This window comes from Arthrobacter sp. UYEF20, assembly GCF_040546335.1.
Classification (GTDB): Bacteria; Actinomycetota; Actinomycetes; order Actinomycetales; family Micrococcaceae; genus Arthrobacter.
Window position 1 is genome coordinate 1 of record NZ_JBEPNP010000010.1, and the last position, 113,810, is coordinate 113,810.

The window sequence follows — 113,810 nt, forward strand, 5'->3', positions numbered from 1 at the left end:
GAGGTTCTTCAATGAGGCAACGAAGCCATCAACCGGAGGTTTTCAGATGAGGCAACGAATCACTTTTCCCGGAGGTATTGCAATGAGGCAACAGGGAGTCTTGTGACCCGTGCTGCGGGCCGCCGGCCAGGAGCGAACTGATCCCGGCCAGTAGGAGCGTGCGGCCCCGGAACCGGCCAGCGGCATCGCCGCCATGGCGGGGGGCGCCATTGACAATTACCCCGAGCCCGGAGGCGGCGGCAGCGAGCGCCGGGACGACAGCATGCTGCCCGACCAAACCGAAACCGCGGCCCGCGTGGTTGGCCAGGCTTCGTCGACGCGGCCGACGGTAAGCACTACGCTCAGCAAATGGGAGTCATGCGGAAATTCTTCGGCGTCCTGGCCTTGGTCCTGATCGGGCTGGCAGGCACCGGGCCGACCGCCCTCGCTGTCCGGGGGGTCGACGTCGTCGTCGAGGACCGTGCGGGGGTGCTGGACCGAAACACCCTCCTGCCCGCAGTGCAGTCCATTGACTTCTACCAGCCCACGAAAGTGGCCGTGTACACCTACAACGGAACGGCCTCGGCCAACCTCAATGAGGAAGTCCTGCGATTTGCCCGCGCCGAGCACCCCGAATGGATCAGCGCGGACGGGCAGAAGTGGGCGGACGGGCTGTTCATCTTCGCGCTGGATCCGGTGGGTCGGCATGTCGGGACCTACCTGGGCGAGGACCGCAAGGTCTCCCCTGAACAGCGCGATGACATCCAGGACGCGTCCAAGGAACTGCTCCGTGACGCCCAGTGGACGGACGGCACGATTGCCGGCATCAGGCGCGCGGCCGAGCTGATCAACCAGCCGTGGTACCGGTCCGCAGCCTTCCTCATCACGGCCTGGGTGACGGCGGCGGCGGCCGCCGCCGGGGCTGGCACGTGGCTGATGGTGCGCTGGCGGACCCGGGTGAGCAGCCGGAAGGAACTCGCCCGCGGGGACGCCAGTTATGCGAACGTGAGCATGGACCTGCAGGTCACCGAGCTCAACGCCGGCACCATTCCGGAGGCCTCGCGCTATGGGAGCACAGTGCTGGAGAAGCACCGCAGCTTCATGGCCAAGTACAACACCGCCACCGGACTCTCCAACCAGGCGCACGCGTTCTCTGCCAAGGAGCTGAGCCGGCGTCGGAACCTGGCGCTGGTGCGGAGCTACGCCGATGCCGCCGCCGAACTCGACGCCCTGGACGACGTCATTGCCGACACCAACGCACTGCTCAACCGCGGATCGTCCTGGGACCGGGCCTGGGACCGGCAGCTGGCCCCGTTCCGCAACGACCTCGCCGCCGTCGAGCAGATGCTCAGCAAACGCCACGCCCAGGGTGACTCCGCGACGGCCGCCGCCCTCCGGTCCTTCCGCGAGCAGAGTCATCGCGAGCTGGAGCGCTGGACCTCTGAACTGGCCGATGGCACCACCACGCCGGAGACGGCGCTCGACCGCCTGCGCGACGCCCGCACGCAGCTTTCCGAACTGCTGAAGAACCATGCCGACACCGTGATCAACGGCTTCGCCAAGAGCGAGAAGGAAGCCAGCCTCATGCGCAAGGAAATGGAGAGCGCCCAGGCCGGACCCAAGGCCAGGTACGGCCGCAGTTACGAGCCCAGCATCCTCGGCACGGTCTACCCGTCCTATTACTTCTTCTCTGTGCCCACCTTCAACTCCGGCTTCAACACAGGCGTCAGCAGTGTCAGCAGCGCCCGCGGCGGGAGCAGCACCACCGGCTACGGCAGCAGCGGGGGCAGCTTTTCCGGCTCCGGCAGCTCATCGAGTTTCTAGCGGCGGGTTCCAGCCGACGGCGTCAGCTTTTCTGGCTGCTTTCGACGACGAAGTCACCGCCCGGAAACAGGATGGTCTCGTGGCCGTCGTCGAACCTGACATGATACGGCGGCGCCCCGTCGGCGCCCTTGACCTCGAGGATCTCACCGTGCCGGTCCGAAGACTCCACGGTGTGGCCCCGGATGATGATGCGGTCTCCTTGGGTTGCTTTCATTCCATTCACCTCCCTTGTCCAGCCTACGGTGGTCCGCCCCGCCATGGAACGGTCATCAATATCGGATCGGCCCTCAGAACAGACCGGCCGTGACGGCCTGCGTCAGCTCGTGGATGATCCGGGTACGGGCCGCCATGTCCGACGTATTCTTGCCGAGGGTGTACACCACGAAAACGTAGGCCCTGTCCCCCTGGACGAGAATGCTGGCGTCATGCAGATTCCCGAAGAGCAGGCCGTACTTGTGGAAGACATCAATGCCGGCCGGCACCGCGGCTGGGATGAGCGTTTCGTAGTTGGTGTGCTGCATGTATGAGAGCAGCTGGGCGGTGTTCTGCGCATTGAGCAGCTGGCCCGAGTAGAGCAAGGAGAGTGTCTTTCCTGTTTCCGCCGGGGACAGGAGGTTCGCGGTGCGGTCGTAGCTGATGCCCAACGACGCCGCGTAGGCGGTCATCCCCTGCTGCCCGACGGCGGCCAGGATCAGCGCCCATGAGTCGTTGTTGCTCTGCTGGACCATCTGCCGGATCTGGACTGCCGCGGTGGACGAGCCCATCCGGGCCGTCAGGGAGGCCCGTCCGGTTTCCACCAGGTGGTAGTAAGCCGACGCGGCCAGGATCTTGGCCGTGCTGGCGGCGACGAACTTGGTCTTGTCCCCGTATTCGTGGACCACGCCGTCTTTCACATCGATGAGGGCCACCCCCACCTGGTACCGGCTGTTGGCCTCGATGATCGCGTTGATCGGGGCGTCGAATGCGGGGCTGAAGGGCACCGGACCCTGGTCCGGAGCCTCGACGACGGGCGGAGGCTCGACGGCGGGCGGGGCCGCCGGGGAGACGGGCGGGGCCAGCGGGGAGTCAGGCGCCTCCGCGGCCGGCGCCGGCGCGGCCGGCGCCGGGGCGGGAGCAGGGGCGGAAGGTGCCTGTTTTGCCGTGGCGGCCTCATTGGGCGCGGCGCTGGCCGTGCCCGGGGCGCCCGGGGCTGCTGACACTGACGTTTCGGGCCGCGCGACCGCATCAGCGGGCACACTGGACTGGATGGACACGTAGACGGTGGTCGCCGCAATCAGGGCCAGGGCCGCTGCGGCCGCCGTCAGGACCCGCGGTCGGAGCCTGCGGAAGTAACCGGGCGCAGGATTGTCTTCACCCTCGCTGTGGTGGCGTGAGGGGTAGTGCCGGCGCGGTTCCGTGGAGTCCACGGCGTCTCATCCCGGGCACATGGAGGTTTGTCGGATATCGGGAAAGGGCCCCGTATCGGCTGACGCCCCAAGTACGTTCGCAGGCATGCGTTCCCCCGAGTGTCAAAGAATCTGCGGTGGATTTTAGATTTCCTGAATTGTGCTGCAGGCCGGGCGGGAGCGCAAGGCATCAACCTTGGAAAATCCTTGGGTCCGGCGGCTCACGCCCTGGACTGTTGCAGGGGTCAGGGGCGTACGCTGGGCCCGTGAACACGGAGGAGTCCGGAATGCGGAAAATCATCCTGATGATGCAGGTTTCCTTGGACGGGTACATGGAAGGGCCGGGCCGGGACATCGGCTGGCATATGGTCGACGAGGAACTGCACCGCCATTTCAATGACGAGCTCCGCACCATGGGTGGGTTCCTGGACGGCCGGGTCACCTATGAACTGATGGCCGATTTCTGGCCGACGGCGGACAGTGACCCCGCAATCAGCGGCCCGATGAGCGAATTCGCCGGCATCTGGCGCGACATGCCCAAGATCGTGTACTCCCGGACCCTGGAATCGGCGGGCTGGAACACCACCGTGGTGCGTGAGGTCGTCGTCGGCGAGGTAAGGGCACTCAAGGCACAACCCGGCGGTGACCTGGCGCTCGGCGGGGCGGACCTTTCCGCGACCTTCCGGCGCCTCGGCCTGATCGATGAGTACAGAATCTACGTGCACCCCGTGCTGATCGGGCGCGGCAAGCCCCTGTTCGGGCCCGCCGACGGAACCACCCAGCTCCGCCTGGCCGAGCACCGCGGCTTCAGCAACGGCGTCGTGCTGCTGCGCTACGCGGCGTAAGCAGGCACTCCAGGAAGGCGTCCAGCGTTGAGTTCCCACCCCCGTCTGGCCCGCAGGCTGAACACCTTCGATGCGGTGGTCATAGGCCTCGGGTCGATGATCGGCGCGGGCGTGTTCGCCGCTTTCACGCCCGCGGCCCAGGCGGCCGGGTCCGGACTTCTGATCGGCCTGCTGCTCGCCGCCGTGGTCGCGTACTGCAACGCGACGGCTTCGGCCCAGCTTGCGGCGGAATACCCGACCTCCGGCGGGACATATGTTTACGGGCGGGAGCGGCTCGGCCCCTGGCCCGGGTTCCTGGCCGGGTGGGGTTTCGTGATCGGGAAAACCGCCAGCAGCGCGGCCATGGCCCTGACCTTTGCCGCCTACGCCGCGCCGGCCGGGTGGGAGCGGCCGGTGGCGATCGCCGCCGTCGTGCTGCTGGTTGCCGTGAATTACCGGGGCGTGACGCGCACCGCGGCCCTGACCCGGATCATTGTGGTGGCCGTGCTAGTGGTCCTGGCCATCGTGGTGGCCGCCTGCTGGGTCCCCGGCGCGGCTGGTCCCCCGAAGCTGTTCGACGGCGGCGTCCTCACCCACGGCTGGTACGGAATCCTGCAGTCCGCAGGTCTGCTGTTCTTCGCGTTCGCCGGCTACGCCCGCATCGCCACGATGGGGGAGGAAGTCATCAACCCGCGCAGGACAATCCCGCGCGCCATCGTGATCGCACTGGGGATCGCCGTCGCGGTCTATGCCGCCATCGCCGTCAGCATCCTCGCGGTCCTCGGCGCTGACGGAATTGCCGGCACGCCGGCCCCGCTTGCCGCCGCCGTCGCCGCCGGTTCCTGGGACTGGGCATCGCCGATCGTGCGGTTGGGCGCCGCACTGGCGGCGCTGGGCGCCTTGCTGGCACTGATCGCGGGGCTGGGCCGGACCAGCCTGGCCATGGCCCGCGAGGCCGATCTGCCCCGGTGGCTGGCCGCCGTCCACCCCCGCTTCAAAGTCCCGCACCGGGCCGAACTGGTCCTGGCTGCGGTTATCTGCGTCATCATCGGCGTGGCCGAGCTGCGCGGAGCCATCGGCTTCTCTTCCTTCGGCGTCCTCATCTACTACCTCGTGGCCAACGTCTCCGCCTACACCCAAAGCGGCGAAAACCGCCGGTACCCCAAGGCCCTGCAGCTCATCGGCGCCGTCGCGTGCGTGGTCCTGGTGGCAACCCTGCCGGTGGAGTCCGTGATCGCGGGGCTGCTGATGTTCGCGGCCGGCGTCGTGTACCGCGTGGTGCGCCTGCGCCTTGCGACAACCCGGAATCCCTGATCGCCGCCCCATCACTGCCGGGAGTCACTTCTTAAGCGATTCTTAACGGCCCCGCGGGAGAGTTGTACCAGGCGCCGACCGTGCGCACTGCCCCCGAACCGGAGGATCCCATGCCTGGACGCGCCCCCATTGACCGCGTTGCGACACACCCCGGACCTGCCGCTGCCCGCCCCGCGGACAGCCCAGTGTTCTGGGCCATCCCGCAGGCACGCCACTGGCTGCTGTGGGGAATTCTGCTCTCCGCCGCGGTCCTCGCGATCGGCCTGGCGGCGCAGCTCATGCCCGGCGGCAGCGCAACGGAGTTCGGCGTGGACCAGAATCTCAGCCAGCACCATGTGGCGGTTTTGACCGGCGTGGCGATGGCACTGAACGTGGTGTTTGGCCCGATGGCCGGCGTCGTCCTCATTGCTGCCGCTGCACTCTGCCTTTGGCTGGTCCGTGGTTCCCTGGTGAGGGCCGTTGTATTCGGCCTCGTGGCCTCGTCCGGCTGGGTGGCCAGCGAGTTCTTCAAGCTCATCATCGCCCGCCAGCGGCCCGACCCGGGGCTGCTGTTCGATCCGCTCTCGCCGGAAACCGGCTCCAACAGCTTCCCCAGCGGCCACGTTTGCTTCGCCGTCGCACTCGGTTTTGCACTGTATTTCCTGGCCCGCGGAACCCGCTGGGCCAAGGCCACGGCCTTCGCCGCTGTGGCGATGGCCCTCGTGGTGGCCTGGTCGCGGCTGTACCTCGGGGTCCACTACCCCACCGATGTGGCGGCCTCCTTCCTGGCGGCGAGCGCTGCGGTGATCCTGCTCGCCGGGCTGTGGAACCGCTTCGCTCCCCTCATCGTGGACCGCCTGCCGGCCGCGGCATTCATCCGGCCAACCCGATCCTAAGGACGTGACCATGCACGGTATTTACACATCAGGACTCGTTACGGCCGCGGCCGGAACCCCCTCCTTCCTTGACCCCGCGAGCCTGCTCGAGGGGCTCGGCCCGGCCGCGCTGGGCGTCATCGCCCTGATGGTCTTCATCGAATCAGGTGTGCTGTTCCCCTTCCTGCCCGGGGACTCCTTGCTCTTCACCGCGGGCCTCCTGCATCAGCAGTTGCAGCTGACCCTGCCGGTCCTGATCGGCGTCGTCACCGCAGCTGCCATCGCCGGCGATCAGGTCGGCTACCTGCTGGGCCGCACCTTTGGCCGGAGATGGTTCAAGGACGATGCCCGGATCCTGAAGACCGCCCATCTGACCACAACGGAAGACTTCTTCCGGCGCCACGGCGGTGCCGCCGTCGTGCTGGCCCGCTTCGTGCCGATAGTCAGGACGTTTGCGCCGTTGAGCGCGGGGATCGCCCGTTACGGGTACAAGTCCTTCACGCTTTGGAACATCGTCGGGGCTCTGGCCTGGGCGACGTCCGTGACCCTGTTGGGCACCTGGCTGGGCCACTTCGAGATCATCGCCAAGAACATCGACGTCATCGCCGTGGTCATGGTCCTCGTCTCCGTCCTGCCGTGGGGCATCCAGCTGCTCAAACGCCGTCGCCAGGGCAGCCGTGCCTCTTGGGACGGCACGGAAGCCGATACCGCAAACAACACCGCGGACGGTGTGTCCTCACAGGATTTGGCGGGGAAGAATAGCTGACATGACCACTGCAGCCCTGCCCTCCCTGCTTCTCGTGGAGGACGACGCCGTCCTGGGGCCGCTCATCGCCGCGCTACTGGCGGAGGACTACCGGGTGAGGCTCGTTGCCAACGGCCAGGACGGACTGCACCTGGGGCTCACGGAGACCTGGGATGCGATGGTGATCGACCGCGGCTTGCCGGTGATGGACGGCATCAGCCTGATCAGGGCATTGCGGGAGAAGGGGATCTCCACCCCCATCCTCATCCTGACCGCGCTCGGGGACACGGCGGAGAAAGTCAGGGGCCTGGATGCCGGTGCCAACGACTATGTGACCAAGCCGTTCGACGCCGGGGAACTCGCGGCACGCCTGCGCGCCCTGACCCGCACTTTTGCCCCGGCCTCCACGCCGGTGGGCTTCGGCCCGTGGGAACTCGATCCGGCGTCGCGCTCCGTACGGTCCGTCTACGGACGACTGGTGTCCCTCACAGCGAAGGAGGGCGAACTGCTCGGTGCCCTGGCCGCGGAACCGGGCCGGGTCTTCACCCGGGAAGAACTGCTCAGCCAGCATTTCCAGGCCACGGACCAGCCCGGCCTGATCGACACCTACGTCCACCACCTCCGCCGGAAGATCGCCAAAACCGTGATCCGCACGGTCCACGGCGTCGGCTACCAGATCGGCGACGCCCATGAATAGCACCGCACCGCAGGCCGCCGAACCGGACCTGGACACCCTGCGCAGGGCCTCCCTCAAGGTCGCCCTGCGGATCAGCGCCGCCTGCGCCGTGCTGGTCCTCTGCCTCCTCGCCGCCGCCACCGTCTACCTGATGAACAAGCTGGCTCACCCGGACCTGCCATCCGCCACCGTGGCCGGGAAGGCCTACACCTATCTCGACTCCAAGGACCTGATCGAGGCCATGATCATCGCCGGGGTAGCGGGGATCGTGCTGGCCGGCGGCGTCGGGTGGCTCAGTGCACGGAGCGCCATCCGGCCCCTGGGGGAAGCGCTGGCCCTGCAGCGGCGGTTCGTCCAGGATGCCAGCCATGAACTGCGCACCCCCCTCGCCATCCTCGACGCACGCATCCAGCTGGCCCAACGCGACGCCGCGCCGGACTCCAAACCGGGCCAGGCCTTGGTCAAAATCCGGGAAGACACGGCAACGCTCACGGGGATCGTCAATGAGCTGCTCTTGGCCGCAACGAGGGGGACGCCGGACCCAGCGACAGAACCGGCCGATTTGGCCGACGTCGCGTCCTCCGTCACCGAGAGCCTGCAACAACTCGCGGCACGCCAGGGCGTCCGGCTCACCTTTTCCGCGGATGCGTCCGACGGGGCGTCCGCCAGGGCTTCCGCGGGCGATTCCGGAGGCGGCTCCGGCAGCGATTCCGGCGGCGGCCGGCCTCTGGCCCGCATCGACCAGAACTCCCTCCGCCGCGCGGTGCTCGCCCTGGCCGACAATGCCCTCGCCCACACCCCGGCCGGCGGACAGGTCACCATCAGCACTGCGGCAGAGAACAACCACGCGGTCATCACCGTGGCGGACACGGGGGCTGGGATCACCGGCGTCGACCAGGCCCGGATTTTTGACCGCTTCGTCAGGACTCCGGGCGCCGATGCGCCGCGCCGGCAGAGAAGCTTCGGCATCGGTCTGGCCCTGGTCCGCGAGATCGCCACGGCCGCCGGCGGCACCGTCGAGGTAGCCCGGACAGGTCCGGAGGGAACCACCATGAGGCTGGCGCTTCCCCTGGTTCGCTGACGCGACGGCATGCAGAAGGCCGGCAATCCGCTGCCCCCAAGGCAACTGATCACCGGCCTCTTTCGCTGCTGTGCGTCAGACTCCGGCGCGGACGAACGTCACGGGGCCCGTGGCGGTCAGCCACGACAGCGGGTGCGCCACGGTTGTATTGCCGTTGATGCCGCCGCTGACGGCCTGTCCGTTGCCGGCGTAGATGGCAACGTGGCCGGACTGGACGATCATGTCGCCCGGCTCCGGAGTCGCCACAACCTTGCCGTACTTGAGGAACGCCGTCGGGCCGATGTCGCCTACCGGAATGCCGGCTGCGCCGAGCGCCTTTTCGACCATCGCAGTGCAGTCCTGCATGATTCCAACCTGGCCGTAGGCGGCCGAAAGCAGCGCGGCGTTGACGCCGCCGGCTGCCGGGGCAGCGGCGGGAGCCGGGGCAGCTGCCTGGACCTGCACGGCAGCCTTAGGAGCTGCGGCAGGCTGGGGGGCGGCGGCGGGGACGGCTGCAGCCGGCTTGGGCTGTTCGACGACGGGCGCCGGAGTCGAGACCACGGCCGGACGCTCGAAGGCGATCTGAACAGTGGAATCCGCGCTGACCGGAGCGGAGACCTGACTGTTGACGTCAACGGACGACGCCGGTGCGGCGTTGCGCTCGACGGGTGCCTCCGCCGCGTTGGCGGCCATGGCGCTGCTGAGTACCAGACCTGATGCTGCGGCGATCACGGCGGCCTGGCGGCCGATCGTGCCTGCATTGCCCGCAAATGCGGAGGAAATTGCCGAAAGCGGGCTCGTGGTGGTGGTGCCGCGATGGCGCGCGGAAGTATTGCGTGAAGTCATGAATGTAGCCTCTCCCAATGCCTGCGAGGTGAGCTGTCGGATTCGGATGGGAGGCACCCGGCCGCACTCGGGGCCCGCGTTGCGGGCCGTGCGGCTTCACCCCAAGACCTGCCTGTCAGCTGGTCAAAAAGTGGTTTCCCCGTCTCTGCCGGACGTTGATGCGAGTTATCCCCGGGGCCGCGGCAGAGTTAGGCAATCGGCTGGGGAGCGCCCGTATCGGAGACAACAGGCACCTAACAACGGTAACGGGATAATCACGGAATGTCACATTGAGGTAACGGGGCGGGGGTCCAAACGAGGGCTTTTTCCATCTGCATCCCCGGGCTCAGGCATAGGATGATGCCAGCAGCGATCCCTGAAGCGGAGGCCCGAAATGAACAGCCACTGTGTCGCCATCTGCCAGCTGAGCGATCAGCCTCAGGAGGATTTTGACGTCAACACCGAGCTGCTGATCCTCGAAGGCCAGGAAGTCCGCGTCTCAACCTGGGACGCTGAGCCCCGCGACGGCGGTTTCGACGCCCATGTCCTGAACGACCGTGTGGATGCACTCGGCTTTATGGTGGTCACGGACTGGCAGTTCCTGGATGGCAAGGCCTACGCGGTTGTGCAGCGACGGTCGGACAGCTGATGCGGGACGCTTCCGTCACGTCCCGGTGGCCGTGAATTCCAGCTCTGGCCGGTGTTTCGCGACGTCGTCGAGCACCACAGCGACTGCCTCCCTGAGGAGGTCGGCGTCGGTATCGGCGTCCGCGTCGTGCTCCGGCGAGACGGCCAGCGCCGCCTTGGCCAGGCCGACAAACTTGCGCCAGTCTCCCCCGCCGGCCCGGAGCGCCCGGAGCGGCGAGAGCAGGGCGGCGCGGCGCAGCCAGACGTCGGGTTCCCGGGCCCAGCGGTCCAGCACGCTGTCCGCTCGTACCCTGCCCAGCAGGTCCAGTCCCGAAACCAGCGGGCCGACGACGTCGACGGCGAGCGGATCGGCCAGCTCCCGCAATTGCGCGGTTCTCAGGAAGCCTTCAATCCGGGTCAGGTCCGCGTTGTCCAGCATGTGGACCTTGGACTGCAGCAGGACCACGGCCGCCAGCCGTCGCTCGAAAACCGGTACGGACCAAAGTTCTGAGCTCAGCGCGGTGATGTCATCATGCAGCAACTCGCGGTGGCGGCGCAGCGCGTCGCGGACAGTTCCGCGCACCGCCCCGACCGAGGCGCCATAGAAGCTCAGATCGCCGCCCACGCGTGCCTGCAACTCGTCCGCCCGGGACCAGGACCCTTCGCGTTGCAGCGAGGAATCGATAAACTCGCCGGCGTCGCTCATGGGACCATTCTTTCGCATTGTTGTGGGGTCTCCGCGTCTTTCGCATTGTTGTGGGGTCTCCGCGCCGGTTTCTAGGTGGCCTGTCTCCCGGCTCTTTCTGCCGGGCTTTTTTGTCTGACCCCGCTTCTAGACTGGGTTCATGGACGGCAAGCGAGAGCCCGAAGTGGTTCCGGGAGGACATGGCGACGCTGGAAGCGGCGCCGCGGTCACGGACGTCGCCCGCCTGCTCGGTACGGTCCGTCCCTGCCACGCCACGGATGCCGACGACGACGGCGGTGCCGGGCTGATCGACCAGCTCCGGCAGCTGGAGGACCTGAAGTCCGCCGCGGCCGCACTGCAAGCACGTGTTGCGGTCGCCTTCGATGCCGCCCAGCGGCGGGTCCAGCGCGCGGCGGGGATGCCGGCGGCCGAACTCGGGGCCGGGGTCGCGGCGCAGATCGCCCTGGCCCGGCGCGAATCCCCGGCCCGCGGCGGCCGGCTCCTGGGCCTGGCCAACGCCCTCGTCACCGAAATGCCCCACACGTTGGCCGCCCTGGACACCGGGCAGCTCAACGAATGGCGTGCCACACTGCTCGTGAAGGAAACCGCCTGCCTGAGTGCGGCGGACCGCTGCGCGGTGGACGAGGAGCTCGCCGCCGATACCGGCACGTTCGCCGGGGCCGGGGACCGCGCAATCGTTGCCGCGGCCCGGGCCTCGGCGTACCGGCGGGACCCCCGCTCCATCACCCAACGCGCCAGCCACGCCGCCGCGGAGCGGCATGTCAGCCTCCGCCCGGCCCCGGACACCATGTGTTACCTGACCGCCCTGCTCCCGGTCGCCGAGGGCGTGGCCGCGTACGCGGCGCTGAGCCGCCACGCCGACACCCTGCGCTGGCGGGGACCCCGGGGGCCGGGGTCAGCTCATGGCCGACGCGCTGGTTGAAACGCATCACGGGGAAGGCGGGTGGAATCAGCAGCATCGAGATCCAGCTCGTCATGACCGACCGCGCCCTGTTCCAGGGAGACAGCGAACCGGCCCGGCTCCCCGGCTACGGCATCGTCCCGGCCGGCTGGGCCCGCGATCTGCTCAGAGACGCTGACTCCGGCCCGGGCATCAGTTCGAGCCAGGGCCGCACCGACCCTAACCCCGGGGGCAACGGCAGTGGAGGCGGGGGCGGCACCGGAGCGGTCGCCGCGGTAGCCGGCGTCGCCCTGCAGACCTGGCTCCGCCGGCTCTACACCGCGCCGGGCAGCGGGGACCTTGATCGCGATGGATTCGAGGGCCCGGCTCTTCCCCGCCGGGCTCCGACGCTTCCTCCAGGCCAGAGACGATACCTGCCGCACCCCGTACTGCGACGCCCCGATCCGACACCTGGACCACGTCACTCCCTGGTCCGAGGGCGGAGCGACCACCGCCGCCAACGGATCCGGACTCTGCGAAGCCTGCAATTACACCAAACAAACCCCCGGCTGGACAGTTCGGCCGCGTCCCGGGCCCGCCGGTACCAATAGTCACAGGCACACCCTCGAGCTCACCACTCCCACCGGCCACAGCTACCACTCCACCGCGCCACCACTGCCGGGTGCAGCGCCGCCTGATGCCTGCCAACGGCGCGAGCTCCGCCACGATGCCAAGGCTCTCAAAAAACGCGTCCGTGCGAATGAGCCGATAGCGGCGTAGGACAGGCCGCCGCGACGCAAGCGGGCAGCCTACCCCGGTCATCTTCATTCTGCCCGCATTTCGGTTCTACAATTAGGCCGTCTCCGCGACCCGATCCCGCTCCGGCGCGACCAGCTGCTCGACGAGCTGCTGGACCCGACGTCGGCAATTTGCGGGCGAAGGTTACGATCAGGTAACGTTGGCGCCTGGCCGTCAAGGTCTGGCCCGCACGCAGGGCCCCGGATGCCCGCATGTCGGGCGCCGCTGCGCCGATCGGTGCCTGCTCGCTCCCGCCCAGTGCTGGGGGCTGAATGAAGCTTCGCGCATTCGTCATCGCCAAAGTTGCAGCTGTCGTTTGCGTCAGTCCCAAGCCCGGAGGGGTCCCTTGTTCAAGAAAATAGCCATCACGCTCACGATGGGCGCGCTGTCCCTGACCGGGTGCAGCATCGCTCCCGCAACAGATGGGGCTGCTGGTCCGCCAGCGGCTGGGCATGCGTCGGCGTCGGCCACCGCGCCGGCCAAGTCCGCCACTGCAGCGGCAAAGCCAGCGGCAACAACCCCAGCCCCTACGCAGACTGCTCCGGCCACCGACGCCGACGTCGCACCCGGCGCGGCCACCGCGGACGCGCCTGCTGCTTCTGCTACGGTCCCGGATGCGGCGCCAGCCGCATCAGCACCGGCCGTCGGCGCACCGGCCGCAGCAGTCCCGGCCGCGGCGGCGCCCGCCGTCGTCCCCGCCGCCCCAGCGCCCGCCGTCGTCCCCGCCGCCAACCAGGCAGCAGCTGCCACGCCGGGTAGGGGCACGCAGGCAGCCACCAACTTTGGGTGGGGCCCGGTTCTGGCCGGAGACGAGTTCTCCAACACCGGCGCCCCGGACCCCGCAAAGTGGAGTGTCTTCAAGGGTGCAGGACATTCGGGCAAGGGCGTCCGCAGCCCGCAGGCCTGGTCGGTCGCCAATGGCCTGGCCACGGTAAACGGTGATGCCGCAGGTACCACAGGCGGCATGTCGGCGAAGTTTGCCCAGCAGAAGTACGGTCGCTGGGAAACGCGCATGAAGACCAATGCCCGGGACCCGCAGTACCACCCGGTCCTGATCCTTTGGCCCAACAACAACACGTCCGCTAACTGTGCCGAGATCGACTACGCCGAAGGCAGCACGGACACCGCCATGATGAAGTTCTTCCTGCATTACGCCTGTGGCGGCAAGGATTTCCAGACCTACGCGGCGAAGCCGGTTGATAGCACGCAGTGGCACAACTATGCAGTCGAGTGGACCCCTGCCGGCATCACCGGATACCTCGACGGCGTGAAGACCTTCAGCGACACGAACCCGGCGCACCAGCCCACCGTGGGCATGCACCAGACCTTGCAGCTCGACTGGTTCCCTGACGGCTCCGCCACCACGGCTTCCCAGATGCAGGTCGACTGGGTCCGCGTTTACAAGTAACCCCAGCTTCGCCCCGCTCGAATTCCGGCTGCCCACCCCGTGAGTCCAACTTGCGGAGTGGGCAGCCGTTCCCGTTTCCCGCACTGATAGCGGCCTGGGCCGGGGTGCTTTTGGAGCCGGTCCGTCCCTACAATTAATTGTCGGTTACTGCGGTGTTCACGCTGCGGGGCCGCCTATTAAGGAGGACATCATGGGTTGGGGTGACAAGATCCATAACGCTGCCGGAAAATTCCACGGCAGGGGCAAGGAAGCAGCCGGTGCGGCCACCGGTAATGACAGGCTCAAGGCCGAGGGCAGGTCCCGCCAGTTCCGGGCCGATCTGAAGCAGGCCGGCGAAAAGATCAAGGACACGTTCAGGAAGCACTGATTCTTGAGCCGGAAAAGGGGTGCAGCCCGGACGGACTGCACCCTCCGCTGTGCTGCCGTCAACGCCGTGCTCCCGTCAACGCTGAGGTGCCGTCAACGCTGTGCAGCCGTCAACAGCGAGTTCAATCCGCGACCTGCTGTGCGGCCCGCGCTCCCCGCTCGCGCAGCCACGGGATCAGGCCACCGGCAAGGAGCATCTCAACCTGACGCGTTGAGAGGGAGTGCCGGACGGCGTAGTCCTCGGTCCGGGTCTCGTTACGCACGCGGATCTCCTTGCCGGTCACGAGTGCGTCGCGCAGGCCTGTCAGCAGGAGCACATCGCCTTGCCGAATGCGGGGGCGATCGGCTGCGTTGGCGAACTCCAGCGCCAGCACCCCGAAATTGGCCAGGTTCTGCCAGTGGATTCGCGCGAAGGATTCGGCCACCACCGCGCGCAGCCCGAGGAACCGTGGGGTGATTGCGGCGTGTTCCCGCGAGGAACCCTGGCCGTAGTTCGCCCCGGCAACCACAATATGGCCGGAAGTCTCCCGGGTTTCCGCGGCCCGGGCAGGATAGGTTTCGTCAATCCGGGCAAAGGTGAATTCGGCTAGCTTCGGGATGTTGCTGCGATATGGCAACGCGCTTGCCCCGGCCTGCAGGATCTCATCCGTGGAGACATCATCACCCAGGACCAGGGCGACCGGTGCCTCAATGCGATCGGCGAGCGGCCCGAACACCGGAAGGGAGGAGATGTTGTCGCCCTTGACCAGTGTCACCCCGGAGGCCTCCTCCGGAGGCAACGGCTCCTCCAGCATCGAGGTGTTCACGCTCGAGACGGCGGGTAATTCCAGCTCGGGATACTCGAGGCCGAACAGCCCCGTCAGGTCCCGCGGGTCGGTGATCGTTCCCGTCAATGCGGCCGCGGCCGCCGTCTCGGGCGAACACAGGTAGACCGAGTCTTCCTGTGTACCGGAACGGCCCGGAAAATTGCGCGGCATGGTGCGCAGGCTGTTGCTCCCATTCGCCGGCGCCTGGCCCATGCCGATGCAGCCCATGCATCCGGTCTGATGCAGCCGGGCGCCGGCGCGGATCAGATCCAAGGTGGCACCCATTTTCGTCAGGTCCTGCAGAATCTGGCGGGAACTCGGGTTGACGTCGAAGGACAGGGCGGGCGGCGACTGCCGTCCCTTGACGATTGCGGCCACAATCGCGAAGTCCCGCAGCCCGGGATTCGCGGATGACCCGATCACCACCTGTGCCACCGGCCTCCCTGCGACCTCCCGCACCGGAACCACGTTGCCCGGCGAACTGGGGAGCGCTATGAGCGGCTCGATCGTGGCGAGGTCGATCTCCTCGGTCACATCGTAGGTGGCATCGGCGTCGGCGAGGAGCTCGGTGAAGTCGCCCTCCCGCTGCTCGGAACGCAGGAAGGCCCGGACCTGTTCATCGGCCGGGAAGACCGTGGTGGTCGCCCCCAGTTCAGCGCCCATGTTGGCGATCACATGCCGGTCCATTGCGGTCAGCGTCGCCAGGCCGGGGCCGAAGTACTCAAGGATCCGATTGACGCCACCATGGACCCCGTGCCGGCGCAGCATTTCGAGAATAACGTCCTTTGCGCTGGTCCACGGCGGCAGGTTACCGGTGAGCCGCACACCCCAGATCTCCGGCATCTTCAGGTACAGCGGCTCACCCGCAATGGCCATGGCCACCTCGGTGCCCCCGACGCCGATTGCGAGCATCCCGAGCGAACCTGCGGCCGGTGTGTGGCTGTCCGAGCCGACCATGGTCTTGCCCGGGACGCCGAACCGCTGCATGTGGGTGGGATGTGACACCCCGTTGCCGGCTTTCGAGAACCACAGGCCAAACCGGCGGCAGGCCGAACGGAGAAAATCATGATCCTCGGCATTCTTGCTGTCGGCCTGCAAGAGGTTGTGGTCAACGTACTGCACGGACACTTCCGTGCGTGCCCGCTCGAGCGCCAGCGCCTCCAGCTCCAGCATCACCATGGTCCCTGTGGCGTCCTGGGTCAGGGTCTGATCGATATGCAAACCAATCTCGGACCCGGGAATCATCTCCCCCGCAACCAAATGGGAGGCGATGAGCTTCTGAGCGACGTTGTATGCCACGGCGAGCTTCCTTACTCGACAGCGCTGCCCAGGGATCTTCGTCGGCAACGAACCCGGCCTCGAGGGCATTCCGCTCATTCAAAAGTAGTCCACTCCCGGCCCGGGCACTAGTGGCCGGCGTCCGGCCGCCTTGTCCTCGGCGTGGCCTCAGAAAATGCCAAGGACGCAGGCGCACAGTGGAAACATGAAATCACTACACAGCGATGAAGTAGTCGCCGTACGTGGCGTCCTCACCGATACCCATCCGGTCGATTTCCATACCCTTGGTGTGGCCGGAGCAATTGACCGACTGGCCCTTCCCCTGCGGGAACGCGGGACCGTGGTGAGTCTGGAAACCCCGCACCATGGGATGGAAGTGGATGGCCGGTCGGCAACGCTTCTGTACAGGGCCGCGCAGGAACTGCTCAGCAATATCTACAAATTCGCCGGCGCGTCGGCGGTGACGGTCCGGCTGGGCTGCGTGAGCCACGCCGACTGCCATGACGTACAGCTCAAAGTCACCGACGACGGTCATGGCTTCGACGTGCCGGCGGCCACCATCGGCAGGCACACCGGCATGGGACTGCGCCTCATGCGCCTCGCCGTCGGCTCTGCCGGCGGTGAGATGACCATTGAGTCGTCCGCGGCGGCAGGGACGTGCGTGACGATCACGCTCCCGCTCGAGTAGACGTTTCCCCGCGTCCGACGTCGCGCCGGCTGCGGCTGAGGGCCTCGCGTGGCGGCTGATCCTGCCGCCAGGGGGCGAGCCGCGGCAGCCACCGCGGGACATTGGCGCGGTAGTCCGCATACTCGGCGCCGAATTTACGTGCCAGCGTCGGCTCCTCATACAGCCTGACGAAGGCCACCACAGGAACGGCGCCCAGCGCCGCCAGGCCGAACAGCTTCGGCTGTCCCAGCAGGAGGCCCTGTCCGGTGACCGCGGCCCCAATGGCCACGTACATGGGGTTCCGCACGAACCTGTAGAACCCGCTAACCACGAGGTTCTTCGGCGGCGCAAAGGGCGCCGGGGTTCCCATTCCCTCAAGGGCGAACCGCACAAAGGAATTGGTGATCACCGCTGCGCCGGCGCCGATCAGCAGGACGCCTGCGCACTGGGCCGCCAGTCCGCCCGGCACGGGCTGCTGCACTTTCCAGCGCGTCCCCACCCACGGCAGCAGACCTGCAACGGTTGCCGGGGCGGCGGCGAACACCGCCGTGCCGACGGCCGCAAGCTTCTTGTCACGCGCTTCACGCGCTGCATCTCCGGACGCTGTCATGGTGACCATTCTGAACCGCGCAACGGCCGGCGACAAGCTCTGCCATACTCCCGGGGCTGGGTATTGAGGGCGGACCGGTCGTGCATCCACCGAACGAGTGGGACACTCGGTTCATGCGCGAACTCGTCGTCCTCGGCACCGCATCCCAGGTCCCGACGCGGACCCGCAACCACAACGGATACCTGCTTCGTTGGGACGGTGAGGGCCTGCTCTTCGACCCGGGGGAAGGCACCCAGCGGCAGATGATCCACGCCGGCGTCGCGGCCTCGGAGATCACCCGTATCTGCATCACCCATGTCCACGGTGACCACTGCTTTGGGCTGCCCGGCGTGCTTTCGCGGATGGCCCTCGACCGTGTGACGCATCCCGTCCGTCTGCACTATCCCGCCTCCGGCGAGGACATCATCTGGGCGCTAGTTGGCGTCGCCTCCCCCGGAATTGACCTGCGACTCTATCCGCACGGGGAGGCCGGCCCAATCGCGCCCGGCCTGGAAGTGCGGCCCCTGCACCACCGCATCGAGACATACGGCTATCGGCTGGTCGAGCCCGACGGCCGCACCCTCCTGCCGGACCGGCTGGCGGCCGCCGGGATCGCGGGGCCCGACGTCGGCCGCCTTCAGCACGAGGGAAGCCTGCACGGTGTGCGCCTTGAGGACGTGAGCGTGCCGCGGCCCGGCCAGCGCTTCGCCTTCGTCATGGACACGGCGCCATGTCCGGGCGCCGAGGAACTCGCCGACGGCGTCGACCTGCTTGTGGCCGAGTCCACCTTCGGTGACGAGGACGCCCACCTCGCGGCGCAGTTCCGTCACCTGACGGCCGGACAGGCCGGCGCCATGGCGGCCGACGGCGGTGTGGGCACCCTCGTCCTCACGCACTTCTCGTCGCGCTATCCGGACGTGGGCCCTCTCGCCGAACAGGCCAGGGCCCGCGCCGGCGGGGCGGCCGTCGTGGCTGCGAACGATCTTGACCGGATCGCGTTCCCCAACCGGCGGCCAGGTTCCCAGCCTGGGGGCGAAGTCGTTGGATAGTCGCCCCGTCCCTCAGTAGATGAAGATGTTGATCCAGGACCGGTTGTGGGCGTGGATCAGGACCAGGAAAAGCACCAGGTCGAAGAGCAGGTGGACGCACACGATGTAGGACAGGGATTTCGTCCGCGTGAAAAGGAGAGCCTGGACCATGGCGAAGGGGAAGATGAACAACGGCGCCCAGGCGCGGAAACCCAGTTCCCACAGAAACGAAGTGAACAGGACGGCCTGCAGCGCGACGGCCTGCGCAACGGGCAGATGCCGGCGCAGGAGCGCAAAGACGGTGCAGATGAAAAACAGCTCGTCCCAGATCCCCAGCACATTGGTACCCAGAAAGAGCCGGAAGATTCCTTCCGGGTCCGAGACCGCGGGCCAGTTGCGGTAGACGCCCGTAGTGACCATGTACGCCGGAAGCAGCGCGTAGCCGATGACGACGACGGCCGGCAGGTACCATTTCTCCGCCCGCGTCCACGCCTGCCCGGTACGCACGGGAAACCTGACCGCACGGTCCTTGAAAACAAAGCGCGAAACCGAGTACGGAACTCCCACGGCCAGGATCATGGCCGAACCCATGACCAACATGTGCCCCGTGCTGATATCGGTGGTGATCGGGACTAAGCTCATCGCCACGAGCCCGGCCGCGATGAGGGCCAGATCCCGCAGGAGCCCCCAACTGCTGAACCCCGCCAGCAAGAGCGCGACGGCGAGAAGGCCAAAGCCGGCGATGTCCTGTTCCAGCACGAACAGGACAAAACCCGAGAAGGACACCAGCGCCGGGGAAATCAGCTCCAGGGTATTTCCGTGCCGCATGTTGGGGCCGTCCTGCCAGTCCGTGACGCTGCCAGTATGCGTGCCGGTCCGGCAACAGGCAAGGAGCCTGAGGAGCCCTGACCCGGGAGGATCCCCCACGACTAGAATTTTGTTATGTCCATGCACGCCTTGCGCGGGACTCTGCTGCTGATGGCCCTCGTCGCGGCATTCACGGCGCTGCCGCCGGCCGCCCACGGCGCTGCCCAGGAAACCGCACCGTGCGCGAAGCTGACGGCCCGCGAGGTGAAGTTTTCTGCCGGTGACGCCAGCCGGGTTGTCTTCGTCACCGCCACGGACTTCACGCAGAACGCCGTACTGATCACAGGATGTGTCAGGGGCGCCGACGGGTACACGCAGGAGTGGCAGGCGACGGGTTTTATCGGAGAGAACGGCTTCGCCCCGGAAGGCTCGCTGAGGGAACGTGAGTACCGGTCACCGACAGGCTCGTTCACGGCGACGGAGGCGCTCGGTCTTGCCGATCCGGGGACCAGGCTGACGTATCACGTGGTCAATCCGAGGTCGCGCTGGGGTGGCCCGGGAAGCCCCACGTACAACGGCTACCTGGAGGGCGGGTCGCCCGCGGACGAGAACCTCTGGTACTGGGCAAATCAGGGCACCTACGCCCAGGCCGCCGTCATCAACTACAACCGCCTCCCGGACACTCCTCCCGTGCCCGGTGCCGACTACGCGATCTTCTTCGGCGCGGGAAACAGGGTTTCGGGAGGGTGTGTGTCGACCACACTGGAAACGTCCACGCAGGTGGTGAAAACGCTGGTGCCGGGAGACAGATTCATCATGGGCGTGGTCAGCGACGTCTTCCTTCCTGCCGCGCCCGGCGTTGCGGCACCGCCCACATCTTCAACAGCCACGCCTTCACCAGCCACACCTTCAACAGCCACGCCGGTTGGTCCCTCCCCCGCGGTGTCCGAGGCCAGGAGCGCCCCGACGCAAGAAACGGGCGGCGGAGACCTCCTCCCCTTGGGGATACTGCTGGTCGCCGCCGGCGGCACTGCCGTGTTCGTCTTCTTCGTGCTGAGACGGCAGGAGAAAGGCCGGCGGTCGTAGGGCGCCGTCAGACGTACTGTCCGAACCAGGCCAGCGTGTCGTTCCAGGCTGCCGTGGCCTGCGCCTCAACGTAGCGGTCTCCCGTGTCATTATGGAACGCGTGGTCGACGCCGGGATAAACGGTGAGCTTGTGGCGGACAACGGCGGCGGCCAGGGCCGCCTCGAGGGCCGGCATGGCGCCGGTGATCCGCTGGTCGAGTTCGGCGTAGACGCCGAGGACCGCCGCCTTGATGGCGGGGACCTTGGACAGGTCGGGAGAGGGCCCGTAAAACGCCGATGTGGCCTTCAGCCCGGGCAGTTCCGTCGCCGCCTGCCAGGTGATGCCGCCGCCAAAGCAGTAGCCGTTCATCGCGATCCGCCCGGAGTCAACGAAGTCCTGGGACTTCAAGTAATCGAAAGCTGCGGCGAAATCGGAAACGTGGCGTTCCGCTCCGGCCTTGGTCAGCGCCCCGGGGACGGCATCCCGGTCCAGGGCCTCCGTGCCGCCCTCCCTGCTCAGCAGGTCCAGCGCGAGGGCCGAATATCCGGCCTGGGCGAAGCGGCGTGCCACGTCCTTAATGTGCGGGGTCAGCCCACGGTTCTCGTGGCAGACCAGCACGGCGGGGCCCTTGGTACTCCCCTCCGGCCGTGCCAGGTAGGCGCTGATGTCGACGCCGCTGGCGGGGAACTTGACCGTGGAAGTCACCAGCCCTGATGCGCCCTCGGGAATGGAAAGCGGGCTCTTGGCCCCTGGTACGGCGCCGCCGGTTGCCGCGGCGGTTGCGGCGGGCGAGGACGGATTGGGGGTCGGCATGGGTTCGGTGCCGCGCGGAACTTCATCCGGCGTGCAGCCGACCAGCAGCATCGCGCTCGCGGCTGCCGCCATGCTGCCCGTGATGAACGCGACGCGCCGCGTGAACGTGCGCTGCGTCATGGCGCCGGCGCGGTAATCGTCGAAGAATTCCTCGATCAGGTACTTCTCAAACTTGCCAAGCTGGGTCACAATGCCTCCTGGAGTTTGCCGCATATCCTCCTCCGAAGTCCGCAGAGCGGCAAGAGGCGCCGTGTGATCGGCAGACCCTGATTCAAACCAGGGTGTGTGTTGCCGCGCCCTGTGCTTCCTGGTAATTCTCCTCGTGCCTTTCTTCGTTCAGTTCGTCGTACGGCAGCCCTCCCGGGAGTGAGCCTTTGTCCAGCCCGAGCAGGATGAGGTGGCGCAACGGCGGCGGCCCGAGCAGGATGATGTGGCGCAACGGCGGCAGCCCGTCTGCAGCGGCAGCCGCCGCGGCCGGTGCCGGATACGTGATCCGGGCACTCGCCATCTCGTCAATCCCGGACGCGCCGGCCGCCCCAAGGAGGGCAACGGCCATGACCGCGAGTCCCGGCACCAGGAACTTGTTCCACATTTGCATCGATCTCCTCCCAACCGTCATTCGACCAATCGTGGTCCACCCGCATTGGTACGGGGTCGGAGACTTCTAGGGATTGGCTGTGAAAGCCCGGCGACGGCGTGAGCTGCTGCCGTGCGGGCAAAACGCAAACGACCCTTAGAACGGGTTCAGCAGCCGGTCCACGAACTGACGGGTGCGTTCCTCCCGCGGGTCGCGCAGCACGGTGTCCGGGTGCCCGCGTTCGACGACGACGCCTCCGTCCATGAAGATGACCTCGTCGGCAACCTGCCGGGCGAAGGCAAGCTCGTGGGTGACCACCACCATGGTCCAGCCCTCGTCCGCCAGCTCCTTGATGGCCGTGAGGACCTCACCCACCAACTCCGGGTCCAGTGCCGACGTCGGCTCATCAAAAAGCAACAGCTGCGGGCGCAGGGCAAGTGCACGGACGATGCCGACACGCTGCTGTTGCCCACCCGAGAGCTCGAAGGGATAGCTGTTCTCCTTGTCGGCCAGGCCGACGCGGGCCAGTAGCTCCCTGGCCTCTTTCAGAGCCTCGGCCTTGGGCCTCTTCTGCACCTGGACCGGGCCCTCGATGACGTTCTCCAGGGCCGTCTTGTGCGGAAAGAGATTGTAGTGCTGAAATACCATGGCGCTGCGGTCCCTCAGGGCGGACAGCTGCTTCTTCGACACCGGTGCGGAGAAGTCGGCGGTGAGGTCGCCTTCGAACGCCACCACGCCGGCGTCGGGCACTTCCAGCCCGTTGAGGCACCGCAGGACCGTCGTCTTGCCTGACCCCGACGGCCCGATCAAGGTGACCACCTCGCCCCGACGGACGTCCAGGTCGATGGATTTCAGCACTTCATGCCGGCCGAACGCCTTGCGCAATCCCCGTACGGTGAGTATCGCGGCGGCGTCCGGGAGCGTGGAGTCAGTGAGCGACATAGCGGTCCAATCTCTTCTCCAGGACGGATTGTCCGCCGGCGAGGACCAGGCAGATGATCCAGTAGATGACGGCCGCCTCCAGATACAGCAGCATGAACTCCTGGCTGAAGGCGGCCACCTGCTGCGCCTGGCGGAAAAGCTCGGTCACGAGGATCAGGGAAGCCAGCGACGTGTCCTTGACCAGGCTGATGAAGGTGTTGGACAGGGGCGGGACCGAGACGCGCGCGGCCTGCGGCAGGATGATCCGGACCAGTGACTGCCGGCGCGACATGCCGATGGTGTGTCCCGCCTCCCACTGCCCCTTGGGCACAGACAAGATAGCGGCCCGAATGACCTCTGCCGCGTAACCTCCCACGTTCAGTGAGAAGGCGATGATCGCACTGGGCCATGGGCTGATGGTCAGTCCGATGGAAGGCAGTCCATAGAAAATGACGAACAGTTGGACCAGGAGGGGCGTGCCGCGGATGACTGAAATATAGATCCGGGCGACCGCGGCGAAGACGGGAGTGCGGCTCAGCCGCATGAGGGCTATCAGCAGGGCCAGCAGCAGGCCAAGGCCGAAGGACGCCAGCGCCAAGGGAACAGTGCCCGTGACCGCGCCTATCAGGATGGGTCCCAGCGACCCCCACACCAGATCCCAGTTGATGGTCATCTAACGCAGCCTTCTCCGACGGGCCCGCACTCCCCTACTTCGAGACGTCAGCGTCGAAGTACTTCTGGGAAATTTTGCTCAGGGTGCCGTCGGTCTGCAACTCGCCGAGGGCCTTGTTGACGGCCTCCGCCAGGCTGGTTGATCCCTTGCGGAAGGCGAAGGCGCTCAGCGACTTGTCCGTGGTTTCGGCGGCAATCTTGATGCTGCTGTCATGTTCGGTCTTCTGGTGGTCCAGGTACGTCAGCTTGTCGTTGATGGTGGCGTCGACGCGCCCCTGCTTGAGCAGCGTGATCGCCTGCGCCCATCCCTCCACGGCCTCCACATTGGCGCCGCTTTGTTGCGCCAGCTTGTACCAGTTGCTGGTCAGCGACTGCGCTGTGGTCTTGCCCTTGAGGCCGTCGAAGGAGCTGATGCCGTTGTTGTCTGCCTTGGTGACAATCACGCCTGTGCTCACGGTGTAGGGCGCCGAGAATTGGTACTTCGCCTTGCGTTCGTCGGTGATCGAAACCTGGTTGGCGACGACGTCGAACCGCTTGGCGTCCAGGCCGGCAAAGAGGGCGTCGAACTGCGTTTCCTGGAAGGCCGGCTTGACGCCCAGCTTGGCAGCGACGGCCGTGATGATCTCCACGTCATATCCGGTCAGTTCACCGCTGCCGTTGGCGTGGAAGGTAAAGGGTTTGTAGGTGCCCTCCGTGCCGATCTTGAGCGTGCCTGCACTCGTGACGTCTGTCAAAGACGTGTCCGCGCCGGCCGCCGGCGCCGAGCTGGACGGAGCGGTGGACCCCGACCCGCAGCCGGCCAGGGCCAGTGCTGCAGCTGCAATGAGACCGATAGCGGAAAGTCGTGTGCGCTTCATGATGGTCCTTCGTCGTGGAGCCGGAAGGGGCTCGCCCGCTGCGCCGCATGGCGGCAGTCCACTAGCGACGATAGCAAGATCTCCCCTCGGCGAACACTGCACGGTGCCTGCCCTTGTCCGCGGCCGGCATTCACCGGGTCCCGGCAGGCATTTCTTCGTAGGTGATGTATCCGGTCCGGTCCGGCAGGAACCGGTGCCTTCGGTGCCGCACCGGGCGGTAGGTGTGGCCGAGGGGGTCCTTGACCCTGATGCCGTCCAACTGGGCCTCGGCGGCCAGACGCTGGTCAACGTCCCACAGGCTTGACCGGCGGACGGTGATGCCGGCGATGTCAAAGGTCCACGGACCGGGGGCCCGGCTGTAGCCCTGACTGAGTTCGAGGGTTTCGAACAGGCCGGACACCAACGCGTTGAGCATAGCGGGGTACCGGCGCCGCAGCCGGTGTTCTTCCGGATGGATCTCCCGCGCGTCCGTCAATGCCCGGAGCAGCCAGTGAAACTCGACCGGACCGTGGTCCTTCCCAAGAATGAGGTGACGGTTCCGGTCCAGGGCGAGATCATAGGACTTGCCGCTGCGGTCGAGGATGCACGCCGCTTCCGCCACGTATTCGAAGGCCGCAACGAGGTCTTGTTCGGACGGGTAATACGAAAACGCGCCGCTGTCGTCGACGGCGACGAAATCCCGGGGACCGTTGACAGGTGCCGGTCCGCGGGGCTGGTCCGGTTGCGATCGGGACGTGGCATCCATGACGGTTCCTGCTTCACTTCCGCGGGCGGCTCAGCCGACGTGGACCCAGGGCCGTTTGGTGACATCGGGTTCGGCTTCGCGCAGCACTTCGCGGGTGACGGGGGCGATCTCGCCTTCGCCCAGGAACAGGAAACGCAGCAGGTTGGTGACTGGGTTTCCCTCGGTCCAGCGGAAGTAGATGTGCGGCATCAGCCCGGTCACGTCCCGGATGTGCAGCGGTACCGAGGCGATCGTGTTCGGCACCACGGGTCCGTGCACCTCCAGGATCTGGTAGCCGTGCCGGTGGATGCCGTGGACCTCCAGCGCCGTTTCAAAGTCGGAGGAATCATCCACGATGACTTCCAGGAACAGCGTCCGGTAATCCAGGGGCAGGTGGCCCACCTCGATGGCGGACGTCAACTTGTCCCGGTAGGCCTGCGGACTCAGGCGCAGGGGTTCGTGAGCGATGATGGCGATGGGTCCGTCCAGGTTGGAGGACATGAATTCCAGCGCCTGCCGGTCGAGGTGGACGTGGGTGGCGTGCAGCTCGAAGGAACGCAGGATCCGGGAGAGCAGCGAGATCACAATGATGCCCACAATGAAGAATGAGGCGATCCGGATGCCTTCGGGCCGTTCAAAGATGTTGGCCACGGTGGTGTAGATGAACACCACGGCGATCACCCCGAATCCGACGGTCCGCTTGGGTTGTTGCTGGCGGCGCGCCGAGAGGGTTACGGCCACTGCAGCCGAGGTCATGAGCACCAGGACGCCGGTGGCATACGCGCCGCCCTGGGCATCGACGTCGGCGTTGAACAGGTAGGTGATCAGGAACCCGACGGCGGTGAACACGAGCACCAGAGGGCGCACTGCCCTGGCCCATTCAGGGGCCATGCCGTAACGGGGCAGGTACCGCGGGACGAGGTTCAGCAGTCCGGCCATCGCGGAGGCACCGGCGAACCAGAGAATGGCGATGGTGCTGATGTCATAGGCGGTGCCGAAACCGGGCCCAAGGTATTCGTGGGCCAGGAACGCCAGGGCGCGGCCGTTGGCTTGTCCGCCGGGCTGGAATTCCTGCTCCGGGATGAGCACCACGGTGGTGAAGCTGGTGGTTATCAGGAACGCACTCATGATGACGGCCGCCGTCGTCAGCAGCCTGCGGGCCCCGTGGATCCGGCCGGCCGGATTCTCCTCGGTGTCGCTGGGCCATCCCTTGATCTGCGGCATCACGGCCACGCCGGTCTCGAAGCCGGACAGGCCCAGGGCCAGCTTGGGGAAGACGAGCAGCGCGATGCCGACCACCATGAACGGATTCCCGTGCGAGGTGGACAGTGCGTGCCACCAGTCCCCCACGGCAAGCGGGTGGGCGAACACTTCACCGATGGTCGCGACGACCACCACCACATTCAACCCCAGGTAGATGCCGACCAGGACCACCGCTACCCCGATGGCCTCCTTGAATCCGCGGAGGAAAACGGCGGCAAGCATGGCGAGCAGGAACAGCGTAATCAGGACGTTTTGACCTTGCAGCCAGGCCGGGGCAAAGGGGTTCTGGATGGCGTGTGCCGTGGCGTCTGCGGCTGACAAGGTCATGGTGATCATGAAGTCCGTGGCGGCGAACCCCAGCAGGACCAGGACAAAGAGCTTGCCGCTCCAGCGCGGCAGGAGACGCTCAAGCATGGCGATGGACCCCTCGCCACGGTGGCTTTCGCCGGCAACCCTGCGGTAGACCGGCAGGGCGCCCAAAAGCGTGACGGCAACCAGCACCATGGTGGCCAGAGGGGAGATCACCCCCGCAGCGAGGGCCGCGATAGCCGGCTGGTACCCCAGAGTGGAGAAGTAGTCGACGCCGGTCAGGCACATCACTTGCCACCACGAATGCCTCTTCAGATGGACGTCGCCCACGGCACCGGGGCCTTGATGAGTCCCCTTGGCGTCCTGCAGGCCGAACAGGAGCCAGCTCCTGAATTTGTCCGCCGTCCCGGGGCGTGGTGCCGAGGGATCGGCCGGCGGCCTGCTGAGCGTGGTCATGAGTGCCTTTCACGCGCGGTGTCCAGCACCGCGATCACTACCCAAGGTAACAACGGCCAGCCGCTTTGCTCCCGCCCCAGCATCAATCCTTACGGATCCTTAACGGCGCAGACCTTCAGCCCGTGTCAGAACGGGCGGGGCTGACCGATGCGGTAGGAGACTGTGTTCTTGAATTGCCGGGCAAGCCGGTTATTGCCCATCGAGCGAGCCTCATCAGTGACAGCCACGGGTATGAACCGCGTGTCAGGAAATTCGGCCAGATCGGCCAAGTACTCAACGTGTACCTGGTAGGGAGAGTGGAACCGGATCGGCGTCACGGTGGTGTTGTAACCCCAGAGCGTTCCGAAGTCGAAGTAGCCCGATCCGTGCCGGTAGTACCAGTCGCCTTCGCCGAGGATGGGATCGATAGCCCCACCGGTCTGGTGGCTGGTCTCCCAGCCGTATTTGTATTGCCAATGGTGCCAGCCCTCATGCACCATCACGCCGGCCCGATTGGCGGGGGTGTCGCTGGTGCGGCCGAAGTCGAAGACCCCGCACTTGAAGTTGATTCGGTCGCGCGCCAGAAACCGTCCGGTGTCCGAACTAGCTTCCGCGTTGGGGTCGTTGATGAAACGCGTGTAGAACGGGCCGTGGTAGCGGTTGTCGGCCGCCAGGGCGGCGTTAAGGTAATCGTCGCGGGCGTGCCATTGTGGGATGTACTCGTCGCGCAGCGCATAGGCCAGCAGGAAGATCGAATTGATCATCTTGCCGTAGGGCAGCGAGCCCCGCCAGGGCTCGCTGGCGCCGGCACCATTCCACGAGTCGTCAGTGAGGTCGAAAGCCGCGCGAGCCCAGGCGAAAAACTCCGGCCACTGGCTCGGCACTGGAATCAGCCGGTTCATCGCGAGATCGGATGTCCCCATGCCGTCAACGCACATCTTTGGCCCCTAAATCGCTCGCTTCGCCGTGCGAATCACCTGTGGATCCGGGAAGTTCCACCCGTGCACCGAACTCAGCATCGTGTCGCTCCATGGCCTCGTCGAACGCGGCCGCCTCACCCCCGGACCAGCGGCGGGGCAACCCAACTGCCCAGCGGTCATCCTCCCGGACCATGCGCCGCAGCTCGTCAAGGGTTTCGGGAGCGTCATTGCCGGCGTAGGCAAAGGCATCGATGGTGGCGACGCGCACGTCGACCAGTTGGTGCTCCCGCAGAATCCGCCGGACACCCTCGACGTCGCGCCCGGCAGTCACAAACACCAGCATCTCCGCGGCACGCGCCTGCAGGACACCACCGGGATACCAAACCGATTTGTCCTCCCCGGACACATCAGCGGCGGGGCCGTGAACTTCGCCGTCGTCCAGCCACACGAACCGCTCGAGCGGTCCGCGTGACGACTCGTGACCCAGCTCCCCGATGACCGCAAGGATCATCAGGTGCCGCACGGTATCCTGCACCGGCAGCTCAAACAGCGCCTGATGAAGCAGGTCAGCCACGCTGCTCCGCCCGTCGAACCCGGCGATCGTCTCCTTGATCAGACCGCGTTGCCCAGTCGGTGTGAACGCGACCGCGTTCAGGAAGCGGTCGAGCTCCTCGCGGTCTCTCGGCGGGGGCAACGGGAGCGTGGGGCTCTCGACCTCCTCGGGCTTCAACTCGAGGCCAGGTTCTCGCAACTGAAGCGGCGGAAGGTGCAGGCCAGCAGCATCGTCGGCGGTCATGGCGTTCATTATGATCCTTTGCCACTCTCCGGACCAGAGGCCGACGGTTAGCCACACATCCTTGCATGCGTCAGGCGCGGACGCAGAGTGAACCGCTTGCCATCCGCCCAGAGAGTCCGATTCCCGTCACCGCACCGAAGTCGGGCTTTGGGCGCTCCCCGAGTTCCACGAGCTGACGAAGGCCAGGCCCGCAGCCAATCCCGCACTCAGGACAACTGCCCCCAGCCACATCGACACGGGCCATTCAATCCCTGCGGCCAGGGCGATGCCGACCAGCTGGCCCGTCCAGATAAGCGCCGCCAGCAGTGCGGTGACGGCCGGCCGGCGGGCCAGCCACGGCAGCGCCCAGCGGGCGAGCAGCACGTCCGCCACGACGGCGGCTATCGTGGCCCCTGCCGCCCCGGCAGCCGCCGCAGGGCGGAGCCCCGACATGGCCAGGGGCAGCCACGCAACCACAGCGACCAGCATGGTGGCGATGCCGTGAGGCGGCCGTCGGGCTCCGGAGAGGGTGTAAAGGAAGGCTGCGATGATCAGCGCCGTGGTCACGAGGTAGCTGGCCATTCCGAGGGCTGCGGGCATCTCCGCCTGGGTGCGGCCGGGACTCCCGATCGACGTCGGGATATATGGGACTGCCGGCGGGGTCCGGACGAACGCCGAGCAGTAGATGAGGAAGAAGGCGCCCAGCCCGGCCATCAGGACCACAGCGAGTACCGCCGGTGGTGTCCATTCGAAGGCGTCTGATCGGCCGGCGGCCCGTGCACTGCGGATGCCGGTTCCGAGGATGAGGAAGAGACTGAACCCCAGCAGCAAGTGGGTGGGGCTCACCAGCGCATCGAGCGAGGTTTCGATGCCCAGTATCTCGTGCCATGCCAGATCCAGAACGCCCGCGACGGCGAAGAGGGCCAGTCCGACGACCGTGCCCAGGTAGCCGGCCGGAATGGCCCGGGCAAGCGGCTGCCCGGGCTCACGGTTCCTCCAGATCACGTTGGCCGTCCACGCGGCAGTGGCCACGAGGCCCGAATAGAGGGCCGCATGCCAGGGGGTGAAGAAAGTTTCCAGCCCGGGAAGGTGCAGATGTGCCCAGCCGTCCAGGAAGACGGCCAGGAGGAGCCAGATGCCCAGCAACTCTGTCACCAGATCGCGCCCTACGCCGGCCCTGCGAGTCCGTGCCGCCGTGTCAACCATGGTCGTTCTCCTCGCACTCCAGATTCCGCCGTCGGCGCTGCCGTACAGCCGGGTACCGGCCGGGCGCCGACTAGTTAAAGCTTGGACCTCTGGGTGTTCAACCGCCAGTGCCACGCCTCGGACCCAATCCACCCTGCCATCTGGCCCATAGGTGGCCTTCCGGCGTATTCTGAACACATATTTCGAGCGTGATAGCTGGACAGAAAATGGCGTCGAAGAACCGAAAAGGATCTCGTCTGGTCGCGGCCTTTTGGAGGGTCATCGGATTCTTTACGGTGAGCGCGATCTGCGGCGTTCTGGCCGCCAGCCTAGTGGTCCCCGGTGTGGCCGCTGCCGGCGTCGCCGTCCGTAATTCGATCATATTCTTCAACAGCCTCCCCTCTGAGCTGACGGTCGGTACGCCGTCGCAGTCAACCAAGGTGCTGAGCGCGGACGGGAAGACGATCGCCACCTTTTACGCGGAGAACCGCGTGAAGGTCGGGCTGGACCAGATGTCCCCGTTCATCAAGGACGCCATAGTCGCCATCGAGGACAGCCGCTTCTACGAGCACGGAGGGGTGGACCCGCAGGGGATTCTCCGGGCGCTAACGTCGAACCTGACCAGCGGCGGCCAGCAGGGCGCATCCACGCTGACCCAGCAATACGTCACCAATGTGCTCAACGAGTCGCTGCTGTCGGCGGACCGGGGCGATCAGGTCATCCTCAGCGGGCAGAAGAGTGTCGGCGTCAAAGTGCGCGAAATGAAGCTCGCCATCGAACTGGAGAAGAAGTACACCAAGGAGCAGATCCTCGAGGGCTATCTCAACATCGTGTTTTTCAACCGGGACGCCTACGGCATTGAGGCCGCGGCGCACCACTTCTTCAGCACAACCGCCAAGGATCTCACCCTGCCGCAGGCCGCCCTGCTTGCCGGCTTGGTGAACAGCCCCAGTTTCTACGATCCCGCCGTCCACCCGGAAAACTCCATCCAGCGACGCAACCAGGTCCTGGCCAAAATGCTCAGCGAGGGCAAGATTACGCAAGCTGAGCATGACGCCGCCGTCGCCACCGGAGTGGACCTCAAGATCACCCAGGGGCAGCAGGGTTGCGCCGCTGCGGAAATAGCACCGTATTTCTGCGACTATGTCTCGCACCTCATCCTCAACAACCCGGCGTACGGCGTCGACCCGGCCGACCGCGAGAAATTGCTGTACCGCGGCGGTCTGACCATCACCACCACACTGGACAGCAGGCTGCAGGTTCCCGCGCAGGCACAGGTCGATGCCACGGCCGGGGCCAACCCGGACAAGTGGGGGGCTTCCCTGGTCTCGATCCAGCCCGGCACAGGCAAAATCCTGGCCATGGCGCAGAACACGGTGTTTCTTCCCGCACCCGGGAAGTTCGACACGCAGCTGAACTTCAACGTCGATTCCAAGGACGCCACCGGCAGCGACCTGAACGGCGCCGGCGGGTTCCAGCCCGGGTCCACAATGAAACCGTTCACGTTTGCGGAATGGCTCAATGAGGGCAAAAGCATTACCGCCGAGCTGGACGCCTCCCGGCGGACCTATCCGCTGGACTTTCCCTGGAAGTCCAGCTGCGGAAAGGTCCTCGGCGCTTACGCTACGGCGCAGAAAGCCCTCGGCGCCGCGGACGACCTCCAGAACAACGATGAGGGCTATTACCGCAAGATGCCCGTCAACTACGGGCTCTACAACTCCATCAACACGGCAACCTTCGCCGAGGCCGCCCAACTGGATTTCTGCGGCATCCAGAAAATGGTGGACGCCGTGGGGCTCCACAGCGGCGTGGATAACGCCCCGGTGAACATGCACCAGCTGGGCAACCTGCTGGGTGCCATCGGCGTGGCGCCGCTCCACCTGGCCAACGCGTTCGCCACGTTCGCCAATGACGGCAAGTACTGCGCCCCGATCGCCATTGTGGACGTGACCGATGCGGCGGGGCGGAAGCTTCCGGCCGAGACCAGCAACTGCCGCGACGCCGTCAAGCCCGAGGTTGCCCGCGGCGTGAACTCCGTGCTCCAGGACGTGCTGAAACGGGGGTCCGGTGTCTACATCGAGCCCAAGGTCCAGGACAAGGTTCCGGTGGCGGCAAAGACCGGCACCTCCAACAACAACGGCGCAACCTGGGTGGCCGGCTACACCACCGGCCTTGCAACTGCTTCCTTCTTCGGGGACACCCTGGAAGGTCAGAGCCGGCCCGGCCAGAACGTCACCATCAACGGCAAGTTCTACAAGGGCATCGACGGTTACATGCTCGCGGGCCCACAGTGGGCGAACTACATGGTGCAGGTCGCCGGACTCTACCCGGCTGCAGCGTTCCCGCCGCCACCCGAGTCCATGACCAAGCCCTGATCCATCCGATGGTGACCGGGGTGCGTCGGCGGCAGGATGTCAGCAGTTGGGCGAGTCGAATTCGTAGGTCCCCGAATCGGCAGCGGCCGTTCCGGTGCAGTCCCCGTTCTGGGGCACTGCCCGTCCGTCCAGGTCCAGAGTGGAAAAGCTGGTTCCGGCGCGGTCGATTGCCGGACTGGTGCTGGTCAGGTGGAGATCGGTCGGTGCGTTCGCAAAACCTGCCGGCGCGGTAGTGGACGTGCTGTTCGGCACGAAGTTGATCGGTCCGTTGAGGACATTCTGCTTTTCGGTCCAGCCGGAGCCGTTGATCCACAGGGAGTTCTTGACGCCTACCAGGATGTTGGCCCGGATCACCGTCGATGAAGGGCAGCTCGCATGGCAGACAATGGCCTGGGACTGCGTACCGTTCAGATAAACGGTGTTGAACTCAAAAATAGTGCCGTTCGTGGGCCCAAACGAGGTCCCTGATCCACGGGCGATCAAGCCCTTGGCCTCGGAGCAATTGGCGCCACAGGTTGAACGGATCAGGTTGTAGCGAAAGGTGTTCCCGTCCGCAGTTCCTGAGGACCTGCCAATCTCGGAGAAGGCGTTGTTGTCCAGCGCCACATTGTGATGAATGTTGTTCCGGTTGCCGTTGTAGATTTCGAAAGCACCGCCGTCGAGGCCGTAATCAAAGGAAGTCGCGCTCGAGCCGCTTACCGTATTGGCAGAAAGCTCGTTGTCATTGCCGTTGATCAGCACGCCAAAAGCGCCAGAGTCGTCACTGCAGTTCACCGCCTGAGAAGTTCCGCAATTCGTGCCCCGCGTATTCACATTCATAATGTTGTTGTTCGTCACCGTATTACCGGTGTATTTTCCGAAGTCAGACCCGGTTCCCGCCTTGATCCCCACCGCATTGCTGGAGGCGCTGGAGTTCCGGACGGTGTTGCGGTCGCCTGTGACGCTGATGCCTGCGTAGCCGCAGGAGACACCGCGCAGTCCGTCAACAATGGTGTAGTTGCCGTTGATCCTGATGCAGTTTCCCGACTTACCGCCGGTAATCGTCGGAGAATTGCCGCTTCCGTAGCCATTCAAGGTGATGGGAGCGGTGGAAGTCCCGCTCTGGGTGGTCACAAGGCCTCCGGTCCAAGCGTCGCCCCTGCGGAAACTGACGGTGTCGCCGGGGGTGAGGACGATGGAATTAACCTTTGACAAAGACTTCCACGGCGCCGAGCTTGAGGTTCCCGAATTGCTGTCGCTCCCCGCGGCACTGACATAGTACGTGGTACCCGCAGCCGAGGCCGGAGCCGAGATTCCTGCAACCAACCCGCTGACCATGAGGAAGGTCACGAGTACGGCCGCAGTGGGCGATTTGATCAACATGTCCGTTTCTCCATGGCCAATGCTCCTTGAGTTGGAAGACCTGCGTTCAGTCCCGGCTTGTCGGCTGAATCTAGTGCGGGCCGGTCTCCATGTCCAGACCCAGGTCCAGACTGCGTCAATCCCATCCCAAGGAGGGGCGGAGGTCGCGAGAAATCGACTCGAGAAGCCGGACGTTGAAGTCCACGCCCAGCTGATTCGGGACGGTGACCAGCAATGTGTCCGCCGCGGCCACGGCCGCGTCCCGGGAGAGCTCCTCGACGAGCTGCTCGGGTTCACCGACGTAGCTGCGCCCGAAGCGGGCCAGCCCGCCGTCGAGGTAGCCCACCTGGTCCCGCGCGTCGGCCTGCGCGCGCAGCCCGAAGTAGCGACGGGACTCGTCATCGATCAGCGGAACGATGCTTCGCGAGACGGACACCCGGGGAATGTGCCGGTGGCCAGCCGCGGCCCAGGCGTCCCGGTAGCCGGCAATTTGTTCGGCCTGCAGCTGGTCGAAGGGAACCCCGGTGTCCTCCGTCAGCAGGGTCGACGACATGAGGTTCATGCCCTGGTGTCCGGCCCAGCGGGCGCTGGCCCGATTTCCGGCGCCCCACCAGATTCGCTCGGGAAGCGTTGGTGACAGCGGCTGAATCGGGACCAGCCCGGCGTGCCCGCTGACTTGCGGATTGGCGCGCGCGACGCCCGCACCGGAGATGGCGGTCCGGAAGTGCGCAGTGTGACGGCGGGCCATGTCGGCGTCGGACTCGCCCTCGGCCGGGAGGTGCCCGAAGGCTTCGTAGCCAGCCACCACCGACTCGGGCGAACCACGGCTGACCCCGAGCTGCAGACGTCCGCCGCTGATGAGGTCGACGGCGGCGGCCTCCTCAGCCATGTAGAGCGGGTTCTCATAGCGCATGTCAATGACGCCGGTCCCAATCTCGATGCGGGAGGTGCGTGCCGCTATCGCGGCGAGCAGCGGGAACGGCGAGGTCTGCTGCTCGGCGAAGTGGTGAACGCGGAAGTACGCTCCGTCGACGCCGACTTCCTCCGCGGCCACGGCCAGCTCGATCGCCTGCAGGAGGGAGTCCTGCGCGGAACGCACGAGCGAACCCGGGACGTCACGCCAGTGGCCGAAGGACAGAAATCCGATTCGTTTCATAGGTACCCACACTTTCACAAACATCGTTGACCGACGCCGGCAGAGGAATGGTGAAGGGCGTCGTGACGGACCTAGATCCCCCGGCACGGCGAACTGACGCAAGCAGTTCGTCCGGGTTCACGTCCGGACTCTATGCCATCTGCCTCGGAGCCTCTATTCTCTTGCCATGAGAGATGGGGGCAGTTTTTGGCCAGGGAAAGAGCGTCACCGCGTGCGGGTGGCTCATGATTACCAATAGCACCCCGTCCCAGGACAACTACGACGCCTTCCTGTCGAGGCTTGACGCCGCCACTGCAAGCCTGAGCACGCGGGCCGGGTCCCTGGACAAGGCACTGGCTGCCGTCTCGTTGCTCTTGGGACCCTATGAATCCGCCGTCCGGAAATGGGAACGACGGCGTCTCCACGTCAGTGAGCAGCTATCCCGGCACTCCGGGTCGCCGCAGACGTACACCACCCTCAGGGAACTCCACGACGTGGCACTGAAGATGGAATCGATGCTCCGCGGCCGTGCCCAGCGCGTCACGGAAAAGTTGTCGGTCATGCAAGGCCGTCGCGAGGCCATCGACAAGTCACTGCTGGAGCTTGAGCTGAGCAGAATCAAACTGAATTCGTCCCGGATGCTGTCACAGGACCGCGAAAGGCTGAGCGGCATCTTTTCTGAACTCGCCGGCTCCACCGTTGCCACGGGAACCATTCCCGACATGGGTCTGCTGAGCGATCTCAAGGAAGCACGCGAGGCAATCGTCCTGGCTGAAGCGCTCATGGAAGTGAAGGGGTACTAATCATGGAAATTTCAAGGCGCGATCAGCCCCGTCAGGACACCGTCGCTCTTGTTCGTTGGTCAAAGAAACCAGGCGAAAACCCCGTTATCAAGTTCATCATGTCCAGTATCTTTGGATTGATCCTGTGCCTGTTTCTGATGATCATCCTGCCCGGCCTCAGAAGTTTCGGTGCCGTGGTTTTGTTCACTTTCTTCTTCGCCGCGATTCTCACGGCGCCCGCGGTCTCGGCCAAGAGAAGATTCATGCGGGGGCTGACCAAGAGGATCAATGACACCATCGCCGAGGTAACGAGCAGCCCAGGCGACCACTTGTCGGTCAAGCAATTCCGGAACATGGCCAAGAGCGGCGAGAAGCTTCCGCTCCTTGTCAGCGGGGTGCCCGGGTTGAACCTGCATGCGGCTCGGGCTTCAACGCTGGAGAAGAATGCCCCCGAGAAATGGGTTGCGGTCTTTACCGTAATCCCTCCGGACAACGGGACCGCCAGCTTCGATCGCTTGCTCGCCGCGGCAACTAACGCCGGCCCCGATACCACCAGCACCAATGCTGCCTAGCTTCCGGGCGCGGGATTCAAGCCCTTGGCGTACGCGGCCTGCCCCACGTGCTGGAGGCAATCAGCAATCGTGCTGACCAGCCGTACCCCGAGCGTGACGGGCGGGTCCCATCGGGTGTCGACGATGCGGTCGAAGTCCTCATCGCCGAGGGTTGTCAGGAACGCCACGGTCTGCCGATGAACGGCGTCGTAGTATTCGAGCAAGAGCTCCGGCGGTGCCTTCACGGCGTCGACCTGCCCGGTCGAATGGCCGTAGCCGGTGTCGCGTCCGGGCAGCTGCAAGTCGAAGCGGCCAACAAACCCCTGCGAGGTCCACACCTGTTCCAGGCCGGCGGCAGAGGCGAGCTGCGCGTCCTCCACCCGGCTGAGGTGCCAGATTAGCCACGCAATCGAGTTTCCGTTACCGGAGGGCCTACGGACCAGAGCCTCGCCGTCGATTACTTCAAGAACGGCGTCCACGGTGTCACGGATCCGGCCGAAGGCGTCCAGAAGCAGTTCGTTGGCTTTCATCGAGTCTCCTCACGGCACCTTTTCTCTGGGCCCCATGCTTGCATGGAAGCCGCACCAGTGGATAGGGCACTACTCCGTCTTCACGCTCGACTGAAAGTTTCTCGACTACAACTTGTGAGGAGCTGCAGTTCCACATGATAGATAGATACAGGAGAATGCCACTGGCGCCAGCGCTGTCTGACGTTCATTACGTACGGACGGAATAAGTCAGTCACCGGCGCAGGTTGTGCTGATGAACGGACCCAGTCGCCCTACAGGAAGCATCCAGCCACCACCATGAACACTTCACCCACGAACTCTCTGTCCGGACTGCTGGCTGACGCTGACGCCGCTGGACATGACCACGCGGCCACGGAGAAGAACAGCGGCCTGCAGCACATCCACAACCACGCCACCGGGGCGATTGTATGGTTTCCCACCTGGCAGAAGTTCCGCCTGACCAGCGACTGGGCGGGTGCCGTCGCGGAGCAGGAAGCCCGCCTCGATGCGGCCACGGCAGAAGGAACGTCCCTCCAGGACGCAGCCGCCGCGTTGCTGGCGGACCGGCTTGAGTCCCTGCTGGAACGGGCTGCGGAGGCCGCCGACGCCAACATTTTTGTGCAGGACAACCTCACGCTCCACCTGACCGAGACCTGGGCCATCGCCGATGCAGTGGCGCGGAAATCCGGTGTTGAGCTCCCCGCGGGGACGCAACCTGCCGCCTTTTCGGGCTACTCCTATCAGGTGTACGCCCAGGACGGCGGGGCTTTCGCCACGGCGCTCTGGAATGACGTGATCGACGCCCGGCGCCACCGTGCCCTCACCGATGAGGCCGCCCGCAAGGCCCTGAAACCGGTATCCCGCAAGGCGCTGAAGAACGCAGCACGGAAGGCCGCGCGGCGCTAGCACCACGGATGAGCGCCTGACAACGAACGACGGCGGCCGACCGGCACTTTGCCGGCCAGCCGCCGTCGTGATGCAGGGATTCACCTGCTCAGTGACGAAGCTCGAGCGCTTCGAGCAGTCGCCCGACCGAGCCGCCGAGGTTCCACTCGGAGGCGAGGCGCTCGAGTTCGGCGCGCGAATCGCCAACCACAGGGTGCAGCAGCGCGCCCGCCTCCTCGAGTGTCGGCAGCGCGAGGTCGCGCACGATCTTCACCACCGTGGGCGCGACCGCGAGGTAGTCCGTGGCCGCGGCGAGCTTCGACCGCACGGAGGCGGACAGCCCGCTACCCGCATCCGCCGCCGCCGCGAGCAGCCCGTCGAGCGTGCCGTACTCTCCGAGCAGCGACGCGGCCGTCTTCTCACCGATGCCGGCCACGCCCGGAAGCCCGTCGGAGGCGTCGCCGCGGAGGGTCGCGTAGTCGGCGTACTGCTCGGGCAGCACGCGGTACTTGCCGACGACGACGGCGTCCGTCATGACTTCGAGGTTCTTCATGCCGCGCGCGGTGTAGATCACCCGCACCTGGCGGGCGTCGTCGACGACCTGGAAGAGATCGCGGTCGCCCGTCACCACGTCGACCGGAAGCTCCGCGTGGCTGGCGTAGGTGCCGACGACGTCGTCGGCCTCGTGGTCCGCAGCCCCCACGACGGCGACGCCGGCGAGGCCGAGCACCCGGCGGATCATCGGAATCTGCGCCTCGAGGGCGTCCGGCACAACCTCCACGTCGGGGGCGCCCGCCACCACCTCCGCGACCCGGTGCGACTTGTAGCTCGGAATGAGGTCCACCCGCCACTGCGGACGCCAATCGTCGTCCCAGCACGCAACGAGATGCGTCGCGCCGTAGTCGGTGGTGAGCCGCGCGATCATGTCGAGCAGCCCGCGAACGGCGTTCACCGGCGTGCCGTCGGCGCGACGGATCGTGTCCGGCACGCCGTAGAAGGCGCGAAAGTACAGCGACGCAGTGTCGAGCAGCATCAGGCGGCGGGGCATCACTGATCCTGACAATTACATCTGCGCTTGCTGTGCCGCGGCCACCACTGCCATCACCAGCGACCCGACAGCCAACCGGTTCAACGGCCTCACGGGTGTATTACCTTGAGTGCTTTGCACGGACATGTTCTCCCCCAGCTCTTGTTCGTGCCACCGAGTCTACGACGCGCTGGTGCCCGGCCCCACTGGTCTCTGGTCTCTGTCGCTCAGAAGCGATCTGCCAGAACCCCGTTGGCCTGGTCCATGTCGAAGGCCTTGGGGTCCAGTGTTTCGCCGGGCCGGAGTCCCAGCCACTCCCTATATTCCCCGTGCTCCTCGTGGCCCGGATCGTTGACGGCCTGGACAATGTTCGCCCAGCCCCAGGTGCCGCCGCTGTCCTCCGCCGGCGCCGCACCGCGCCCAGCGGTGCACCGCGGCAGCTGCCCGCCGCCGTCGTCCGCTAGGATTTTCTCCACCGTGATGGCGTGCTCCCAGTCGTCGCCGAAGTCATACGTGTAGGTCATGGTGCTTCCGACGGCCGGCAGCAGTTCACCGACTGTCACCTTCGATTCGTCATGGGATGGTTCGCCGTAGGAATCATCTTCGCCGTCCGCGCCCACCGGCGCATACGTGGGGCCGCGGAATCCCCCGGTCTGGAACTGGTGCAGGTGGTAGTCCAGCCAGCCGAAAAGTGCCTGGATCGCCTGGTGCAACTGAGTGAGCGGCATCCCGGCCGGAACCAGGACACGCCGCCAGATGGGCGGTTTTGACCCTTTGAGCATGATTTTCAGCTGCAGAGTTGATGTGGCAGCCGGCCGCGCCGCAGTCACGGGCGACTGAAGAGCGGCCGGCTCAGCAACTGTCGGCTCAATATCCGCATCATCGGGGGCCTCCTCGAGGCCCAGGTCTGCCAGCACCCAGTCGTGGTCGAACACTTCCGCCACGCAGCCGATGAGCGCCGGCGGCACCCGGAAGTGAGTGTCGATGGTCAGCAGCCCCATTTCGGCGAGCGCTTCCAGTCGGCCCACGGCCAGGCTGGTAATCAGGGCTGCCATCTTCTTCTCGGATTCCGGCGCATGATCCGCGGCGGCCAGCACGCGTTCCAGCAAGGGCGGATCCGCCGTTGCCGCCGCGATCAGGATCGACGTCTGCAGCCCGGCGATCGGCCGTTCCCACGGCTGGTCCTGGTCGAACCCGAGCACAGCCTGCTCCAGGAAACACGCGGTGAAAGTGAAGAGCTCCTCCAGCCGCTCCGAAGCATCGCCGGTCAGGAAGCCTTCGGCATCCTCAATTGGCACCACCTTGGTTGGCTTGTGCTCAATCAGCTCGGAGGCTTCGAGCGCGGCCCACATCTGGGCCAGCAGCGGCACCTCATACATGCTCCGGACCGTCGGTACAGAATCCGCCGAAGCTGCAGTGCCCGGCAGCGCGGCTTCCGCCCGCTTGCTGCCACCCCTGACCGTCACCCCGACGCAGGCGGCCGCCGCTTCGATGTCCCGCAGGCGAAGCGCACCGGTTCCGGTGACGGGCCTCCCCTCTCCGATCCACTTCAGCAGCGCCGTGGCGCGCTGGATCAGCGGCAGCCCGGAAAATACCTCCAGCATCTGTTCTTCGGAAATGTCCGGCACATCGATGTAACCCCGTCCGTCAGCCTCGTCCGCGAGGGTGTCGAAGAAGTCCCTGACTCCGGCCAGCTGCTCCGCGGATCCGCTCCACCGGCCCGTCTCGGAGAGAAAGTCGACGAAGGCGTGAACAGCGTCGACGACGAAGACAGCCTTCTCGACGGCCCCCATCTCGCTGACAGCCATCTCACCGCCGGAAGCGTGGACCGTGGCAGTGACTTCGTCCGCGATAGCCATCGCCAGGGGAATCGGCTCGAAGCTCGTCACCTCCGCCGCGGCCGTGCTGTCCAGATAACGGCCTGCCACGGTTTTGACCTGCTCCAGGCATCGCAAAGCGGCAGCGGCGGACCCGGGTGCGCCGTCGTCCAACCAGTGGACAAATGCCGGCGTGAGCGCGTCCATGGCCCGTTCGGCACGGAAAGCGCTCAAGGAAACGGAGCCAGAGGCCGGGGAACCGGGGCCGCTTTTCCCCGCGGGGCCCTTGCCCTTGTGCCGGCTCTTGTTGTTCTTGCTCATGGCGCACCTGCCTCCTTGCGAATGTGTTGTTACGACGACGGTACTGACCATTCGGGCGGCATGCCAGTTTTGCGCGTGGTTGAGACTAGGACCCGGCTAAACGCCCAAGACAGCTTTTAATTCAGCTCATCCGCACGATTTCGCGACCTGAAACATGGCGCCAGATCACGTGGTCGAGCATCCTCGGCCGAGTTGGGTGGTTTTCTGCTACTTGCCCGATCAGCTCGGCGGTCTGCACGGGCGTGCCTTCCAACCCGGCGTGCTCTTCCACGAAGCGGATAATCATCCGGTCTGGCTTCACGGACTGGAAGCCGCAGAGAATCAGAAAGTAGTTGAACGTCACGCCGGACGATTGGCTTGGCAAACGTAGCCAGCATTTCTTCGGGTCAGCCGACGATTTGTCCGTGGCATAGGGGGCATAGACGTCGGTCAAGAGGTACGGGAGGGGCTAGTCAGTGCCTCATGTGAAAAGGTCCGGTTCGGTGGCTGGTTGAACCGGGGGTTGATCTTGTGGTAGCTGGGTACGGCTTTCGCCTGCGGCGGGCTTGAGACGTTTGAACTGGGCGAAGCCGGCAGTGGGTCCGGCATGTCCCTACGGATACGGTTCAGGCCGTCACCACTGCGCCGATGCTGACTACCAGCGCTGAGAACCGAAGTCGCCGACGGCGGGACCTCCCGCCGTCGGCGACTTGCTGTGGCAACGATCGAACCTGGCGCGCTGGAACGGATCAGTAAGTCAGGTCCTTGCCCTTGGTTTCAGGGATGGTGAACACAAACGCGATGCTGATAGCCAGCAGGACCACCGCGTAGACGTTGAACAGGTTGGGCTGTCCGATCGACGCAACCCACGCCTGCAGGTAGGGTGCCGTGCCGCCGAAGGCAGCGACGCAGATGGAGTAGGGGACGCCCACGCCCACCGTGCGGATCTTAGTGGGAAACAGTTCGGCGTATACGGCCGGGATAATTGCCGCGCTGCCGGCGATGAAGAACAGCATGACGGACATGGTGACCGCGAGCTGCCACGGGGAGTCCTTGAGGAGCCACGTCATGGGGAAGTGGAACAGCGCGGCACCGGCGGCGCTCATGATCATGACGGGCTTGCGGCCGATCCGGTCTGAGAGCTTGCCCCAGAACGGCAGCGCTGCGATGAACAGTACGTTGGCGATCACGCTGGCCCAGAGGGCTTCCCCGCGGTCCATCTTCAAGACAGACGAGGCGTAGCTGGGAGTGACTACACCCCAGATGTAGTACGAAACGGTCAGGCCGACGGTCAGGCCGATCACCTGCAGGGCCTGCTTGCGGTGCCGGTAGATCTGCGGCCACAGCGGCTCGGGCTTTTCCCTGGAGGATTCCGCCTCAAACGCCGCCGTTTCCTTCATGCGGGCACGCATAAACAGGGCGTAGAGGCCCATGGCCCCGCCAATCAGGAAGGGTACCCGCCAGCCCCAGGCGTTCATGTCCGTTTTGCTCAGGGCATTGGACAGGACGGCGCCGAGGATGGTTCCAATCAGGATGCCGACCGTGCCGGAGGTGTAAATGAGCGTTGCCCAGAAGCCGCGCTTTTCCTTGGGTGCCATTTCGGACAGGTACGTCTGCGACGACGGCAGCTCCCCACCGTGGGCAAGGCCCTGGATGAGGCGGGCCACCAGGAGCAGGATCGAGGCGAATGCGCCCACAGCTTCGAAGGTGGGGGCGATGCCGATCAGCAGACTGCCCACGGCAGCAAGCCCGACAGCGAACGTCATGGACGTCTTCCGGCCGATCCGGTCACCGATCCAGCCAAACACGAACCCTCCGAACGGGCGGGCCACGAAGCCGACGGCGAAGATCGCCAACGTGGCCAAGAATGCCGACGTCGGATCCCCCTTGCTGAACAGGGCATTGGCAATGAAGGGCGAGAACGTGGCGTAAATGGCCCAGTCGTACCATTCGACGGCGTTGCCGATCCCGGTACCGATGAGGGTCCGCAAGTGGGACTTGTGGACCCGGACGTCGCCGGTGACGCCTGCAGTTGTGGTCATGATGTGCTCCAAAGGGTGAGGGAGTTTAGGAGGCCGAGGCCAGGGTTGCGATGCGGGAAACGGCCAGCTCTGCGTAGAGCGCGGCTCCGTCGGACAGTACGCCGTCGTCAAAGGCGGCGTAGGGCGAGTGGTTAAAAGCGGTTGCGTTGTGGTCGGTGCCAGGGGCAACCGCGCTAAGGCCAATAAACGTTCCGGGTACCTGTGCGAGCACCCTTGAAAAATCCTCCGAGCCGCCAAGAGGCGTGGCCCAGCGGGTGAGCCGCGAGGTTCCGAAGAGGTCCTCAATGGTTTTCTCAGCGGTGTGTGTTTCGTCCTCGTTGTTGACGGTGCGGGGGTACTCGTGACGGTAGTCGATGTCCACCTCCAGCCCGTGGGCAGCGGCAATGCCCTTCAGCAGCATGGGAACGGCGGTCATCATACGTTCCCTGGCGGCGTCCGAAAAGGTCCTGATGGTGGCTTCGATGCGAGCTGATTCCGGAATGACGTTGCGCTTCGTGCCTGCCGAAAGGACGCCGACCGTCAGGACTACGGGATCGAACATGTTGAACTGGCGGGTGATCATGACCTGCAGGGCAGTCACCATTTCGGCGGCCGCAGTCACCGGATCCTTGGCCGCGTGCGGGGCAGAGCCGTGGCCGCCGGCGCCAAGGACCGTAACGGTGAGTGCATCCGAAGCGCTGAGCATCACCCCTGGTTTGGTGCAGAACCGGCCATGCGGTTCCAGGGCGGAAAAGACGTGCATCCCATAGGCGGCGTCAACCCGGCGCCCCGCCGCGTCCAGCACTCCCTCACGGATCATGTGGGCAGCCCCGTCCCATCCTTCTTCGCCCGGCTGGAACATCAGCACGACGTCACCGGCCAACTGGTCCCGGCGCTCGGCCAGAAGGGTGGCCGCTCCGGCAAGCATCGCGGTGTGGAGGTCGTGGCCGCAGGCGTGCATGGCGCCGTCAACCTTCGACGAGAACTCCACTCCCGTCCGCTCCTGGACGGGAAGACCGTCCATGTCGGCGCGCAGCAGGACCGATGGTTTTTTGGCCGATCTGTGCGTTGCGCTGCCGCGGAGGACCGCAGTGACCGACGTCGTGCTCTCGCCCAGAGTGATTTCGAAAGGCAGGCCGTCAAGCGCCTTAAGGACCTTTTCCTGGGTCCGGGGAAGCTGGAGGCCGATCTCAGGTTCCTGGTGCAGCTCATGACGAAGCCGGACCAGATCCGCCTGCAGCTCCTTGGCGTCGGTGGTAATTGACATCTGCTCTCTCTCTGTGCACGCGACCGTTAATGATCTGCTGTCTATTGTGGGGTGACCTGATTCACAGGTCTGGAAGTTACTGAAAAAAATCAAAAGTATGCTCGAAAATGCAGAAATCATGCACAGCAACGGAAGGGTGATACGAAGTGATACTCAGCGAGGAAGACCTTGCCCTCATCAATGTCCTGCAGGTAGCGCCGCGCATCAGCTGGTCGGACGCGGCGGACGTGTTGGAAGTGCACGCCACCACGCTCGCCGCGCGCTGGGACAGGTTGAGATCTGCCGGTGCAGCCTGGACCACGGCACACCTGATCGGCGACCCCAAGCAGATGTGCCTGGCGCTGGTAGACGTGGACTGCGAAATGCGCTTACGCGCCGAGGTCACCGCCGAGCTTGCCGCCATCCCCGACGTTGTCACAGTCGAGGAAGCTGCGAGCAACCGGGACCTCATGTTGACGGTCATTTCGCCCACCCTGGACCAGTTCACAGATCACGTTCTTCCGCGGTTCAAGGAAATCCGGGGCTTGTTGAAGTACCGGACGTCGCTGGGAACCCGCCTGCACTCCGCAGGCCATACATGGCGGCTCAACGCCTTGGACAATGCACAGCAAAATGTCCTTCAAGCTGTTGTCGGCCTGGAAACCGCCGGTTCGTCACGACAGCGGCCCGGCGTCCCGCTGCCGGCGAGCCATATGGACCTGATTCCGTTTCTCGCGCGGGACGGGCGAGCGAGCGCGGCGGACATCGCCCGAAGCCTGGGCCGGAGCCCGGCGACGGTCCAGCGGCAGCTGAACAGGGTGATCTCCAGCGGTCTGCTGAGCTTCCGCTGCGACATTGCACAGAACCTCTCCGGCTACCCGGTGAGCTGCCAGTGGTTCGCCAATGTGCCGCCCGGCCAGCACGAGGCCGCCGCCGCCGAACTCCGCAGCCTGCGAACCGTCCGGCTCAGCGCGTCGACCACCGGAAGGACAAACTTTGTGATCCTCATGTGGCTCAAGTCGCTGGCCGACGTAATGAACGCCGAACTGGCCCTCCAGCAACGCATACCGGAGATCGAGCTCGTGGAAAGCGCCGTGATCCTCAGCCGTGCCAAGCGGATGGGCTGGATGCTGAACCCGGATTCGACATCGATCGGGAGCGTCGTTGTAGCCGAAGCACGAGTGCCCTCAATCGCCCTCGACTGATCTTTCGGCCGCCGCAGGGACCCCGTTGAAACCGGGACAGGCTTCCCCAGTCAGATGGCCAGCCTGCTCACCACGACGGTAGTACCGGCAGCGGGCCGTCAACATCAACATGTTCGGCGTCCCCGCGTGCCAGCCACTGGAGCAGGCCCTCGCGGTCGGATACAACGCGCAGTCCGCCGTCGCCGATTACCCACTCGTCACGTTCTTCGGTCACCAGCGTCATACCCGGAGCACCCTTGGCGCGCAGCGACCGCACCACGGCTTCGAGGGCGTTCAGCAGCGAATCCGGATCGGCTTCCTCGATGGTCCAGGCAGTGTCGAGGTCATGGTGATGCACCACCACCTCGGCTATCCGGAGCGCCACGATGGACGTGGCGGGGACCGCCTTGCCGCTCACCTGCACTTCCGTGGCCGCGAGGTCGCCGCTTAGCCGCTGTGCCTGCTCGGCAAAGTTCCGGGCCGACTCCCGCAGTTCCCCAATGAGCTCCTCCCGCGGCAGGGCCGCCAGGGCAGCGATCTGCCGGGAGCGGGTCTCGCTTGAGGCGTACAGGGGACGTTCCTCGCCGGAGGTCGCCCAGTCAATGAGCTTTACCAGGGCACGGCCGCTGGAGGCGACGTGGGCGATAACGTCGGCGCGCGTCCACCCCTCACACAGCGAGGGAACGGCCATCTCGTTGTCGGCAAGGGACTCGACGGTGGCCAGGAACATGTCCGTCTCCCTGCCGAGGCGGGACAGGTCCGAGTGGAGGCGTGCGGGGTTGATCATTGTGCCAGCCTACCCACGGGCAGGTTCCCGAACCACTGTTCCTGCGTCACCGTTCCATATCCAGATGGTATGGACTGAGACGGGCAGCACCAACCATGGTCGACTTCCATGAAACGGCTGTTTGAGAGCCACGGCATATAAATACCCCCCGGGCGGAAGGCTGGGGATTTCCCTCATATGGCTTGCGTCACATGCCTGTCAGGCTGAAAGCACTCGGAGGACGGCCCCTCGGATCCTCCCGGTGCCGCAGGCCTCCACTTCGCCAGAGAGGAATAGGGGACCATGACACAACTCCACACCGTTAGAGCCGAAAATCCGCAAAAGGAGGCACGCACGGCAAATTGGGTGGCCTTCGTCATCTGCACGGCGCTCCTGTTTGACGGTTACGATCTCGTCATTTACGGCACCGTCCTGCCGGGGCTGCTCGCAGACCCGAGCCAGATCGGAGCGTTTGATGCAGTCGCCGCCGGCCTCCTCGGGTCCTGGGCACTCATCGGAGTACTCGTGGGCTCACTGATCTGCGGCGCTGTGGGCGACTTTTTCGGCCGGCGCCGGCTGATGCTCCTGGGCATCGCCTGGTTTTCCGTGGGCATGTTCGCCACGGCCTTTGCCACCAGCGTCCCTGCCTTCGGCGCGTTGCGGTTCGTGACCGGACTCGGCCTGGGAGTGGTTATCGCCACCGCCGGCGCCACCATGGCTGAATTCGCGCCCGCGGGAAGGCGGCAGTTCTACAACGCAATTGTGTATTCGGGGGTCCCGGCAGGCGGTGTCCTGGCCTCGTTCATGGGCATCCTGTTCCTCGACAGCATCGGCTGGCGCGGACTGTTCATCATCGGCTCCCTGCCACTCGTCATTCTCCTGCCTATTGCCTGGCGCAAGCTCCCGGAATCGCCGCGGTGGCTGCTGTCCCGGGGCCGTGAAGAGGAAGCCCAGGCCGCCGCGCAACGTACCGGCGTCCCGCTCCTCGAAGAGCGCGTAATCCTGCAGGTCGGCGCCGCGCCACAGAAGTCCGGCTTTGCAGCAGTATTTTCCCGCCAGTTCGCCGTGGCATCCATTCTGCTGGGCCTAATGTCCTTCTGCGGCCTGCTGCTGACGTATGGGCTCAACACGTGGTTGCCCAAAATCATGGAGGGCTACGGCTACGGTCGGACGTACTCCCTGTATTTCCCGCTGGCACTGAACCTGGGCGCAGTGGCGGGCGGTCTGCTCGCATCCCGCCTGGCGGACAAAAGCGGCCCCCAACGGGTCATCGCCGCCACCTTCGCATTGGCGACCATCTCCCTGGCGCTCATGACCTTTAGTTTTCCGTTGCCGCTGCTTTTTGCCTTTATCGCCCTCGCGGGCGTTGGAACGCTGGGAACGCAGGTGCTGGTCTACGGGTTCCAATCCAACTACTTCACCACCAATGCCCGGGCAGCTGGCGTGGCATGGTGCGCCAGCGTCGGCCGGCTGGGCGGGGTGCTCGGTCCGATCATTGGCGGGTGGCTGGCCGCCGCGGGCATCGGCGGATCCACAGCCTTCTACATCTACGGGGCAGTCGCACTCCTCGGTGCTGTGGTCACCGTCCTGGTGCCTCGCCAGCGCAAGCTGGAGGAGGCTGAGCACAAAGTCGAGGAGATCGCCGAAGGCCGGGCAGAGGCCAGCATTCCTGCTGGCCAGTTCAAATAGCGCGCGTGGCTGCCCTGACAATATTACGTCTACGAAATCTCCTAGTAGGGCTTATTATGGTTATTATTTGAATGAATCAAGGGCCCATGGCAGCATCACGGGACCGGTCAGCGGAAGGACGGCACTAGGTTGGACATCCGCCAACTGAACTATTTCATCGCGGTCGCTGAGGAGAGGCATTTCGGCCGCGCCGCCAAGCGCCTGCATATGGCGCAGCCACCCCTCTCGCAGCAGATCCGCCAGTTGGAAGAGCAGCTTGGAGTGCGGTTGCTCAACCGGACCACCCGCAGGGTTGACCTGACAGCGGCGGGCCAACTCCTGCTGGACCGTGGGCGGCAGATCGTCAACGACGTAGCGACCCTTCAGGCGGACGTCTATCAGGTCGGGAAGGGCGCTACCGGCGTCCTGCGGGTGGGCTTCTCAGGGTCGGCAACCTACGGCGTCATGCCCCAGGTCGCCCGCCTTGCAAAACAGGTCCTGCCAGGCCTGTCCCTTGCGCTGCACGGCGAAATGCTTACGCCATCCATGGAGGCGGGGCTGCGGGACGGTACTCTGGACGCCGCGTTGCTGCGTCCCCCCGTTGCCTCCCAGGACATCGACTACCGGACGGTGACCCAGGAGCCGCTCGTCGTCGCGCTTCCCTCGTTCAGCGCCCTGGCCGTGGATCGGCCCGTGGCGATGCATGAACTGCAGGATCAGGACTTCATCGCCTACGGGCCCGAATCCGTGCTCTACCGCACCACCGCAGACCTGTGCCGCCAGGCGGGCTTCCAGCCACGCATCACCCAGGTGGTTGGGGAGACCTCCACCATGCTGGCGTTCGTAGCCGCAGGGAGCGGGGTGGCGGTAATGCCGTCCAGCGTTCAGGCCTTCCAGCTTGAAGGCGTGGCCTACCGGGACATTGAAAACGTCCCCGTGGTGGAGCTCGCTGTCGCCTGGATGCGCGGGAATCACTCTGCGCTGCTACACAATTTTTTGGACGTCGTGGCTACCGCAACTGCGGGACCCCCGGCGCCTGTCCTGGTCTCCGGCCCTCCGCCGTTTCCCACTGATGAAAGGCTTTCCGCTCATGAAGATCGCAGCCATTGAGGCGATTCCCTACTCGATCCCCTATCTTCATCCACTGCACTTTGCTTCCGGATCCGTGCACGAGGCAGACCATGTGCTCATCAGGCTTCGCACCGACGATGGGGTGGTGGGCACCGCTGACACCCCGCCGCGCCCCTACACCTACGGGGAGACGCAGAAGTCGATCGTTGCGGTGGTGGAGGATGTTTTTGCTCCTCAGCTGATCGGCGTCGACATTTTTGACCGTGAGAAAGTCCAGGCGATCCTGTACCGCACGGTGCACAACCAGACCGCCAAGGGGGCCGTGGACATCGCCCTTTGGGACGTCATAGGCAAAACTCTCGGCCAGCCGGTGACGAAACTGCTGGGTGGGTACTCCGACTCGCTCCGCGTCTCCCACATGCTCGGCTTCAAGCCCGCGCAGGAGTTGCTGGCGTTGGCTCTGGAGTTCCGCCAGACGTATGGCATCAACACGTTCAAGCTCAAGACCGGCCGGCGTCCCCTTCACCTCGACATCGAGGCGGCACGGGTATTGCGGGAGGGACTCGGCGAGGACGCCGAGCTCTACATGGACGCCAACCGCGGCTGGTCTGCCAACGAGGCAGCCGAGGTACTCCGCCGGACGGTGGATTTGGGCCTGCAGTTTCTTGAGGAGCCCGACGACGCCCGCGAGGTCCTCGGGCGCCGCCGCCTGGTGGAGAACTCCCCCATCCCCATTGCCGCAGACGAATCTGCCGCGAACCTCGGTGAGGCCGCACGGGAAATTCTCACCGGAGGCGCCAACCTGCTGGCGGTAAAAACGGCCCGGTCCGGCTTCACGGAGGCGGCCAAAATCGTCGGGATGGCCGAGGGCATGGGCATCGACGTTTATATCGGCAACCAGATCGACACCCAGGTGGGCACGGCCGCGTCGGTGACCTTCGGCGCCGCCTTCGCCCACACCGCCAAGCGCGCAGCGGAACTTTCCAACTACCTGGACATGGCCGACGACCTGCTGGCCGAGCCTTTGGCCATCACCGGCGGACGCATCCGTGTGCCCGAGGGCCCCGGCGTGGGTACCGCTGTTGACGAAGAAAAGCTCTCCCACTACCGCACCGACCGATAGCAACCATTACCGAAAGGTGATTCATGAAGTATCTGGTCCACATGGACGTAAACCTGCCAGCCGACCTGCCAGCCAACGAGGCCGCGGAGATCAAGGCCACGGAGAAGGCATACTCGCAGCAGTTGCAGCACTCGGGCAAGTGGCCGGAAATCTGGCGAGTGGTAGGCGAATACGCAAACTACTCGATCTTCGACGTCGACTCTAACGACGAACTCCATGAGATACTGCAGAACCTGCCGCTGTTCCCCTACATGGACATCTCGGTAGTGCCACTCGCGAAGCACCCCTCTGACGTCAAATAAGCACCGGCGTATAGGCTTCAGTATCGGTCGTGTTCCGGGTCAGTCTCTGGACCGGAACACGGCCGCGAGCTCGCTGCGGGAGCGGATTCCCATTTTCCGGTACAGCCGCGTCAGGTGGTACTGCACCGTCTTCTCCGCCACGAACAGAGCCCGAGCAGCCTCCTTGTTGGTAGCCCCGCCCGCCACCAGCTCGGCCACCGCCTGCTCCTGTGCCGTGAGCTGAATCTGGTGGTCCCTCATGGCAGTGAGCACGGGGTCGGCCGGGTCGGGCAAGTTCCCGACGTCGAGGCCTGTTGCCTTGAGCTCCCGGTCGCACCGTTCCACGTAGGTGGCCGCCCCCAGGGAGTCGTATAGGTCGCGGGCCGCGCGCAGGACGGTCGACGCCAGGCGCCGTTTTCCCGCCCGGCGCATGCTCTGGCCGAAGGCAAAACTAACCCGTGCCCGCAAATACGGCCGGTTGAGCCCCCTGAGGTGGCCCAGGGACGCCTCAAAATGTTCCCTGGCAGTGTCCGGGTCTCCCTGCGCGGCCACGAGCCGGCCCCTGGCCCACGCCATCCGCGCCATATCGGACGGTATCTCCCGCTCGCGCGGCACACGCTCGAACGCCGTGAGGAACGTATCGGCGGCGTCAAGCTGGTCGGTCATGACCAGGGCGTTGACGTAGGTATCCTGCCAGGGCCAGAAGGACACCCGGTTCTCGGTCCAAGGGTCCAGCTCCGTCAGCGGCTGCAGGACAGCCAAAGCGCCTTCATAGTCCGCCCTCGCCTCGTGGAAGCGGGCACGGGCGAGACTTGCCGGCACCTGCATGGCGCAGTACGTCCCCGGCTGCACCGCGGCCTGCGAAACGTAGTATCGGGCCCGCTCCCAGTCTCCCCGCATGGACCAGAGCTCCGCCGCAGTCCAGTAGAGCAGGGGGCGGATCAGCGGCATTCGCGAGGTCTCGAGGCGCACGGATGCGCGCGCCACGGTGGCGGCCGCCGCATCCCAGTTCCCGAGCACCAAGTGCGTGCGCGCCAGCCACGCCTCGGCCCAGAGGGAGATTCGCATCGACCCGCCCCGGTACTCCGTGGGAGCCGCGGACTCGAAGTTCACCAGCGCTGTCTCAACGTTGTCAAGGCGCAGTGCCAGCCAGCCCGCGCCCATCTGGACCCGCTGTTTTTGGGCGTTCTCGGCAGCATGCTCGAAGGCCCGGTGATAGGAGGCCTCCGCCTCCGAAAGTCGGCCCTGTGCAAACAGGCCCAGGCCGTAGATGGCCTCTGATTCAATGTGGGCGGGGGTTCCCGGCTGCGTAAGTTCCATGGCCTGTTCCGCCCAGTTGGTAATCATTGGGCCGTCCCAGGACGCTACCCCGTGCAGGACGAAGCGCTGTGCCACCTGCGCGGCGGCGGACGGATCACGCTGCGGGTTGGAGGTGCGCCAGGCTATCTCCAACTGCGTCTGCGCGCTGTCGTTCTGTCCCGACGCGGTGGAGAGGTAGCCCAGTACGGAGGACCGAAGCGGCGACGGCGGCAGGGCGTCCACTGCCGCGGTCCACATCTGGGCCTGGGCAATGTTGCCCGAACCCACCAGGGCATCCACGGCTCTCAGGAGCCTGTCGTTCCGGGAACGGATGTCTTGGGAAAGCCGGGACGCGGAGAACAGAGCTGTTGACGCATCCTGCCACGCTCCTACCAGGGCCTGGCATCGGGCGAATTCCTCCAGCTCCTCGGCCAGGGCTTCGTCGGCACCGGGTGTGGCAGAGACACGGTGGCCCAACCGTTCACCCTCGGGCTGCACCGCCTCAGCGGCCAGCCGATGAAGCGCAATGCGCCGGCTGGGAACGATCTGTTCGTAGATGGCCTCGGCGGTGCCTGGTTCAAAGAACACGACGGCGGAACGGGCCTGGTCAACGGTCAACCCCAACAGCCCGGCACGGTGTCCCTCGTCGAGTGGCTCCATGACGGACTCCACCCCGCTCACCTGGGAAACCTCTGCCGGGCTTGCGGCGCGCCCGAGCACAGACGCAGCCTCCGCGACAGCAACCAGCCCAGGGGACGCTGCGCCCAGGACACTGCGCACCCGGGCTCGCACACGGGAAGTCGGTGGCAGGGAGGGAAACCACGTCTGCCAGGTTTCCGCTGGCAGCTCATGGAGCAGCTCCACGATCGGTTGCGCAAGCCCTCCGGTGTGCTGGACCAGGCCGTGGGCCGCCGTCGCACTGAGATCGACGCCGAGCATCCTCCGGGCGAGATCCTGAACCTGCTGCGGGGTGAGCGGATCCAGCGGGATAGTGGCCACCTGGTGGCCCGTCAGGAAGTCCAGCGCACCGGTGGGGACCCGCAAAGCGTCATCGGGGTTGAGCGTGAGCACAAACAAAATCCGTTTTTCATGCAGCCGGCGCATGACGAACGTGAGGATGCGCAGGCTCTCCACGTCCAGTTTGTGGACGTCGTCGACGGCAACAACCACGCTGCCGTGGGACTGCAGTCCTTCGAGGTGGGTGCTGAGGGTGGAAGCGTAATTAACCACCTGGTCGGGGGTGAGAGCCGCAACGGGGCCCGCGGGCAGGGCCGGGCCGCCGTCGTAATCCTTGGCCGAGCGCAGCGGCGACGTGAGCATGAGCTGGGAGTAGCCGGCGAGCGGAAACTGTGCCTCCCATTCATCGCCCATGGCGGACAGCACGCGGACACCACGGGCCACAGTGCGGCAGTGCTCAAGGAAGAACTCCAGTACGGCGGTCTTCCCCGCCCCGGTTGGACCGCTGATCACCACTGCGCCCACGTTGCCCTTGCGGACCGTGCGGAACATCTCCAACAGCTCTTCTAAGACCGCTGACCGGCCTACAAGCGGCAAGTCCTCCGCCACTCCGCCGTGTATGGATGCCGCCGTCATGGCCGCAACTCTACCTGAACCGGCGGACCGGACCCGGCGGCGGGCATCCACCACAGCGGCCTCAGCCTAGGTCCCCGCCAGCGACTGGGAGGATGCTGCCAGTTAGGAAGGACGCTTCATCTGATCCCAGGAAGACGATGGGAGCGGCCTGTTCGTCCAGTGTCCCGTAGCGCTTCAGAAAGGACGATTCAACGGTTTGGTCAACGATCACCTGGTACCAGGCCTCTTCCGTGGAGGATTCGGCCTCCGGCCCCCGCTTCACCTTGCGGGGTGGCGCCTCGGTGCCGCCCGGGGCTGTGGCCACCACGCGGATACCGCGTCCGCCCACCTCCATCGCCAATGACTGGGTCAGGGCGTTGACACCGCCCTTTGCCGCCGCATACGGCACGCGGTGCATTCCGCGGGTGGCCACCGACGAAACGTTGACGATGGTGCCCGAGCCCTGCTCCAGCATGGCCGGCAGCACAGCCCGGCAGGCCCAGAGGGTGGGAAAGAGCGAGCGGCGGATCTCTTTCTCAATCTTGTCCTCGTCGTACTCTTCGTACGGGCGGGCCCAGATGGTGCCACCGACATTGTTAACCAGTACGTCCACCCGGCCGTGGGCTGCCAGCGCCGCGTCTACGGCCAGCTGCGCGCCCGCGAACGTCTCAAGGTCAGCGTTCACTGAGGTGGCCGAGCCTCCTGAACCGGAACGCTGCGCGGCCTCCTGGATCCCTTGCGCCACCTCATGAACCAACTCGGCCCGGTCTACAAGGACGACGGCGCCGCCCTCGGCACCGATCCGCTCGGCCACCTTCTGGCCAATGCCCTGGGCCGAACCGGTCACAACGGCCACCTTCCCGGCGTACCGGCCGGGAGTAACGAACTGTCCCGCATATGGGCGCGTCATCAGCTGCCAGCCTTGGCGTCGATCGCCGCTGCCATGGTTTCCTTGGCGTCGCGTGCATGGGCCATGATGACCTCCCGCGCCCGCGCCTTGTCCTGGCGCTCGAAGGCATCAACAATATCAAGGTGGTCCTGCGTGACCCGCTCGAAGATCGGGGTTCCCGTTTCGAAGGCCGCCGCCATCTGCGCGTGGACGTCCAGCCGGCGGTAGGACTCGAGCAGCATGGGGTTGTCGCAGACCATGAAAAGGTATTCGTGGAACTCCTCGTTAGTCCGGGCGAACTCATCCGGTTCCTGGATGGCGCCGGCCCTAACAGAGCGCGTGGTGGCCTCGGCAAGCCGGCGGAACTGGTGCAGCTGCTCCTCGCTGAGACGGCCCAGCATCAGCTCGCTCACTGCAAGTTCCAGGCCCATGCGGGCGTCAAGCTGGGCGAAGCTGTCCTCCTTGCGGAAATCCAGCCGGCCGGTCTCCAGGGACGAGACAGCCTCGCTGCGGCTCATCGTGTCGCCTTCCGCCTCAATCTTCTCCGCGGGTGCAGGGGCACCTGTTTCCGCGTCGCCCCCAGTGTTTTCCTTCGGGGCAAAGCGCTCGAAGTAGAGGTTGGCGGGCTTGATGCCCTCGGAGTCCAGCCACTTCGACACTGCATTGACCATGGGAGGCGGTCCGCACAGGTAGATGTCAACGTCGCCATCGTTCAGGTGCGAGGGCTCAATAATTTGGGTGACATAGCCCGTATGGGGAGCAGACGTGCCAGGTTCGGACGCAATGTAGTCCCACGTGAATCCGGGCAGCTTCGCCTCATATCCCCGCAGCCAGTCCAGACCGACGATGTCCGCCTCACGGGTGAGGCCATAAATCAGATGGACGGGTACCGACGGCGGGTTCTCGGAAAGCTTCTCGAGGATGGACAGGAGTGGGGCCAGGCCCGTACCGCCTGCGAGGAGCAACAGGGGCCGCTTGGGCTCACGCAGGAAGAACGAGCCGTAGGGACCCGTGAACTCAATGGTGTCGCCCACCGCCGCCCTGTCACGCAGGTATTCGGACATGGCACCCTGAGGCGTCACCCGCACCATGAATGAGGCATCCTGCACCTCGGGGCCGCTGCTGAACGAATAGGAACGCTCGGCGTCGGTTCCGGGGACCTTGAGGTTGACGTACTGGCCCGGCAGGAAGGCCAGGGCATCCCGGTTTTCCGCCGCCAGGGTGAAGGAAACTGTGGTTTCCGAGTGCTTGTCGAGTTCCTTCACGGTGGAAGTGAAGGTGGTGGCAGAAGTTTTCGCGGATTCCGACGTGGCAGGGATCTGAATGGCCAGATCCGACTCCGGAACCGCCTGGCAGGTGAGCAGGTAACCCTTTTCGAGCTCCTCCTCCGTCATCGCGTCGTCAATGTAGTCGCCCGGATCGAAGGAGCCGGAATCGCAAAACGCTTTGCAGGTGCCGCAGGCACCGTCGCGACAGTCGGATGGAATGTTGATTCGTGCCTTGTACGCGGCGTCCATCACGGTCTCGTAGTCGCCGACTTTGATGACTTTGGTGACGCCATCCTCGAAGCTGAGGGCTACTTTGTGGCCCATAATTTCCTCCTGGCTGGGGGTCGCGTCGTCGCGACCCGGGAAAGTGCGGATATGCCCGTTGGGAGCGGGTTTCGAACGGTCAACGCCGGCGCCCGGGAAGTGCCGGGCGTCGGCGCGCGGCCGTCAGATCATGTAGACGTCCACCACGTGGTGGATGTAGTCGTTCTTGAGGACGACCTTCTTTTTCAGGATTACCGGCTCGCCGCCGCCGAGGTCGATCGTGTAGAAGCTGGTCCCGAAGTACGTGTCCGTGGTGTTGTAGCGGAAGTACAGGGTGAACCAGTTGAAGCGCACCTTCACCTGGTCGCCGTCGTGCTCCATGATTTCGATGTCTGTGATGTTGTGCCCGGTGCGGGGCTCCGGGAGGGAGGTCGCTGAGGACCGGTCCGTCTTGATCCGGAAGACACGGTCCTCAATGCCGCCGCGGTTGTCGTAGTAGATGAGCGAGATCTCGTTCTGCGGATCCTCGGTCAGCCGGTCATCGACGTCCCATGCGGGCATCCAGAACTCGGAGTCGGGGTGGTAGCACTGAAGCCACTCATCAAACTGGCGATCATCCAGCAGGCGGGCCTCCTTGTAGAGGAAGGCACGGACGGTTTCGAGGGTGGCGATCTCCTCGGCGCTCGTGAGCGCCGCAGCTGGTCTGGTCAGGTTTGTCATGGGTTATGCACTCTCTCTGGTTCCACGTGGTCTGGGTCAGGCGGTGACTGGAACGGCATCCAGTGCGGAGCGCTCCTCCTCCGCCAGGGCCCGGTCCATGACTTCCTTCCAGTACCCGTGCTGAATGGGGTAGAGCCCCTCATCCTCGGTGCGCACCCCGGACGCGATGACCCTGGTCATGCCCAGCGCCTGGGCCTGTTCGTCGGGGCCGGCAATTTCATGGGTGGACCCGCGGGTCATGTCGTTCCATGGCGCCGAGGTGGCCCAGTAGGTCTTGTTGCAGGACCGGAACTCCTCGAGGTCGTCGGGGGTGGCCATGCCGGTGGCGTTGAAGAAGTCCTCGTACTGTCGGATGCGCTTGGACCGGTTCTCCTGCGATTCGCCCTTGGGTGCGATGCAGTAGATCGTCACCTCGGTCTGGTCCGCGGAGATGGGACGGAAGTGGCGGATCTGCGACGAGAACTGGTCCATGATGTAGACATTCGGGTACAGGCAGAGGTTTCGGGAGATGTTGATCATGAAGTTGGCCATCTCCTCGCCGTACTTTGCAACGAGCTCCTCGCGGCGGTCCCACAGCGGGCGGTCCTCCGGGTTGGTCCATTCCTGCCACAGCAGCAGGTGTCCGTGGTCGTAGGAATAGAAACCGCCCTTGACTTTGCCCCACTTGCCGGCGTCCATGGCCTTGGTCGTGTTGGCGGAGTCGCCGGCGCTGCGGCGGGCCGTAGTGGCGGCGTAGTTCCAGTGCACGGCGGTGACGTGGTAGCCGTCGGCGCCGTTCTCGGCCTGCACCTTCCAGTTGCCGTCGTAGGTGTACGTGGACGACCCACGCAGCACTTCGAGTCCCTCCGGGGACTGGTCCACGATGGAATCGATCACCTTGGTGGCGTTACCCAGGTGCTCTTCGAGGGGGAGCACGTCAGCCTTCAAGGAACCGAACAGGAAGCCACGGTAAGACTCGAAGCGGGCCACCTTGGTGAGGTCGTGGGAGCCCTCTTTGTTGAAGGTCTCCGGGTAGCCGGCGTTGCGGGAGTCTTTCACTTTCAACAGCTCGCCGGAGTTCTTGAACGTCCAGCCGTGGAACGGGCAGGTGAAAGTGGTGCGGTTATCCGTCTTGCGGCGGCACAGCATGGCGCCCCTGTGTGAGCAGGCGTTGACGAGGCAGTTGAGGTTTTCGTCCTTGTCGCGGGTGATCATCACGGGAGTGCGGCCGATGTTGGTGGTGAAGTAGTCCCCCACGTTGGGGATCTGGGATTCGTGGGCGAGATAAACCCAGTTGCCTTCGAAGATGTGTTTCATCTCCAGTTCGAAGATCTCTTCATCGGTGAAAATTTCCCGCTTGGCACGGATGACGCCGTTCTCACGGTCGTCGATCACGGCGTCGGCAAGGACCTCGCGGACATGGGCCAGGTTCTCGGTCATGGCGTGCTCCTTCATGGGAGAGTGCTGGACGGATGAGCGGGAGGTCCGGGCCAACCCGCGGTGCCCAGGGGGACGTTGTCACGTCAGTCTTCCCTACCGTGGCGGCTCTCACATCAGGCAAACACCTAGGTTCGGCCAAGGGTGTCTTTATGTCTGCTTCATGACAGAAAACAGGCTAAATCGATATTTGTAGCGTCCTTATTTGCAGCCTACGATGAGACGGACATCACGCGAGCTGCGTCGCGACAGGTTCAGATCCTGCCCCCACCGGTTCGCAACGGGTTCAGGAGCAGTTCCTGTCCCCTATTCAACGAGGAGTATGGACATCACCATGACCGAGACCCAAGCAGACACCCGCCAAGAGGACGAGGGCACTGCACTCGAAGCCGGCTCCAAGGCCACCGAACGCTTCGCCGCCTCTGGCAAGCTCTCCCGCCTTGATGTGCCGAAGGAAAGAGTGAGCCAGCTGGCCGGGGCACTCATCAAAGCCGCCAACGACATCGTCGTCGAGCACGAGGTCACCTACGAGGAATACAACGCACTCAAAGCGTGGCTCATCAAGGTGGGAACTGACGGGGAATGGCCGCTGTTCCTCGACGTGTGGCTGGAGCACTCCGTGGAAGACGTCAACTCCCAGGACCGCCCCGGCACCGTGGGCGCCATCGAAGGACCCTACTACGTGCCGGGCGCCCCGGTGCTCAATACCCCGGGCACCGTGGAAATGCGTGAGGACGAGGAGGGCACCCCGCTGCACTTCAGTGGCCGCTTCACCGATACGGACGGTAACCCCATCCAGAACGCCCAGGTGGAGATTTGGCATGCGGACAGCGCCGGGTTCTACTCCCAGTACGCGCCGGGCCTCCCCGACTGGCTCTTCCGCGCCACGGTCAAGGCAGACGACGACGGCCGCTTCGAAATCAACACAATGCGGCCGGCGCCGTACCAGATTCCCATGGACGGGGCTTGCGGGCAGCTGATCAGCACGGCGGGCTGGCACGCCTGGCGCCCGGCGCACGTCCACATCAAGGTTTCCGCGCCGGGCTTCCAGCCGGTAACCCAGCAGCTGTACTTCCCCGGCGACCCCCACAACGCGGACGACATCGCCTCGTCCGTCAAGACGGAACTGATGCTGGACCCCAAGCCGCGCACGGATGGTGGGGCCGGCGAAGAAGTGGTCTATGACTACGTCCTCGCCAAGGAAGGCCAGCACAAGTAAGAACCACCGCTGACAATCGGTGCCGGCGCCTCGGCCCGGCACCGCAGGTGCCCTGGAGTGCAAACTCCAGGGCGCCTGTATTTTTTGCCCCCGTTGCCAGGAGTCCGAATGCTGCCATCCCGTCAGGACCAACCCGCCATCCCCCATGAGGGAACTGTTGCGGCTCATTTACCCCAGCCCCTGCTGGAACGCCCGGGCGTTCGCGCCGCAGGCGTGCGCCAGGTCTTCCGTGACCTGGGCCTACCCTATGTTTCCAACGGGGTGATCGGCCTCATCTTCTCCGCCTCCGGCCCGATAGCCGTTACCCTGGCCGTCGGAGCGGCGGGGGGACTTACCGAAGCCCAACTCGCGTCCTGGGTATTTGGCATCCTTTTTTCGGGCGGGGCAGCCACTTTGGTTATGTCTCTCCTCTATCGACAGCCCCTGGGCTTCGCCTGGTCCATCCCCGGAACGGTACTCCTGGGCCCGTCCCTGCAGCACTTGTCCTTTCCGGAAGTGGTGGGAGCCTTCTTCACGTCCGGAATTCTTGTCCTCGCGCTTGGTGCCACCGGAGTGGTGCGGCGGATCATGGCAGTGGTTCCGATGCCGATTGTCATGGCCATGGTGGCCGCTGTATTCCTAAAGTTCGGCACGGACATCGTTGCCTCGACCCAAATGAACCCCCTGGTGACCGCCCCAATGGTGGTCGCATTCCTGGTCCTCACGGCCGTGCCCGCCCTTGGCAGGTTCCTTCCACCGGTGCTAGGCACCCTTGCGGTTGGATGCCTCGCCGTCGCGGCAACTGGCCAATTTTCCCTCCAGGAAGGCGGGCCGATTCTGGCCACCCCAATCTTCACCCTTCCCGAGTTCACCTGGGCTGCCCAGTTCGAACTGGTTGTTCCCCTGGCTCTCACGGTGTTGTTCGTTCAGAATGGCCAGGGCATCGCCGTCCTCCGTGCCGCCGGCCACAATCCGCCGGTCAACGTCTTCGCCATTGTTTCGGGCGCGTTTTCGTTGCTCAATGCCGGCTGCGGCGCTGTCTCAGCCTGCGTGACGGGTCCTACTAACGCCCTCATGACGTCTTCAGGAACCAGACAGCGCCAGTACACGGCTGCCGTGGTGTTCGGCGTCCTGGCCATCGCCTGCGCCCTCCTGGCTCCCACCCTCACCCGGTTTATGCTCGCCACGCCTAAGGAATTCATCCTTGCTCTGGGCGGCATTGCCATGCTGCGCGCTCTCCAGCAAGCCTTTGTGACCGCGTTCGCCACGACGTTCACCTTGGGGTCCTTAGTGACATTCGTGGTGACCATGTCTGGCATGAGCCTCTTCAACATTCACCCGGCGTTCTGGGGCCTGGTCATCGGCTACACGGTGTCCCGAGTGCTTGAGCGCGCGGACCATCATGCCAGATCCTAACCCGGGGTTTTCATGAGGCTGCCGCCCGCCGGAATTTTTCAAGTTGAACGGTACCAACGGGAGTTAGGCGGCTGACTGTTCGGTGGTTTCGTTGGGTTGGTTGATCCCCGCGGGTCCTGGGAGCGCAAGGACTTTGGAATCGGTGGTTTTGGTGAAGCGTTCGGGGTGTTTCGTGCGGGCTGCAGCGAGTATCGCCGAGCATTCTCTGTGCCGGAACGGCGTCAGCACCGCGCCCCTTAGCAAAAAGCCCTGCACCCCGAAGGGTGCAGGGCCGTCCTGTTTAGGCGTAGACGGTCTTTTCGACCTTCCACTGCGTCAGCCGCGGGTAGACACAGAACAGCCGACCGTGCAGGTAGGTGCTCGTGGCACGCCACCGTTCAACCAGAACGACGGTGAACGGGTAGCAGATCCCGATCGTGCAGATCGTGATCAAAACTCCGAGGATTTGGGTGAAGCCCTACCCCGGGATCTGGATCCGTGCGGCTTCCTGCATCAGCGGGGTGGAGATCATCACGGTCGAAGCCCCGGGCGCGATATCGAAAGCAATGAATCCCCGAGCCTTGTCACCCGGCAGAACGTCGCCGGAGCCAAGCTGGTTGTCCGCGAAGAGGCTCAGATCGGCTTTGCGCCCGTTGGAGTCCTTGGCCGAGAAGTAGAACGGGTTGGAACTGGTCTTCCCCGCCTCCGTTTCCCACAGGACATCCAGGAGAAGGTAGCTGCCGTTCTTAGGTGCTGTCGCGAAGGCCGTGGTGGTCACAGCGTCCGTTCGCACAGCAGAGACAATCGTGATCCGTGCGACGTCGCCGTTGCGCATCTTGACGCTGAACGGGGCGCCGACGGCGGGTCCGGCCGGTGCCGCCGGCGCAGCGGCCGGTACAGCAGTTGCCGAAGAGGCAGGTGCTGCTGCCGCAGGAGCCGAGGCCGCCCCAGGGCTCGCATCGCTGGCCTGCTTGGACCCGCCGGAGCAGGAGCCCAGGGCGATGCCGAGCACCAGGACACCAGCCGGGAGGAGGAAGCGCTTCTTCTTGAAGAACGGCCGGGGCTGAGGCGCTGCAATCGCAGCGGTCAAGGGCTGTTCGGAGTTCTCGTGTGACATGTGGTGCCTTTCTAAGGTGAATGAATCGTGCGTGCGCGTGTGGCTGCTACTGCTTTTCCCATTTGCCGCAGCGGCCGGACTTGAAGTCCTGCCCGCCGGACAGCGCAACTGAGGGCCGGCCCCCGCCGGGGATATCGTTATCGATGATGTTGCTGCCGTTGCTGCCGGTCGCGTAGATGCCCCAGTAGCAGGACGAGCCGACGTCCGCTGCCGCCCGGTAGGTGCCGGCCTCAATGTCCTTACCGACCGTCCAGGTGCCGTCGCCGATGGTGTTGGCCGCTTTGGTCTTCTCAGCGCCGGTCACCGCCTCTTCGCGGACCTTGACGGCGGCCTCGGCCGTCTTCACGGAAGCGTCGGCCTTGCCCACCTCGGTCTCCCTTGCGGCGACCTTGGCTTCGCGGGCCGCAATACCGTTCTGCAGCGTGTCGTACTTCGATTTCATCGACTCGTAGCTGGATTTGGCCGAGTCGCGCTCGGACTCCACGGACGCTTTCTCCCCCGCCAGCGCCGCGTAGGCGTCGCTGGACGTCGGGTCCGGCAACGTGGTGCCGACGCCCACCGCGCCGGCCAACAGCGCCAGAACAGACACGGCGGCGAAGATGCGCCGCTTTCGTCCCGGCTTGGCCGTGTCCCTGGGCTGAGACTCCTGCCCCACGTCCTTGATATGGGTCCCCGCGGCGGGGTTGGTGTCGGTGTTCAACATGTTCTCTTCCTCTGTTTTCACGGATTGCTGCTGAGCGGCGGCGGGATACCGGTCCCCCAATGCGTGGTTCCCCGCCGCCGTCGCAGCTCCGGAGGATTCCCTCGCAGCTGCAGAATCGAAGCTACGGCCGTCCGGCCTCAGCAGGACCAATGAACACTGATAACCCCCGTTATCAGCACCTCGGGAGAAAAGTTGCCCCACACCGTTAGGCTGGGGGTCGACGTCGTAAGGAGGCGGAAAATGAACGAAGCAGAAGCCCTGCGCATGACCCTTTCGGACGTCGCCGCCCTGGCACAGGTCCAGCGCCCCGTCGTTTCCATGTGGCGCAAGCGGAGCGCCGGCTCGGCGCTCCCGTTTCCGGGGCCGGCGACGCTGGAGGGCGGGCGGGAACTCTTCGACGCCGGCCACATCGCCGCCTGGCTGGCCGCCACGGGACGGGGCAACAACCCGGAGGCCCGCAACGACGTCGCCGCATTCGCCCGGGTGCCCGGCACCGCGGCCGGCAGCGCCCAGAGAAACACACTCGACGCCTTCACCGCCCTGCTGACGCTCAAGGCAATGACCGGCAACGCGCTGGGGCAGCTGAGCCCGGCTGAACTGCTGGACGTCGCGGACGAGTGCGATCCCGATGACCTGTTCCTGTATTCGGAACTGGAGGCCGCGGGCACGTCGCTTGCTTCCACGGCGGCGTTCGCGGACCGGCTGGTGGACAGTGCGTACAACGCGGCCGCCGCCTTCGAGCAATTGCTGGCCGCCCGGTTCCGGGCGGGGCTGCGGGAGCACTCAGATACCGCCCTCACCGAGTCTGCCGTGGGGCTGATTGCCGCCGCCGCGGTCGAACTGGCCGCGACGCTCGGCGGAAACTCCATGTTTGCCGACTCCACACGCGGCGGCAGCGACCTCCTGATGGGCGTCGTGCACGCTTCCGGCGAAAGTGCTCCCGTCACCTTTCTGACAGCGGACGACGACGGCGGTGCGTGCCGCCTGGTGCGTCGCCGCCTGCGCGTCCATGGCGTTGACGGCGGACAGATCCGAGTCGATGCCGGCGGCGAGTTTGCCGTCCGCGGAGCCGTGGTCCACGTGGCGCAGTATCCGTCCCCCGGCCAACCCGGCATGGACGCAGCCCAGATTCTCTCCGCGGTGGAGCACCTTGCCTTGCAGATGGACGATCAGCAGCGGGCCGTCATCATCGCGCCGGCACGGGTTCTCTGCGATCTGCCGCTCGCCGCCGCGGCTGCCGGCCTCCGATCCGGGCTGCTGCGCACCGGCCGGGTACGCGCCATCGTGCGGCTGCCGCAGGGCCTGCTGCGTTCCAAGCCACGCGAGGCGCAGGCACTGTGGGTGCTCGGACCGTCCTTCGCTGAGGTGCCCATTGCCGAGCGTTGGACCATGGTGGCTGACCTCAGCACGCGGGCCCTCGCAGAAGACGTCAGCCAGGACCTCATCAGCGATATGGTCGCGTCGATGGGTGACCGCGCCACCATCCGCGCGCACTCCTTCCGCTTCGCCCGGCTGGTTCAGACCCGCCACCTGCTGGCCAGCAGAAAGTCCTTGGTGGCAGCGCCTTCCCACAGTTCGGCTCCGAGTTCCAGCGGCGCGGAGGCCGCCCTTCGGGTGGAAGAACTTGTACGCATGCTGCAGACCGGCGGACCTCAACAATACGGCGACGTGTCAGTGCTCCCGGGAGGTCCGGACGCCAAGGCTCAGCCCGCCTCCGTCCAGGAACTCATCGCCGCCGGCAACCTCAACTACATCAAGGGGAACCGACTGGAGGACGCGGACCTGGCGCCACGAGGCGGGACCCGAGTCCTGGGCCCGGCGGAGCTGCTCCACCCGCACACCGCGCAGCCCAGGCACCTCAGCCTCCTGGACTTCGCCGCCAGCAATCCGTCCGGCCGGCTCACCGAGCCCGGCGACGTCGTCTTTTGCACCAGCCCGAGGCCCGCGGCGCTGGTGGACACGCAAGGCGGATCCGCCGTCGCGTTTCCGGCCCGCGTGCTGCGGATCGACGCGGGGGACCCCGGCGGACTGCTGGCCGACGTCGTCGTCGCCGACATTAACAGCCTCCCGGCGGCGGACAAATCCTGGCGTCAATGGCGCCTGCGCCGGACGCCGGATGCCCAGCGCAAGAAGCTGGGCGAAACGCTCGCCCGGCTGCAACACGAGCAGCAAGAAGCCCGCGAACGCCTCGGGCGGCTGGAAGAACTCGCTACCCTGATTACGGACGGCGTAGCGGGCGGAAGCCTCACCCTGACAGACCCGAGCAGTAAGCTCGCCGAACCACAGACCGAAGGAATTTCTTAATGCCCCCGAAGACCAAGGTGGACCTCGCCCCGTCCACCATGAAGGAACTCAAGGACACCCTCTGGAAGGCCGCGGACAAGCTGCGCGGTTCCATGGATGCCTCCCAGTACAAGGACGTGATCCTGGGCCTGGTGTTCCTGAAGTACGTCTCGGACGCTTTCGAGGAGCGCCGCGGGCAGATCCAGTCCGAGCTGGAGGCCGACGGGCTCAACGAGGAGCAGATCGCCCAGCTGATCGACGACGTGGACGAGTACACCGGCCGCGGCGTGTTCTGGGTCTCCGAACGGGCCCGCTGGACCTACCTGGCCGAGAACGCCAAGGGCCTCCCGGCGATGGACGGCGCCGGGCCCAAGCAGATCGGCCAGCTCATCGATGAAGCCATGGACCTCATCATGGCCGACAACAAGAGCCTTGCCGCCACGCTCCCCCGCATCTACAACAGGGACAACGTGGACCAGCGCCGCCTCGGCGAGCTGCTGGACCTGTTCAACTCCGCCCGCTTCACCGGCCAGGGTGCCAGCAAGGCCCGCGACCTGCTGGGCGAGGTGTACGAGTACTTCCTGGAGAAGTTCGCCAAGGCCGAAGGCAAGCGCGGCGGTGAGTTCTACACCCCCGCCGGCGTGGTCCGCGTCCTGGTGGAAGTCCTGGAACCCCACCGGGGGCGCGTCTACGACCCCTGCTGCGGCTCGGGCGGCATGTTCGTCCAGGCCGAGAAGTTCCTGGCAGCCCACAACATGGAGGGCTCGGACATCTCCGTCTACGGCCAGGAGCTCAACGAGCGCACCTGGCGGATGGCCAAGATGAACCTCGCCATCCACGGCCTCAACGCCAACCTCGCCTCCCGCTGGGGCGACACCTTCGCCCGGGACCAGCACCCCGAGCTGGGCGGGGCCAACGGCGCGGACTTCATCATGGCCAACCCGCCCTTCAACATCAAGGACTGGGCCCGCTCCGAGTCCGACCCCCGCTGGAAATACGGCGTGCCCCCGGCCGGCAACGCCAACTACGCCTGGATCCAGCACATCATCTCCAAACTGGCCCCCGGCGGCAGCGCCGGCGTGGTCATGGCCAACGGCTCCATGTCCTCCAACTCCGGCGGCGAAGGCGAGATCCGCGCCCAGCTCGTCGAAGTGGACCTGGTGTCCTGCATGGTGGCGCTGCCCACCCAGCTCTTCCGCAGCACCGGCATCCCCGTCTGCACCTGGTTCTTCGCCAAGGACAAGACCGCCGGTCCGCGCGGGGCGGTGGACCGCACCGGGCAGGTGCTGTTCATCGACGCCCGGAACCTGGGCTTCATGGTGGACCGCGCCGAGCGTGCCCTGTCCGATGACGACATCGCCAAGATCGCGAACACCTTCCACGCCTGGCGCGGGACGTCTTCGGCCGTTGAGGCGGGCCTGACATACGACGACGAAGCCGGCTTCTGCTATTCGGCCAGCCTCGCGGAGGTCAAGGCCGCTGACTACGCGCTGACGCCCGGACGGTACGTCGGGGCGGCAGATGTTGAGGATGACGGCGAGCCGATCGAGGAAAAGATCGCGCGGCTGTCCAAGGAGCTGTTTGACCAGTTCGAGGCGTCCGAAAGGTTGGCTGGGGTTGTGCGCGAGCAGTTGGGGCGGGTTTCGTGACCTGGCAGCCACTGGTTCTCGGGGATTCGCTAGAGTTCCTCATCGACAACCGAGGAAAGAACCCCGAGTTCAGCGAACATGGCATTCCAGCCATTTCGGGCATGTCCGTGGGCAATGGAGTGCTTGATCTCTCGGCGGCCCGCCGGGTGTCGCCAGACGTGTGGAAGAAGTGGATGCCTCACAAGACGCGCAAGCACGACGTGGTCCTCACGAGCGAGGCACCGCTCGGCCGTGTCGCGTTGGTCGATTCGGATGAACCGCTGACTCTGGCGCAACGCGTTTTCGGGCTCCGGGGCTTGGCTGGCGTTCTAGACAGTCGCTTCCTCTTCTATTCGTTCCAGACAACTCAAGTGCAGTCTGACCTTCAAGGCCGGGCTACAGGCACGACGGTTCTCGGTATTCGTCAGCCAGCCTTGCTGAAAGTGCAAATTCCCGCCCCAAGTTACGAGGAACAATGTGCGATAGCGGTGGTGCTGGGAGCGCTCGACGACAAGATCGCCGCCAACACCAAACTTGCGGAAACGATTGACGACTTCCTCGGCGTCAGGTTTCTGCACCTGCAACAGGAAGACGATGAATTTGTTCGGCTGGGCGACATAGCGGATGTCAATTCCACGACGGTAAGACCGACGCTTGGTGGGCAACTCCGCTACATTGACATCGCATCGGTCAGTGTGGGGTCATACGAATTTCCAGAAGCCAGGGCGTGGGACGAAGCTCCGTCGCGAGCTCGCCGAGCAGTTCGACGAGGCGACAGTCTCTGGTCGACTGTCCGGCCCAATCGCAGGTCGCATGCTCTCAACCTTTCCAGCGACCCGTTGCTCGTGGGTTCCACGGGTCTCGCAGTGATGACGCCCAGAGCGGTTGGGTGGGCCTATCTGTACGAAGTGACTAGGAGGCCCGAGTTCACGGCCTATCTTGAATCTGTCGCTGAAGGCAGTGCCTACCCCGCTGTTCGCGCGGATAAATTCGAGGATGCGCCTGTACCTCTGCTCTCAGAAGAGAGCCGTCAACTGTTTGAATCCCTGGCTGAACCGTTGCGGGAATCGGCGCACAGTCTTTCCGAAGAAAATCGTAATCTCGCCGCCACCCGCGACGCCCTCCTCCCCCAGCTCATGTCGGGCAAGCTGCGGGTCAGGGACGCCGAATCCGAGTTGGCCAAGGCCGGCGTATGACGGCGAGTAGCGCCAACGCAATTGTGCAACCCGTTGCACAATTGCTGCCGAAGAATCGGGAAATGTTGCAAGCGCCGCTTGCTGCACTCATTGGACTGCCGTGGTCCGCCCCAATGTCGTACCCCTTTGGCAACTTCGAGATAGCCAGACCGAAGACCGCGAAGGGGACCTGTCATGTCAACGCCAAGTAAACCGAACCCCACAGAATCCAACAAGATGGGCATCGGACCCGGCACGCGTAAACATGCCGGCGGGGCGTCCTTCCCCGGGACACCTTCGACGTCCACAATGCCCGAGTGGTATCCGGATCTCCTGGCCTCCGTAACCCAGCGAATTGCCAGCGGACGCCTCAAAGCCGTTCATGCCATGAATCGCGAGTTGACAGCCACAAGCTGGGCCATAGGCAATGATCTGCGCGAACGCGAGACCTCCGAAGGTTGGGGTGCGAAAGTTGTACTGCGACTCTCTGCGGACATTTCACATAAGTTCCCCGGGGCTCGCGGGTTTTCGCCCCGCAACCTCCGGTACATGAAATCATTCGCCGAAGCATGGCCCGATCCGGCAATGTTGCAACGCGTTGCAACATTGCCGTGGCGACATCAGATCGCTTTGCTCGAAAAGCTCAGCGATCCCGAAAACCGCCTCTGGTACGCAGCCGCCGCCGTCGAAAATGGATGGTCCCGTGCGGTATTGGTCCACCACATCGAGACGAAACTCCAGGAACGCAGTGGCAAGGCGATCACCAACTTCTCGGCGACCCTGCCGCCGGCGGACTCCGACCTTGCCCAGCAGATGACCAAGGATCCGTACGTCTTCGACTTCGTCGCAATGACGGACCGGCGCAACGAACGCGAGCTCGAAACGCAGTTGGTTCAGCACATCGAGAAGTTCCTGCTGGAGTTGGGACAGGGCTTCGCCTTTGTCGGCGAGCAGGTCCGGCTGGAGATCAACGGAGACGAGTTTTTTGCGGACCTGCTCTTCTACCACCTCAAACTCCGCTGCTACCTGGTTATCGAGCTGAAGGCCGTCAAGTTCGAACCGGGCTTCCTCAGCCAACTGGGCATGTACATGGCCGCCGTAGACGATCTGCTGGCCCATACCGATGACAAGCCGACCATCGGCCTGCTGCTTTGCAAGTCCAAAAACAACCTGGTGGCAGAGTACGCGCTGCGCACCACGTCGATGCCCATCGGCGTCTCCGAGTGGAAGGCCGAGATTGTGGAGTCGCTCCCCGAGGAGTTCGCCTCCAGCCTTCCCAGCATCAGCGAACTCGAAGCCGAACTTTCGGGCGATATTTCAGAATGAGATCCGGTCAACCAGGGGGAATCACCGTGACAGCACCCGCAGTAACCTTTTCCGAAGCCCGTTGGGAAGGCATGTCCCTGGAATTCCTGGCCGAGCCGCTCTTGTGGCGGCCGCTGGCCGGCCAGGACATCGCGCCGGGCCGGGGCGAGCGGGATTCCTGGGACGAACTGCTGATCCGGCCCCGGCTGCTCGCGGCCCTGCAGCGGTTCAACCCGACGGTTCCGGCCCAGTACCTGCAGCAGGCCCTCGCCGAAATCGCCGCACCCAAGTCCAACGACGCCATCACCGAGAACCACCGCATCCACAACTACCTCGTGGACGGCTACCGGCTCAGCTACATCGACTCGGACGGCAACGAGGCCAACCCCACCATCCACCTGCTCAGCGCGGAGCCGCACCAGAACGACTGGCTCGCCGTCAACCAGGTCACGCTGGTGCAGGGCGACTACAAACGCCGCTTCGACGTCGTGCTCTACTGCAACGGCATGCCCGTCAGCGTCATCGAACTCAAGAAGGCCGGCAGCGCCACGGCCGACGTCGCCTCCGCGCACGCCCAGCTGCAGACCTACCTGCGCGAGTTCCCCACGGCGTTCCGCTTCTGCGTCTTCACGCTCGCCTCGGACGGGATCCAGGCCAAGTACGGCACGCCGTTCACTCCCCTCAACCACTTCTCACCGTGGAACGTCGACGACGACGGCGTGCCCGTCGCACCCGGGTACATGGAAGACGGCGAAGCCGTGACCGCTCTGGAGACCGCACTCCAGGGTCTCTACAACCAGGAGCGCTTCCTGCAACTGGTCCGAAATTTCACGGCCTTTGACGGGGGCTCGGACGGGCTGAGCAAGCGCATCGCGAAGCCGCACCAGTATTTCGCCGTGACCAAAGCCGTGGGCAGCACGGTGCAGGCGGTGGAAAGTAACGGCAAGGCCGGCGTCGTCTGGCACACCCAGGGCTCCGGCAAGTCCATGGAGATGGAGCTCTATGCCAACCTCGTGGCACGGCACCCCAAGCTCAAGAACCCAACCGTCGTCGTCATCACTGACCGCAACGAACTCGACGGCCAGCTGTTCGAGGGCTTCGACCGCAGCCTGCTGCTTGCCGAGTCCCCCAAGCAGATCAAAAAACGCTCCGAACTCCGGGACGAACTGAGCAACCGCACCACCGGCGGCATCTACTTCACCACCCTGCAGAAGTTCGGCCGCAGCAAGTCGGAGAAGGACGCCGGCGCCGAGCACCCGCTGCTGTCCGACCGGCGCAACATCATCGTGGTGGTGGACGAAGCGCACCGCTCGCACTACGACGACCTCGACGGCTACGCGCGGCATCTCCGCGACGCCCTGCCGCACGCCACACTGATCGCGTTCACCGGGACGCCGATCTCCTTCGACGACCGGAACACGCGGGACGTGTTCGGCGACTACATCGATATCTACGATCTCTCCCGGGCGGTGGAGGACGGCGCCACGGTCCCGGTGTACTTCGAGCCGCGCCTGATCAAAGTGGGGCTGGCCGCTGACGTCACAGAGGAGATCCTTGATCAGGCGGCCGACGAGGCCACGCTGGGGCTGGACGATACCGAGCGGGCGCGCATCGAGGCGAGCGTCGCCGTCGTGAACGCCGTCTACGGTGCGCCGCAGCGGATCGCGGCGCTGGCCGCCAACCTGGTGGCGCACTGGGAGAACCGCAGCGCCCGGATGGGCAAGTTCATCGAGGCGCCGGGCAAGGCGATGATCGTGGGCGGGACGCGGGAAATCTGCGCGAAGCTGTACACGGCGATCGTGGAGCTGCGGCCGGAATGGCATTCCGACGACCTGGGGAAGGGCAAGATCAAGGTGGTCTACTCCGGCACCGCGTCCGACGTGCCGCCGGTCTCCGATCACGTGCGCCGTGACTCGTTGAACGCCGTGGTGAAGGAACGGCTCAAGGACGTCGACGACGAGCTGGAACTGGTGATCGTGAAGGACATGATGCTCACCGGCTACGACTCCCCTCCGCTGCACACGCTGTACCTGGACCGGCCGCTCAAGGGCGCCCTGCTGATGCAGACCCTGGCGCGCGTGAACCGGACCTTCCGTGGCAAGAAGGACGGGCTGCTGGTGGCGTACGCGCCGCTGGCGGAGAACCTGGCCAAGGCGCTGGGCGAATACACGCAGTCGGACCGGGCGAACAAGCCGGTGGGCAAGAACATCGACGAGGCCGCTGCTGCCGCGCGTGACCTGGTGGAAGTCCTGCGGGGGCTGCTCGCCGGCTACGACTGGAGGGACGTGTTGATGAAGGGCGGCCCTAAGGCGTTTGTCAGCGCGGCGACGGGCGCGGCCAACTACCTGCGCAGCCCGGAGACACCGGGTAACCAGCCGGTCCCCGGCGAGGGGACGCTGGCTTCGAAGTACCGGCGGTATTCCAGCCAGCTTTCCCGGGCGTGGGCGCTCTGCTCTGGGTCCGAGACCATGGCGGAGCTGCGGCCGGAGATCCAGGTCTACGAAGAGACCCGGGTGTACATGGCCAAGTTCGACGCCGCCGACCGGCAGGCCAGCGGCGAGCCGGTGCCGGAAGAGATCCAGAGGCTGCTGGGCGATCTGATTGCTTCGGCAACATCCTCCGGCGAAGTCCTGGATATCTACGAGGCGGCCGGCATGCCCAAACCTTCGTTGGACGACCTGACACCGGAGTTCATCGCCAAGACCCAGCAGGCCCGCAACCCGCAGCTGGCCATCGAGGCCCTGCGAAAACTGATTGCCGACGAGTCGGCCGCAACGACGCGGAACAATGTGATCCGCCAGCGCGCGTTTTCCGAGCGCATCACCGAGCTGATGCAAAAATACACCAACCAGCAGCTGACGTCGGCAGAGGTCATTGCGGAGTTGGTGGAGCTGGCCCGTGAAGTGGCCGCCGAAGGCACCCGCGGAGCCCAGTTCACTCCCCCGCTGAACTCCGATGAGTTGGCGTTCTACGATGCGGTGGCCCAGAACGAGTCTGCGGTGGAGGTCCAGGGCGAAGGCGTCCTGGCCGATATTGCCCGGGAGTTGGTGTCCGTTATGCGGCGGGACGTCCGGACCGACTGGACCGTGCGCGATGATGTGCGGGCCAAACTGCGATCCTCGATCAAGCGGCTCTTGGTCCGCTTCGGCTACCCACCGGACAAACAGCCCGAGGCGATCAAGTTGGTCATGGAGCAGATGGAATCCATGGCACCGCGGTTCGCAGAGGCACGGGGATAACACAAAGGAATGCTCCGCCGACGCCGGACCCCGCACCTCAACTCAACTCAAGGCTAAGCCGCGCAAGGTAGCAAGGGTCGGAGCGGCCAACGCCGCCCGCATCGTTCTAGGACTGTGTTGGACTTGCTGCTTGCTCTGACGTGGATGGGAAGCAATCCCACTGGGAAACGAAGCCGGCAGTCCTTCCGATTGGAAGTCCCGGCTCAGAGCAGCCGCCGTAAAGAACGAACTCAATAATGGCGATACAAACGGCGACCCCCAGCAGTCGACCTCGGAGTTGCAGGCGAGCTAGTCATCCGCGGTGCGGAGGGTGCACGCAGGCGCCGCGCTGCTTATTTGCTGTAGACGTCGCGGCGATGGCCAAGGGTCACCACGACCACCAGCAGGACATCGTCGTGGATTGTATAAATGATCCAATAGTCGCCAACACGCACCCGAAAGCCCGGACGGCCACGCAAGGCGATGGCCTTGGGTGGCCTGGGATCGGATCCAAGGAGTGCGATAGCGCCTTGGATCCGATCGCGGTCGCTCGGGTGGACCTGTTTGAGGGCCCGAATTGCCGCAGGACGGACCTCAATCCGGTAGGTGGTCATGCCCAGCCAAGATCGGCTTTCACTTGGGCCCAGGGGATGTTTCCGCCCTCTTCGGCCATAGCCGCGTCGAACGCTGCGATGTCTTCGACTTCTTCCAGGGCATCGAGCATCTGCTCGTAGCGCTCCGGTGATACCAGAACGGCTGCCCGGCGCCCCCGGCGCTCAATGAATACCGGCTCGGATTCAGCCATGCTGAGGAGCTCGGGCAGATGAGCTCGCGCATCCGTGATGTTGATGGTCGACATTCGTTAAACGTACACCTAAGTGCACAAAGTGTACATGGGAGCCTTCGTGGAATAAAGAAGTGCCCGGAACCTCAACAGATGCCGGGAACTTCTTCGGCCGCAGCCGCCGTCCTTCATAAGTTATTCAGAAGCTGTGAGATGTAGATCTATTTGGAAGACCTTCCAACAGTTGACCGGGTAGAAATCTGCGACCAGCCGTCAAGCGAACTGGATCATGGTGGCCCGACTAATTGGAAGTTTGTGTCACCACTCCGTCGACCCGATCAGCAAGGGGCCGCGCTTAGCCGGACAGAGCCTAGTTCTCCTCTCGTTTGTGACCAAACGTCACCTCAACACCGCCAAGGCAACCTCAAGGTCCAGGCCGCCGGCCTGCCGCCCGCAGACCCTGTCCGTCACACCCGCGCAGGACTACGATTTTGCCTGTTGACCAAGCACACGGTGACCAGCACAGACGGGGGCAGACGCAGAGTGAGGAAAACGCTGTGACCGGAGGGACGAGGCTGAGCGGACCGCACTGGCGGCGAGTGGTGGCAGCCCTCGCCAACAACGACGCGCGGACCGCCTACGCGCAAATCGTGCTGGGCGCCAAGCCCCCCGACGTGGTTGCTGATCTGAATGACCAACGGCGAAACCGGGCCATCGCCGCTCTGCTTGAGTCAGGGCTCGTCGAACGGAATGCTGCCAACGAACTGGAGGCGTCTGAGTCGATCTTCCGCGACCTGCTCACGCAGCAACCCCGCCGACAGGCGCAGACCGGATTGGCTCGCTTCATGCGCCTGGGCAGGATCGAGAGGTATCCAGCCAACATGGCGGAACGGCGGGAGCTCCTGGCCTGGATTGTCAGCGAAGCCATCGAGCCGGGCGAACACCTAACGGAAAAGCAGGTAAATCAACGGCTCCTCAGTTATACCGATGATGTCATTATGCTGCGCCGCTACATGATCGACTTCGGACTATTGGAACGGACGCCCTCCGGCTCCTCCTACTCGCGGCACGACGAACCATAGGCTTCGAACTTGGCGTTCTCATAGCGTCAAAACCTGTCCGAGCGCAACAGCTTGGAAGAAGGTTGTATCCGGGCCCACGACGATGCACCGATCCCGTATGCTTCCACGCCCTGACCTACCCGCGCTGAACGACGATTCAGCCCCGGCGACCCGACCTCGCCAGCCTCCCCGCCTGTCGGGAAGACCGAGATTACTACCGCCGTCTCCGAGCCGCGCGGGAGTCCTGCGCCAACTGCTGTCGAGTCAGCAAGCGCCACATTCCCGGACCCACTGGCCGCCGAAGGTCACCGGCCGCGGGAGTGTCTAACGGTGGATCCAGAGTGGCCTGACACGCCGGCCGGTGCCTGGCAGGAAGGACTGATCGTGAGCGGAACCATGGATCCCATGACGACTGAAGTGGATCAGCAGGAGTTGGCGGGCCGGGGACGGCGGCGAAGACTGGCAGGCGTCCATCGCGAAAGCGTCCGGCACAATATGGGGGGCCTGGATGACTGAAGCCTCAACATTCGCCAAGGTTCTGCCAAGCATCGGCGCTTCCGGTTGAACAGCGCTCTGCTTCCACTTTAGGCTGACGGCAACCGGCGAGCCGGATCCCCGCCCGCACTGCCCGGGCCACACATGATTGGAGCATTACGCATGTCGATTGCAAAGAAGCTGGGCGCTGTCGTCCTGACCGCCGCCGTTCTCACCGGAGCAGGTGCCGGTGTGGCCAACGCGGCCCCGACCAAGTCCGCACACTCGGTCTCCGCGAAGGCGTCCGCAAAGGCCATCGAGGCGATGGCCAAGGCGGAGTTGAAGAAGCAGGCGGCCGCCGCGAAGCTTGCCGCGGTGAAGGCCAAGGTCACCGCCCTGAAGGCTGCCGCCGAGGCGAAGAAGGCTGCCACCGTTGCGGATGCCGCGCAGAAGCGCGCCGCCCAGGAGGCCAAGAAGATCACCAAGAAGGCCACCCAGGCGCAGAAGCGTGAAACCGCAGCAGCGAAGTCGGCAGCCGCAAAGGCAGCCGCTGACGCGAAGGCTGCAGAGGAAGCCGCCGCCGAAGCTGCGGAGGCCGCCGCCGAGGCTGACGCGGAAGCTGCCGAAAAGGCGGCAGAAGCCGCGGCAGAGACCTCTGTCGAGCCGGTGGAGGAGTCCGCCGACGCCTGATTCGTACACCACTGGTAACACCCCCTTCCGATGCACCGGCCGCCAGCAGGTGGCCTTCGGGAAGGGGGTGTTGCCGTGTCCCGACACTTTCGCCGCATCGCCACACACAGCGATTTGGAAGACCTTCCACGTGGCAGCACAGCAACTCCTGGGCTTGACCCTGCAGGAGCGTCGAGTAGGGGCCAGTACGTGGCACGAGTGGTTCTCCGGGCTCGAACTCGCGTCGCCGGGCGAGTGGCAAGAGATCGCAGCCTGGCTGGTGGAAACTGGACACCTCGATTCCGACCAAGGGATGCTCTTCATGGGGCCCGAAGCTGAGCGAAAGTACGGCGGCATCCACTACCGGGACCTCATGGCCGTTTTCACTGCGGACCCACAGGTAGCAATACTGCACGGTCGCGAGGAAATCGGCTCCGTTGACCCAATGGTGCTCCAGCGCAAAGTTGACGGTCCGCGGCTTCTTCCGCTCGGACGCATGGCCTGGCAGGTGAACTACGTCGATTGAAAGCGCCACCGCGCCTACCTTGAACCGTCTGCAAAGTCCGCCGACTCCAAATGGTCAAGCATGCCGCAGCCCGCGTCCTATGCCCTGAGCGATGCAACGCGGCGGGTGCTGCTCGGGGCCACTCCCGCCGGCGTGCTGCCGTCCAAAAGGGCCGTGACCAAGTTGGGCGAGCTGCGGGAAGAATGTGCACACCGGGTTTCCGGTAATTCCACTGTCATGATCCGTGAGCCGAACGGGAGGCTTCGCTGGTGGACATGGGCTGGAGCTCGTGCCAACGCCGTGCTAGTAGATCGACACCGCCCGGGTCGGCGAGGAATCCCCGGCACCCGAGGCGCAATAACCAGTCTGAAGCTCGTTAGTCAATCCCCGCGGCTAGGCTGTCCATATGAACGACACGGCTGCTCCGATCGCTATCCTCGAAGCATCAGCTGAGGGAGCTCGACGCGGATGCCGATTCGGTCAGGCAACACGAGCAGGAAGATGGCTACATGGCTGGAAGCTCACAAAGCGGGCCCTGCACGACTTCCCGTGCAGGGCCCGCTTTGGTGGCAGCCAAAGGACCAAAAGCCCAAATACGTTTGTCAAAGACTAAGTAATTGGCAGAAGGACCATGCGTTTGGCGATCTAAACCTCTGGTCGACCAGCCGTCCATTTGGAAGACATCCAACTAGACGATGCGTTTCTTCCAACTAGGTAGAGGTTCTTCCAACTAGGTCGACATCTCACAGAGAATGTGAGATGTAGATCTAATTGGAAGCACTTGCAACAACGAATCCGCGGAATGCCGCGGGGCGCCTGCCCGATGGTCTGGTCATAGTGGGCCGTTTAGTTGAAAGTTTGTAGCGCCGGTTCGTAGTTCGCCGAGTTGGTCTGCTGTGCCAACTTTCTGGCCTATTTCGGCGCACAAACTCCGGCACGGCGCAGCGGCGGGGCTAGAGACCCCGTGATCCTTACTGCGCAGATCTTGGTGATTGAGCTGCCGCGGAGATGTGGGACAGTGGGCCCTCTTAAAATGGGGGTCTACCGAAAGTAGAGATCAGCATGACCGCATCACGCAAGCGATTTACCCAGGAGTTCAAGGACGAGCTGTGCCGCGAGGTGATCAACACGTCCAAGCCGATCAAGGACGTGGCCACCGCGTACGGTGTCGGCCCCGAGACGCTCCGCAACTGGCTGGTCAAGTACCGCGAGGCCAACGGCGGCACGGAGGCGGATCTGACGGTGTCGGAACGGGCCCGGCTGAAGGAGCTCGAGCGTGAAGTTCAAGAGCTGCGGGCGGAGACTGCCTTCCTGAAAAAAGCCAGCGCTTACTTCGCGCGGGAGCAGCGGTAGTGAGCAAGTATGAATTCATCGATTCCCAAAAGGCTGAGCCCGCCAACCTGTATTCGGTGGTGAAAATGTGCCGCTGGCTGGCCGTCTCGACGTCCGGTTTCTATCACTGGGCCACACGTCCACAATCGGCCACGTCGGCCCGCCGCCAGGCCCTGACAGCGCGGATCCAGCACTACTTCGAGGAGTCCGACGGCACCTACGGCTACCGGCGCATCCACGCCGATCTCGCCGCGGAACAGACCGAGTGCTCGCCCGAGTTGGTGCGGCAGATCATGCGCCACCAGGGCCTTGTGGCCTGTCAACCACGCCCGTTCCGCATCACCACCGAGGCTGACGCTGAGGCAGCCGCGAGCATGCCCGACCTCGTCAAGCGGGACTTCACCGCCGACCGCCCCGGGGTGAAGTTCGTCGGCGACATCACCTATATCCACACCTGGCAAGGGTTCGTCTACCTCGCTACCGTCATCGACTGCTACTCGAAGAAAGTCGTCGGCTGGTCCATCGCCGATCACATGCGCGCCGAGCTCGTCGCCGATGCGCTCAAGAACGCCGCCGCTACGACCCGGATCGAGCCGCTCGCGATCTGGCACTCCGATCGGGGCAGCGTCTACACCTCGACCGATTTCAGGGCCTTGGTGGCCGGCCTGGGCATGCGCTCGTCGATGGGACGCACCGGCGTGTGCTGGGACAACAGCATGGCCGAATCGTTCTTCTCAGCCCTGAAAAACGAGCGTGTTTATCGGACCGTTTACGCGACTAAATCACAAGCGCGGAGCGACGTCATTCGCTACATCGAGGGGTTTTACAACAGCCGGCGCCGTCACTCCGCGCTCGGTTACCGGCGGCCCAACGAAGTCCACTATGGTTATCAACAGCCAGCCTTGGCAGCGTAGAAGAATCCACTAATTCCGCTGTCCGAAATCTCCGCGGCAGCTCAGATCCCTTCAGGGACGAGTACGAAGAGTCGGGCATGCGGCCGGGTCTGGCGGCGTGTGTATGAGGGCTGGCGGGAATACTGGCCGGTATCCATGAGGCACGGGCGAAGGTCCTGAGCCGGGTCGAGGCCCTTGTGGAGGCCCGCCCTCTTCATCCCGTCCTGACATCCAGCACCCGCGGCTTGACGAAAGACAACTGCGAAATCAGCGCCAGTCCCGCGCTCCAACGCCGTCCGCTGAGGAATTTTACTGACGCTGACCGGCTCGGTAAGCTCTGAGCGCATCTTCTCTGATCCACTTTCTGGTCAAGAAGACATCCAGAACACAAGACACGGCGAAGGCGATCCAAAAAATCCACGCAGGTGCGAGGACCGCAAAAACCAATGCCATGACTACAAGGATCACGGCACCAGAGGCATAGTTGTAGATCCGCCGCCCGGGAGTAGCTCCCAGCGCTTCTTGCCGCTCGCGAAAGTAGTTCAGCATGGCGCCCCCAAAAATCCATTCGGAATATTCCATCAGCGTATCGTGCACCGGCCGTGGTTCTACTGGCAGCTGCCCAGGGGAAGCGGCCGTCGGAGTCGGGACTCCGACGGCCGCTAGTCTAGTCAGTAGGCTTTGACGCGCTGTTCGACGATGAGGTGGATGAGGGCAAACACCCCGTCCTGGTCGATGGCCTGAAGCGCTGCGTCGAGGGCGGCCGGCACGTCCTTGTCCCGGGTGACCGTGATGCCGAAACCGCCGAAGGCCTGGGCCATGAGGCCGAAATCAGGGTTCTTCAGCTGCGTACCCGAAACCCGGGACGGGTAGTGGCGTTCCTGGTGGGTGCGGATGGTGCCGTACTCCTGGTTGTCCATCACGATGATGAGCGGCGTGGCTCCGTACTGGGCGGCGGTGGCCAGCTCCTGGCCGTTCATGAGGAATTCCCCGTCGCCGGCGATGGTGACCACCCGGCGCTGCGGGCTGGCCAGCGAGGAGGCGATGGCGGAGGGCACGGAATAGCCCATGGATCCGTTTCTGGCGCTGATCATGGAGGCGTAGCGCCGGGTGGGGAAGTACCGGTGCGCCCAGTTGGTGTGCTCGCCGGCCCCGAACGTCACCATGGCGTCCTCGGGCAGCCGCGGGACGAGGTTCGCCATCAGGGTGTCCATCTTTGCGGGCCCTACGCCCGGTGTGGCCGGGGGCAGGCTTGCGAAGGACGTCTGCTCGGCGCGCATCCGGGCCGTCCATGCTTTCCACTCGTCTTTCACGGGCAGGTCGATTTCAAGGAGATCCCGGACGAAGGCGTCCGGTTTTGCCACAATCTGCCGTGAGACCGGGCCGGAGCGGCCGCGCAAAGAGGGATCTATGGTGACCAGGAAGTTCTGCTTGTTCCAGTCCTGCCTGCAGACAAAACCGTCCGTGATCACATCGCCCGGGACCGTTCCGACGAAAACGAGCAGGTCGGTTTCCTCAAGCAGGTCGTACGTGGGGCGGGGGCGGCCGTAGCCGATCGGGCCCACATAGGACGGGGAGTCGAAGGGTACTGTTCCCTGCGTGCGCCATTCCGCGGCGGCCGGGATATGGTGCTTTTCGAGCCATCCGGTGAGCTGATCGGCCGCGTCCTGGGTCCAGTCGTTGCCGCCCGTGACAAAAAGGGGCTTCGAGGACTTTGCAAGGGCTGCGGCCAGTGCTGCGGCATCGGTGGTGCTCATGCCGCCCGTGGCCACCGGGATGGTGGGGTGCAGGGCAGGATCCACCAGTTGGCGGATGATGTCTTCCGGCAAGCCCACCACAACCGGGCCGGGCCGACCGCTCATTGCCGCGAACATGGCTTCGGCAACGATCTCGGACGCCCGCTCGGCGTGATCGAGGACCATGACGCGCTTGGCTCCTGTGTCGAACCAAGCCTTGATATCAAATTCCTGGAACGCTTCCCGGTCCCGGTGCGCAAACGGGATCAGCCCGACGAAGAGCAGCATCGGGGTGGAGTCCTGCCAGGCCGTGTGCAGGCCAACGTGGGCGTTTGCCGCGCCAGGCCCGCGGGTGACCATGGCCACGCCCGGACGCTGGTTCATCTTGCCGTCCGCTTCGGCCATGTAGGCGGCGCCGCCCTCATGGCGGCAGACCACGGTCTCGATGTCGGAACCGTGCATCCCGTCGAGGACGTCCAGGAAGCTCTCGCCGGGAACAACGAAGGTGCGTTCGACGCCGTGGGCCACGAGGGAGTCAACAATTACGTGCCCGGCGGATTTCAGGGTACCGCCGCCATTCAGGTTCGCCGGGATAGTCGATGGGACGGGCTGTACGGGGCCTTGGTTGATGGTGTCGCCTTCGAACGGCTGCGTGTCGGTTGCGGTCATGGTTGCTGCGGACTCCGTTGTCATCACTTCTTGTCTTCTCGGATTGGGTTGGGTTGGTTGCGTTGGGTGAGGGTGCAGGGCAGTTCCGCTGGAACCAGCGGAACGATTGGTGGTGCCTAGTCTGTTTCCGGTCCGGTGCAGAAGAAGCAGCCGTCCTCGCAACTGTCTGTCGCCTGGCTTTCCGTAGGCGAAGTGTTGGGACTCAGCGGATTTAGTAGCTTCATGGGGGCTTTCAGTCCTTTGGTGAGGGGATTGGGCAGCCGAACCGGGGGCGGTGGCAGGGTAATCGCTTAGCGGATTGGAGTCCGGTTGGCCACCACGGGGGCGGCGCCCGTATAGCCCTTCCGGGTCTCGGCGATCTCGTGGATCCGCTTCCGACAGGCATACCAGCCGGCCACCATCAGGGCAGAGGCCACGAGGGTCACCAGCAGCGTGAGCGGCGAATCGATGAAGACCATGATCAGCACGCCGAGCAGGAACAGAAGCGACAGATAGCCGGTGTAGGGCGCACCGAACATCCGGAAGGAGGGGCGTTCCACCCAGCCCCTGTCCGCCCAGCGCTTGAGCTGGATCTGGCACACCACGATGGTGGCCCACGTGACGATGATTCCCACCGAGGCCACGTTCAGCACGATCTCGAAGGCCTGCGCGGGCACCAGATAGTTCAGCGGCACACCCAGCAGCGAGACCACCGCCGTGAGGGCGATGCCGCCGTAAGGGACGCCTGCCCTGTTCATGCGCTGGGCGAACTTCGGCGCCGAGCCGGCCATGGACATGGAGCGGAGGATGCGGCCCGTGGAGTAGAGGCCCGCGTTGAGCGAAGACAGGGCGGCGGTGAGGACCACCAGGTTCATGATGACGTCCACGCCCTGGATCCCCAGCGAGCCGAAGAACGTCACGAAGGGACTCACACCCTTCTCGTAGGACGTGTACGGCAGCAGCAGCGCCAGCAGGATGACGGAGCCCACGTAGAACACGGCGATGCGGAACACCACCGAGTTGATGGCCTTGGGCATGATCTTTTCCGGGTTCTCGGTCTCACCCGCGGCCGTGCCCACCAGCTCAATCGAGGCGTAGGCGAACAGCACACCCTGCATCAGGATGATCATCGGAAGCAGGCCGTTGGGGAAGATGCCGCCGTTGTCGGAGAGCAGGCTCAGCCCGACATCCTGGCCGTCCACCGGCGTGCCGAAGATGACAAAGTACGTGCCGATGATGAGGAACGCCCCCAGCGCCGCCACCTTGATCAGGGCGAACCAGAACTCGAGTTCGCCGAAGACCTTGACCGAGACGAGGTTGAGGCAAAGAACCACCACCAGCGCGATCAGGGCCCAGGCCCACTGCGGCACCGCCCCCATCCAGGGGACGTACTTGCCGAAGAAGTTCATGTAGAGCGCGGCGGCCGTGATGTCCACAATGGTGGTGGTGGCCCAGTTGATCCAGTAGAACCAGCCGGAGATAAAAGCCGCCTTCTCCCCGAAGAACTCACGGGCGTAGGACACGAACGAGCCCGACGACGGGCGGTGCAGCACCAGTTCGCCCAGCGCGCGGAGGATCAGGAAAGCGAAAAAGCCGCAGACGGCATAGGCGATCACCAGGGACGGCCCGGCGGCGTTGAGCCGGCCGCCGGCACCGAGGAACAGGCCGGTGCCGATCGCGCCGCCGATGGCGATCATCTGGATCTGCCGCGCCTTGAGGCCCTTGTGGTAGCCGGCGTCTTCGGCATGGATCAGGGCATCCGGGGCATGGGCGTGGCCGCCGTCGGCCTCGTACAAACCAACCTCGTCATTGGGGTTGCTGGGCATGGGTGTTCCTTTCGACCTGTCAAAGATCTAAATGGGGGTACTAGCGGGAAATTGTGGGGACAGCTGGGGTCAGGTCAGAAGACTGACCACCCGGTGCGGTCGGACAGATCAGCGAGGGCCGCTGTCCCGGCCAGGGAATTGCCTTTGGAATCCAGCCGGGGGCTCCAGACGCAGATGGCGCACTCGCCGGGGACGATGGCCAGGATGCCGCCGCCCACACCGCTTTTCCCCGGAAGGCCGACGCGGTAGGCAAACTCGCCGGCCGCGTCATACATGCCGCAGGTCAGCATGATGGAGCTGATGCGTTTCGCCTCGCTCCTGGAGACGACGGTTCCCTGTGCTCCGCGGCCGTCCTGTGCGAGGAAGAGGCCGGCCTTGGCCATCTCCACGCAGGTCATCATGATGGAGCACTGCCTGACGTAGTTCTCCACGACCGATTCGGCGGGCCGCCGCAGGTTGCCGAAGTCCTTCAGGAAGTGGGCGAGGGCCAGGTTGCGGCTGCTGTTGGCGAGCTCACTCTTTGCGGCCACCTCGTCGATGAACGGACTCTGTCTTCCATTCTGGTGACCCACCTGACCGGCGAGGAAGCGCAGGACCTGGCCGGCGGCGTCGGGAAATCTTTCCATCAGGTGGTCCGTGACCACCAGAGCGCCCGAATTGATGAACGGGTTCCGCGGAATCCCGTGCTCCACTTCAAGCTGCACAAGGGAGTTGAAGGACGTTCCTGACGGTTCGCGGAGCACCCGTGACCAGAGCGCATCGGGGTCATTGGCGCTGAGCGCCATGGCCAGGGTGAAGACTTTCGAGATGCTCTGGATGGAGAAGGGAAGATCGGCGTCACCGGAGCTGAACACGTCCCCGGACGTGGTGGCCACCGCAATTCCGAAACCGTCGAACGGCGGCGATGACAGGTGGGGGATGCTGGCGGGAACCGACCCTGCTTCACTCCGGGGCCGGTGGCTGCGGACAATGTCATCCAGGACCAGGCCAAGAGGCGGCGAATCGAGTGCTGTCATCATTTCTTGCCCAGATGCTCCTTATGCGTGCCGGCCCACTCCTGTATGTGAAGGAGGGCGACCAATGAATGGCGGGGATCGCTGAAGTTCAGGCCGGTAACCCGGCTGACCTTGCTGATCCTGTAGTAGACGGTATTCTTGTGCAGCTTCATCCGCTGGGCGCATGCGGCCACATCCAGCGACGCCTCGAAATAAGCCCGAAGGGTTTCGGCCAGCTCGCCATCGTCGCGGAGGAGAGCCCAGAGGCTGCGATGACGGAAGGCCGAGGCCGTGAAGTTCTCAACTGCTTCGTGGAAAAGGATGTCCGTTTCGAAATCGTCCACAGTGGCCACAGAGACGTCCCCGGACCGCCGCATGCAGCCGAGCAATGCCTCCGTTTTGCGGGTCACCGAATGAATCGACAGCAGATCGGGGGCGATTGGTCCCACTGCTGCGAATGGAGTGATGCCAAGATGCTTGCTGGCGTCCCTGACGATGGCCTCGGCAACGCTTCGAAGTCCGGCCTCGGCGTTGGTGGACTGGAGCGCCGGGATGATCACGGCGGTGTCGCCGTTGAACTGTCCCACTATGGCTGACGGTTTGTAGGCTGCCGCATGTATGGACGCGAGGTTGGCGAGCTCCCCATGTTTGAGGGCTGCATCGTCTGCCTGCGCTTCAGCGGCTGACATTCCTATCAGCATCAGCGCTGTTGGGCGGTCCGCGGGGATTTTCTCGCTGTGGGCGCTCGCCGCGGCTTCTGCCGGACCCGAAAGGATACGGACAATCCTGTCCTCGCGCATGTGCACCGACTGCTGGTTGCGGTAGCGGATGAGCTCGGCTGACACTCGCGCAGCTGATCCGGTCAATACATAGTCAACGTCCGCGCCGAAGCCATCCCCTGTTTCCTGGAGCCAGATGTATCCCATAACGCGATCGCCTGCGAACAAGGCGGTCGCGACGCGCTCCCTCAGACCGTCCTGGGGCCTGGCCGGAACCCTGACAGGCAGGCGGGTTCGATGCAGTTCGCGGTAGGCACCAAGATCCTTGAGGAGAAGTTCGTATTTGCGCGGACCACGCCGGGCCAGAATCGATGCCTTACGCAGCTCGTCGATGTCGTTCGACACCGTGGAGTAGGCCAGGACCTTGTTGGCAGCGTCCTCTATGACAACGTGGCTCGACGTCAGGCGGGCCGTCGTCTGAGCAATGGCGAACAGGTCTTCTTCCAACAGCGTCAGCACTTCGCTCTGGTAGCTGCGTGGCTGAATCCGGTCCTTGGCAATTGACAGGAGCCGGTCCCAGTCCGCGGCCGGGTCCACCAGAAAGAGACCCGTTCCGGCAGCCCGGAGCAGCTCTTCAGCTTCCCCTAATTCCTCGGGACTGCCCTTGACGGCCAGCACCAGGGGAGGATTCGTCAGAAGACGCCGCAGCGCCGGCAACGCAGAGCGTCCGCGAACCCCGATAAGCAGGACGAACGCAGCCCCGCCGTCGGAAGTCTCGTCGTCGGCGTCAACGATCAGGAAGCGCTCGATCGGAGAATCGGCGCGGGACGGTCGAAGAATGAGACTGGCGAAACCCAGAGGGAGATCCGACAGGATGTCGTCCACTGTAGCTGCGGCCATGTGCTTCCTTCTGACATTTGACACCCGTCCGGACGGCTCTGTCCGTACACCCAATGCTATCCAGAGCAAAGCCCGGAAAGTATGTATACGGGCCTAAAACCAGCGGTGCCTTTTCGGTCCCGGAACCAATGCCAACCCGCTAAGGACGACGGCGGGAGCTTCCCGCCGTCGTCCTCATCAGTTGCAGCCTTCCGCGGCCAGTCGGGCCGCCTTACCCCGTGTCGGATATCAAGCGGTGAGCGCGGATTCCTGGACCAAGCGCTGGTCATGCAGATAATCGAACAGCTGCCGCAGGCCGAACGACCATTCCGGCAGCTCTTCCGCAGAGCCCACCCAGTTGACGAGAGCCCCGAGATGGCTGCTGCGGATGGTCACAACGTCGCCCAACTGCTGCGTGAACCCCTGCCCCGGCTCGTCCCTGTCCTGGGTCGGGGCGAAAAGGGTGCCTGTGAACAGCGCGAACCCGTCCGGGTACTGGTGGTGCTTTCCGAACGTCGCCGCCACGAGCTCTTCGAACGGCCGGCTGATCCTGGCGGTGGGGAAGCTCAGCTCGGCCGATGCACTCAGCGCACTCAACCAGATCGTGGATGTTGTGCGCGAGTCGATCCAGATCCACCAGACGGAGAGCACGAAGCGCGAGAAACTCAAGACGTATCGAGAGATCGAAGTCGCGCGGATCAAGGCATCCGAGAAGAATCTGCGGGAGTGAACCGTGCCGGGTTTGATGCCGCTTCCTTTTTTGTGAAGGATAGCGATTATGCCCAAGCGATACCCCCAGGATCAGCGTGAGCGTGCCGTGCGGATGGTCCTGGACCACCTCGGTGAGTACGACTCCGTTTTTGCCGCCTGTTCTGCCATCGGCCCGAAGCTGAACATCGGCAGGGAGTCCCTGCGCCGGTGGGTTCTCCAGGCCCAGGTCGACGCGGACGAACGCCCCGGCGTCAGCAGTGCCGATCAGGCCCGGATCAGGGAGCCGGAGAGCGAGAACCGTGAGCTGCGGGAGGCAAACGAGATCCTGAAGAAAGCCTCAATTTTCTTCGCGAGGGAGCTCGACCCTCGCCGCCGCAAATAGCCGGATTCATCGACGAACTGCGTGCCGATGGCCACGGGGTCGAGCCGACCTGCAAGGTCCTGCGTGAGCAGGGCGTGCAGGTTGCCCCGCGGACCTACCGGTCCTGGAAAGCCAAAGCACCCGCCGCCCGGACCGTCACGGACGCCGCCATCGTCAAGGCGCTAAAGGACACGGCGTAGACACCGGAATCCCTGTACGGACGGCGGAAAATGACCGCCTGGTGAGAATGTCAATCAGACACGAGCCCAATTTGCCCTGGTATCGCAGTCTGATCGGGGACCAAGCAGTGGCCTCATTCCCGCGTGGGTCAGGAACGTCAAACGCGCAGGGCACAACGCAGAGGTCGGTGGATCTCACCGCCGGTGTCTGGCACTGGATGAGCATCGGGGCGGACTGGCTTTCACAGCCTCCCCATAGGCAATCGGTGCCCTGTTCCCATGTGGGGAGCCCATGATCAGGGTATGAGCGCATGGAGAAGAAAAATAGTTCCCGGGCTGGCAGCCGTCGCGGGGTTTCTCCTGGTCGCAGCCGGCGTGGCCGGAATCGATGAAATGGCCAACGCCAAAATACCGGGTCTGGCCACCGGAACCGTCCAGACAACGACCATGAACACCGAGCCGGGGCTTGAGCATGTCCTTCTGGCTGGCCTGAACCAGGGCACACTTCCCGGTGGTTTCCCGAATGATGAACCCCGGGAAGACAAGTACGACGAAAACTATCTTGAAACACTCCACTTCCAGCCACGTCCCCCGGCCTGAGAACACCGGACCACCAGCAGGCCATCGATACCGGAACGAAGAACTTCATGAGCCGCGTCAAGGGCTACTGGTACTGCAGCACCGCGCTGGCCATCACTTGGGCTATGGTCCTGATGCTGGTTCTCAGCATTCGCGGACCGTCCGGTGAGCAACCCTTCCTGTTGGTCTTCGCCGGATACTGCCTCGGATGGGTTTCAACCACGATCGCGAGATAATTTTATCCCCCTCCTGCGCGCTGGGCCCCCCGGGAATCCTGGCTAGGAATCCTCAGCTGCGGTGCTCCCGGAACGCTCCGTCACTGTTCGAAATCGCGGTCGCTCATCGGCTGCTGAAGCCTGGCCAGTTGTGGCCAGGAGGGCCGAGAACTAGAAGTCCCAGTCGTCATCCTCGGTATTAACAGCCTTGCCAATCACGTAAGAAGACCCGGACCCCGAGAAGAAGTCGTGGTTCTCGTCGGCATTGGGCGACAGCGCCGAGAGGATCGCCGGGTTCACGTCGGTGACGGATGCCGGGAACATGGCCTCGTAGCCCAGGTTCATCAGCGCCTTGTTGGCGTTGTAGTGCAGGAACTTCTTGACGTCCTCGGCCAGGCCGACGGAGTCGTAGAGGTCGTGCGTGTACTGGACTTCGTTCTCGTACAGCTCAAAGAGCAGCTCGAACGTGTAGTCCTTGATCTCCTGCTTGCGCTCCTCGGTCAGGCCCTCGAGGCCCTTCTGGAACTTGTAGCCGATGTAGTAGCCGTGGACGGCCTCGTCGCGGATGATCAGGCGGATCAGGTCGGCCGTGTTCGTCAGTTTGGCCCGTGAGGACCAGTACATCGGCAGGTAGAAGCCCGAGTAGAAGAGGAAGCTCTCCAGCAGCGTGGAGGCCACCTTGCGCTTCAGGGGATCGTCGCCCTGGTAGTAGTCCATGACGATCTGGGCCTTCTTCTGAAGGTTTACGTTTTCGGTGGACCAGCGGAACGCCTCGTCGATCTCCTTGGTGGATGCCAGTGTGGAGAAGATGGAGGAGTAGCTCTTCGCGTGCACGGACTCCATGAAGGCAATGTTCGTGTAGACAGCCTCTTCGTGCGGGGTGATCGCATCCGGAATCAACGAGACGGCGCCGACAGTGCCCTGGATGGTGTCCAGCAGGGTCAGACCGGTGAACACGCGCATGGTGAGCTGCTGCTCGTCCGGGGTCAGCGTCGCCCACGACTGCACGTCGTTGGACAGCGGGATCTTCTCCGGCAGCCAGAAGTTGTTGACCAGGCGGTTCCAGACGTCCACGTCCTTGTCATCCTGAATGCGGTTCCAGTTGATCGCTTCAACGTGGCTAAGCAGCTTGACCTTCTCGGTCATGTCATCCCCTAAAAGTTGAGTTCTTCGTGAAGTTAAGCGTACGACGGCGGGCGGGCTCCCGCCGTCGTACTTCAGCAGATATCAACCGATATCGGTTACAACATACAGCTGACGCAGTTGTCCACCTCAGTCCCTTCCAGCGCGAGCTGGCGGAGACGGATGTAGTAGATGGTCTTGATGCCCTTCTTCCAGGCGTAGATCTGGGCCTTGTTGATGTCGCGCGTGGTGGCGGTGTCCTTGAAGAACAGTGTCAGGGACAGGCCCTGGTCCACGTGCTGCGTGGCAGCGGCGTAGGTGTCGATGACCTTCTCGTAGCCGATCTCGTACGCGTCCTGGTAGTACTCCAGGTTGTCGTTCGTCAGGTACGGCGCCGGGTAGTACACGCGGCCCAGCTTGCCTTCCTTGCGGATCTCGATCTTGGACGCCACCGGGTGGATCGAGGAGGTGGAGTTGTTGATGTAGCTGATCGAGCCGGTCGGCGGGACGGCCTGCAGGTTCTGGTTGTAGATGCCGTGCTCCATGACGGAGGCCTTGAGCTCGCGCCAGTCATCCTGGGTGGGGATGTGGATGTTCTTGAACAGCTCTGCGACCTTCTCGGTCTGCGGGACCCATTCCTGCTCGGTGTACTTGTCGAAGAACTCGCCGGAGGCGTACTTGGACTTCTCGAAGCCGCCGAAGGTCTGGCCGGTCTGGATGGACAGCCTGTTGGAGGCCCGGATGGCGTGGTACACCACCGAGTAGAAGTACATGTTGGTGAAGTCCAGACCCTCTTCGGAGCCGTAGTGGACCCGCTCGCGGGCCAGGTAGCCGTGCAGGTTCATCTGGCCAAGGCCGATGGCGTGGCTCTGGTCATTGCCGCGGGCGATCGAGGGCACCGAGGTGATGTTGGACATGTCCGAAACGGCCGAGAGGGCGCGGATGGCGGTCTCGATGGTCAGGCCGAAGTCCGGCGAGTCCATGGCCTTGGCGATGTTCAGCGAACCCAGGTTGCAGGAGATGTCCTTGCCGGTCTGGTCGTAGGACAGGTCATCGTGGTACGTCGTGGGCTGGCTGACCTGGAGGATCTCGGAGCACAGGTTGGACATGATGATCTTGCCGTCGATCGGGTTTTCCCGGTTCACGGTGTCCTCGAACATGATGTACGGGTAGCCGGATTCGAACTGGATCTCGGCGAGCGTCTGGAAGAACTCGCGCGCCTTGATCTTGGTCTTCTTGATCCGGGAATCGTCCACCATCTCGTAGTACTTCTCGGTGACCGAGACGTCGGAGAACGGCATCCCATAGACGCGTTCGACGTCGTACGGGGAGAACAGGTACATGTCCTCGTCGCGCTTGGCCAGCTCGAAGGTGATGTCCGGGATCACGACGCCGAGCGAGAGGGTCTTGATGCGGATCTTCTCGTCCGCGTTCTCGCGCTTGGTGTCCAGGAAGCGGTAGATGTCCGGGTGGTGCGCGTGCAGGTACACCGCGCCGGCTCCCTGGCGGGCGCCGAGCTGGTTGGCGTACGAGAAGCTGTCCTCGAGGAGCTTCATCACGGGGATGACGCCGGAGGACTGGTTCTCGATCTGCTTGATCGGCGCGCCAACCTCGCGGATGTTGGTCAGCGCGAACGCCACGCCGCCGCCGCGCTTGGACAGCTGCAGGGCGGAGTTGATGGAACGGCCGATCGACTCCATGTTGTCTTCGATGCGGAGCAGGAAGCAGGAGACCAGCTCGCCGCGCTGGCGCTTGCCGGCGTTGAGGAAGGTGGGCGTGGCCGGCTGGAAGCGGCCTTCGATGATCTCGTCCACCATCTGCAGCGCGAGCTGCTCGTCGCCGCGGGCCAGGTGCAGGGCCACCATGCAGACGCGGTCCTCGTAGCGCTCCAGGAAGCGCTTTCCGTCGAACGTCTTCAGCGTGTAGGAGGTGTAGAACTTGAAGGCGCCCAGGAAGGTCTCGAAGCGGAACTTCTTCTTGTATGCGCGGTTGTAGAGCTCGCGGATGAAGTTCATCGTGTACTGGTCGAGGGTTTCACGCTCGTAGTACTCGTTCTTGACGAGGTAGTCGAGCTTTTCCTCGAGGTCGTGGAAGAACACGGTGTTGTTGTTCACGTGCTGCAGGAAGTACTGGTGCGCAGCCTCGCGGTCGGCCTCGAACTGGATCTCCCCGTTGGGGCCGTAGAGGTTCAGCATGGCGTTGAGCTCGTGGTAGCCCAGACCCTTGTACGCGGCCGGCATCTCGTGCTTCTCGTGCTTCTCGACGGCGGTGGGCGCGTGCGAGCCCGGGCCCTCAGTTACTGCTGTGTCTGCGACAGTCGTGTCCAAAACTCTTCCAATCCTTGATGAACCCTGATGACGTCTTCCGGCGTCCCCATGAGTTCGAACCTGTATAGGTGGGGAACCCGGCATTTCGCGGCGATGATGCCCCCCGCCATGCAGTAGTTGTCCCCGAAATTCGTGTTCCCCGCCCCGATCACTCCGCGGATCAGCTTCCTGTTCCTCGGATCATTCAGGAAGCGGATCACCTGCTTCGGAACGGATCCCTCTCCCCCGGTGCCGCCGTACGTGGGCACCACCAGCACGTAGGGTTCGGCTGCCACGAGCGGGGCGTCCCTCGCGTGGAGGGGGATCCGGGCGGTGTCGATGCCCAGCTTCCTGACGAAGCGTGCGGTGTTCTCCGAGGTGGAGGAGAAGTAGATGAGGTGGCTGGTGGTCTGGACTTCCGTCCTGGGGACGGAATCAGCTGCCACCGGTGCATCGGCCGTTGCCAGTGCGGCTGGAGCCATGGAAGTCACCTCATCAAAAGCTAAGTTTCAGGCTACGGCGACGGCGGCAGCCTGCGCCAGTTCTTCGATCTTGTCCGGGCGGAACCCGGACCAGTGGTCCTGGTCCGTGACGACAACCGGGGCCTGCAGGTAGCCGAGGGCCTTCAGGCGCTCGAGGGCCTCGGCATCCTGGGAGATGTCGACGCTCTGGTAGGTGATGCCCTTCTTGTCCAGCGCACGGTATGTCGCGTTGCACTGAACACAGGCCGGCTTCGTGTAAACCGTAACGGTCATGGTTCCTGTCCCCTTTTTCTTGCTAAGTCTGTGGTGCTTGATAAGTCTGTGGTTCGTCCTGGTGCGCCGATCCGGGACAGGACTCCTGATCCGTTACTGGCCGTACCCGGCGAGCCGCATCCGCGCTGTGTTTTCCAAGCTCTGTTTTCCAAGCTCTGTCTCGCTAGATATCCAGCTGGCAGCAGCTCCGCTCGAACTGTATGTCGATACTACATGTAGTGCAAGAGCCCGGTGAGGACCCCAAGATGATGTATTACAAGTATGTCATTTTACCCACCTTTAATCCACAGGCAGGGGGGTTCAAAATGTCCGGATTTCTGCTGTTTTCGAGGACGAAATCCACACCCTGTGGAGTACTTAGCCACAATTAACCGGCCCGCGTGTCGCGGTGTGGACGGCGTGTCGCGCGACTGGGGAACAGTGCCGCCGGGTGGCGGCAAACACCAGTCGCAGTGTCCGGGAACACGAAAAGTCGGGCCCCGTGGTGAACTGCACTCCGAATGTTGGATTCCCCCGGCTGCTGTCAGGAATGACGGTTCTTGAGAGCTTCCGTTGGGGGCGCGGGCGGTTCCCGGCGCCGAAGGCCGGTGCCGTCGCCGCCGACGTCGGCCGGGGATACCGGCGACTTGCGGGGCCAGACGCTGTAGCTGAGTGCCCAGATGAACTCGATAACGACGATGATCCCGAGCACGCCATGCCAACCGGTGAGCGCTTCGGTGCGGACGGGATCACCGACCCACCAGGTGATTCCGGCGATGATGCCCGTGGCGATGAGGGCAGCTGCGAGAGTACGGGCAACGTCGGCCCAGCACTGCTTCGCATACTGCCACCCGACGGCCTTCACCGGCACCGCTCCGCCCGCGAAGCGGTGGGCGAAACGCGTATCTGCCCACGCGACCATGCGGTGGCCGTAGCTCACGGAGAATCCGATGTAGAGCGCCGCCAGCCCGTGATGCCAGGAGGCCGTGGCCCCGGAGGCCAAGTGCGCGGTGACCGCGAGCAAAAGCACCACGTCGATGAGCGGAGCGCCCACAGGACTGCTGTGCCGAGGCGCCGGGAACCGAGGAGGTACCGGGCCGCCAGTCCGCCCAAGATGGCGACCCAGAAGCCGATCTCACAGGCAATGATTACCGCGAGGATCACAGCGGTCCGTTCGGTTGATACGACTGTCGTCAAGTGATGAGGTTGCCGTGGGCTGGCCGCCTCAAGCTCTCTGGCTGAGACGACTATATCGGAGCCACTACAGGTCCCGGATCTCCAGTCCCCGGACCACGAAAAAGGCGCGCACCGGGTGGTGCCCGCCTTTCACGGAGAAACTGTCCTAACCGGCGACAGGCCTATCCAGCACGATCTGCTGCACGTCGAGGTAGCCGGTCTCGAAGCCGGCGCGGCAGTAGCAGAGGTAGAACAGCCACATCCGCTGGAAGATCTCATCGAAGCCCAGGCCGCGGACCTCCTCGGCGCGGGCCATGAAGCGCTCCTCCCAGAGCCGCAGGGTCTGCGCGTAGTGCTCCCCCATCGCGAGGCGTTCGCGGACCCGCAGGCCGGTCTGCTTCTCGGTGATGTCCTCGATGGCGCGGACGGACGGAATGACGCCGCCGGGGAAGATGTACTTGTGCACCCAGGTGTAGCTGGAGCGGGTGGCCAGCAGCCTGTCGTGCGCGATCGTGATGGCCTGGATGGCCACCTTGCCTCCGGGAGCGAGGACCCGCTCGATCGTCTGGAAGTACGTCGCCCAGTACTCGTAGCCCACGGCCTCGATCATCTCCACGGAGACGACGGCGTCGTACTCGCCCTCGACGGCGCGGTAGTCCTTGAGCTCGATCGTGACGGCATCGGCGTAGCCGGCTTCGGCGACGCGCCGGCGGGCGAGCTCCTGCTGCTCGCTGGAGAGGGTGACCGAGTAGACCGTGGCGCCGCGCTGGGCGGCCCGGAGGGCGAGTTCGCCCCAGCCGGTGCCGATTTCCAGCACCCGGGTGCCCGCGCCGACGCCGGCCTTGTCCAGCAGCCGGTCGATCTTCGCCTGCTGCGCGGCGGCGAAGCCGTCCCACGCGACGCCCGTCAGCGCCTCGCCCGATTCCAGGAAGAGCGCGCTGGAGTACGTCATGGTCTCATCCAGGAACGTCGCGAAGAGTTCGTTGGAGAGGTCGTAGTGCCGCGAGATGTTCGAGCGCGTGTTCTGCTCGGTGTTGCGTTCCTTGCGCGGCTGGCGCGGCAGGTAGAGCGCACGCAGTTTCTGCAGCGGCTCGGGAACGAGCGATCCGACGCGGGCGGCAAAGACCCCCATGACGGCGGTGAGATCGTCAGCGTCCCAGTCACCGGCCATGTAGGACTCGCCCAGGCCGATCAGGCCGCCGTCGCCGAGCCGGGCCGCGAAGGCCGCCGGACGGTTCATGATCATGACGGGGTACGTGCGCCCCGGCGTGGCGGCCTTGCCGAGGACGGTGCCGTCGGGGTACCGGACTTCGAGCGGAAGCCGGCGGACGGCGGCCTTGAAGATGGCGTCCGCGGCCCGGCCGGCCACACGGGCCTTAAGACTTGAGGGCACCGTGGCGATGCTTGGCCAGATGGCGGCGTCGACGGTGCTGGGCGCCTGGGGAACCGTGTACGGCACAGCGCCTTCGGGGACAGTGCCCGCGGGGACAGCGACGGGGCCCGCAGCCGGTGTGGCCTCGTGTCCCCGCCCTGCGGCGGATCCGGTCGCTTCGGTAATAGTCACTGGACTGCCTCCTGTGAGGGGTGGTTTGGTTTTTTGATGATGGGCAGCCGACGTGCCCACAGCTTGATGCCCTGCCAGCGGATCTGGGCGCTCACCCGTAGGGGCGCCAGCGGAACCGCGAGCGCGGCGGCGAGGATGTTCCGCACGGTCGCTTCCCGGCGTTCGCCGTCCACTGTGGCGATGAAGGGCTGGTGCCCAACACGTTCGAGGACGATCGACACTGCCAGCCGTTCGGCGGGTTCCGGAAGTTTCATCCGGTACTCGCCCGCGACCTCGTTGAACGGTGAGACGTAGAAGGCCTTGGGCACGCTGGCCCGGCCGGCGTCGTCGGTTTCCAGCACGTAGCAATGCCGTTCGCCGTAGGTGTTGTGGACCTCGGCGACGACGCAGCGCAGCTCCCCGGCGCCGTCATGGCACCAGAACAGGCTCAGCGGGTTGAAGACGTGCCCGAACACCCGGGCGCTGGCCAGCATGGTGATCCGGCCGCCGTCGAGCTCGATCCCCCGGGTGGAAAGGAACCGTTCAACGTTGCCCCGGAGGGTGCCCGCCGGGTCCCCCAGGTGGTCCGCAACGGAGACGCCGGCCAGCGGCTTGAGGAACCGGGGCACCGCAGGGAGCCGGTCGACGTCGACGTACCAGCTGTAGCTGCGGTAGGTGAAGGCGTTGCGCAGCGGGGTGCGCCGCACATGCGCGATGGAGGTGCGGTAGATGGCTGCCGGTGCGCTCATGCGCGCCCCGCGGAGGCGGCGTGCAGATCCGGGTCGATGGCAACGGCACGGTACTGCCCGTTGAGCGCGGCTGCAGTCTCGGCTGCAGTATCGTCCGAGGACGCGTCCCAGTCGCGTCCGAGCCGTGCTGCGGCCCGGACCCCGGACAGGGCGCCGTCCTCGTGGAAACCCCAGCCGTGGTAGGCGCCGGCGAAGGCCAGCCGGCTGTCACCGAGTTCGAGGATCTGCTGCTGGGCCCTGAGTGACTCCGGAGTGTACTGCGGGTGCTCATAGACCATCCGGTCCAGCACGGTGCCGCCGGCGATGAGTCCGGATTCGCCCAGGCTCACGATGTAGGGCCGGCCGTCCGCCGGTTCCAACCGCTGCAGGCGCGTCATGTCGTAGCTGACCAGGACCTTGTCCGGCCGGGCGTCGCAGGACGGCAGGCGGTAGTTCCATGAGGCCTTGGCGTTGTCGCTGGTGGGCAGCACGGCGGCGTCGCGGTGGAAGACCGTGTGGTTCACCGAGTACGGCATCCCGCCCAGGGCTGCCTGCTCCGCGGGCGAGGCATCGGAGAGCATGCGCAGCGCCTGCTCGGGATGCGTGGCGATCACGACGGCGTCGAAGGTCTCGGTGTGGAAGTTGCCGGTGTTGGATGTGCCGGTGTTAGAGGCGGCGGTGTTGGATGTGCCGGCGCCCTGCTCCGTGGTCAGCTCCACTCCCCCCGGGTGCCGGCGGACTGCCGTGACCGGGCTGCCGAGGCGGATGTCCGGCAAGGTGGCGGCGAGCTTGTCCACATAGCTGCGGGATCCCCCGGTGACCGTGCGCCACTGGGGTGAGCCGGCGACCCCGAGCAGGCCGTGGTGGCCCAGGAAGGTGAACAGGTAGCGGGCCGGGTAGGCCAGCGCGGTGGTGGGGTCGCAGGACCAGACGGCGCTCACGATCGGGGTCATGAAGTGCGAGATGAAGTAGCGGCTGAACTTTTCGCGGGCCAGGAACTCGCCCAGGGTCAGCTCCGTCGCCGTCGCCGTCTCCGCGAGCAGGGCACGGGCCCGGCGGTAGAAACGCATGACCTCCACCATCATCAACAGGTACCGGCCGCGCAGCAGGGTGGACGGCCGGGGAATGATCCCGCGGCCCTTGGCCCGGGCACCGGCGTATTCGAGGCCGCAGCCGTCGCAGCGGATGGACATGCTCATTTCCGAGTCCTGGGTTTCCACGCCCAGCTCGGCGAAGAGCCGCAGCAGCGTGGGGTAAGTCCGCTCGTTGTGGACGATGAAGCCGGTGTCGACGCCGAGGACGGAGCCGTCGGCCTGCGGCACGTCGTGGGTGTGGGCGTGGCCGCCGAGCCTGGCATCAGCCTCGAAGAGGGTAACGCTGTCCTGCCGGTTCAGGACGTAGGCGGCCGTCAGTCCTGCCACACCGCTGCCAATGACGGCGATGCGCCGGCCCGCCGGGATCCCTGCTGCTTGCGACACTGATCTGCTCCTGTTTGGCTTTGCCGAATGTTGGCTCGCCTAAATTTGGCTTGCCGAAATCGTCCTGGTGAATCGTCTTATGGGCAATTCGTAACCACGGGGCAGCCGGATGAGTGTGAATTCCCAGCGGCCGCCCTCCCAGGGATTCTCCGGCATGAACCGCGCCGCGCCGTGGAGCATTCCGCACGTGTCCCGGCGCGGCCGGGCAGGGACAGCGGCGGCCGGGACGGCCGGATCGGCACGGATATGCCAGAATGAAGCGGGATTTCAGCTCCCGCCTCACTGCAGCCACTGAAGGGCAGCCCTTGATCAACCCCGTCCATCTGCGGACCCTCGTTGAAGTGATCCGCCTGGGTTCCTTCGCGGCGGCCGCCGGCAGGCTCGGCTACACGGCGTCGGCCGTCTCGCAGCAGATGTCCGCCCTCGAACGCGACACCGGGGTCACCCTGTTCCAGCGCTCGGCGCGCAGCATCCAGCCCACCGAAGCCGCCGTCGTCATGACGCGGCATGCGGCCAAGGTGCTCACCGACATCGAAGCGCTCATGGCCGCGGCCTCCCGTACCCAGGACTCCACGAGCCAGGAGCTCCGGCTCGGCATCTTCCCCAGCCTCGCCACCTATGTGCTGCCGCGGATCCTGCAGAACCCTGCGTGGAAGAAGCTCGGGATCGATCTCCGGGTCTCCGTGGCTGAACCCGCCCAGACCATCCAGGGCCTGCGCACCGGCGGCGAACTCGATGTGGCCCTGGTCTACCAGGTGGGCCAGTCCGGGCTCGCCTGGCCGCACACCGTGAACCGGCAGTGGATCGGCGACGACGACTTCCGGGTGGTGCTGCCTGCGGCGTGGGGCATCGGCACGGATTCGAAGGTCGCCGCGGACCACCTGTCCGACATGCCCTGGATTGTGCACCACCCGGGCACGTCCGACGCGACCGTGATCGAGCGGCTCTTCGCCAGCTGCAATCTGCACCCGCGGGTGGTGGCCTACAGCGACGACTTCCACGCCAGCCTGGAGATGGCGGCGGCCGGGCTGGGCGCCGCCCTGGTTCCCGAACTTGCCCTGCTGCACCGCCCGGCCGGGGTGGTGGTCCTGGACGTCCCGGAGATCCGGCTGGCCCGCAACGTCTTCGCCCTGCTGATCAACGAGAAGCAGACGGCCAAGGTTCAGCTGTTTGTCGAGCTGCTCGCCGACACCATGCACAAGCTCGGGACCGACTAGCCGGCGTCGGCCCCCCAACTGACCCGCAGTTGTTGTCGTTTTAAGCCCTGAGAACGACAACTATTGCGAGCCACTTGGGCGCTGATGATCCGGTGCCTGGTCCCGCTGTACGGCGGGTAGATCAGTTCCAGGGGCGGTCAGCATCCGGCGCAGATTGCGGAGCTGCTCCAGCCGCCAGGCCGGTCCGGTACCGGATAAAACCTTAGGGATGCTGGAATGGAGCGGTTTTCAGGACTATGTTGAAGATATGAACAAGGTAGCGAGCAAGCACTTCGGAGACGTCGAGCTCAACCACGGAAGGGACCATAATTTCACCGCCAAGCACGAACTGGCGGGTCATCCCGTGGAACTTGACCTGAATGTCAACGCGCATGACCGCTTCGACGAAGCCGCCATGCGCAAGGTTGACTACCGGCTGCGCTTCCTGCCTGAACTCGTGGACCAGGTCCGCGAAATGATCGCCGAGGAACTCGAGCAGGAGGGCACCAGCCCGCAGGAGTACCGGCACTTCCATTGCAACGCGATCAAGGACGAGCAGCTGCAGAAGGTGTTCGGCGTCCCGGACAAGAGCCAGCTCACCGACGAGGTCTTCCTCAAGGCGCTGAAGCTGGGCCACGTGGGCATCTTCCCCGGCCAGCCGGAACGCTACTTCGTGCTGGACTTCACCCTCGGCGTGCACTTCACCGACGAGGTCCTGGTGGCCTCCGCGGACGAGGACGGCGTTGTGGACGACGAGATCGTCTGGGAGTCCTGACTCCGCCGCGGTCCCAGGACACAGCTCACAGCACGACGCCGGCCGGTCACCTTGCGAGGTGACCGGCCGGCGTCGTACGTGCTTGAGCGTGCTACTTAGCCGCTTCCAGCAGCTGCGCGCGGACCGTCCGGGTGGCGTGGACCAGGTTGCGCAGGGACTCCTCAGTCTCGGCGTAGCCGCGGGTCTTCAGGCCGCAGTCCGGGTTGACCCAGAGCTGGCGGGACGGAACGTGCTTGACGGCGGTGCTGAGCAGTTCGGTGACTTCCTGCTCGCCGGGGACGCGCGGCGAGTGGATGTCGTAGACGCCCGGGCCCACGCCGCGGCCGAAACCGTGGGACTCGAGGTCGTGCACAACCTCCATGCGGGAACGGGCGGCCTCGATCGAGGTGACGTCGGCGTCGAGGCCGTCGATCGCGTCGATGATGGCGCCGAACTCGGAGTAGCACAGATGGGTGTGGACCTGGGTGCTGTCCCCGGCGCCGGCCGTGGACAGGCGGAAGGACTTCACGGACCAGTCCAAGTACGCGGCCTGGTCCGCCCGGCGCAGCGGCAGGAGCTCGCGCAGGGCGGGCTCGTCCACCTGGATGACCTTGATGCCGGCGGCTTCGAGGTCCGCGATCTCGTCCCGGAGGGCGAGGGCCACCTGGTTGGCGGTCTCGCCGAGCGGCTGGTCATCGCGGACGAAGGACCACGCCAGGATGGTGACCGGACCGGTGAGCATGCCCTTCATCGGCTTGTTGGTCAGGGACTGCGCGTACCTGGCCCATTCCACCGTGATCGGGGCGCTCCGGGTGACGTCGCCCCACAGGATGGAGGGCCGGGTGCAGCGCGAGCCGTACGACTGGACCCAGCCGTGCACGGTGACGTCGAAGCCTTCGAGGTTCTCGGCGAAGTACTGGACCATGTCGTTGCGCTCGGGCTCGCCGTGGACCAGGACGTCGAAGCCGAGCTCTTCCTGCAGCTCCACGACGCGCTTGATCTCGTCCTTCATGAGCTGCCCGTACTGCTCCGTGCTGAGCTCGCCCTTGTTGGCGCGGGCCCGGGCCGTGCGGATTTCGCCGGTCTGCGGGAAGGAGCCGATGGTGGTGGTGGGCAGCGGCGGCAGGTGCAGGGCCTCGGTCTGCGCGGCCTCCCGGACGCCATACTCGGAGCGGCTGAAGTCGGCGTCGGTCAGCGCGCCGGTGCGGGCCCGGACCTCGGCGCGGCGGACGCCCTGGGCGCCGGCGCGGTCGGCGATGATGCGGGCGGCTTCATCGATGGCCGGCTGGACATCCCTTGACGGGGCGCCGGTTGCCGGATCGGTCAGCAGGCCGGCGAGGGTGACAACCTCGGTGGCCTTCTGGTCGGCGAAGGCCAGCCAGCTGCGCAGCTGCGCGGACAGCTGGACTTCCTCGTCGACGTCGTGCGGGACGTGCTGTGTGGAGGTGGAGGTGCTGACGGCCAGCCTGGCGACTGACTTCTTCAGTTCGGCGATCTTCTTCGCGGAGGCCGCGAGATCGTTGCGCCAGATGTTGTGGCCGTCCACGACGCCGGCAACGAGGGTCTTGTTGCCCAGCGCGGCCAGGGCCGCGGCGGACGGGACCTCGCCCTTGAAGACGTCAAGGTGCAGTGCATCGATACCGGTGGCGGCAAGGGTGCCCAGCTGGCCGTTGAGCGCGCCGTAGGGGGTGGAGACGAACAGCTGCGGGCGGCTCGCCGCGCCGGAGAGGGCCTCGTAGGAACGTGCGACGGCGGCCTGGATCTCGACTGCGGGGATGTCCTGGTCCACCACCAGGGCGGGTTCGTCCAGCTGGACCCAGCTGGCGCCGGCGGCGGCGAGCTTCCCCAGCAGGGCGGTGTAAACGGGCAGGACGTCCTCGAGGCGGGACAGCGGGCTGAAACCGGCCGGGGCGTCGTCGGAGGCCTTGCTCAGCAGCAGGAAGGTGACCGGGCCGACGAGGTACGGGCGGGTCTCCACACCGTTGGCGAGGGCGTAGGCGAACTCCTCGACAATCCGGTTGGAGGTCAGCGCGAAGGACGTCTCCGGACCGATCTCGGGGACGAGGTAGTGGTAGTTGGTGTCGAACCACTTGGTCATTTCGAGCGGCTGCTGGTCCTTGGTGCCGCGGGCGAGGGTGAAGTAGCCGTCGATGTCGAGCTGGCCCTCGGCGTTGAGGAGCTTGCCGAAGCGGGCCGGCACGGCGCCGAGGTGGGCGGCGGCGTCGAGCACCTGGTCGTAGTAGGAGAAGGTGCCGGGAACGGCGGCGGCTTCGGTCAGGCCCAGGCCCTGGAGGCGCTTGGCGGTGCCGAGCTGGATTTCCTTGGCGGCGGCGTCCAGGGCGGCGGCGTCGATCTTGCCGGCCCAGTAGGCCTCGACGGCCTTCTTGAGTTCGCGGCGGCGGCCGATGCGGGGGTAGCCCAGGATCGAGGCGGAGGGGAAGGGGGTGTTCACTTCAGTCATGGGAAGTCCTTGGTGTTGGTGGTTCGGTGCGGAGGGAAGTTGGTGGTGCCTAGCTGGCGAGCAGGCGGCTGGCAGCGCGCCGCGCGTTGTTGTGGCGTGATGCGCTTTGCCGGTGAGCGCGGTGCGGACGGGGCAGCGCGAGTTTGTCCAGCACCTCGAGGGCGCTGGCGTGCTCGTTGAAGGTGTAGAGGTGGATGCCGGGGGCGCCGGCAGCCAGGGCCGCGTTGGCCAGGTCCACGGTGGCGCTGACCCCGATCCGGTTGCGTTCGGCGTCGGTGTCCGCGGCGGCGAGCCGTTCGATCAGTTCCGGAGCCGGTTCCACCCCGGTCAGTTCGCCCAGCCGGGTGAGACGGCGGATGCTGGTGAGCGGCATGACGCCCGGAATGATCGGGATGGTGACGCCGGCCCGGCGGGCCCGGGTCAGGAGGCCCGCATACTGCTCGGTGTGGAAAAAGACCTGGGTGATGGCGAAGTCGGCGCCGGAGCGCTGCTTGGCGAGTAGCACCTCGACGTCGTGGGCCTCACTCGGGGATTCCGGATGCCGGGTGGGGTACGCGGCCACACCGACGGCCACCTTGCCGGCGCACAGCAGGGCCGAGCGGCGCTGCTCCACGCGGCGGATGAGCTCGATCAGGTCCTGGGCGTAGCGCAGCGAACCCTCGGGCGGGGTGGCGCCGTCCTTGGGCTGGTCGCCGCGCAGGGCCAGGATGCCGCGCACGCCGACGTCCAGCAGCTCGCCGATGATCTCGGCGAGCTCCTGCGGGGAGTTGCCCACGCAGGTCAGGTGGGCCAAAGGCCGGAGCGTGGTTTCCTGCACGAGCCTGTTGATCAGTTCGACGGCGTTGTCACGGTTGGAGCCGCTGGCGCCGTAGGTCACGGAGACGTAGTCCGGGTCCGTGGACTCCAGCTCGCCGATGGTGGTCCAGAGCGATTCCGCAGCCGCGGGCGACCGCGGCGGGAAGAGTTCGTAGGACAGCGCGACGGGCGCTGTGACCGCCAGATTGGGATGGGTGTCGATAAGGCTTGGTGGAGACATTTGCGTCCTTGGCTGTGGACACTGACGCCGGGATGCCGGACACCGGATAACCGGAAACAGAAACGGAACACCGTCGTCAGTGAATTGAGTTTGGGGAACACGGAGAAAACTTCGGCAGGACGCAGCCGCGACTGTTACGCCTGAAACGAAGTTATCCGTGAGCAAATGTCAGGCCCACATGGGGGCACCCACACCCTCCTTGGCCGCCGTGTGGCTGGCCTTCAGCGGAGGATCGCTGACACGTTACCTCGGTAACTTGTATAGAACTCTAGGGCGCGCGGCGGGGGCATTCAAGTCCGCCGCCGAATTAAGACGCGGCTTTACGCGACATGGCGGGTCCGGACAGAATTTTGTTCGCGGTTTGCACCGATAGCGTGAAAACGCGGAGCCTCGCTGCGTCCCGCCTTGGATGGGAGCCCTCCCCATTGCGCGCGTGCGGGACTATCCTGTTGCCATGATCCAGCTTCCAGCCAGCTACCAGGAATATCTCGCCGGCAAGAGCGAGAGCTTCGTCAACACCGTACGGCCCATTCTGATGCAGTCCGCGGCGGACAGGTCACAGGGCGTCCGGGTTCTGGTGCTTCCGCACGGGCACCAGGCGCATCTGGACGAGACCATCCCGTTTGGCACTGTCATCGAGGACATCGACTGAAACCAACCCGGACTGAAACCTACCCGGACTGAGGCCGGCCCCCGGGAGGAGGCCGGCCCCTCGGGCAGGCTACCCCTCGGGCATGCTACCCCTCGAGCAGGAGTCGCCGGGATCGCGGAGCGAGCGTGTGCTCGAGCACGAGGCAGGCCGCGCCGACCGCGCCGACGTCTTCGCCGACGCCGGTGCCCACCACCTCGATGGCGTGGATCTTCCGGGTGGCGCTGTTCTCCTCGACAAGCCCCGGGACCAGCTCCAGGTATGCCTGCGAGAGGCCGGTCCAGAACGGGCCGCCGAAGACCACCCGGTCCACGTCCAGGGTGTTGGTGACGGCCGAGATGGCGCGCGCAACAAGCACGGCGGATCGTTCGATGATGTCCGTGGCCACCTGATTCCCGGCGTAGGCGGCGGCGCAGAGTTCCGCGAAGCTCTCCTGGACCGCGGGGGCACTTCTGTCCTGCCGTGAGCCGTCCAGGACTCCGGCCGCCTCGGCCTGGGCCACCAGCACCTGCGGAATGCAGGAGGACTTGACGCAGCCGCGCTTTCCGCAATCGCAGGGCGGGCCGTCGGGGTCCACGGTGATGTGGCCGATCTCGCCGGCATTTCCGGAGGTGCCACGCACCACTTCGTCGTTGAGGACGATGCCGCAGCCGATCCCTGTCCCCATGTACATGAACACGAAGCTGCCGGCACCGCTCGGGCCGCCCGCCCAGGTCTCGGCGACGGCCGCGCTGGTCACATCCTTATCCACCAGCGTGGACAGGCCGGTGGCCTCGGCAAGGGCGTCCCGCAGCGGGACCCGGTGCCAGCCAAGCAGGAGCGGCGGGTCAACGACGGTGCCCTCCTCGAGGTCAATGGGGCCCGGCGATGCGACGCCCAGCCCGGCGATCTTGGCGGGGTCCACGCCGGAGTCCTCGACCAGCCGCTTGATCTCGGCAGCAATGGTCTCGATGACGGCACCGGGGTCCGTGCCGGACGGCGTCGTGATCCTGGAGCGCTTGACCACGGCCCCCAGCAGGTCCAACACCACGAAGGTCAGCACGGCAGGGTCAAGGTGCACGCCCACGGCGTACATGCCGGCCGGGTTGAGCCGGAGCATGGTCCGGGGCTTCCCCGGGCCGGTGCCCGCCTTTCCGGCCTCGACGATCAGGCGCTGGTCCAGCAGCCGGCGCGAGATGTTGGAAATGGTCTGCGGCGACAGGCCGACGATCCGGGCCAGCTCCACGCGGCTCAGTCCACCCGGGGAACGGCGGATGGCGTCCAGGATGACGGTGAGGTTGAAGTCGCCCATGCGGGGCAAATTTGTTCCGCGCCGTGGCGAGGCCTGGCGGATCTCAGTCACTGATTCCCCTCAACGTTTTCGGCTAAGCACTGCTTATTCCAGAATGGTACGTCACGCACCTGTTGCAGGCCGCGCACCGGCTTCACACTCCGGCAGATTTCCGGACGCTCGCGGCCACGGTGAATTTCGGGTTCCGCCCGACCTCGCGGGTTGGACCGATCAGCCGCTCCAGCGCGGGCCGGTAATGCAGGTGGCTGTTGTACACCGTCCACAGCTCCCCGCCCGGCGCGAGGACCCGGCCCGCGGCCTCGATCAGCTTGATACCGGCACCGGCATGGACCGCGGCGCCGATGTGGAACGGCGGGTTCAGCAGGATCAGGTCGGCGCTCCCGGCCGGGAGGGAACTCATGGCGTCGTCCTGGAGCGTCTCGATCTGCTGCTGGAGTCCGTTGGCACGGGCCGTGGCCCGGGCGGACTCGACGGCGGCCGCGGACTGGTCGGTGGCGATGACCCGGGCGCCCGGGTTGGCCCGGGCGTACGTGGCCGCGAGGATCCCCGTGCCGCAGCCAAGATCTATGGCGTGGGCGGCGGACGGCATCCGGGGCAGGAAGTCCAACAGGAACCGGGTGCCGATGTCCAGCCCGGTCCCGGCAAAGACGGCCCCGTGGGCGCAGACCGTCAGTCCCAGCTCGGCGTTGTCCGCGGCGACGGGGAAGGGCGGGCCGGCAGTGACCGGCCTCGGGCCGCTGGCCCGCAGGATGCGTGACTTCTGCCGGGCGAGCTGGGGCTGGACCTCGCCGAAATAGCGTTCCAGCACCGCGTTCATGCCCAGGCTCATGTGTTTGACCCGGCCGCCGGCCAGCAGCACGACGTCGGGAGCGGCGTACCGGGCCACGGCGTCGGCGATTTCCTCCAGCTCGGCCAGGGACCTGGGCAGCTGCAGCAGCACGGCGGTGGACCCCTCCAGCAGCGCGGCGCCGAGCGGGAGTTGTTCGAATCCAGCCGCGATGCCCAGGGCATCGGCGTTGTGGCGCAGCGCGCGTTCGCCGGTGACGAGGTCCTGGTGGACGCGGACCGGCCAGGTTCCGGTTGAAGCGGCGACGGCGTCCAGGCCGAGCGCCCCAAGGGTCAGCGCGCCGTAGCGGTCCCCCACGACCGCGAGCCGGCTTCCGGGCGTCAGCGTTCCTGCCGCGGTGTCCAGCAGGAGCTTGTCCGTCGCGTCCCAGGCCTGGAGGCTGGCTGCCTCAACGTCCGGGAACCTCCGCAGCTGAGAAAAGAGCGATTCGAGATTGTTGTCCGCCACGCGCGAGCTGCCGCCTTGTAAGTTCGGGATTGTCTGTTCAGGCTTGTCTGTTCAGGCCTGTTCAGGCCTGGGTCTTGAGGGCCCCAAGGGTTCAGTGCCTGTACCAAACGTATCCTGCTCCGTGAGCATATTGAGGATGGCGGTCACGGCAGCCCTGCCTGCCCGGTTGGCGCCGATCGTGGAGGAGGAGGGGCCGTAGCCGACCAGATGGACCCGCGGCTCCGAAGCCACCTGGGTGCCGTCCATCGCGATGCCGCCGCCCGGACCCCGTAGGTGCAGCGGCGCGAGGTGATCGAGCTCGGCGCGGAAGCCGGTGGCCCACAGGATCACGTCGGCGGCCAGGAAGCTTCCGTCGGCCAGCCGCACGCCGTCGGGCTCGATCGCGGTGAACATGGGACGCCGTTCCAGCGCGCCGCGGGCGGCCGCGGCGCGAAGGGCCGGGGTCATGATCAGTCCGGTCACCGAGACGACGCTCTGCGGCGGGAGGCCCTGGCGGACGCGCTCCTCGACGAGGGCGACGGCGTCGCGGCCGGCCTGCCGGTCGAACCCGGCGTCCCGCCACACCGGTTCGCGCCGCGTGAACCACGTCGTCGTGGTGAGTTGCGAGATCTCGTCCAGCAGGCCGACCGCTGAAATGCCGCCGCCGACCACGATCACATGCTGGCCCCGGAACTCTTCGGCCGAAACGTAGTCCGCGACGTGCAGCTGACGTCCGCGAAAGCCGGAGCGCCCGGGGTAGATGGGCCAGAACGGCCGGGTCCAGGTGCCGGTGGCGTTGATCACGGCCCGTGCGGACCAGTCACCCCGGGAGGTTGAAATCCTGAGGCGTCCGGCCGGGTCGCCGTCCTCCCGGCGGACGGCGTGCACTTTGACGGGCCGTTCGATGGCCAGTCCGAGCTGGTCCTCGTAGCCGCCGAAGTAGCGGCTCAGGAAGCTCGAGCTCGCCTCCTCCAGGTCGACGGAGGGCTGCGGAATACCGGGCAGATCGCTGATGTTGTTGACGGTCGCCATCCGGAGGCTTTTCCAGCGGTGGCGCCACGCCCCGCCGGGGCCGTCCTCGGCGTCGAGCACGAGGTAGGAACGGGCCGGCGCTGCGGGGGCCGGTTCCCCGGCGGCGTCAGTACCCGGGGCTTCCGTTCCCGCGGCTTCCGTTCCCGCGGCTGCAGTTCCCGCGGGGACGAAGCCGCGGCGCTGCAAGTGGTAGGCCGCCGAGAGCCCGGCCTGGCCGGCGCCGATCACGACGACGTCGGCGGTCCGCGCCATGACTTCCGGCTTCTCAGGAATGGTGGGCCCCGCTCAGATTTTTGTTGACGACGCTGGACTTGAGCTGCAGGGGGCCGACGCCGTCGACCCTGCAGTCGATATTAGCCGTTGCTACCTGGCGGGCCTGGCGGCGCGGCGTGGCAGGCGGGGAAACAGCAGAGGCCCTACTCAACGAGTAGGGCCTCTTCGGTGGAGCTGAGGGGACTCGAACCCCTGACCCCCTGCATGCCATGCAGGTGCGCTACCAGCTGCGCCACAGCCCCGAAACATGCCTGGGAAGAACCGTCTTCCCGGAAGCAACCTGATTATCTTAAACCACATTTCCCGCTGACGCGAATCGGCGCGCCGGGCTGCAGGAAATGCCCGGACCAGCCGGAACTATCCGGATCCGGGGCACAAAAAAATCCGCCGGAATCTTTACGATTCCGGCGGATGATCTTGTGGAGCTGAGGGGACTCGAACCCCTGACCCCCTGCATGCCATGCAGGTGCGCTACCAGCTGCGCCACAGCCCCGAATTTTCGCTGCTCCGATTCCGTCAGCTTACGCTGCCGGCTCCGGCTTTCGTCCGGATCTCTCCGAAGCAACTCAAATATCTTAGAACAGCCTTTCGGAAAATTCCAAATCGGGCATATTCACGCTTTGGTCTGAAAGCTGCGCCGGGCTGTTACTCCGTTTCGGAGGCGGCAGCGGCTTTGGCGGACGCGTCGTCGCCCAGCTGCAGGTCCACCACGGGGCAGTCCTTCCAGAGGCGCTCCAGGGCGTAGAACACGCGGTCTTCCTCGTGCTGGACGTGGATGACGATGTCGCCGTAGTCCAGCAGGACCCAGCGGCCACCGGAGCGGCCTTCGCGGCGGGTCGGCTTGAGGTCGAACTTGGTGAGTTCTTCTTCGATGCCGTCAACGATGGCGTTGACCTGGCGTTCGGACGGTGCCGAGGCGATCAGGAAGACGTCGGCCAGGGCCAGCCGCTCGCTGACGTCAAGGGCAACAATGTCGTCGGCGAGTTTCTCCGACGCAGCTCGCGCTGCGTGGCGGGCTGTGGCGATGGATGATTCTGTTGCAGTCACGGGACTCCTTGTTGGGGTGAAAAGCTCTGGTGAAAATGCTTGGGGGTGAGGCTCAGGGGCGCAGCTTGCGGGACTAGCTTCCGGGATTAGCCTGCGAGGCCGGAGATGATCAGCGTGATTCCGACGATCAGCGCGAGAACGCCCAGGGCCAGCACGCCCAGCTGCAGCATGCGCAGGCGCCGGGCCCGGCCGAGGCCGGCCGTGGCCGCGTCGAGGGGATCGAGGCCGTAGGCAGTGTTCGCGGCCACCGGGCCCCTGCCGGCGAACTCTTCCTCCGACGCCGGCGGGGCCGGGCTGGCTGCGGCCGGTTTCGCCCGCGTAGCGATTCCGGACGCGGCCCTCGCGGCAGCCTCTGCACGGGCCAACACGCCGGCACGGCCGGTCCCCGGGACTGAGCGCTGCCGGGACGAGCCGGGACGGCGGCTGCCGGACTTCCGGGGATCTTCAACCCGGGGCCCCGGATTGGTGACGACCGGAACGTACGACGTGGCAGGGCGTTTCATGATGGGCCGCTCCACGCCGGGGACCTGCTCAAATTCCAAGGGTGTGACCATGGCCAGGTTGCTGGCGGTCGAGGGAGCGTTCTGCGGCGGTGCCGGCTGGCTGTTCTGTTCGGCCAGCTTCTGCTTGGCGGCGGCCCGGCGGTTGAGCACCGCGGCCCGCTCGGCCAGGGCGATCTGCTCAGCCAGCACATCAGGATCGACCGCCCCCGGGTCGGTGGCCTCGATGTGCTCCATCTTGGCCAGCTGGTTCTGAGCCTGCTGGGCCAGGAGTTCGCGTGCGGCCAAGGCCTGCTCGACGGTCATCCCCTGAGGTGGCTGGTCCGCGGGACCGGGCCTGCCGGTGCCGTCCTTCTTGCCGGTGTCCTTCGCGGCCTCGCCGGACACGGGCTTGGCCGCGGGCTTGGCCGCGGGCTGGCCAACTACCGGGGTGGCCCGGGTCCGCGGTGACGCGGGGACAATCAGGTTGGCCGCGGTGGCGGGCGCGGTTTCGGCTGCCAGTTTCAGCAGCCTCAGCTGGCGCCGGGTGGGCGGACCGCCGCCGGCGAGGTGACCCTCTTTTTCGGCGAGTTCCTTGATCGTGCGGAGCGCGGCGCGGTCCCTCGCGCGGGCCTGCGAGGACCGTTCGGAGCCGCCGGGGGTCGGCACCGAGTCCACGGGCCCGTCAGCTACCCTCCGGCTCCGCCCCGCGGTGTCGGCCTGCGTCGGTTCGCCGGGATCAACCGGGGTAGCCGGCCTGGGCGTTGCAGCCTGCGCGCCCGGCTTATTTGTGGCAGCCTCAACCTCGCCGGGAGCCGCGTTCCCCGGCTCCTGGCCCGCTTCCAGGCGTTCATCTCTAGCCTGTCGCAATTCGCGACGGCTGCGGACGGGTGGCTGTTCCTGACTCATTGCAAACTCATTCAGTGCTGGCTGGTTGGCTTTTTTCGGTAGCCCGGCTGTACCGGGCGGCTTCGTTCTCCGCTTCGATGCCGGCGGCACTTCCCGCCGGGTCCGCCGCTGTGCCCGCCACGGGGTCCGTGTCGCCGTCGTACAGTCCATACTTGGCGATGTACTGGACCACGCCGTCGGGCACGAGGTACCAGACCGGATTTCCGGCCGCCACCCGCATGCGGCAGTCCGTGGAGGAGATGGCCATGGCCGGGACTTCGAGCAGGCTGACGTCTTTCCGGCCCATGCCGTCCAGCACGTGGCCGGGCCGGGTGACGCCCACGAAGTGCGCGAGCGACCACAATTCGTCGATGTCTTTCCAGGAAAGGATCTGGGACAGTGCATCCGCGCCGGTGATGAAGAAGAGATCGGCGTCGGGGCGGAGCGTGCGCAGGTCTCGCAGCGTGTCGATTGTGTAGGTGGGTCCGGGCCGGTCCACGTCCACCCGGCTGACGGTGAAGCGGGGGTTCGAGGCCGTGGCGATGACGGTCATGAGGTACCGGTGCTCGGCCTCGCTGACCTTTCTCGCGGTCTTCTGCCAGGGCTGGCCGGTCGGCACAAACACCACTTCGTCCAGGTTGAACTTGGCCGCGACCTCACTGGCCGCAACAAGGTGGCCGTGATGGATCGGATCGAACGTGCCGCCCATCACACCCAGACGCAGGCGGCGTTTGGCGCCGCGCTGCTTCACGGAGGCGGAAATATCAGTGGCCTTGGCCGTGATCGTGCTTGTTCGGGTGCTGGCGGTGCGGATCCGAGTGCTCGTCGACGGCCTCGTGGCGCCTGCCCAGATTGGAGTAGGACAGCGTGATGAACATCAGCACGAGGAGGATACCGAACATCGAGCCGCCGATCACGAACGGCGGTGCAATGAGCGGCGCGAGTTCCTCGTGCCCGGATTCGCCAGCGGCGGCGATGATTGTGGCGATCTGCTGCGACAGCATGTTCTCCCCTAATGACTTTAAAATTTGACGACGGCGTTTGTCCCCGCCGTTCCGGACTTCTGTTCCATGTTACAGCGTTGCTACGCCCTGATCTGGCCCTCGCCCTGCACGATCCACTTGGTGGTGGTCAGTTCGGTCAATCCCATCGGGCCGCGTGCGTGCAGCTTCTGGGTGGATATCCCGACCTCGGCCCCCAGGCCCAGCTCGCCGCCGTCGGTGAACCGGGTTGAAGCATTCACGATCACGGCGGCGGAATCGACCTCCGCGATGAAGCGCTCGGCGTTGGCGAGGTCGTTGGTCAGAATGGCCTCGGTGTGTCCGGTGGACCACGTGCGGATGTGCCTGACGGCGTCGTCCAGGCTGTCCACCATGGCCACGGCCAGGTCCAGGTCCATGTATTCGGTAGCCCAGTCCACGTCCGTGGCGGGCACCGAGTCGACGGACGCCGGCAGCGCCGCGCGGATCCGCGCGTCGGTGTGCAGGGTGACGCCGGCGGCGCGTAGGGCGGCGGCGACGGCGGGCAGCGCGGTGGAGCCCGAATGCACCAGCAGGGTTTCCACGGTGTTGCAGACGCTGGGTCGCTGGGTCTTGGCGTTCAGCAGGATCTCCACGGCCATGTCCTCGTTCGCTGAGGCGTCCAGGAAGATGTGGACATTGCCCTCCCCCGTCTCGATGACCGGCACCGAGGCATTCATCACAACAGACTGGATCAGTTCGCGGCCGCCGCGGGGAATCAGGACGTCCACCCTGCCCCGGGCGCGCATCAGGACGTTCGCGCCTTCGCGGCCGTACGGGTCCACCGTCTGCACGGCGTCGGCCGGCAGGCCAACGGATTCCAGCGCGTCGCGGAGGATGGTGACCAGGGCGGCGTTGGTGGCGGCCGCGGCGGTTCCGCCACGCAGGATGACGGCGTTTCCGCTCTTGAGGCCCAGCCCGGCGATATCCACCGTCACGTTGGGCCGCGCCTCATAGATGGCGGCGACGACGCCCATCGGCACGTTGATCTGGCGCAGCCGCAGCCCGTTGGGCAGCGTCTGGCCGCGCACCACATTCCCTACCGGATCCGGAAGGGTGGCGAGGTTCTCCAGGGCGGCAGCGAGGGCCTTGACCCGGGCGTCGGTGAGGGTGAGCCGGTCCAGCAGGGCGGCGGAGGTGCCGTTGGCCCGCCCCGCGGCAACGTCCTTGGTGTTGGCGGCCAGGACCTGGCTGGTGCGCTCCAGCAACGCGGTGGCGATTGCCCGCAAGCCACGGTCCTTCCAGGCGCGGTTGGCGCGCGCCATCCGGCGGGCGGCGTGGCGGGAGCGGTCGGCGATGGCGTGGACGGCGGCCTCGACGTCGGCTGCTCCGTCTGCACCAGAAGCCTGCTCCGAAGTCGCCGCAAGGGCCGCCGGAACCTCGCGGGCGCCTGCCGACGGTCCGTCCGCAGGGATCAGGCCTTCGGCAAACAGCTTCTCGGCGAGCACGGCAGATCGGGGGGTCAGGGCCTCAGTCATGCTTCCAGTTTAGGCGAGCGGGAAGCTTAGACCAGCACCAGATCGTCAACATGAACAACTACGCGGTCATATCCGCGGCCCAGGGTCTTGCCGAGTTCCCTGGTGGACCGGCCGAGCATCTGCGGAAGTTCGTCGGCGGCGTAGTTTACCAGTCCGCGGGCGACCACGGTGCCGTCCGGGGATACCATCTCGACGGCGTCGCCGGCTTCGAAGGAGCCGTGGACGGCGGTGATGCCGGCCGGCAGCAGGGAGGTGTGGCGGTCGCGCACGGCCTGGACGGCGCCGTCGTCGAGCACCAGGGTGCCCTGCACCGACGCCAGGTGTGCCAGCCAGAGGAGGCGGATCGGTTTGCGGGAGCCGTTGACCGAGAACCAGGTTCCCACATCCTGGCCCGCCAATGCGGCGGCCGCATTGGACGTGGAGGTCACGAGGGCGTGGATTCCCGAGCCTGCGGCGATCATGGCCGCCTCCACCTTGGTGACCATTCCGCCGGTGCCGATCCCGGCCTTGCCGGTGCTGCCGATGGAGACGCCGTCGAGGTCGTGCGGGCCCGTGACGTGCGGGATCCGCTTGGCGCCGTGCGAGGGCGGACCATCGTAGAGGGAGTCGACGTCGGAGAGGAGCACCAGCGCGTCGGCGCGCACCAGGTGCGCCACGAGGGCCGCGAGCCGGTCGTTGTCGCCGAACCGGATCTCGTGGGTGGCCACGGTGTCGTTTTCGTTGACCACGGGCACGACGCCGAGGTTCAGGAGCCGGTCCAGGGCCCGGAAGGCGTTGGTGTGCTGGCTGCGGCGCATGAAGTCGTCGGCCGTCAGAAGCACCTGGCTGACCGTGACGCCGTGGGCGCCGAAGGCGTGCGTGTACCGGGCCATCAGGAGGCCCTGGCCCACGCTCGCCGCGGCCTGCTGGGTGGCGAGGTCGCGGGGGCGCTTGTCCAGCCCGAGGGGGGCAAGCCCGGCGGCGATCGCACCGGAGGACACCAGGATGATCTCCGCGCCCTCGTTGCGTTTGTGCGCCAGGGCATCGGCGAGGTCCGTCAGGGCCTCTTCCGAGATGCCGCCCTTGATGCTGGTCAGCGAGGAGGAGCCGACCTTGACCACGATCCGGCAGGCTCCGGACAGTACTGAACGGTCCGGAGCCGGACGGTCGTGGGCCGCACGGTCAGGGGCCGGACGGTCCCGGGCTGCACGGTCCGGGGTGACCGATGAACCGGGCACGATGACGGTTTTACTCGTCATCTGCTGCGCCCAGTCCACTCTCCTTGAGCGGCTTGGCGGCCCGGCGTCCGCTGACGGATTCGGTCCAGATGCCGGCCTTGCGCTCGGCTTCGAGCTCGGCGCGGGCTGCGGACTTGGCCTCGCGGCGTTCTACCTGCTCGTCGCGCTTCTGCCCACGGGTCGGGCGGTCGCCGATATCGGCGAAACGCACGTCGGTGCCGCGCGGGGATGCCAGCAGTTCGGCACCGGCCATCATGGTCGGCTCCCAGTCGAAGACGACGCCGTCGTCCTCGCCGATGACCACCGTGTCGCCCGGCAGGGCGCCCTGCTTGAACAGTTCGTTTTCGATGCCCAGCTTGGCGAGGCGGTCGGCGAGGTAGCCGATCGCTTCCTCGTTGGTGAAGTCGGTCTGCTTGACCCAGCGCACGGGCTTGTCGCCGAGCACGCGGAACAGCGGCTCCAGGTTCTTCTCCTCGCGACGGATCTTGAAGCCGGATTCGTTCACCGCGCGGGGCTTGAGCACAGGGGCATGTACCTTCGGCGGCGCTGCGGCGACGGCGTCGCGGGCGGCCTTGACGATCTCGCCCATGGCGAAGCCGAGCTGGCGGAGTCCTTCGTGGCTCGTGGCGGAGATCTCAAAGACCCTGTAGCCGCGGGCTTCGAGTTCCGGGCGGACAAATTCGGCCATGTCCTTGCCGTCCGGCAGGTCCACCTTGTTCAGGGCGACGAGGCGGGGGCGGTGGTTCAGCGGCACCACTTCGCCGTCGGAGCCGGCAAAGCTCATGTCCACGGCGTACTTCTCAAGCTCCGCTTCGATGATGGCCAGATCGGAAAGCGGATCGCGGTCCGATTCGAGCGTGCCGCAGTCCAGCACGTGCACGAGGGCGGCGCATCGCTCGACGTGGCGCAGGAAGTGGTGGCCGAGGCCCTTGCCTTCGCTGGCGCCCTCGATCAGCCCGGGAACGTCTGCGATGGTGAAGCGCACCTCGCCGGCCTGCACGACGCCGAGGTTCGGGATCAGGGTGGTGAAGGGGTAGTCGGCAATCTTGGGCCGGGCCGCGGACATGGCGGCGATCAGGCTGGATTTGCCGGCGGAGGGGAAGCCCACGAGCGCGATGTCCGCGATGGACTTCAGTTCCAGGACGACGTCGCTGGATTCGCCTTCGATGCCGAGCAGCGCGAAGCCGGGGGCGCGGCGCTTCTGGGAGGAGAGCGAGGCGTTCCCGAGGCCCCCGATGCCGCCGGCGGCCGCGATGTATTCGGTGCCTTCGCCCACGAGGTCGGCGAGCACCTGGCCGTCCTTGGACTTCACCACGGTGCCCTCGGGCACCGGAAGGATCAGGGTTTCGCCGTTCTTGCCGCCGCGCCAGTCGCCCATGCCGGGGCCGCCGTTGGTGGCGTGCCGGTGGGGGGCATGGTGGTAGTCGAGCAGGGTGGTGGTCTGGGGGTCAACGCGCAGGATGACGTCGCCGCCGTTGCCGCCGTTGCCGCCGTCGGGACCGCCGAGGGGCTTGAACTTCTCGCGGTGAACGGAGACACAACCGTGGCCGCCGGTACCGCCGGATACGTGCAGTACTACCCGGTCTACAAAGCTCGCCACGTGGATCTCCTCAGTGCTGTTACCTGCTCAGTGCTGTTTCCTGGACGTCCAAAGACACCAGGATGATTGTAATGCGGTTAAAACACCGGTGGAGCGGACCAAATGGCCCGCCCCACCGATTTAGAACTTGTTGCTACTCTGCAGCTGCAGCGGTCACGATGTTCACAACGCGACGGCCACGACGGGTGCCGAACTGGACTGCACCGGGGGCCAGGGCGAACAGGGTGTCGTCCCCGCCGCGGCCGACGCCGGCGCCCGGGTGGAAGTGGGTGCCGCGCTGGCGGACGATGATCTCGCCTGCGGAAACTACCTGGCCGCCGAAGCGCTTGACGCCGAGGTACTGGGCGTTGGAGTCACGACCGTTGCGAGTGGAACTCGCGCCTTTTTTATGTGCCATCTGAAATGCCTGCCTTCAAAAATTCTGGGGAATCTGCTGGAACCTGAACAGTAACGAAGAGTTACTTGATACCGGTGATCTTGACCTTGGTCAATTCCTGACGGTGGCCCTGGCGCTTCTTGTAACCGGTCTTGTTCTTGAACTTCTGGATGACGATCTTCGGACCACGAAGGTCTTCGAGGATCTCAGCCGTAACCGTTACCTTGGCCAGGTCCGCAGCAGCAGACGTGATCTTGTCACCGTCTACCAGGAGCAGTGCGGGCAACTCAAAGGTGCTGCCGGCTCCACCGGGGACGCGGTTCAGGGTAACGAAGTCTCCAACGGAAACCTTCTCTTGGCGGCCGCCTGCGCGGACAATCGCGTACACCACTGGGGAACTCACTTCTCTCGACGTTTATTACTAGATTTGCGTGCGGAACCTGGTCCAAATTGTTTGGCTGGCTCACGCTGTGCCTCTACGCCGGTGGATTCCCCGGGGGAACCCATGAGCTATCCCGTGGACAATGCCATTCGATATCGAATGACGTGTCCTCAAGGTCATAACCCAAGTGTTGGCGTAAGCACCGAAGATC

General features: G+C 65.3%; 101 protein-coding genes, 2 tRNA genes, 2 pseudogenes, 1 riboswitch and 1 other annotated feature. Of the genes and pseudogenes, 39 read left to right on the forward strand and 66 right to left on the reverse strand.

The window, feature by feature from the left end:
• Positions 1–348 precede the first annotated feature (348 nt).
• Complete coding sequence (locus ABIB26_RS12435; protein WP_354243331.1) at positions 349–1,803, forward strand: DUF5129 domain-containing protein; 1,455 nt, start codon at positions 349–351, stop codon at positions 1,801–1,803.
• 22 nt (positions 1,804–1,825) lie between these two features.
• Here the strand turns inward: ABIB26_RS12435 and ABIB26_RS12440 are convergent, their stop codons facing one another.
• Positions 1,826–2,017, reverse strand: a complete 192-nt coding sequence (locus ABIB26_RS12440) for a DUF1918 domain-containing protein (protein WP_354243333.1) — start codon at positions 2,015–2,017, stop codon at positions 1,826–1,828.
• A 73-nt stretch (positions 2,018–2,090) separates the two neighbouring features.
• Positions 2,091–3,209, reverse strand: a complete 1,119-nt coding sequence (locus tag ABIB26_RS12445) for a serine hydrolase (RefSeq protein ID WP_354243336.1) — start codon at positions 3,207–3,209, stop codon at positions 2,091–2,093.
• A 266-nt stretch (positions 3,210–3,475) separates the two neighbouring features.
• Here ABIB26_RS12445 and ABIB26_RS12450 point away from each other — a divergent pair, with 266 nt between their 5' ends.
• From ABIB26_RS12450 to ABIB26_RS12475, 6 genes are all read left to right on the forward strand, one after another.
• On the forward strand, positions 3,476–4,033 hold the full coding sequence (locus tag ABIB26_RS12450; RefSeq protein ID WP_354243339.1) for a dihydrofolate reductase family protein: 558 nt from the start codon (positions 3,476–3,478) through the stop codon (positions 4,031–4,033).
• 27 nt (positions 4,034–4,060) lie between these two features.
• Positions 4,061–5,326, forward strand: a complete 1,266-nt coding sequence (locus ABIB26_RS12455; protein ID WP_354243342.1) for an APC family permease — start codon at positions 4,061–4,063, stop codon at positions 5,324–5,326.
• An 80-nt stretch (positions 5,327–5,406) separates the two neighbouring features.
• Positions 5,407–6,201: a phosphatase PAP2 family protein gene (locus tag ABIB26_RS12460; protein ID WP_354243344.1), complete on the forward strand. Its 795-nt coding sequence runs from the start codon at positions 5,407–5,409 to the stop codon at positions 6,199–6,201.
• A 10-nt stretch (positions 6,202–6,211) separates the two neighbouring features.
• On the forward strand, positions 6,212–6,946 hold the full coding sequence (locus ABIB26_RS12465) for a DedA family protein (RefSeq protein WP_354243346.1): 735 nt from the start codon (positions 6,212–6,214) through the stop codon (positions 6,944–6,946).
• Between the two features lies 1 nt (position 6,947).
• On the forward strand, positions 6,948–7,622 hold the full coding sequence (locus tag ABIB26_RS12470) for a response regulator transcription factor (RefSeq protein ID WP_354243348.1): 675 nt from the start codon (positions 6,948–6,950) through the stop codon (positions 7,620–7,622).
• Complete coding sequence (locus ABIB26_RS12475) at positions 7,615–8,682, forward strand: sensor histidine kinase (RefSeq protein WP_354243351.1); 1,068 nt, start codon at positions 7,615–7,617, stop codon at positions 8,680–8,682. Before ABIB26_RS12470 ends, ABIB26_RS12475 begins: the two co-directional genes overlap by 8 nt.
• A 75-nt stretch (positions 8,683–8,757) precedes the next feature.
• On the opposite strand, the gene ABIB26_RS12480 is transcribed toward ABIB26_RS12475, so the two are convergent.
• Positions 8,758–9,507: a hypothetical protein gene (locus tag ABIB26_RS12480; protein WP_354243354.1), complete on the reverse strand. Its 750-nt coding sequence runs from the start codon at positions 9,505–9,507 to the stop codon at positions 8,758–8,760.
• An 8-nt stretch (positions 9,508–9,515) separates the two neighbouring features.
• Positions 9,516–9,702: riboswitch (cyclic di-AMP (ydaO/yuaA leader) on the reverse strand.
• A 178-nt stretch (positions 9,703–9,880) separates the two neighbouring features.
• Between ABIB26_RS12480 and ABIB26_RS12485 the strand changes: the two genes are divergently transcribed.
• Entirely contained in the window at positions 9,881–10,135 is a 255-nt protein-coding gene (locus tag ABIB26_RS12485; RefSeq protein WP_354243357.1) for a hypothetical protein, read from the forward strand.
• Positions 10,136–10,150: 15 nt separating this feature from the next.
• On the opposite strand, the gene ABIB26_RS12490 is transcribed toward ABIB26_RS12485, so the two are convergent.
• Positions 10,151–10,819, reverse strand: a complete 669-nt coding sequence (locus ABIB26_RS12490; protein ID WP_354243360.1) for a DNA alkylation repair protein — start codon at positions 10,817–10,819, stop codon at positions 10,151–10,153.
• 139 nt (positions 10,820–10,958) lie between these two features.
• Between ABIB26_RS12490 and ABIB26_RS12495 the strand changes: the two are divergent.
• The 3 genes and pseudogenes from ABIB26_RS12495 (at position 10,959) to ABIB26_RS12505 (ending at position 14,272) form a co-directional block, all read left to right on the forward strand.
• Positions 10,959–12,479: pseudogene (locus ABIB26_RS12495) on the forward strand (HNH endonuclease).
• A gap of 364 nt (positions 12,480–12,843) precedes the next feature.
• Complete coding sequence (locus tag ABIB26_RS12500) at positions 12,844–13,905, forward strand: glycoside hydrolase family 16 protein (protein WP_354243363.1); 1,062 nt, start codon at positions 12,844–12,846, stop codon at positions 13,903–13,905.
• Positions 13,906–14,095: 190 nt separating this feature from the next.
• Positions 14,096–14,272, forward strand: a complete 177-nt coding sequence (locus tag ABIB26_RS12505) for a CsbD family protein (RefSeq protein ID WP_354243366.1) — start codon at positions 14,096–14,098, stop codon at positions 14,270–14,272.
• 121 nt (positions 14,273–14,393) lie between these two features.
• Here ABIB26_RS12505 and ABIB26_RS12510 read toward each other — a convergent pair whose 3' ends face one another.
• Positions 14,394–16,376, reverse strand: coding sequence for an aconitate hydratase (locus ABIB26_RS12510; protein ID WP_354243369.1), 1,983 nt, complete (start codon positions 16,374–16,376; stop codon positions 14,394–14,396).
• 184 nt (positions 16,377–16,560) lie between these two features.
• Between ABIB26_RS12510 and ABIB26_RS12515 the strand changes: the two genes are divergently transcribed.
• Positions 16,561–17,043 (forward strand): sensor histidine kinase, encoded by a 483-nt coding sequence (locus tag ABIB26_RS12515; RefSeq protein WP_354243372.1) that lies wholly within the window; start codon positions 16,561–16,563, stop codon positions 17,041–17,043.
• Here the strand turns inward: ABIB26_RS12515 and ABIB26_RS12520 are convergent.
• A complete protein-coding gene (locus tag ABIB26_RS12520; RefSeq protein WP_354243375.1) occupies positions 17,024–17,632 on the reverse strand; it encodes a methyltransferase family protein in 609 nt (202 codons plus the stop codon). The two genes, ABIB26_RS12515 and ABIB26_RS12520, sit on opposite strands and share 20 nt — an antisense overlap.
• 113 nt (positions 17,633–17,745) lie before the next feature.
• On the opposite strand from ABIB26_RS12520, the gene ABIB26_RS12525 reads away from it, so the two are divergent.
• Entirely contained in the window at positions 17,746–18,660 is a 915-nt protein-coding gene (locus ABIB26_RS12525; RefSeq protein ID WP_354243378.1) for a ribonuclease Z, read from the forward strand.
• Positions 18,661–18,672: 12 nt separating this feature from the next.
• Here the strand turns inward: ABIB26_RS12525 and ABIB26_RS12530 are convergent, their stop codons facing one another.
• Positions 18,673–19,467 (reverse strand): CPBP family glutamic-type intramembrane protease, encoded by a 795-nt coding sequence (locus tag ABIB26_RS12530; protein WP_354243381.1) that lies wholly within the window; start codon positions 19,465–19,467, stop codon positions 18,673–18,675.
• 114 nt (positions 19,468–19,581) lie between these two features.
• Between ABIB26_RS12530 and ABIB26_RS12535 the strand changes: the two genes are divergently transcribed.
• On the forward strand, positions 19,582–20,532 hold the full coding sequence (locus ABIB26_RS12535; RefSeq protein WP_354243384.1) for a hypothetical protein: 951 nt from the start codon (positions 19,582–19,584) through the stop codon (positions 20,530–20,532).
• A 7-nt stretch (positions 20,533–20,539) separates the two neighbouring features.
• Here ABIB26_RS12535 and ABIB26_RS12540 read toward each other — a convergent pair whose 3' ends face one another.
• The 10 genes from ABIB26_RS12540 to ABIB26_RS12585 all read right to left on the reverse strand — a co-directional run bounded on the left by ABIB26_RS12540 (position 20,540) and on the right by ABIB26_RS12585 (position 29,984).
• Complete coding sequence (locus tag ABIB26_RS12540) at positions 20,540–21,514, reverse strand: dienelactone hydrolase family protein (RefSeq protein WP_354243387.1); 975 nt, start codon at positions 21,512–21,514, stop codon at positions 20,540–20,542.
• A gap of 82 nt (positions 21,515–21,596) precedes the next feature.
• Positions 21,597–21,923, reverse strand: a complete 327-nt coding sequence (locus ABIB26_RS12545; protein ID WP_354243390.1) for a hypothetical protein — start codon at positions 21,921–21,923, stop codon at positions 21,597–21,599.
• Between the two features lie 135 nt (positions 21,924–22,058).
• A complete protein-coding gene (locus tag ABIB26_RS12550) occupies positions 22,059–22,844 on the reverse strand; it encodes an amino acid ABC transporter ATP-binding protein (protein ID WP_354243393.1) in 786 nt (261 codons plus the stop codon).
• Entirely contained in the window at positions 22,831–23,490 is a 660-nt protein-coding gene (locus ABIB26_RS12555; protein WP_502913664.1) for an amino acid ABC transporter permease, read from the reverse strand. Before ABIB26_RS12555 ends, ABIB26_RS12550 begins: the two co-directional genes overlap by 14 nt.
• Before the next feature lie 40 nt (positions 23,491–23,530).
• Positions 23,531–24,352 (reverse strand): amino acid ABC transporter substrate-binding protein, encoded by an 822-nt coding sequence (locus tag ABIB26_RS12560; protein ID WP_354243399.1) that lies wholly within the window; start codon positions 24,350–24,352, stop codon positions 23,531–23,533.
• A gap of 130 nt (positions 24,353–24,482) precedes the next feature.
• Positions 24,483–25,097, reverse strand: a complete 615-nt coding sequence (locus ABIB26_RS12565; protein ID WP_354243401.1) for a hypothetical protein — start codon at positions 25,095–25,097, stop codon at positions 24,483–24,485.
• 30 nt (positions 25,098–25,127) lie between these two features.
• Positions 25,128–27,104, reverse strand: coding sequence for an APC family permease (locus ABIB26_RS12570; protein ID WP_354243404.1), 1,977 nt, complete (start codon positions 27,102–27,104; stop codon positions 25,128–25,130).
• 125 nt (positions 27,105–27,229) lie between these two features.
• A complete protein-coding gene (locus ABIB26_RS12575; protein WP_354243407.1) occupies positions 27,230–28,021 on the reverse strand; it encodes a hypothetical protein in 792 nt (263 codons plus the stop codon).
• Positions 28,011–28,808 carry a hypothetical protein gene (locus ABIB26_RS12580; RefSeq protein WP_354243410.1) on the reverse strand — a complete coding sequence of 266 codons (798 nt, stop codon included), beginning with the start codon at positions 28,806–28,808 and terminating at the stop codon, positions 28,011–28,013. Before ABIB26_RS12580 ends, ABIB26_RS12575 begins: the two co-directional genes overlap by 11 nt.
• 117 nt (positions 28,809–28,925) lie before the next feature.
• The gene (locus tag ABIB26_RS12585) at positions 28,926–29,984 is read right to left on the reverse strand and encodes a hypothetical protein (RefSeq protein ID WP_354243413.1); all 1,059 of its coding nucleotides are present in this window, start codon (positions 29,982–29,984) and stop codon (positions 28,926–28,928) included.
• Between the two features lie 206 nt (positions 29,985–30,190).
• Between ABIB26_RS12585 and ABIB26_RS12590 the strand changes: the two genes are divergently transcribed.
• On the forward strand, positions 30,191–32,338 hold the full coding sequence (locus tag ABIB26_RS12590; protein WP_354243416.1) for a transglycosylase domain-containing protein: 2,148 nt from the start codon (positions 30,191–30,193) through the stop codon (positions 32,336–32,338).
• A 39-nt stretch (positions 32,339–32,377) separates the two neighbouring features.
• Here ABIB26_RS12590 and ABIB26_RS12595 read toward each other — a convergent pair whose 3' ends face one another.
• Together ABIB26_RS12595 and ABIB26_RS12600 are read right to left on the reverse strand one after the other, a co-directional pair.
• Positions 32,378–33,700 carry a right-handed parallel beta-helix repeat-containing protein gene (locus ABIB26_RS12595; RefSeq protein WP_354243418.1) on the reverse strand — a complete coding sequence of 441 codons (1,323 nt, stop codon included), beginning with the start codon at positions 33,698–33,700 and terminating at the stop codon, positions 32,378–32,380.
• Positions 33,701–33,815: 115 nt separating this feature from the next.
• Complete coding sequence (locus ABIB26_RS12600) at positions 33,816–34,835, reverse strand: LLM class flavin-dependent oxidoreductase (RefSeq protein WP_354243421.1); 1,020 nt, start codon at positions 34,833–34,835, stop codon at positions 33,816–33,818.
• Between the two features lie 224 nt (positions 34,836–35,059).
• Here ABIB26_RS12600 and ABIB26_RS12605 point away from each other — a divergent pair, with 224 nt between their 5' ends.
• Positions 35,060–35,617 (forward strand): hypothetical protein, encoded by a 558-nt coding sequence (locus ABIB26_RS12605; protein ID WP_354243423.1) that lies wholly within the window; start codon positions 35,060–35,062, stop codon positions 35,615–35,617.
• Between the two features lie 2 nt (positions 35,618–35,619).
• Positions 35,620–36,168, forward strand: coding sequence for a hypothetical protein (locus ABIB26_RS12610; protein WP_354243425.1), 549 nt, complete (start codon positions 35,620–35,622; stop codon positions 36,166–36,168).
• Here ABIB26_RS12610 and ABIB26_RS12615 read toward each other — a convergent pair.
• On the reverse strand, positions 36,165–36,677 hold the full coding sequence (locus ABIB26_RS12615) for a mycothiol transferase (RefSeq protein ID WP_354243428.1): 513 nt from the start codon (positions 36,675–36,677) through the stop codon (positions 36,165–36,167). The two genes, ABIB26_RS12610 and ABIB26_RS12615, sit on opposite strands and share 4 nt — an antisense overlap.
• A gap of 276 nt (positions 36,678–36,953) precedes the next feature.
• Between ABIB26_RS12615 and ABIB26_RS12620 the strand changes: the two genes are divergently transcribed.
• Entirely contained in the window at positions 36,954–37,562 is a 609-nt protein-coding gene (locus tag ABIB26_RS12620; protein ID WP_354243430.1) for a hypothetical protein, read from the forward strand.
• A gap of 88 nt (positions 37,563–37,650) precedes the next feature.
• On the opposite strand, the gene ABIB26_RS12625 is transcribed toward ABIB26_RS12620, so the two are convergent.
• The 5 genes from ABIB26_RS12625 to ABIB26_RS12645 all read right to left on the reverse strand — a co-directional run bounded on the left by ABIB26_RS12625 (position 37,651) and on the right by ABIB26_RS12645 (position 43,973).
• Positions 37,651–38,589 carry a 5'-3' exonuclease gene (locus ABIB26_RS12625; protein ID WP_354243432.1) on the reverse strand — a complete coding sequence of 313 codons (939 nt, stop codon included), beginning with the start codon at positions 38,587–38,589 and terminating at the stop codon, positions 37,651–37,653.
• Positions 38,590–38,795: 206 nt separating this feature from the next.
• The gene (locus tag ABIB26_RS12630) at positions 38,796–40,706 is read right to left on the reverse strand and encodes a plasmid pRiA4b ORF-3 family protein (protein WP_354243435.1); all 1,911 of its coding nucleotides are present in this window, start codon (positions 40,704–40,706) and stop codon (positions 38,796–38,798) included.
• 121 nt (positions 40,707–40,827) lie between these two features.
• Positions 40,828–41,139, reverse strand: a complete 312-nt coding sequence (locus ABIB26_RS12635; protein ID WP_354243438.1) for a DUF8548 family protein — start codon at positions 41,137–41,139, stop codon at positions 40,828–40,830.
• A gap of 295 nt (positions 41,140–41,434) precedes the next feature.
• The gene (locus tag ABIB26_RS12640) at positions 41,435–42,727 is read right to left on the reverse strand and encodes an MFS transporter (RefSeq protein ID WP_354243441.1); all 1,293 of its coding nucleotides are present in this window, start codon (positions 42,725–42,727) and stop codon (positions 41,435–41,437) included.
• A 25-nt stretch (positions 42,728–42,752) separates the two neighbouring features.
• Entirely contained in the window at positions 42,753–43,973 is a 1,221-nt protein-coding gene (locus ABIB26_RS12645; protein ID WP_354243444.1) for a M20 metallopeptidase family protein, read from the reverse strand.
• Positions 43,974–44,119: 146 nt separating this feature from the next.
• On the opposite strand from ABIB26_RS12645, the gene ABIB26_RS12650 reads away from it, so the two are divergent.
• On the forward strand, positions 44,120–45,157 hold the full coding sequence (locus tag ABIB26_RS12650) for an Lrp/AsnC family transcriptional regulator (protein ID WP_354243447.1): 1,038 nt from the start codon (positions 44,120–44,122) through the stop codon (positions 45,155–45,157).
• A 67-nt stretch (positions 45,158–45,224) separates the two neighbouring features.
• Here the strand turns inward: ABIB26_RS12650 and ABIB26_RS12655 are convergent, their stop codons facing one another.
• A complete protein-coding gene (locus ABIB26_RS12655; RefSeq protein ID WP_354243450.1) occupies positions 45,225–45,923 on the reverse strand; it encodes a maleylpyruvate isomerase family mycothiol-dependent enzyme in 699 nt (232 codons plus the stop codon).
• Positions 45,924–46,205: 282 nt separating this feature from the next.
• On the opposite strand from ABIB26_RS12655, the gene ABIB26_RS12660 reads away from it, so the two are divergent.
• The 4 genes from ABIB26_RS12660 to catC all read left to right on the forward strand — a co-directional run bounded on the left by ABIB26_RS12660 (position 46,206) and on the right by catC (position 50,066).
• Complete coding sequence (locus tag ABIB26_RS12660; RefSeq protein WP_354243453.1) at positions 46,206–47,591, forward strand: MFS transporter; 1,386 nt, start codon at positions 46,206–46,208, stop codon at positions 47,589–47,591.
• 129 nt (positions 47,592–47,720) lie between these two features.
• Positions 47,721–48,680 (forward strand): LysR substrate-binding domain-containing protein, encoded by a 960-nt coding sequence (locus ABIB26_RS12665; protein ID WP_354243456.1) that lies wholly within the window; start codon positions 47,721–47,723, stop codon positions 48,678–48,680.
• Positions 48,661–49,764, forward strand: coding sequence for a mandelate racemase/muconate lactonizing enzyme family protein (locus ABIB26_RS12670; protein ID WP_354243458.1), 1,104 nt, complete (start codon positions 48,661–48,663; stop codon positions 49,762–49,764). Before ABIB26_RS12665 ends, ABIB26_RS12670 begins: the two co-directional genes overlap by 20 nt.
• A 23-nt stretch (positions 49,765–49,787) precedes the next feature.
• Positions 49,788–50,066: a muconolactone Delta-isomerase gene (gene catC / locus ABIB26_RS12675; RefSeq protein WP_354243460.1), complete on the forward strand. Its 279-nt coding sequence runs from the start codon at positions 49,788–49,790 to the stop codon at positions 50,064–50,066.
• A gap of 39 nt (positions 50,067–50,105) precedes the next feature.
• Here catC and ABIB26_RS12680 read toward each other — a convergent pair whose 3' ends face one another.
• The 5 genes from ABIB26_RS12680 to benA all read right to left on the reverse strand — a co-directional run bounded on the left by ABIB26_RS12680 (position 50,106) and on the right by benA (position 57,476).
• On the reverse strand, positions 50,106–52,937 hold the full coding sequence (locus tag ABIB26_RS12680) for an AAA family ATPase (protein WP_354243462.1): 2,832 nt from the start codon (positions 52,935–52,937) through the stop codon (positions 50,106–50,108).
• Positions 52,938–52,998: 61 nt separating this feature from the next.
• Entirely contained in the window at positions 52,999–53,826 is an 828-nt protein-coding gene (locus ABIB26_RS12685) for a 1,6-dihydroxycyclohexa-2,4-diene-1-carboxylate dehydrogenase (protein ID WP_354243465.1), read from the reverse strand.
• The gene (gene benC, locus ABIB26_RS12690) at positions 53,826–55,397 is read right to left on the reverse strand and encodes a benzoate 1,2-dioxygenase electron transfer component BenC (RefSeq protein WP_354243468.1); all 1,572 of its coding nucleotides are present in this window, start codon (positions 55,395–55,397) and stop codon (positions 53,826–53,828) included. Before benC ends, ABIB26_RS12685 begins: the two co-directional genes overlap by 1 nt.
• Positions 55,398–55,520: 123 nt before the next feature.
• Complete coding sequence (gene benB, locus ABIB26_RS12695; RefSeq protein ID WP_354243470.1) at positions 55,521–56,057, reverse strand: benzoate 1,2-dioxygenase small subunit; 537 nt, start codon at positions 56,055–56,057, stop codon at positions 55,521–55,523.
• 36 nt (positions 56,058–56,093) lie between these two features.
• Positions 56,094–57,476 (reverse strand): benzoate 1,2-dioxygenase large subunit, encoded by a 1,383-nt coding sequence (gene benA, locus ABIB26_RS12700; protein ID WP_354243472.1) that lies wholly within the window; start codon positions 57,474–57,476, stop codon positions 56,094–56,096.
• A 319-nt stretch (positions 57,477–57,795) separates the two neighbouring features.
• Between benA and catA the strand changes: the two genes are divergently transcribed.
• Both catA and ABIB26_RS12710 read left to right on the forward strand, forming a co-directional pair.
• The gene (gene catA, locus ABIB26_RS12705) at positions 57,796–58,692 is read left to right on the forward strand and encodes a catechol 1,2-dioxygenase (protein ID WP_354243474.1); all 897 of its coding nucleotides are present in this window, start codon (positions 57,796–57,798) and stop codon (positions 58,690–58,692) included.
• A 108-nt stretch (positions 58,693–58,800) separates the two neighbouring features.
• The gene (locus ABIB26_RS12710) at positions 58,801–60,087 is read left to right on the forward strand and encodes a benzoate/H(+) symporter BenE family transporter (RefSeq protein ID WP_354243477.1); all 1,287 of its coding nucleotides are present in this window, start codon (positions 58,801–58,803) and stop codon (positions 60,085–60,087) included.
• A 280-nt stretch (positions 60,088–60,367) separates the two neighbouring features.
• Here ABIB26_RS12710 and ABIB26_RS12715 read toward each other — a convergent pair whose 3' ends face one another.
• Genes ABIB26_RS12715 through ABIB26_RS12725 form a run of 3 tightly spaced genes read right to left on the reverse strand, consistent with a single transcriptional unit; the run spans position 60,368 to position 61,886 of the window.
• A complete protein-coding gene (locus tag ABIB26_RS12715; protein WP_354243480.1) occupies positions 60,368–60,520 on the reverse strand; it encodes a hypothetical protein in 153 nt (50 codons plus the stop codon).
• A gap of 24 nt (positions 60,521–60,544) precedes the next feature.
• Positions 60,545–61,183: a DUF4352 domain-containing protein gene (locus ABIB26_RS12720; protein WP_354243483.1), complete on the reverse strand. Its 639-nt coding sequence runs from the start codon at positions 61,181–61,183 to the stop codon at positions 60,545–60,547.
• A 46-nt stretch (positions 61,184–61,229) separates the two neighbouring features.
• A complete protein-coding gene (locus tag ABIB26_RS12725; RefSeq protein WP_354243485.1) occupies positions 61,230–61,886 on the reverse strand; it encodes a PspA/IM30 family protein in 657 nt (218 codons plus the stop codon).
• 240 nt (positions 61,887–62,126) lie between these two features.
• On the opposite strand from ABIB26_RS12725, the gene ABIB26_RS12730 reads away from it, so the two are divergent.
• The 5 genes from ABIB26_RS12730 to ABIB26_RS12750 all read left to right on the forward strand — a co-directional run bounded on the left by ABIB26_RS12730 (position 62,127) and on the right by ABIB26_RS12750 (position 71,516).
• Positions 62,127–64,190, forward strand: a complete 2,064-nt coding sequence (locus ABIB26_RS12730; RefSeq protein WP_354243487.1) for a hypothetical protein — start codon at positions 62,127–62,129, stop codon at positions 64,188–64,190.
• Complete coding sequence (locus tag ABIB26_RS12735; RefSeq protein ID WP_354243490.1) at positions 64,190–65,818, forward strand: class I SAM-dependent DNA methyltransferase; 1,629 nt, start codon at positions 64,190–64,192, stop codon at positions 65,816–65,818. Before ABIB26_RS12730 ends, ABIB26_RS12735 begins: the two co-directional genes overlap by 1 nt.
• Positions 65,815–66,993 (forward strand): restriction endonuclease subunit S, encoded by a 1,179-nt coding sequence (locus tag ABIB26_RS12740; protein ID WP_354243493.1) that lies wholly within the window; start codon positions 65,815–65,817, stop codon positions 66,991–66,993. Before ABIB26_RS12735 ends, ABIB26_RS12740 begins: the two co-directional genes overlap by 4 nt.
• 216 nt (positions 66,994–67,209) lie before the next feature.
• Positions 67,210–68,298, forward strand: a complete 1,089-nt coding sequence (locus tag ABIB26_RS12745; RefSeq protein WP_354243496.1) for a PDDEXK nuclease domain-containing protein — start codon at positions 67,210–67,212, stop codon at positions 68,296–68,298.
• Positions 68,295–71,516: a type I restriction endonuclease subunit R gene (locus ABIB26_RS12750; protein ID WP_502913660.1), complete on the forward strand. Its 3,222-nt coding sequence runs from the start codon at positions 68,295–68,297 to the stop codon at positions 71,514–71,516. Before ABIB26_RS12745 ends, ABIB26_RS12750 begins: the two co-directional genes overlap by 4 nt.
• A gap of 332 nt (positions 71,517–71,848) precedes the next feature.
• Here the strand turns inward: ABIB26_RS12750 and ABIB26_RS12755 are convergent, their stop codons facing one another.
• On the reverse strand, positions 71,849–72,109 hold the full coding sequence (locus tag ABIB26_RS12755; protein ID WP_354243498.1) for a type II toxin-antitoxin system RelE family toxin: 261 nt from the start codon (positions 72,107–72,109) through the stop codon (positions 71,849–71,851).
• Positions 72,106–72,354, reverse strand: coding sequence for a type II toxin-antitoxin system Phd/YefM family antitoxin (locus ABIB26_RS12760; protein ID WP_354243501.1), 249 nt, complete (start codon positions 72,352–72,354; stop codon positions 72,106–72,108). Before ABIB26_RS12760 ends, ABIB26_RS12755 begins: the two co-directional genes overlap by 4 nt.
• Positions 72,355–72,881: 527 nt before the next feature.
• Here ABIB26_RS12760 and ABIB26_RS12765 point away from each other — a divergent pair.
• The 4 genes from ABIB26_RS12765 to ABIB26_RS12780 all read left to right on the forward strand — a co-directional run bounded on the left by ABIB26_RS12765 (position 72,882) and on the right by ABIB26_RS12780 (position 77,234).
• A complete protein-coding gene (locus tag ABIB26_RS12765; protein ID WP_354243504.1) occupies positions 72,882–73,361 on the forward strand; it encodes a DUF2087 domain-containing protein in 480 nt (159 codons plus the stop codon).
• Between the two features lie 636 nt (positions 73,362–73,997).
• Positions 73,998–74,504, forward strand: coding sequence for a hypothetical protein (locus ABIB26_RS12770; RefSeq protein ID WP_354243506.1), 507 nt, complete (start codon positions 73,998–74,000; stop codon positions 74,502–74,504).
• A gap of 130 nt (positions 74,505–74,634) precedes the next feature.
• Positions 74,635–75,009, forward strand: a complete 375-nt coding sequence (locus ABIB26_RS12775) for a hypothetical protein (protein ID WP_354187900.1) — start codon at positions 74,635–74,637, stop codon at positions 75,007–75,009.
• 1,041 nt (positions 75,010–76,050) lie between these two features.
• A protein-coding gene (locus ABIB26_RS12780; protein ID WP_354243509.1) for an IS3 family transposase occupies positions 76,051–77,234 on the forward strand; the annotation gives its coding sequence in 2 pieces (ribosomal slippage) (positions 76,051–76,312 and positions 76,312–77,234; 1,185 coding nt in all).
• 288 nt (positions 77,235–77,522) lie between these two features.
• On the opposite strand, the gene ABIB26_RS12785 is transcribed toward ABIB26_RS12780, so the two are convergent.
• The 6 genes and pseudogenes from ABIB26_RS12785 to ABIB26_RS12810 form a co-directional block, all read right to left on the reverse strand.
• The gene (locus tag ABIB26_RS12785; RefSeq protein WP_354243510.1) at positions 77,523–77,795 is read right to left on the reverse strand and encodes a hypothetical protein; all 273 of its coding nucleotides are present in this window, start codon (positions 77,793–77,795) and stop codon (positions 77,523–77,525) included.
• Between the two features lie 89 nt (positions 77,796–77,884).
• Positions 77,885–79,642, reverse strand: coding sequence for a thiamine pyrophosphate-dependent enzyme (locus ABIB26_RS12790; protein ID WP_354243723.1), 1,758 nt, complete (start codon positions 79,640–79,642; stop codon positions 77,885–77,887).
• Between the two features lie 266 nt (positions 79,643–79,908).
• On the reverse strand, positions 79,909–81,423 hold the full coding sequence (locus tag ABIB26_RS12795; RefSeq protein WP_354243513.1) for an amino acid permease: 1,515 nt from the start codon (positions 81,421–81,423) through the stop codon (positions 79,909–79,911).
• A 74-nt stretch (positions 81,424–81,497) separates the two neighbouring features.
• Positions 81,498–82,442: a glutaminase gene (locus ABIB26_RS12800; protein ID WP_354243516.1), complete on the reverse strand. Its 945-nt coding sequence runs from the start codon at positions 82,440–82,442 to the stop codon at positions 81,498–81,500.
• Entirely contained in the window at positions 82,439–84,037 is a 1,599-nt protein-coding gene (locus tag ABIB26_RS12805) for a PucR family transcriptional regulator (protein ID WP_354243517.1), read from the reverse strand. The genes ABIB26_RS12800 and ABIB26_RS12805 overlap by 4 nt, the downstream gene beginning before the upstream one ends.
• Positions 84,038–84,265: 228 nt before the next feature.
• Positions 84,266–84,571, reverse strand: a pseudogene (locus ABIB26_RS12810) (fumarylacetoacetate hydrolase family protein); the annotation flags it as partial.
• Between the two features lie 223 nt (positions 84,572–84,794).
• Between ABIB26_RS12810 and ABIB26_RS12815 the strand changes: the two are divergent.
• Both ABIB26_RS12815 and ABIB26_RS12820 read left to right on the forward strand, forming a co-directional pair.
• Positions 84,795–85,109, forward strand: a complete 315-nt coding sequence (locus ABIB26_RS12815) for a hypothetical protein (RefSeq protein ID WP_354243520.1) — start codon at positions 84,795–84,797, stop codon at positions 85,107–85,109.
• Positions 85,064–85,198 (forward strand) — a sequence feature (AL1L pseudoknot). Its footprint overlaps the gene before it by 46 nt.
• A 372-nt stretch (positions 85,199–85,570) precedes the next feature.
• The gene (locus tag ABIB26_RS12820; RefSeq protein ID WP_354243523.1) at positions 85,571–85,867 is read left to right on the forward strand and encodes a hypothetical protein; all 297 of its coding nucleotides are present in this window, start codon (positions 85,571–85,573) and stop codon (positions 85,865–85,867) included.
• Between the two features lie 365 nt (positions 85,868–86,232).
• Here ABIB26_RS12820 and nrdF read toward each other — a convergent pair whose 3' ends face one another.
• The 8 genes from nrdF to ABIB26_RS12860 all read right to left on the reverse strand — a co-directional run bounded on the left by nrdF (position 86,233) and on the right by ABIB26_RS12860 (position 95,148).
• Positions 86,233–87,207, reverse strand: coding sequence for a class 1b ribonucleoside-diphosphate reductase subunit beta (gene nrdF, locus ABIB26_RS12825; protein ID WP_354243525.1), 975 nt, complete (start codon positions 87,205–87,207; stop codon positions 86,233–86,235).
• Positions 87,208–87,302: 95 nt separating this feature from the next.
• Positions 87,303–89,423, reverse strand: a complete 2,121-nt coding sequence (gene nrdE, locus ABIB26_RS12830) for a class 1b ribonucleoside-diphosphate reductase subunit alpha (protein WP_354243725.1) — start codon at positions 89,421–89,423, stop codon at positions 87,303–87,305.
• Between the two features lie 56 nt (positions 89,424–89,479).
• On the reverse strand, positions 89,480–89,971 hold the full coding sequence (nrdI, locus tag ABIB26_RS12835) for a class Ib ribonucleoside-diphosphate reductase assembly flavoprotein NrdI (RefSeq protein WP_354243528.1): 492 nt from the start codon (positions 89,969–89,971) through the stop codon (positions 89,480–89,482).
• Between the two features lie 27 nt (positions 89,972–89,998).
• Complete coding sequence (gene nrdH, locus ABIB26_RS12840) at positions 89,999–90,244, reverse strand: glutaredoxin-like protein NrdH (RefSeq protein ID WP_354243531.1); 246 nt, start codon at positions 90,242–90,244, stop codon at positions 89,999–90,001.
• A gap of 523 nt (positions 90,245–90,767) precedes the next feature.
• On the reverse strand, positions 90,768–91,277 hold the full coding sequence (locus ABIB26_RS12845; RefSeq protein WP_354243534.1) for a hypothetical protein: 510 nt from the start codon (positions 91,275–91,277) through the stop codon (positions 90,768–90,770).
• A gap of 288 nt (positions 91,278–91,565) precedes the next feature.
• A complete protein-coding gene (locus tag ABIB26_RS12850) occupies positions 91,566–92,963 on the reverse strand; it encodes a class I SAM-dependent methyltransferase (RefSeq protein ID WP_502913661.1) in 1,398 nt (465 codons plus the stop codon).
• Positions 92,960–93,691: a DUF1365 domain-containing protein gene (locus tag ABIB26_RS12855; protein WP_354243538.1), complete on the reverse strand. Its 732-nt coding sequence runs from the start codon at positions 93,689–93,691 to the stop codon at positions 92,960–92,962. The genes ABIB26_RS12850 and ABIB26_RS12855 overlap by 4 nt, the downstream gene beginning before the upstream one ends.
• Positions 93,688–95,148 carry an NAD(P)/FAD-dependent oxidoreductase gene (locus tag ABIB26_RS12860; RefSeq protein ID WP_354243541.1) on the reverse strand — a complete coding sequence of 487 codons (1,461 nt, stop codon included), beginning with the start codon at positions 95,146–95,148 and terminating at the stop codon, positions 93,688–93,690. Before ABIB26_RS12860 ends, ABIB26_RS12855 begins: the two co-directional genes overlap by 4 nt.
• 305 nt (positions 95,149–95,453) lie before the next feature.
• On the opposite strand from ABIB26_RS12860, the gene ABIB26_RS12865 reads away from it, so the two are divergent.
• Positions 95,454–96,365, forward strand: coding sequence for a LysR family transcriptional regulator (locus tag ABIB26_RS12865; RefSeq protein WP_354243731.1), 912 nt, complete (start codon positions 95,454–95,456; stop codon positions 96,363–96,365).
• Between the two features lie 247 nt (positions 96,366–96,612).
• Complete coding sequence (locus ABIB26_RS12870; RefSeq protein ID WP_354243544.1) at positions 96,613–97,119, forward strand: DUF2004 domain-containing protein; 507 nt, start codon at positions 96,613–96,615, stop codon at positions 97,117–97,119.
• A gap of 91 nt (positions 97,120–97,210) precedes the next feature.
• Here the strand turns inward: ABIB26_RS12870 and metE are convergent, their stop codons facing one another.
• On the reverse strand, positions 97,211–99,559 hold the full coding sequence (gene metE, locus ABIB26_RS12875) for a 5-methyltetrahydropteroyltriglutamate--homocysteine S-methyltransferase (RefSeq protein ID WP_354243547.1): 2,349 nt from the start codon (positions 99,557–99,559) through the stop codon (positions 97,211–97,213).
• Between the two features lie 49 nt (positions 99,560–99,608).
• On the reverse strand, positions 99,609–100,595 hold the full coding sequence (locus tag ABIB26_RS12880) for a methylenetetrahydrofolate reductase (RefSeq protein WP_354243550.1): 987 nt from the start codon (positions 100,593–100,595) through the stop codon (positions 99,609–99,611).
• A 454-nt stretch (positions 100,596–101,049) separates the two neighbouring features.
• Here ABIB26_RS12880 and ABIB26_RS12885 point away from each other — a divergent pair, with 454 nt between their 5' ends.
• A complete protein-coding gene (locus ABIB26_RS12885; protein WP_354243553.1) occupies positions 101,050–101,247 on the forward strand; it encodes a hypothetical protein in 198 nt (65 codons plus the stop codon).
• Positions 101,248–101,332: 85 nt separating this feature from the next.
• Here ABIB26_RS12885 and ABIB26_RS12890 read toward each other — a convergent pair whose 3' ends face one another.
• From ABIB26_RS12890 to rplU, 14 genes are all read right to left on the reverse strand, one after another.
• Positions 101,333–102,535: an ROK family transcriptional regulator gene (locus ABIB26_RS12890; protein WP_354243733.1), complete on the reverse strand. Its 1,203-nt coding sequence runs from the start codon at positions 102,533–102,535 to the stop codon at positions 101,333–101,335.
• 133 nt (positions 102,536–102,668) lie between these two features.
• Positions 102,669–103,829, reverse strand: coding sequence for a class I SAM-dependent methyltransferase (locus ABIB26_RS12895; protein WP_354243556.1), 1,161 nt, complete (start codon positions 103,827–103,829; stop codon positions 102,669–102,671).
• 51 nt (positions 103,830–103,880) lie between these two features.
• On the reverse strand, positions 103,881–105,092 hold the full coding sequence (locus ABIB26_RS12900; protein ID WP_354243559.1) for an NAD(P)-binding domain-containing protein: 1,212 nt from the start codon (positions 105,090–105,092) through the stop codon (positions 103,881–103,883).
• Positions 105,093–105,282: 190 nt separating this feature from the next.
• A tRNA-Ala gene (locus tag ABIB26_RS12905) sits at positions 105,283–105,355 on the reverse strand.
• 178 nt (positions 105,356–105,533) lie between these two features.
• A tRNA-Ala gene (locus tag ABIB26_RS12910) sits at positions 105,534–105,606 on the reverse strand.
• 152 nt (positions 105,607–105,758) lie between these two features.
• On the reverse strand, positions 105,759–106,160 hold the full coding sequence (gene rsfS / locus ABIB26_RS12915; RefSeq protein WP_354243561.1) for a ribosome silencing factor: 402 nt from the start codon (positions 106,158–106,160) through the stop codon (positions 105,759–105,761).
• An 86-nt stretch (positions 106,161–106,246) separates the two neighbouring features.
• Positions 106,247–107,548: a hypothetical protein gene (locus ABIB26_RS12920; RefSeq protein WP_502913662.1), complete on the reverse strand. Its 1,302-nt coding sequence runs from the start codon at positions 107,546–107,548 to the stop codon at positions 106,247–106,249.
• A gap of 7 nt (positions 107,549–107,555) precedes the next feature.
• On the reverse strand, positions 107,556–108,236 hold the full coding sequence (gene nadD, locus ABIB26_RS12925) for a nicotinate-nucleotide adenylyltransferase (protein ID WP_502913665.1): 681 nt from the start codon (positions 108,234–108,236) through the stop codon (positions 107,556–107,558).
• A gap of 55 nt (positions 108,237–108,291) precedes the next feature.
• Entirely contained in the window at positions 108,292–108,531 is a 240-nt protein-coding gene (locus tag ABIB26_RS12930) for a hypothetical protein (protein ID WP_354243570.1), read from the reverse strand.
• An 80-nt stretch (positions 108,532–108,611) separates the two neighbouring features.
• Positions 108,612–110,024 carry a glutamate-5-semialdehyde dehydrogenase gene (locus ABIB26_RS12935; RefSeq protein ID WP_354243573.1) on the reverse strand — a complete coding sequence of 471 codons (1,413 nt, stop codon included), beginning with the start codon at positions 110,022–110,024 and terminating at the stop codon, positions 108,612–108,614.
• A gap of 26 nt (positions 110,025–110,050) precedes the next feature.
• Complete coding sequence (gene proB / locus ABIB26_RS12940) at positions 110,051–111,262, reverse strand: glutamate 5-kinase (protein WP_354243575.1); 1,212 nt, start codon at positions 111,260–111,262, stop codon at positions 110,051–110,053.
• Positions 111,252–112,841 carry a GTPase ObgE gene (gene obgE, locus ABIB26_RS12945; protein WP_354243578.1) on the reverse strand — a complete coding sequence of 530 codons (1,590 nt, stop codon included), beginning with the start codon at positions 112,839–112,841 and terminating at the stop codon, positions 111,252–111,254. Before obgE ends, proB begins: the two co-directional genes overlap by 11 nt.
• Positions 112,842–112,974: 133 nt before the next feature.
• Positions 112,975–113,238: a 50S ribosomal protein L27 gene (rpmA, locus tag ABIB26_RS12950; RefSeq protein WP_354243581.1), complete on the reverse strand. Its 264-nt coding sequence runs from the start codon at positions 113,236–113,238 to the stop codon at positions 112,975–112,977.
• 61 nt (positions 113,239–113,299) lie between these two features.
• Positions 113,300–113,608 carry a 50S ribosomal protein L21 gene (gene rplU / locus ABIB26_RS12955; RefSeq protein ID WP_264357396.1) on the reverse strand — a complete coding sequence of 103 codons (309 nt, stop codon included), beginning with the start codon at positions 113,606–113,608 and terminating at the stop codon, positions 113,300–113,302.
• Between the last annotated feature and the right edge of the window lie 202 nt (positions 113,609–113,810).

Bases quoted from the DNA above. Each gene is read 5' to 3' on its own strand.
- ABIB26_RS12600 (WP_354243421.1), bottom strand. From the start codon at position 34,835: ATGAAACGAATCGGATTTCTGTCCTTCGGCCACTGGCGTGACGTCCCG.
- ABIB26_RS12900 (WP_354243559.1), bottom strand. From the start codon at position 105,092: ATGGCGCGGACCGCCGACGTCGTCGTGATCGGCGCCGGCCAGGCCGGG.
- catA (WP_354243474.1), top strand. From the start codon at position 57,796: ATGGACATCACCATGACCGAGACCCAAGCAGACACCCGCCAAGAGGAC.
- ABIB26_RS12620 (WP_354243430.1), top strand. From the start codon at position 36,954: ATGAACACTTCACCCACGAACTCTCTGTCCGGACTGCTGGCTGACGCT.
- ABIB26_RS12885 (WP_354243553.1), top strand. From the start codon at position 101,050: ATGATCCAGCTTCCAGCCAGCTACCAGGAATATCTCGCCGGCAAGAGC.
- ABIB26_RS12575 (WP_354243407.1), bottom strand. From the start codon at position 28,021: ATGTGCGTTGACGGCATGGGGACATCCGATCTCGCGATGAACCGGCTG.
- ABIB26_RS12565 (WP_354243401.1), bottom strand. From the start codon at position 25,097: ATGGATGCCACGTCCCGATCGCAACCGGACCAGCCCCGCGGACCGGCA.
- ABIB26_RS12935 (WP_354243573.1), bottom strand. From the start codon at position 110,024: ATGACTGAGGCCCTGACCCCCCGATCTGCCGTGCTCGCCGAGAAGCTG.
- nrdF (WP_354243525.1), bottom strand. From the start codon at position 87,207: ATGACCGAGAAGGTCAAGCTGCTTAGCCACGTTGAAGCGATCAACTGG.
- ABIB26_RS12485 (WP_354243357.1), top strand. From the start codon at position 9,881: ATGAACAGCCACTGTGTCGCCATCTGCCAGCTGAGCGATCAGCCTCAG.
- ABIB26_RS12440 (WP_354243333.1), bottom strand. From the start codon at position 2,017: ATGAAAGCAACCCAAGGAGACCGCATCATCATCCGGGGCCACACCGTG.
- ABIB26_RS12505 (WP_354243366.1), top strand. From the start codon at position 14,096: ATGGGTTGGGGTGACAAGATCCATAACGCTGCCGGAAAATTCCACGGC.
- ABIB26_RS12805 (WP_354243517.1), bottom strand. From the start codon at position 84,037: ATGGCCGCAGCTACAGTGGACGACATCCTGTCGGATCTCCCTCTGGGT.
- nrdE (WP_354243725.1), bottom strand. From the start codon at position 89,423: ATGCCGGCCGCGTACAAGGGTCTGGGCTACCACGAGCTCAACGCCATG.
- ABIB26_RS12655 (WP_354243450.1), bottom strand. From the start codon at position 45,923: ATGATCAACCCCGCACGCCTCCACTCGGACCTGTCCCGCCTCGGCAGG.
- ABIB26_RS12645 (WP_354243444.1), bottom strand. From the start codon at position 43,973: ATGTCAATTACCACCGACGCCAAGGAGCTGCAGGCGGATCTGGTCCGG.
- rpmA (WP_354243581.1), bottom strand. From the start codon at position 113,238: ATGGCACATAAAAAAGGCGCGAGTTCCACTCGCAACGGTCGTGACTCC.
- ABIB26_RS12550 (WP_354243393.1), bottom strand. From the start codon at position 22,844: ATGTCGCTCACTGACTCCACGCTCCCGGACGCCGCCGCGATACTCACC.
- ABIB26_RS12670 (WP_354243458.1), top strand. From the start codon at position 48,661: ATGAAGATCGCAGCCATTGAGGCGATTCCCTACTCGATCCCCTATCTT.
- ABIB26_RS12545 (WP_354243390.1), bottom strand. From the start codon at position 21,923: ATGCAAATGTGGAACAAGTTCCTGGTGCCGGGACTCGCGGTCATGGCC.
- ABIB26_RS12465 (WP_354243346.1), top strand. From the start codon at position 6,212: ATGCACGGTATTTACACATCAGGACTCGTTACGGCCGCGGCCGGAACC.
- ABIB26_RS12785 (WP_354243510.1), bottom strand. From the start codon at position 77,795: ATGGAATATTCCGAATGGATTTTTGGGGGCGCCATGCTGAACTACTTT.
- ABIB26_RS12920 (WP_502913662.1), bottom strand. From the start codon at position 107,548: ATGAGTCAGGAACAGCCACCCGTCCGCAGCCGTCGCGAATTGCGACAG.
- ABIB26_RS12930 (WP_354243570.1), bottom strand. From the start codon at position 108,531: ATGCTGTCGCAGCAGATCGCCACAATCATCGCCGCCGCTGGCGAATCC.
- benB (WP_354243470.1), bottom strand. From the start codon at position 56,057: ATGACAAACCTGACCAGACCAGCTGCGGCGCTCACGAGCGCCGAGGAG.
- ABIB26_RS12720 (WP_354243483.1), bottom strand. From the start codon at position 61,183: ATGTCACACGAGAACTCCGAACAGCCCTTGACCGCTGCGATTGCAGCG.
- ABIB26_RS12745 (WP_354243496.1), top strand. From the start codon at position 67,210: ATGGGCATCGGACCCGGCACGCGTAAACATGCCGGCGGGGCGTCCTTC.
- ABIB26_RS12435 (WP_354243331.1), top strand. From the start codon at position 349: ATGGGAGTCATGCGGAAATTCTTCGGCGTCCTGGCCTTGGTCCTGATC.
- benC (WP_354243468.1), bottom strand. From the start codon at position 55,397: ATGGGCCACAAAGTAGCCCTCAGCTTCGAGGATGGCGTCACCAAAGTC.
- ABIB26_RS12475 (WP_354243351.1), top strand. From the start codon at position 7,615: ATGAATAGCACCGCACCGCAGGCCGCCGAACCGGACCTGGACACCCTG.
- ABIB26_RS12535 (WP_354243384.1), top strand. From the start codon at position 19,582: ATGTCCATGCACGCCTTGCGCGGGACTCTGCTGCTGATGGCCCTCGTC.
- catC (WP_354243460.1), top strand. From the start codon at position 49,788: ATGAAGTATCTGGTCCACATGGACGTAAACCTGCCAGCCGACCTGCCA.
- ABIB26_RS12590 (WP_354243416.1), top strand. From the start codon at position 30,191: ATGGCGTCGAAGAACCGAAAAGGATCTCGTCTGGTCGCGGCCTTTTGG.
- ABIB26_RS12470 (WP_354243348.1), top strand. From the start codon at position 6,948: ATGACCACTGCAGCCCTGCCCTCCCTGCTTCTCGTGGAGGACGACGCC.
- ABIB26_RS12570 (WP_354243404.1), bottom strand. From the start codon at position 27,104: ATGACCACGCTCAGCAGGCCGCCGGCCGATCCCTCGGCACCACGCCCC.
- nadD (WP_502913665.1), bottom strand. From the start codon at position 108,236: ATGGGCGGCACGTTCGATCCGATCCATCACGGCCACCTTGTTGCGGCC.
- ABIB26_RS12795 (WP_354243513.1), bottom strand. From the start codon at position 81,423: ATGCCCAGCAACCCCAATGACGAGGTTGGTTTGTACGAGGCCGACGGC.
- ABIB26_RS12680 (WP_354243462.1), bottom strand. From the start codon at position 52,937: ATGACGGCGGCATCCATACACGGCGGAGTGGCGGAGGACTTGCCGCTT.
- ABIB26_RS12625 (WP_354243432.1), bottom strand. From the start codon at position 38,589: ATGCCCCGCCGCCTGATGCTGCTCGACACTGCGTCGCTGTACTTTCGC.
- ABIB26_RS12525 (WP_354243378.1), top strand. From the start codon at position 17,746: ATGCGCGAACTCGTCGTCCTCGGCACCGCATCCCAGGTCCCGACGCGG.
- ABIB26_RS12640 (WP_354243441.1), bottom strand. From the start codon at position 42,727: ATGACCACAACTGCAGGCGTCACCGGCGACGTCCGGGTCCACAAGTCC.
- benA (WP_354243472.1), bottom strand. From the start codon at position 57,476: ATGACCGAGAACCTGGCCCATGTCCGCGAGGTCCTTGCCGACGCCGTG.
- ABIB26_RS12725 (WP_354243485.1), bottom strand. From the start codon at position 61,886: ATGTTGAACACCGACACCAACCCCGCCGCGGGGACCCATATCAAGGAC.
- ABIB26_RS12660 (WP_354243453.1), top strand. From the start codon at position 46,206: ATGACACAACTCCACACCGTTAGAGCCGAAAATCCGCAAAAGGAGGCA.
- ABIB26_RS12490 (WP_354243360.1), bottom strand. From the start codon at position 10,819: ATGAGCGACGCCGGCGAGTTTATCGATTCCTCGCTGCAACGCGAAGGG.
- ABIB26_RS12450 (WP_354243339.1), top strand. From the start codon at position 3,476: ATGCGGAAAATCATCCTGATGATGCAGGTTTCCTTGGACGGGTACATG.
- ABIB26_RS12685 (WP_354243465.1), bottom strand. From the start codon at position 53,826: ATGACGCGCCCATATGCGGGACAGTTCGTTACTCCCGGCCGGTACGCC.
- ABIB26_RS12630 (WP_354243435.1), bottom strand. From the start codon at position 40,706: ATGAGCAAGAACAACAAGAGCCGGCACAAGGGCAAGGGCCCCGCGGGG.
- ABIB26_RS12735 (WP_354243490.1), top strand. From the start codon at position 64,190: ATGCCCCCGAAGACCAAGGTGGACCTCGCCCCGTCCACCATGAAGGAA.
- metE (WP_354243547.1), bottom strand. From the start codon at position 99,559: ATGACTGAAGTGAACACCCCCTTCCCCTCCGCCTCGATCCTGGGCTAC.
- ABIB26_RS12790 (WP_354243723.1), bottom strand. From the start codon at position 79,642: ATGACAACGGAGTCCGCAGCAACCATGACCGCAACCGACACGCAGCCG.
- ABIB26_RS12480 (WP_354243354.1), bottom strand. From the start codon at position 9,507: ATGACTTCACGCAATACTTCCGCGCGCCATCGCGGCACCACCACCACG.
- ABIB26_RS12710 (WP_354243477.1), top strand. From the start codon at position 58,801: ATGCTGCCATCCCGTCAGGACCAACCCGCCATCCCCCATGAGGGAACT.
- ABIB26_RS12755 (WP_354243498.1), bottom strand. From the start codon at position 72,109: ATGACCACCTACCGGATTGAGGTCCGTCCTGCGGCAATTCGGGCCCTC.
- ABIB26_RS12820 (WP_354243523.1), top strand. From the start codon at position 85,571: ATGAGCGCATGGAGAAGAAAAATAGTTCCCGGGCTGGCAGCCGTCGCG.
- nrdI (WP_354243528.1), bottom strand. From the start codon at position 89,971: ATGGCTCCAGCCGCACTGGCAACGGCCGATGCACCGGTGGCAGCTGAT.
- nrdH (WP_354243531.1), bottom strand. From the start codon at position 90,244: ATGACCGTTACGGTTTACACGAAGCCGGCCTGTGTTCAGTGCAACGCG.
- ABIB26_RS12605 (WP_354243423.1), top strand. From the start codon at position 35,060: ATGATTACCAATAGCACCCCGTCCCAGGACAACTACGACGCCTTCCTG.
- proB (WP_354243575.1), bottom strand. From the start codon at position 111,262: ATGACGAGTAAAACCGTCATCGTGCCCGGTTCATCGGTCACCCCGGAC.
- ABIB26_RS12560 (WP_354243399.1), bottom strand. From the start codon at position 24,352: ATGAAGCGCACACGACTTTCCGCTATCGGTCTCATTGCAGCTGCAGCA.
- ABIB26_RS12855 (WP_354243538.1), bottom strand. From the start codon at position 93,691: ATGAGCGCACCGGCAGCCATCTACCGCACCTCCATCGCGCATGTGCGG.
- ABIB26_RS12730 (WP_354243487.1), top strand. From the start codon at position 62,127: ATGAACGAAGCAGAAGCCCTGCGCATGACCCTTTCGGACGTCGCCGCC.
- ABIB26_RS12520 (WP_354243375.1), bottom strand. From the start codon at position 17,632: ATGACAGCGTCCGGAGATGCAGCGCGTGAAGCGCGTGACAAGAAGCTT.
- ABIB26_RS12750 (WP_502913660.1), top strand. From the start codon at position 68,295: ATGAGATCCGGTCAACCAGGGGGAATCACCGTGACAGCACCCGCAGTA.
- ABIB26_RS12760 (WP_354243501.1), bottom strand. From the start codon at position 72,354: ATGTCGACCATCAACATCACGGATGCGCGAGCTCATCTGCCCGAGCTC.
- ABIB26_RS12530 (WP_354243381.1), bottom strand. From the start codon at position 19,467: ATGCGGCACGGAAATACCCTGGAGCTGATTTCCCCGGCGCTGGTGTCC.
- ABIB26_RS12595 (WP_354243418.1), bottom strand. From the start codon at position 33,700: ATGTTGATCAAATCGCCCACTGCGGCCGTACTCGTGACCTTCCTCATG.
- ABIB26_RS12585 (WP_354243413.1), bottom strand. From the start codon at position 29,984: ATGGTTGACACGGCGGCACGGACTCGCAGGGCCGGCGTAGGGCGCGAT.
- ABIB26_RS12515 (WP_354243372.1), top strand. From the start codon at position 16,561: ATGAAATCACTACACAGCGATGAAGTAGTCGCCGTACGTGGCGTCCTC.
- ABIB26_RS12800 (WP_354243516.1), bottom strand. From the start codon at position 82,442: ATGATGACAGCACTCGATTCGCCGCCTCTTGGCCTGGTCCTGGATGAC.
- ABIB26_RS12770 (WP_354243506.1), top strand. From the start codon at position 73,998: ATGTCGATTGCAAAGAAGCTGGGCGCTGTCGTCCTGACCGCCGCCGTT.
- ABIB26_RS12610 (WP_354243425.1), top strand. From the start codon at position 35,620: ATGGAAATTTCAAGGCGCGATCAGCCCCGTCAGGACACCGTCGCTCTT.
- ABIB26_RS12815 (WP_354243520.1), top strand. From the start codon at position 84,795: ATGCCCAAGCGATACCCCCAGGATCAGCGTGAGCGTGCCGTGCGGATG.
- ABIB26_RS12880 (WP_354243550.1), bottom strand. From the start codon at position 100,595: ATGTCTCCACCAAGCCTTATCGACACCCATCCCAATCTGGCGGTCACA.
- ABIB26_RS12615 (WP_354243428.1), bottom strand. From the start codon at position 36,677: ATGAAAGCCAACGAACTGCTTCTGGACGCCTTCGGCCGGATCCGTGAC.
- ABIB26_RS12890 (WP_354243733.1), bottom strand. From the start codon at position 102,535: ATGGGCGACTTCAACCTCACCGTCATCCTGGACGCCATCCGCCGTTCC.
- ABIB26_RS12580 (WP_354243410.1), bottom strand. From the start codon at position 28,808: ATGAACGCCATGACCGCCGACGATGCTGCTGGCCTGCACCTTCCGCCG.
- ABIB26_RS12870 (WP_354243544.1), top strand. From the start codon at position 96,613: ATGAACAAGGTAGCGAGCAAGCACTTCGGAGACGTCGAGCTCAACCAC.